Below are 115,343 nucleotides of genomic sequence, written 5' to 3'. Positions count from 1 at the left end.
CGCCAGCACCTCGTCGAGGGCGTTGGTGTGCAGCGAGTTGGTGCCGCCGAGCACTGCCGCCATCGCCTCGACCGCGGTGCGGACGATGTTGTTGTCCGGCTGCTGCGCGGTGAGCGAGACACCGGCGGTCTGCGTGTGGAAGCGCAGCTGCTGGGCCTTCTCGGTCTTCGCCCCGTAGGTGTCGCGCAGCCAGCGCGCCCAGATGCGGCGGGCGGCGCGGAACTTGGCGATCTCCTCGAAGAAGTCGACGTGCGCGTCGAAGAAGAACGACAGGCCCGGCGCGAACACGTCGACGTCGAGGCCGCGCGAGCGGCCGAGCTCGACGTAGGCGAAGCCGTCGGCGAGGGTGTACGCGAGCTCCTGTGCGGCGGTCGAGCCCGCCTCGCGGATGTGGTAGCCCGAGACCGACAGCGGCTTGTACGCCGGGATGTCCTTGGAGGTGTACTCCATGAGGTCGCCGATCAGGCGCAGGTGCGGCTCGGGGGCGAACAGCCACTCCTTCTGCGCGATGTACTCCTTGTAGATGTCGGTCTGCAACGTGCCGTTGAGCTTGTGGATGTCGGCGCCCTGGCGCTCGGCCGCCACGATGTACATGCAGAAGATCGGCACGGCCGGTCCGGAGATCGTCATGGACGTCGTGACGTCCTGCAGCGCGATGCCGTCGAACAGGATGTCCATGTCGGCCGCCGAGTCGATCGCGACGCCACAGTGCCCCACCTCGCCGAGGGCGAGCGGGTCGTCGGAGTCGCGGCCCATCAGCGTCGGCATGTCGAAGGCCACCGACAGGCCGCCGCCACCCGCGCCGAGGATCATCTTGTAGCGCTCGTTGGTCTGCTGGGCGTTGCCGAACCCGGCGAACTGGCGGATCGTCCACGGGCGTCCGCGGTAGCCGGTGGCGTGCAGCCCGCGGGTGTACGGGAACTGCCCCGGGTACCCGATGTTCTCGAAGGCGGGCACGCTCGACTCGTCCGCGGGGCCGTACGCCGGTTCCACCTCGACGCCGGAGAGCGTGGTGTAGTCGCGGTCCACGACGCGGCCCTTCGCCACGGCGTCGTCGTACGCGGCCTGCCAGCGGGCGCGGGCGGAAGTCTTCTCATCGGCCATGGTGCACTCCGTTCGCGGCATACGCCGCCATGTCGGGTGGTGGGGTACCTACATAGTAGGACTTCCTACTATTTTTCGGAACGCCTGCTTCTCCCCATCATTCTGCGACGCCGGTCACTCGAAGTCACCGGCCGCCTTGCGTAGCCGCGACAGCGACGCCGCCACGGCGTCCACCTCGTCGTCGGGCAGCGCGGAGAGCGCGAAGTCCAGCCGCATGAGGTCCGACGCGGCCTCCTCGACCACGGCGCGGCCCTCGTCGGTGAGCTCGGCGAGGACGCCGCGGCCGTCCCGCGGGTTCTTGCGCCGCTCGACCAGGCCCGCCGCGGCCAGCCGCTCGACGGTGTTGGTGACGGACGTCGGGTGCACCTGCAGCCGGTCTCCGATCACCTTCATCGGCAGCGCCCCGCTGCGCGAGAAACGCAGCAGCACCAGCGCCTCGAAGCGCGCGAAGGTCAGCCCGTGCGGGCGCAACGCCTCGTCGTACGCGTTGATGAGCAGCTGCTGGACGCGCATGATCGAGGTGGCCAGCCGCATCCGGCGAGCGTCGCCCCACGCGTCCTGCCAGTTCTCGGCCGCGCGCTCGATGGGGTCGAAGGGCAACGAGGTCACCCCGCAACCCTAGCGACCGTCGATCAGCGCTGTTTGTGTCAACCAGTTGACACAAAGAGTCGATGCCCGGACACTTTGTACCAGATGCTCGATACATCGACCGGAAGGGTCTGCGATGCAGGTCATGCTGCTCCCCCTAGGGCTGGTGCTCGCGGTCCTGGCCGGCGTCGTCACCGGGATTCGCGCCCGGCCGGCCCAGCGCGTCGCTCTCGGCACCGAGCTGGCCGCCTACGAGGCCCGCGCGCAACGGTTCCGGGTCGCCGCGCTGGCGGTCGCGATCGTCACGTCGCTGCTCGCGGCGTCCACCGGGGCGTTGGGCCGGGGCCTGCTGCTGGCGCCGGCCGTCTTCGCGGTCACCGTCATGGCCGTCGTCGCCGTCGGCGAGCTGATTCCGCCGCCCCCGGGCCGGGCGGGCCGCCGCCGGGCCGGTCTCGACGTGCGGTCGCCGCGCCGGTACCGGCCGCGGGCCCTCGGGACCGCGCTCGCCGCCGTCTCGAGCGGCCTCGTGCTGGTGCTGGGCGTGACCGCCGCGACCGCCTCCCCCGACGACGTCGGCCGCCGCGGCCGCGCCCTCGCCTGGATCTGCCGCGCGGACGCCGACGGCATCACCGGTCGCGGCAGCACCGGGCCCTACCCCGGGTCGTACTACGCGATCCCGGTGGCGGTCGCGATCGGTGCCGTGCTGCTCCTGTGGGCGGTGTCCGCGCGCGTGGTGGCCGCTCGCGGGAGCCTGGCCGCCGACGTCGGGGAGGCAGCGCAGGAGGACCTGCTTCGCGCCCGGTCGATGTGCGCCATCACCGCCGCGGCCACGGCAGGCGTGAGCGCCAGCCTGGCTGCGGTGGCGGCCGGGGGCGCCGGCGCGATGTACCGCGCGTCCGGGGCGGGCGGCGCTACCTGCCACGGGTCCGCGGGGTACGCCGTCGGGGGCTGGCTGTTGATCGTCATCGCCCTCGCGGCGAGTGTGGTGACCGGGTGGGCGCTCGCCCGGCTGCTCGTGCAGCGCGGCGAGCCGTCCATTCCGCAGGAGCCGCGAACGGGCGCGCTGGCGGGATGAGCACCGCGTCGCTGCACGTCGAGGCCGGTGACCCCACGCCCCCCTTCGAGCAGCTGCGCCGCCAGCTGAGCTCGCTCATCGTGACCGGCGCCCTGGAGGCCGGGCGGCGGCTGCCGCCGGTCCGGCAGCTCGCGGCCGACCTGCGGCTGTCCCCCGGCACGGTGGCCCGGACGTATCGAGAGCTGGAGCAGGCGGGGCTCGTGCAGACCCGGCGCGGCGCCGGGACGCGGGTGCGGCCGGGTCTGGTCCTCGGGGTGAGCGACCGACGCCGGGCCGAGCTCGACCGAATCATCGCGGCGGTCGTCGCCCAGGCGCGCGCACTCGGTGCCACGGATGCCGAGATCGGCGCCGCCGTCACCGCCCGGCTGGGCTCCCGGAGCCGGTAGCGAGCCAGGCGTCGATCTCTTCCGTCCCCGGCGCGGTCGCGGGCCCCATCCGCGTCACCTTGATCGCGGCCGCGGCGTTCGCCCGGCGCGCGGCGTCGCCCCAGCCCGCGCCCGCGAGGCGGGCCGCGACGAGCACGCCGGTGTGCGCATCTCCCGCGCCGTTCGTGTCCACCGGTCGCTGCGGGAAGCCGGCCACGGCAGTGGTGACACCGTCGACGCGCACCGCGCAGCCGTTGGGCCCGTCGCGCACGATGCTCACCGCGCCCGGCGCCAGGAGGCCGGCCACGAGGCCGGCGGCGGCCGCCATGTCGAGGGACGCCGGGACCGCCACCCCGGCCGCGGCGCAGATGTCGGCCGCCTCGTCGAGGTTCGAGGTCCAGACAGTGGTCACGGCCACCGCGCGCCGGCGGACCTCCTCCGGCTGGTTGGCGAAGTCGGCCGCCGGGTCGAGCACCACCTCCACGCCGTCGGGAAGGCCCTCCAACCAGGCCAGCATCGGCTCGACGGTCGCTCCGGCGACGAGCGTGTAGCCGTCGACGCAGACCACGTCCCCGGCGACCGGCTCCGCGCGCTGCAGGCTGCACTCGCTGATGCGCCGCTCGGCGCCGCGGGTCGTGACGAAGGTGCGCTCATCGTGCTCGAGCAGGCAGATGCAGATGCCCGAGTCGACGTTCGGCACCGGCGGGCTGCACAGCTCGACGCCGTCCCGCGCGAGCGTCGCGCGGATCAGGTCGCCGTTCTCCCCCGTGCCGTGCGCGCCGGCATGGACGGCGTGCGCGCCGTTGCGGGCGGCAGCGACCAGGATGTTCACCGCTCCCCCGGCCGAGCGACGCCCGGCGGAGGCGTACACGTTGCCGCCGCGGACCGGGAGCTCGGGCACGTCCAGGACGTAGTCGACGAGCGCCTGCCCGGTGTGGATGACGCGCGGCATGGCCGGCAGTCAGGAGCCGAGGTCGGCGCCCAGCTCGGCGACGAGCGCGTCCGCGGCGAGGTAGGGGTCGGTCGTCCCGGCGACGACCTTCTCCGACAGCGCGCGCACCGAGGCGTGGCCCTCGACGTCGCCCATGCGCTCGCGCAGCGTCGCGATCGACAGCGCGACGATCTCGGCGGACGCCCGGGCCAGCCGGCGCTCGTGCAGGACGCCCTTGGCGCCCATCCACTCGCGGTGCGCGTCGATCGCGGCGATCACGTCCTCGACGCCCTGCTCCTTCTCGGCCACCGTCTTGACGATGGCCGGGCGCCACGCGCCCGCGTCGGAGTGCCGTCCGCCCAGCCCGAGCATGTTCCGCAGGTCGCGCACCACGTTGTCGGCGCCGTCCCGGTCGGCCTTGTTGACGACGAAGACGTCGGCGATCTCCAGGATGCCGGCCTTGGCGGCCTGGATCCCGTCACCCATCCCGGGAGCCAGCAGCACCAGGGTGGTGTCGGCGGTGGAGGCGATCTCGACCTCGGCCTGCCCGACCCCGACGGTCTCGATCAGGATGACGTCGAACCCGGTGCCGTCCAGCACGCGCAGCGCCTGCGGCGTCGCCCACGAAAGGCCGCCGAGGTGGCCGCGGGTCGACATCGACCGGATGAACACGCCTGGATCGGTGGCGTGGTCCTGCATCCGGATCCGGTCGCCGAGCAGCGCGCCGCCGGAGAACGGCGAGCTCGGGTCGACCGCCAGGACGCCGACCCGCTTGCCCTGCGCGCGGTAGGCGCGCACGAGGGCGGACGTCGAGGTGGACTTCCCCACGCCCGGCGAGCCGGTGAGACCGATGATCGTGGCGTGGCCGGTGTGCGGGGCGAGCGCCGCGGCCACCTCGCGCAGCCGCGGCGAGGCGTCCTCGACCAGCGAGATCAGCCGGGCCACCGCCCGCGCCTGTCCGTCGCGGGCTCGTTCGACGAGCTCCGCCACACCGGCGTCGCGGCGCAGGCCGCCCGACGTCATCAGGCGGGTGCGGGGACGTCGATGATCAGGGCGTCGCCCTGGCCACCGCCGCCGCAGAGGGCGGCCACGCCGGTGCCGCCACCGCGTCCACGCAGGGCGTAGATCAGGTGCAGCACCAGGCGAGCGCCCGACATGCCGATCGGGTGGCCGAGGGCGATGGCGCCGCCGTCGACGTTGACCTTGTCGGCGTCGATGCCCAGGTCGCGCATCGACTGGATCCCGACCGCGGCGAAGGCCTCGTTGATCTCCACCAGGTCGACCTCGTCGAGCGAGCGACCCGCCTTCTGCAGCGCGTGGTTGATCGCGTTCGAGGGCTGCGACTGCAGCGAGTTGTCCGGCCCGGCGACGTTGCCGTGGGCGCCGATCTCCGCGAGGATCTCCAGCCCGAGCTCGGTGGCCTTCTCCTTGCTCATCACGACGACCGCGCAGGCCCCGTCGGAGATCTGCGAGGCGGTGCCCGCGGTGATGGTGCCGTCCTTGGCGAACGCCGGCTTCAGCTTGCCCAGCGACTCGACGGTGGTCTCCGCGCGGACGCCCTCGTCGGTCTCGAACACGACCGGGTCGCCCTTGCGCTGCGGGATCTCGACCGGCGCGATCTCCTCCTTGAACCGCCCCTCGGCGGCGGCAGCCGCGGCCCGCTGGTGCGAGCGGGCGGCGAACTCGTCCTGCTCCTGGCGCGAGATGCCCAGCTTGCCGTTGTGGTGCTCGGTCGACTCGCCCATCGACACCTTGTCGAAGGCGTCGGTCAGCCCGTCGTAGGCCATCGCGTCGAGTACCTCGAACGCGCCGTACTTCGTGCCGGTGCGACCGTTCGGGATCAGGTGCGGGGCGTTGGTCATCGACTCCATCCCGCCGGCGACGACGATGTCGAACTCGCCGGCCCGGATGAGCTGGTCGGCCAACGCGATCGCGTCGAGGCCGGACAGGCACACCTTGTTGATGGTCAGCGACGGCACGCTCATCGGGATGCCGGCCGCGACCGACGCCTGCCGCGACGGGATCTGTCCCGCGCCGGCCTGCAGCACCTGGCCCATGATGACGTATTCGACCTGGTCACCGGCGATGCCGCCGCGCTCGAGGGCGGCCTTGATGGCCAGGCCGCCGAGCTGGGCGCCGGAGAAGTCCTTGAGCGAACCGAGCAACCGGCCCATCGGCGTGCGCGCGCCCGAGACGATGACAGAGGTTCGGCCAGCGGATGCAGTCATGATGACTCCTTGAAGCGATGGGTTATGGGCACCTTACTTCTTCACCGGGGACCCTGCAGCGGCGGCGTCCGGGTGAAAGGCGTCACTGTCGACCACCGGTTAGAATCCGGTTCGGTCTTGCTAGTTTCATCCGAGGTCATTCCCCCTGCGAAGGAGCACGCGTGTTCACCGAGATCAACCATGTCGGAATCGCTGTCACCGATCTCGACCAGGCCATCGAGTTCTACCGGAGCGTGTACGGGATGGCCCTGGTGCACGAGGAGACCAACGAGGAGCAGGGCGTCCGCGAGGCCATGATGGCCGTCGGTGACTCCGGCTCGTGCATCCAGCTCCTCGCCCCGCTCGACGAGTCGAGCACGATCGCCAAGTTCCTGGACAAGAACGGGCCTGGCATGCAGCAGATGGCTTACACGGTCGAAGACATCGACCAGGTCAGCGCGACCCTCCGCGAGCGCGGCGTACGGCTTCTCTACCCCGAGGCCAAGCGCGGCACCGCGAACTCTCGCATCAACTTCATCCACCCGAAGGACGCCGGCGGCGTGCTGGTCGAGCTGGTCGAGCCGGCCGCCGACGCGGCGCACTAGTCGCCCGCATCGTCCACCGCACCGCACTGCCGTGCCGGTTGGTTACCCGCCGGTAGCCTACTCTTGACGGCAATCACGACACCGGATGCCGCCTGCGCGGCGCCAGAGCCAGGAGCAGAACCATGTCCATGAACCAGATCCTCGACGCGATCATGAGCGGGCAGAACGAGGACATCGCCAAGATCGACGTGCCGAAGAAGTACGAGGCGATCGTGGTCCGCGAGGAGGACCAGAACATGTTCCAGGGCCTGGCCTCCTGGGACAAGGACCCGCGCAAGAGCCTGCACCTGCAGGAGGTCGACACCCCCGAGCTCGGCCCCGGCGAGGCGCAGATCGCCGTCATGGCCTCCTCGGTCAACTACAACACGGTGTGGACGTCGATCTTCGAGCCGGTGTCGACGTTCGGCTTCCTGAAGCGCTACGGCCGCACGAGCGAGCTGGCCAAGCGCCACGACCTGCCCTACCACATCGTCGGCTCGGACGTCTCCGGCGTCGTGCTGCGGGTGGGTCCCGGCGTCACGAAGTGGAAGGCCGGCGACGAGGTGGTGGCGCACTGCCTGTCGGTCGAGCTCGAGGACCCACAGGGCCACGACGACACGATGATGGATCCGCAGCAGCGCATCTGGGGCTTCGAGACCAACTTCGGCGGCCTGGCCCAGATCGCGCTGGTCAAGAGCAACCAGCTGATGCCCAAGCCCAAGCACCTGACCTGGGAGGAGGCGGCGTGCCCCGGCCTGGTGAACTCCACCGCGTACCGCCAGCTGGTCTCCAAGAACGGTGCCGGCATGAAGCAGGGTGACACCGTCCTCATCTGGGGCGCCTCCGGCGGCCTCGGCTCGTACGCGACGCAGATGGTGCTCAACGGCGGCGGGATCCCGGTCTGCGTCGTGTCCTCCCCCGACAAGGCCGACATCTGCCGCTCGATGGGCGCCGAGCTGGTCATCGACCGCAAGGCCGAGGGCTACAAGTTCTGGAAGGACGAGCACACCCAGGATCCCGCCGAGTGGAAGCGGTTCGGATCGAAGATCCGCGAGCTCACCGGCGGCGAGGACATCGACATCGTCTTCGAGCACCCCGGACGCGAGACGTTCGGCGCCTCGGTCTACGTGACCAAGCGCGGCGGCACGATCACCACCTGCGCCTCGACGTCGGGGTACATGCACGAGTACGACAACCGGTACCTGTGGATGAACCTCAAGCGCATCGTCTCCTCGCACTTCGCCAACTACCGCGAGGCGTGGGAGGCCAACCGGCTCATCGAGAAGGGTCTGATCCACCCGACGCTGTCCAAGGTCTACCCGCTGGCGCAGACCGGTGACGCGGCGCTGGACGTGCACAAGAACACCCACCAGGGCAAGGTCGGCGTCCTGTGCCTGGCGCCCGAGGAGGGCCTCGGCGTGCGGGACCAGGAGATGCGCGGTCGGCTCGAGGACAAGATCAACCGGTTCCGCAACCTCTGAGCGGGCGGGCGAGGCCGGGCGCGCCCGGCCTCGCCTCATCGGAGGTTGACGTTCGCGGGCATAGAGTTGTGCCTGCTGATCTGACACATCCAGCTTGCGATAGAGGGTTCATGAACGCTGACAACGACGACCTCATCCCCCTGGGCGCGCCCGCCATGGACATCCCGATCGTGATGCGTGGATATGAGCGCAACCACGTCAACGAGATGATCCGCAGCCTGCAGGACGACCTGCGCACCCTCGTCGCCGAACGTGACCAGGCGGTGGCCACGGCGCGCGAGGAACGCCAGAAGGCCGAAAAGCGGGCCGCCGACCTAGCCGAGCTGAAGGACCAGCTGCGCGACAACCAGGCACCCACCTTCGAGACGATGGGCGGCCGCATCGCGTCCATGCTGCGGCTCGCCGAGGAGGAGGCCGCCGAGATCCGTCGGGCGGCCGAGGCCGAGGCCGAGCAGCTGCGCGCCACGGCCGCGGAGGACAAGGCGACGTCCGACCAGGAGATCGCCGGTGCCCGCGCCGAGGCGGACCAGTACGTCGCCGACCGGCACGCCGAGGCCGACGACCACCTCGCGCGCGCCCGGGCCGACGCGGCCGCGCACCTGGCCGAGCACCGCAAGCAGGCAGAGGAGCACCTCAGCAGCGCCCAGTCCCAGGCGGCCGCGCTGCTGGCGGAGTCCGAGGCGCGCCGCCTGGAGGCCGAGGAGGACTTCAAGCTCACCCTCGAGGCCCGCCGGCGCGCCGCGCAGCAGGAGGAGGCAGAGCGCGACCGTGCCTCCCGCGCCGAGGCGGACGGCCGCATCAAGGCCTCGCACGAGGAGGCCGCGACGCGGCTGCAGGCCTCGCGCGACGAGGCCGACACGATGCTCAAGGCGGCCTACGCCGACGCCTCCGCGACCATCGCGGAGGCCAACGAGCGTGCCCGCACGATGGTCGAGCGCGCCGAGGACGAGGTCAACCGTCTCAAGCACGTCCGCTCGGCGCTGGCCCAGCAGATCACCCAGGTGGGCCAGATCGTCGCCAAGGTGCCCGCCTACCTCGCGAAGGCGCCCGAGCAGCTCGCGGCCGATCGCGACGTCGACGCGCCGCGCGCCGCCGAGCCCCGGCACCCCGATCTGTTCGCCGACGGGCGCGAGGACGTCGCCCCCGGCACCGATGGGACCTCGCACGGCAGCGCGCCCGAGCAGGAGGCTCCCGCTGCGGACGCGGTGACGACGGCGGACGCGCCGGACGTCGACGAGGCGGACGACGTCACGGTCGACGCTGCGCGCGACGAGGATGCGGACGACGCCGCGACCTCGCAGCCCGCGGAGCAGCCCGCCGGCGGTTCCTCCGCCGAGGACCCGGCCGAGGAGGATGCCCCCTCCGCCGCGCCGGCACCGGACGAGGACGGCGCCGGCGAGGAGAAGCCCGGCGCGGGGCACCCGCGGATCCTGCTGGCGCGCCGCCGCGGCAGCTCGCCGGCGGCCACCGACCGCGAGCGCACGATCGAGGTCAGCGCGATCCGTCAGCGTCGCGGTCGCTAGCCGGCGCGACCTCCGGCCGGGCCACGACCGCACCTCCCAGAAGCCGAGGACGTCGCCACGCGCCGCGTCCGACGCCACTCGTGCGTCATCGCCGCGGCGCGCGCCCGGAGCGCTGGATGCCGGGCCCGCGTCGGTCCCGCGCTGCCCAGCAACCGGTGTGCCAGTGCCGCCGGTCCTCCCCCGTCCGGTCGTACTCCGACCAGACGACGACGTGCCCCTGACGGACGCGGACGACCTGGTCGCAGCCGGGGCACCGGTACTCCTTCGCGGCCGCTGCGCCGGTGATCGGCATGACCCGCCACGGCTCCCCGCGCCACTCGACCACTACGGCTCCGCCGAACACGCCGCCGAACGACGACGTGCGCTCGGGCTCGCTGCTCCTGCGGTTATGCCGGGGCATCGCCGCGACCCATCGCCTGCTGCACGTACGAGCGCACCCGCACCCGCTGGATCTTGCCGGACGGCGTCTTCGGCATGCCACCGGGCGCGATCAGGATCACCCGCGCGGGGCGGACGTCGAGGTCGGCGTGCACCGCGAGGCGGACCTCCTGCTCGATGCGACGCGCCTCCGGGCCGTCGTCGAAGTACGTCGACTCGGCGACGATCGCGAACGACTCGCGGGTGCCGGCCTGCACCGGGACGGCGGCGGCGTTCCCGCGCCGGATGCCCTCGACGCGCTCGGCGGCGCGTTCGACGTCGACCGGGTAGATGTTGCGGCCGGCGAGGATGATGAGGTCCTTCACCCGGCCGCACACGACGATCTCGCCGTCCACGAGGTAGCCCTCGTCGCCGGTGTCCAGCCAGCCGCCGGCGTCCCGCGCCGAGCGGAAGCCGTCGACGGTCCGGTAGCCGGGCGTCACCGCGTCGCCGCGGATGAAGATGGTGCCGACGTGCCGCTCCGGGAGGCGCTCGCCGCCGGGGCCGCGCACCTCGACCTGCACCCCCGACAGCGGCGGCCCGAGCCGCGCGAACGTCGATCCACCGGCGTCGACCGGCTCCGCAACCTTGCGCACACCGAGCGCCTCGGGATCGACCGTGTCGGTCACGAGGCCGCGCCCGACCGGCGCGAACGACACGGCCAGCGCGGCCTCGGCCATGCCGTACGCACAGAGCACCGCCTCGGGCCGCAACCCGTGCCGGGCACCCGCCCTGCAGAACAGCTCGACCGTGCGGGGGTCGATGGGTTCGGCGCCGTTGAGCGCGATGCGCAGCGTCGACAGGTCCAGGTCGGCGGCCTTCTGCAGGGCGCGCGCGGCGACGCCGTACGCGAAGTTGGGGGCCGCCGTGATGCTGGCCCGGTGCTCGCTGATCAGCCGCATCCAGGACGTCGGGCTGGCGACGAAGTCGCTGGGGGTCACCTTGACGAGGCGGTAGCCGAAGACCATCGGCACGCAGAGAAATCCCACCATGCCCATGTCGTGGAACACCGGGAGCCAGGAGACCATCACGTCGGCGTCGGTGATCCGGCTGGCCTCGACCATCGCGCGCATGTTGCTGATCAGGTTGCCATGGGTGATGGTGACCGCCTTCGGCTCGGCGGTGGAGCCGGAGGTGAGCTGCAGCAGCGCCACCGCCTCCTCGTCGGCGACCGTGGGGTCCGGCTCGATCGACGCCTCGCCCGCGGCCAGCTCGTCGGTGGTGACGATCGCCGCGGCGCCGTCGTCCGCCAGGTGGACGAAGTGCTCTCCCAGGGCCAGGTAAGGCGGCCCGATGACCAGCGCGACCGCCCCGATCATGGCGATGATCCGGGCCGTGTCGGCGGCATAGGTCGCCAGGTTGGTGCGCGCCGTGGGCTGGTGCAGCATCGTCGCGCTCGCACCCAGCAGCCAGCAGGCCTGCACGGTCACCGCGACGTGCCGCGGGTCGCCGATGAAGACCGCGACGGCGTCCCCCGGTCCGACGCCGCGCGAGCGCAGCACCGCGGCGGCGCGCGTCGCGTCGGCGTGCACGGCGGCCCAGCTCGAGCGGCCGAAGGCGCCGTCCGCGCGCTTGGTCTCCAGCCACCCGCGGGCGGGCTGCGCGCGGGCGGTACGGACCATCTGCTCCAGCAGGGCGCTCATGCGTTACCGGCGGTGGTCCCGAAAGCCCTTGCCGGTCTTGCGACCGAGGAACCCGGCGGTGACGAGGTGCTCGAGGAGCGGTGCGGGCGCCATGCCCTGCTCGCGGAACTCGCGGAACAGCGTCTGCTCGATGGCCAGCGAGACGTCCAGCCCGACGGTGTCGAGCAGCTCGAACGGCCCCATCGGGTAGCCGCAGCCCACCTTCATCGCGGCGTCGATGTCGTCGGCCGTGGCGTAGTTGTTCTCGTACATCTTGATCGCGTCGTTGAGGTACGGGAACAGCAGCGCGTTCACGATGAAGCCGGCGCGGTCGCCGCACAGCACGGGGTGCTTGCCGATGGCCTTGCTCAGCGCGACGGCGGTCTCGACGGTCTCCTCGTCGGTGGCGACCGTGTGCACCACCTCGACCAGCTTCATGATCGGGGCGGGGTTGAAGAAGTGGATCCCGACGACCTTCTCCGGGCGCGCCGTCTGGGTGGCCAGCTCGATGACCGGCAGGGACGACGTGGTGGTCGCCAGGATCGCGCCGTCCTTGACGATCTCGTCGAGGTTGGAGAACAGCACCTGCTTGATGTGCAGGTCCTCGGCGATGGCCTCGATGACGATGTCGCAGTCGGCCAGGTCGTCGAGCCGGGTCGTTCCGGTGACCAGCGCGAGCGCCTGGTCGGCGGCCTCCTGCTGCATCTTGCCGCGGCCCACGGCCTTGTCCATGGACTTGGTGATGGCGGACCGGACACCGTCCACCTTGGCCTCGCTCCGCGCGACGTACGTCGTGGCGAACCCGGCCTTCACGAGCACCTCGACGATGCCGGTCGCCATCGTCCCCGAGCCGATGACGCCGATCTTCCGGCCCGCGAGCGCGACGCCGCTCGCCGCGTCGTCCTCCGCCTTCGGGGTGAGCCGGTCGGCGACGACCTTCGGCGAGCCGGGCTGCTCGTACGTGTAGAAGCCGCGGCCGGACTTGCGGCCCAGCAGACCCGCGGACATCATCTGCTTGATGATCGGCCGCGGGGCGTGCATCCGGTTGCGGCCCTGGCGGTACATCGTGTCGAGGATCTCGTACGCCGTGTCGATGCCGATCAGGTCCATCAGCGCGAGCGGTCCCATCGGCAGCCCGCAGCCGAACCGCATCGCCGCGTCGATGTCCTCGCGGGTGGCGTACCGGTCCTCGTACATCCCGACCGCGTGGTTGAGGTAGCCGAACAGCAGCGCGTTGGCGATGAAGCCGGCCTTGTCGGCCACCGATACGCCGGTCTTGCCGATCTGGGTGCACAGCGCCCGGATGTCGTCGACGACGTGGTCGTCGGTCACCACGGTGTGGATGATCTCGACCAGCCTCATGATCGGCGCCGGGTTGAAGAAGTGCATGCCGACGACCATGTGCGGGCGCTTGGTCGACACGCTGATCTCGGTGACCGACAGCGACGAGGTGTTGGTGGCCAGGATCGTCTCCGGCGGGCACACCTCGTCGAGCTTGTTGAACACCTCGAGCTTGATGTCCAGCTGCTCGGGCACCGCCTCGATGACCAGCTCGCAGCGCTCGAAGTCCTGCCAGTCGGTCGTGAACTGGATGCGCTCGAGCTGGGTACGGGCGGTCGCCTCGTCGACCTTCCCCCGCGCGACGGCGCGGTCGATCGACCGGCTGATGAACCCCTTGCCGCGCTCGAGGCCCTCGTCCTCGCGCTCGAAGGCGACCACCTCGATGCCGGACCGGGCGAACACCTCGGCGATCCCGGCACCCATCGTGCCGAGACCGACCACGCCGACGACGGAAAAATCGCGTGCCACAAGTAACTCCAGTTTGATGCGGTGGGACAGGTTGTTGACGTCAGTGCCGAGCCGCTCAGCCGCGGAACCGGCGGCGCAGCATGTCAGCGACGAGGCGGACGGCGTACGGTTTGCGCGCGAAGCTCGTGACGACGAGGGGAATCGGTACACGCAACTTAGCAACTGCCTGGGGCCGGGCAAACTCACGGAGACCATCCTCACCGTGAATGCGTCCGAAGCCGGAGTCACCGACGCCCCCGAACGGCAGCGAGGGGATCCCGGCGAACGACAGCACCCCGTTGATCGAGACCATGCCGGTGCGCAGCGACTCGGCGATCCGCTCGCCGCGGGACCGCGAGAACACCGAGGCCGCCAGCCCGTAGGGCGTGGCGTTCGCCTTCTCCGCGGCCTCCGCCATGCTCGCCACCTTGTTGACCACGACGACCGGACCGAACGTCTCCTCCTGCACCGCCGCGCTCGACTCCGGCACCTCCGCGAGCACCACCGGCCCGATGTACGGGGGACGGATCGACTCCGGTCCGCCGAGCACGGCCGTGCCGCCGTCCGCGAGCGCGGCGTCGATGTGCCGGCGTACGACGGCGATCTGGCTCGGCATGGTCATCGGGCCGTACGATGCGCCCTCCCCCGCCCCGGGCTCCAGCTCGCGCATGATCTCCACCATGCGGTGCAGCACCCGGTCGTAGACCTTCTCGTGCACGTAGACCCGCTCGGTGCCGACGCAGGTCTGCCCCGCATTCGAGCACGCGCCCCACGCCGCCGACTGCGCCGCGAGCTCGAGGTCGGCGTCCTCGTCGACGATCGCGACGTCCTTGCCGCCGCACTCGATCAGCACCGGCGTGAGCGTCTGCGCGCACGCCGCCATCACCTTGCGGCCGGTGGCCGTCGAGCCGGTGAAGGCGATCTTGTCGACACCGGACGTGCACAGCGCGGCACCGGTCTCCCCGAGGCCGGTGACCAGCTGCAGCACCGGCTGCTCGGGGACCACGGCGGTGAACGACCGGACGAGCCACTCCCCGACCGACGGGGTGTGCTCGCTGGGCTTGAGGACGACGGCGTTGCCGGCCGCGAGGGCGTAGGCGATCGAGCCCATCGGGGTGAAGACCGGGTAGTTCCACGGCCCGATCACGCCGACCACGCCGTACGGCAGGTAACGCACGCTGGCCGCCTGGTTGGCGCTGAGCAGGCCCGGCGAGACCGACCGGCGGCCGAGCGTCTTCGCGGCGTGCTTGGCGGCCCAGTCGACGTGCTCCACGGCCAGCGCGATCTCCAGCACGGCGTCCTCGCGCGGCTTGCCGTTCTCGGCGTGCACCAGCTCGGCGAGCTCCTCGAGGCGTCCCGAGAGCAGGCTGCGCCACGCCAGCAGCCGCTTCCTGCGTTCGGCGAAGCCCACCTGCGCCCACCAGCGAGCCGCCTCCCGCGCGTCGTCGACCACGCTGCGCACGTCGTCGGCGCCGCACACCGGGAACGTGGCGAGCACGTCACCGGTGCCGGGGTCGAGACTGTCGAAGGTGTCGGCCATACCGGGCTCCAGTCCTGGGGCTACTCGCCGGTAGCGAGCGGGATCGTTCCATTATCGCGCACCGTGTACGCTCGGGCGCGCCCCGATCCGCCGTCCCGGAATGAGCCCATGCGCCTCGTCATCGCCACCTGTGAGGTCGACTACGCCGGACGGCTGTCCGCCCACCTGCCCAGGGCGAAGCGGCTGCTGCTGGTCAAGAACGACGGCTCGGTGCTGGTGCACTCCGACTCGGGCTCGTACAAGCCGCTGAACTGGATGTCGCCGCCGTGCCGGCTGGTCGAGTCCGAGGGCGAGTGGACCGTGAAGGCCAAGAGCGGCGACAGCCTGGTGATCACGATCCACGAGGTGCACGCGGACACCTCGCACGACCTCGGCGTCGACCCGGGGCTGACGAAGGACGGCGTGGAGGCGCACCTGCAAGAGCTGCTGGCGCTGCATCTGGACGCCCTCGGCAGCGGCCTGCGGCTCGTGCGCCGTGAGTACCCGACCCCGATCGGGCCGGTGGACATCATGTGCAAGGACGCGCGGGGCTCGGTCGCGATCGAGGTCAAGCGGGTCGTCGAGATCTCCGCGGTCGAGCAGCTCACCCGATACCTCGAGCTGCTCAACCGCGACACGAAGATCGCACCGGTGCGCGGCGTCCTGGCCGGGAACGTGATCAAGCCGCAGGCGCGCACGCTCGCCGAGGACCGCGGCATCGAGTGCGTCGTGACGGACTACGACGAGCTGCGCGGCCTCAGCGACCCGGCCGAGCGGCTGTTCTAGCGGGGCCAGACCGGCTTGCGCTTCTCCACGAACGCGCTCATGCCCTCGCGCGCGTGATCGGTCTGCGAGGCGCTCGCCATGACCTCCATGGCGTACAGGTACGCATCGCGCTCGGGCCGGTCGATCTGGTTGTACAACGCCTGCTTGCCCAGCGCCTTGGCGGTGAAGCTGCCCTGCGACATCTTCGCGATGAGCTCGTCCAGCTTGGCGTCGAGCTGGTCGTCGGGGACGGCGTAGTTGATCAGGCCCCACGCCTCGGCGGTCTTGGCGTCGATCGGCTCACCGGAGAGCGCCAGCTCCATCAGGTGCTTGCGGCCGATGTTGCGCGCGACGGCCACGTTGGGCGTGTGGCAGAACCAGCCGCCCTTGCCGCCGGGTACGGCGAACCCGGCCGACTCGGCGGCCACGGCGAGGTCGGCGCTGGCCACCAGCTGGCAGCCGGCGGCCGTCGCGAGCGCGTGCACCCGGGCGATCACGATCTGCGGGATGGTGTGCATGCGGGTCATCATGTCCGTGCACAGCTGCAGCAGCGCCCGCATCGAGTGCAGGTCACGACCGATCATGTCGGCGAAGTCGTGGCCGGAGGAGAACACCGGTCCCTCCCCGGCGAGCACGAGGATGCGGGCGTCCGTCGTGGCGACGTGGTCGAGGGCCGCGAGGATGTCGCGCATGGCATCCTCGGACAGCGAGTTGCGACGCTTCGCGCGGGTCATGGTCAGCGTGATGACCTGATCCGCGCGCTCGAGGCGCACGTTCTCGAAGGTCGGCATTGCGGTGTCGGTGCGCTCGGCTAGCTCAGTCATGACCCCAATGTAGACCGCCACCCGACACGGCTGTCAATTCGGTCCCAGTGCCGGCGTCCGGCTGGCCGTCAGTCGGCGGTGAGCTCCGCCGCGGCCATCCACTGCTCCTCGAGGTCGTCGCGCTCGGCCTCGATGCCCCGCAGCTGCTTGTTCAGCTCGCGGACCTTCTCGAAGTCGCTGGCGTGCGTCGCGAGATCGCCGTGCAGCTTCTTCTCCTGCACGGCGAGCGCCTCGAGCCGGCGCTCGATCCGGGCGAGGGTCTTGCGCGCCTCGCGCTGCTCCGCCGAGCCGGCCTTCGCCGTCCCGCCGGCGGCCGGCGCGGTCGTGGCGGAGGCCGTAGCCGAGCCGGCCGCCCCGGCACCCGCCGACGCGGCGAGCTGGTGCTTGCGCAGCTCGAGGTACTGCCCCACCCCGCCGGGCAGGTGCCGCAGCGTGCCGTCGCCGAGCACCGCGAGCTGGTCGTCGGTGACCCGCTCGAGCAGGTAGCGGTCGTGCGAGACCACCAGCAGCGTGCCCGGCCAGCCGTCGAGCAGGTCCTCGAGTGCGGTGAGGGTGTCGACGTCCAGGTCGTTGGTCGGCTCACCCAGCAATCAGGAACCCCGTACAGCACGGAGCACCTGATCGCCATGAAAACGCAAGCACTCACTCGACCGACCGATGATGAGGTCAATGCTCTCATCTACACCCGAGCCTCGATGGATCGCCAGTACCTCATGCGATCCACCGACGATCAAGAGACCGACTGCCGCTCCTGGTGCGACCAGCAGACGTGGCACGTCGGCAAGGTCATCACCGACGCCAACCGCTCCGCCTCGCAGTGGCGCACCCGCGAGCGCGAGGGTTTCGAGGAAGCCCTGCGCCTGATCGCGTCGAAGCAGTATGACGCCTTCGTGACTTGGGAGCCGTCGCGTGCGGGCCGCGAGCTGTTGGCCTACGTCCAGCTCCGCGCCGCCTGCCAGGAGGCCGGGGTGCTGTATCTGACGAAGGGACGGGTCTATGACTTCGCCCGGAGCGACGATGCGTTCATGATGGGTTTGGAGTTCCTGACCGCCGAGAAGGACGCCGCGGTGATCCGGGAGCGACAGCTCCGCACGGTGCGCCTGCACGCGCAGCAGGGCAGGCCACACGGTCGTCTTCCGTTCGGCTACCGCCGCGTTTATGACGAGCACACCGGGGTGCTTCTCCGTCAGGAAATCGACCCGGAGAAGGCCGCGATCATCGTCAACGCCGTGGACGAGATTCTGAGTGGTGTTCCGATGAACGCGATCGTGACCCGGCTGAACAAGGCCGGTATTCCGACTCCGATGAAGCCGACTTCTGACCACTCGCGCGGCTGGATGAACTCGACGCTGCGGCAGATGCTCAGGAGCCCGACGATCGCCGGCCTGCGGAAGTATCAGGGCAAGGTGATCGGTGAGGCGGACTGGCCGGCGATCATCCCTCGTGACCGTTGGGAGCAGGTCAACCGGGTGCTCGAAGATCGAGCACGCCGTACCCGGTACGTCGAAGAGGACAACCACAGCCATCCGAAGTGGCTGCTGTCGTTCATCGCGAAGTGCGGCTACTGCTCGGGGCCGCTGGTCCGTCTGCACGGGATGGTGCCGCGTAAGGACGGGACGCGACGCGACAACTACGCCTGCCCGACTGTCGGATGCCGAAGGATCAGTATCGACATCCCTCGCACTGATGCTTACGTGGTTGGCGCCCTGCTGGGCTGGCTCGCCAAGCCCGAGAGCTTGGCGGTGATCGCTGGGCCAAGCGAGAACTGGCACGAGCGCGTCCAGGAGGCCGAGGCACAAGTGGCGCGGCTTCGCCAGCGCCTCGATCAGGCCGCCGAGGAATACGCCGCAGGCAGGATCAGCCTCACGATGCTGTCGAGCATCGAGCGGCGTCTGAACCCGGAGATTGAGCAGGCGGCGAAGGCGACGGTGCCTCCGGTATCCGCCGACGACGTGCTTCGGCTCTTGCAGGCCGAGGACATTGAGAGCGCGTGGGAGCGGCTGGACCTGTTGGAGAAGCGACGGATCGTCAAGCTCTTGCTGGACATTCGCGTGGTCAAGGCACCGCAGTTGGGCGGCAAGTTCGACCCGAACCGCATCAAGATCGCTCCGCGTTTCGTTCCTCACGAGCAGTACCGATGGACTCGATCAGAGCAGCCCTGATCGAGTCGGCCTGATCGCTCGACAGCGGCAGAAAGGAAGCGCCGAGGTTCCTGCCTCTCTCACGGAGGTCGGCGACCTCGGCGCTTTCCTTCGTTTCGATGCAGGAACTCACGACACTTCTCCGGTGTCCGGGTCGAGGTCGCGGTAGAACGCTTCCTCGGCCTCGCGGCGGGCCTGGACGTCGGCCATGACGAACTCCACGAACTCGGCGTCGCGGTCGGTGATCGGGATGTCCTCGATCGGGTTGCCGGGTTCCTCGCCGGGCCAGACGGTCTGCCGGGTGGGGCGGTCGTGGTCGAGCCGGGTGCCGCAGGCGGCGACCCATTCGCGGAGCCGCTGGCGGGCGTCGGCGAAGTCGCGGTGCCAGCCGAGCGGTGCGCTGCCGTTCTGGTCGGGGTCGTAGGCGCAGAGCCAGTGCAGGTGCAGCGCGCTCAGCTCCCACAGCAGCTCGGGGTGCATATGCCAGGCGGGCGGGATCACGGAGGTGGGGAGCCCGTAGGTGTGGCGCAGCCAGTCCACCCAGCGGTTGAGCTCCAACCACTCGGCCTCGGCGTCGTCGGCGCTCAGCAGGTTCCAGTTGATCGGGTGCGGCGGCTCGGCGATCAGCGGCTCGTCGTAGCCGTCGTCGTCCATCTGGTCCACATCCGAGTCGGGAACGTCGTTCGTCGTGGCGTCGCCGTGGGGTTCGTCGGACATGCTGTGCTCCTGTCTGCTCTCCGGCGCCGGTTCGTGCCGGGCCGTTGTGGCGGGCAGGTGCTCCTTGTCGCGACCGGTGTTCAGGTGTCGGAGCGACGGAGCAGGGTTTCGATCTCGGCGCGGTCGGCGGTGAGTTGGCCGGCGTCGGGGCGCTTGGGCCAGGGGTGCAGGTCGGTGACGATCGGGGGTGCGGAGCGCAGTAGCACGATCCCGGTCCCGAACGGGAGCCGGCGGATGCGGTCGGGTGGGAAGATCGGCACCCGGCGCACGGAGCGCTGGTTGGAGCGGCTGCCGTGGTCGCCCAGCGTCACGGAGTCGGTGTATTCGTCGCGCTCGCCGACCAGGGCGCTGAGGTCTTGCAGGTCGCGGCTGTTGGAAGCCCCGCCGAGGATGACTTTGACGATCGAGGCGTCCCAGATCGCGTTCGCCTGGTGTTCGTTCCACTTGTCCCGCGCCTGCGCGAGCGATTGGAGCACCGGCATGGTCGTGATCCCCGATCCGCCGCCTTCGGCCATCAGTGTCGGCAGCGACGGCAATGGCGAGAGGTTGGCTATCTCGTCCAGCGCCAGCAGCATCGGCGGATCGAGCCGGGCGCCGGCCGATCGTGCGGCCAGGCGGCGGGCGGTCTCGATGAGGTCTTCCACGAGCGCGGCGACCAGCGCGGCGCTGGCTCCGGCACCGGACCCGGTTGCCAGCAGGAACAACGTGCCGCGGTCGCGGATGAACGCTTCGGGGTCGAAGCCCTCACCGGGGCCGGGTGATACGGCGTCGAGCACGCGCGGGTCGGCCAGCGATCCGAGAGCCAGGGAGACGCCCTGCCAGATGGAGTCGCGGGTGCGGGGGTCGGAGTCGATCATCGCTTCCAAGGACTCGGCCCACCCGGTCGCAGCCTGGGTGGAGCCGGTCAGGATCGCCACCGCGTCAGCGGCCGCGGTCGGATCGAGAGTCCATCGGAACAGCTCGGCGGGCGGGCGGTTGTCGATCGCTGCCGCGTGCAGCAGGGCTTGGAGCGCGGCCCGTGTCTTGCCTTCCCAGAAGCCTCCGCCGTCGACGCCGCCTGCGGACAGGCCGGTACCGGCGGCGAGCCCGGTGGCGCGGATCATCGCCGTTTGTGGTGACTCGCAGCCCCGGATCGGTGACCAGCGCAGACCGGCGGGCAGGCCCTCGGCCAAGTGTTGCGGGTCGAAGATCGCGACGGGGCCGATCCGGCGGCGGGAGCGCATGGTCGCGGTGAGGTTGTCCGGTCTGGTCGAGGTGACGACGACGGCGCCGGGCGCGTCGAGGATGGCCGGGATCACCAGATGCAGGCCCTTCCCGGAGCGGGGCGGGCCGATGACCATGATCGAGTCCTCGACCGAGGCCCACACGCCGGTGCCCTTGGAGGTGCCGAGCCGGTAGCCCACGTCCTGCGGCCGTGGGTCGCTCAGACCGGGGCGCAGGTTTCCCGCGCGGCGCAGCAGCGCCTTCTCGGACGCAGCGGCGGCGACTTCGTGCCGGGTGGCGATTCCGGCCATGCGGCGCGGGTCGGCTTCGATCCGGTGGGTGTGGCGGCGCAGCCGCAGCCACGCCCATAGCCCGCCGGTGACGAGGCCGGCGAGCAGCAGCCCGGCGACGATCCAGTAGACGACCGGGTTCAGGCCGTCCGCGTCGAGCGCCGCAGCGGGGTCGCCCGGTCGGAACAGCACTTCGACCCCGGAGGCGGGATCGCCGGCCGGCTGGGAGGTGCCGGTCAGGAATGCGGCCACCGATCCAGCGGCGCGAAGGATCAGCGCGACGCCGAACAGGACGACCAGCCCGATCATCGCGGCGTTGGTCAGTTCGTCCCCGAACGAGCCGGTCTGCCGGCCCTGCTCGTTCACGGCAGTCGCCGGATGATCGTGGTGCCGGAGACGCGGCCGAACAGGATGATCTCGATGACCCCGCCGGCGTGGTCAACACTGACTCCGGCCGGGTCGATGAGGGCGCGGGCGGTGCCGGTGTGGGCGGCGTCGGTGTGCCCGGTGACGACGGCGACCGCCACGTCCTCGCCGGGGACGAATCCCTCGCCCTCGACGGTGTGGAACACCGGCCCGGCCGGCGCCTCCGGTTCCGGTTCGGGCTCGGGGCGGGAACGCCGGCGGCGGGCGGCGATGATGTCGGTGAAGGTCGTGCCGTCCGCTTCGCGGACCTCGACCCTGGCCGGTGTCGTCCGGTCGTTCGTGGCGCGGTCGATGATCGGCCCGAACGAGGATCGTCGCCACGGCGGCGCGAAAGGGTCGGGGTCCAGCCGTTTCCCGTCGACGGTGACGGTCACGGTGCCGTCCTCGCGCACATCGAGCACGACCAGCGGGATGGAGACCGGGACAGGCTCAGGTTGCGGCTCGGGTTTCCTCATGCCGCCAGGTGCACGCGCACCCACCGGCAACAGTCGAGGGCCGCGGGGCGCGCGGGGTTCCCGGCCGGGCCGGTCACGACTCCGGGAGGAACTGTTCAGCGATCCCGAGGAACCGTCAGTCCGACCGATGAACCGTCAGGAATCCCGACGAACGTTCAGGAATCCGGGGAACTTCTAGCCTTTGCCGGTCATGCGGGCGGTGGTGTCGAACGCGGCGAGTTCTGCGGGGTGGAGTTGGTGTTGCACGACGAAGGCCCGGTCTTTGATCCGCCAGAGCCCTTGCCCCGTGCCGAGTCCGGGCAGCAGGCGGCGTTCGGTGCCGGTCAGCCCGAGCGCGATGGCGGTCGGGCCGAGCTGATCGGTCTCCTGCCGGTAGACGATCCTGGTCTCGGCGTTCGCCAGCAGGCTGTTCGCCAGCGCCCGGTTCGCCGATCCTGCGTCGCCGACGTTCTCCAAGTCGGTGAGCTTGTGGAACACGAGCAGATTCGCCAGCCCGTAGTGCCTCGCCAGCCGCCAGTGCGCGTCCATCCTCCGCAGCAGCGCCGGGTGGGACATGAGCCTCCATGCCTCGTCGTAGACGACCCATCTGCGGCCCCCGTTGGGGTCGAGCAGTGCGGCTTCCATCCATGCCGACGAGCAGGTCATCAGCACCGAAATCAGCGTGCTGTTCTCGGTGACGCGCGAGAGGTCGAGGCTGACCATCGGCAGCGACGGGTCGAACCTGACGGTGCTCGGACCGTCGAACAGGCCGGCCAGGTCCCCGGCGACGAGGCGGCGCAGCGCGTGGCCGACCTGGCGGCCGTCCTCGGTGAGCCGGCCGTCCGGGTCGTCGGCAGGGTCGGGGCGCAGTAGCCGGTCGACCACCATCGGCAGGATCGGCACGTCCGCGTCGCGGACCGCGCCGGCCAGGGCGGTGTCGATCGCGGTGTGCTCCAACGGCGCCAGTCGCCGATCCAGCACCGTCTCGGTCAAGGCTCCGAGCAGATCGCGGCGTCGCGCGGCGAGGGTGGTGGCCCACTCCTGGTCGGACAGGCCGCCGGGCCGGTAGCCCTCATCCAATGGGTTGAGCCTGTTGCCCATCCCGTGCCCGAGGATGATCGCTTTCCCGCCGACTGCTTCCGCGACGCCGGAGTGCTCGCCTTTGGGGTCGCCGGGAACGTAGACGCGGTACCCGAAGGGCAGACTGCGGGTGTAGAGGCTCTTGGCGAGCGACGATTTCCCGGAGCCGACGATCCCGGCCAAGATCAGGTTCGGCGCGGTGATGATGCCCCTGCGGTACAACTCCCACGGGTCGTACACGAACGACGAGCCGCTGTAGAGGTCTTGGCCGATGAAGATTCCCGCGGCTCCGAGCCCGGCTTCGGCCAGGAACGGGTACTGCCCGGCGAGCACGGCGCTGGTGTCCTGATGCCGGGGTACCCGGAAGCGGCCCGGTGTCCTCAGCGCCGCTGGACCGGGCTCGCCGGCGGCGGGCAGGTAGACCGTGGCGCGGCGTTCGGCCCGTTCGGCGGCGGCCTTGGCCTGGGCCGCTTCCTTCTCGACGTGACGCTGCTCGGCGACGAGGCGGGCGGCGGCTTGCCGCCGCTGCTTGCGCAGCCGGCGCCGCTCCGAGGCGGGAGCGACGAGGACAGCGGTATGCAGCTTCTCGCCCCGGCTCACAACGACCGCCCCCGCGTCCCGGAGACACAACCGCCGGCGGGGCGGTCGAACCATGACGAGTCCGGCGCCGGGCGAGGTTGCCGTGGCGTGTCCGGCTTGGGCTGCGGCGGGTCCTCGATGCCGAGCAGGGCCAGCGCGTCCGCGTTCTGGCGAGCGGCCTCAGCGACCCATCCGGGAAACAGGCCCTCGTGCTCGGGTCTGCTGCCGGGGTTGTCGATGGCGTACTGGCGGGCGTCGCCGGCCGCGGTCAGGTAGGCGGCGAGGTCGCGCATCGCGCGGGCGCCGGTGAACAGGTCCCGGCCGTCGATCGTCTGCCCGGTCGCGGTGTCCTCGATGAGGTAGGCGTGTCGCTGGTGCTCGCCCAGCGGCGAGTCCGGCCAGACGGTCAAGGTGAGCGTCCCGACTTGCCGGGACATCGGAGCGGCGGGGTCTGCGCTGTTCATGGCGGGCAGGTGCGCGCCGACGCGTCTCGGTGGTGGCTACGTCAGAGCGACAGCCCGCGGGCCTGCTTGACCGCGGCAACGCCGGGATACTCGAACCAGCCGCCGTCACGGACGGCGCTACGCCGCCCGGCCGTCTCTCGCTCACGGCCTGTCGTCGGGCGGCGGGCCGGGACGTGCGCCCCTGCTTCTTTGTCGATGGCGTCCTCGGCGCGGATCAGGTGCCGCCGGTACAGGGCGACGTGCCCGGCCATCGGGTTGTAGGTCATCGCGTAGTCGCCGGTCTCGGCCTGCCGGTCACCGGGATAGACCGGGGCGGTGTCGTGAACGTCGCCGTTCTCCAAGGCGGCGTTCGTGGTCTCCTCGCCGTAGTCCCACGCCGACAGATGCTCGATCCCCGCCTCGACCCCGTGGGCGTCGATGAGGTCGATCACCCGGTCGGCTTCCTCACCTTGGAGGAACACGACGCCGACCCACCGCTCCACCATCCGGTCCTGCGGGTTCCACACGATCCGGCCCGAGTGGGTCATGGCCGCGCTGAGGCGGTCGTCGGCCTGGTCGATGAGCGTGCCGGCCTGAAGCAGCTCATCCGCTGCGGCCAGCGCCTCGGCCGCACCGCCGCTGTACTCGCGGGACTCGTCGGTGACGTGATGCTGCCGGCTCAGATGGGCGGCGGCGAGCTGGTCGAGCACCTGCCGCAGCGATCGCAGCCCGCCCAACAGTTCACCGATCACGACGTAGGTCTCGGACGGGTCCTCGAAGCTACGGCTGGCGTGAGCCAGACCGCGCAACGCCTCGTAGGCATCGCTGGCATCGCTGGTCGGGTTCGTGTATGTCGGCATCACGGGCCTCCTTCAACGGGGTGGGATGCCTGCCAGGTGAGCGCGCCGGTCACACCGTGCGGCACAGCGGCAGCGCGGCCGCCGTGAACGCGACCGCTTGCTGGCCGACGAGCCTTCGGGTCTCGCAGGAGGCTTGGATCGAGGCTTGTTCGATCGCGGCGACCGCGGCTTCCAGCTCGTCGAGGCGGGGGGCGGAGACGGAGATGAGGCCGGAGACGCGCAGCACGCCGTGGCCGGCGGTCAGGTCGGCTTCCTGTTGCAGCACGTCCTGGTATTCCGCGGTCTGCGCGGCGTCCTCGATCTGCCCGATCCGGGCGCGCTGGGCCGCATCCGAGATGTGCTCGACCTTCTTCTTACGGATGTCACGGGCCGCCTGGTCCGAGCGCATAGGCGTGTAGATCAGCGACACCGACCGTTGGATGCCGGTCGACAGCAGCACCGGCGCGAGGAACCCCGGATAAACGAGGCTGCGAGGCCATTCGGAGACCCACAGCACGGTGTGCCACGCGGAATCGGTGCGCAGGTTGCCCCAGGTCTCGGTGACCGCGACCGGGCCGGCTGCGGCAAGCTCCTGCCCGAGCCGCCCGTGCCGCTCCAAGGTGGCGGCCACGGCCGGGTCATACGCCGAGCGCAAGATCACCGCGACCTGACCGGGACCGAGCCACCCCGAAGGGGTCAAGTCCGCAGACCGCAGCGCGGCGACCAGAGTCGCCATCTCCTGCCGGAGCACCGCGGCGGCACCGCGGATACCGCCGCCGGCGGTCCTGATCTGCCGACCCGCGACCTTCATGTCCAGCGAGAGGCTGACGGTCGTGGCGTGCCGTTCCCCGGCGGGGCCGGCCCGCTCGATCAGCTCACGGTAGGTGGTCGCGGCCCAGGAGCCGTCGTCGGTGCCGTGCTCGGCCCACCATTCGGCCAGCCCACTACCTGAGTCCGGCAGGGTCCGTTCGAGCACTTGCAGGGTCGCGATCCTCCCGGAGCGGCAGACCGTGGCGAGCACCCGTCCCCATGAGGTGACGCGGCGCTCCTGTTCTCCGGGGTCCAGCAAGATGAATGCCGGATGGGTCACTTCCGTCACGACCGTCAAGGTCGCCTGGCGGGGGTCGTGGATCATGCACGCCCCGGTCTCGCGGTCCAGGTGCTCCCGCAGCCGGGCCATGTCGCCTGGCAACGCGAGACTCCCGGCCGGTCGAGGCTTGACGATCCGACGCCGGTAGAGCAGTTGCCCGCCGGTCGAGCGCCACAGCCACCAGCAGGCGACCGGGAGCCACTCGACCATCGGCCGCCCGGCGATGGACACCCAGGTCAGCACCACGGCGAGCAGCCAGATCGGGGCGGTGTAGGCCAGCAGCATCCCGGCGCCGCCGTAGAACGCGGCTAGCAGCGCCAGTCCACCGATGCCGAGGGTGATGAGTTGAGAGACGGAGAGGCCGAGCAGTACCCCGCGGCGGGTGAGCCGGCTGAACTTCATCGGCGTCAGCTCGCTACCGGGCGTCTTTCGTTCCGTCGCCGTGGGCATGGCCGATCACTCCTTCCCGGTCCGCGGCGGCCCGGACTTGGGCGGCGCCGGAGTTCGCGGCTGCGGCGTCGAGGGCGGCGGCGTCTGGGGCGGCGGCGTGCCGCCACCGCGCTCGTCGGCCGCTCCCGCTGCGGTCTCGGCCTGACCCGCGACCGCCTTGCCCGCCTTCGGGCCGGCTTCGGCGGTGCCCTTGACGACCTGCGCTCCGACAACGACCGCCGCCGCCGGTCCCGCGGCCGCAGCACCGGCCCCCGCTCCCGCGCCAGCTTCTGCGCCTGCTCCCGCTCCACCCCCGGTCGCCGCTCCGGCTCCGGCCGTGCCCGCACCACCGCCACCCGCGGCAGGTGCGCGAGTCGTGGGCGGTGGCGTGCCGCCCGAGCCACCGCCAGACCCGCCGCCGTTGGGGTCTTCGAGAACCTTCTTGGGCTCGCCGCCGCCTTGGGTCTTGGACGGGATCGGGACGGGACGGTTGAGGGCGTTCTTGGCCTCCTGCTCGGTGCCCATCTGCTGGTACAGGTCGAAGCCGACGAAGGAGACGAAGCGGTAGACCATGTAGGGCGCGAAGGCCGCGATGCCCATGAGCACGATGCCGGTGATCGGTTCGGTGACAGCGGCGATGTCCAGCTCGATCGGGGTGGCGATCTGCGTGATCGCCAGCAAGAAGATGACGACGAGCACGAGCTTGCTGATGATGAGGGCGATCACGAACGCCGCCCATTTCCCGATCCACCCTTTGGTGGCGTCCCAGGACGCGCCGGCGAACGCGATCGGTGCCAGCACCACGCCGACCAGCAGCAGCGCCTTGCGGATAAGCAGGCTGAACCAGACGATTGCGACGGCGGCGATCATCAGCCCAGCCAGGAAAATCGTCACGATCGCACCGACGCCGGGCGCGGCGATATTGATGCCGCTCAGCCCGGCGGCGAGCAGGATGATCTTGTCGCCCATCGTCCCGGTGGTCTCCCCGGACGCCTGGATGATGCCGATGCAGAGCTGGTCCACGATTTCCAGCGCGAGCGCGGTCAGCGTGACGACCACGAACGCGCCCAGCACCGATTTCGCCGCGCCGAGCGCGGCGCGGGACAGCGCGGTCGGGTCGCGGTGGATCAGCCCGGTGATGAGTTGCAGGCAGAAGAAGATCAGGACGAGGAAGACCCCGATGCCGAAGATCAGGTTGTAGACGCTGGTGAACCCGTCCGTTTGGACATCGACCAGCGTGGTCGTGTCGAACACGGCCCACATCGCCTCGATCAGCCAGCCGGCCGCGCCGCCCATCGCCTGGGCGAGCCAGTCGAACGGGGCGGCCACGACCGTCGCGGCGGCCTCGCCGGCCACGTCGCAGACGGTCGAAATCACGGGAACGTCGCAGACACCCATCACGAATCTCCTGCTGTGACCGGCGGCCCTATACGGCCTGGCCGACGTTCCAGAAGAAGTTCACGAGCGTCACCGCGGCGCCGCAGATCACCGCGGCGCCGCAGGAGATGAGGACGCCCAGCTTGCCCCTGCCCGCCAGGTGCGGGTTCGAGCTGTTGGCGCCGTAGGCCCACACGATCGCGCTCACGATCAGCGCCAGGACGCTGAGGATCAGGCCGACCGTCATCACGGCGCCGACGATGGTGCGGAGCTGTTCGATGCCGGGCAGGCCGTTGCTGTTGGGGTCGATGTCGATCACGGCGGTTACTCCCTCGCGTGGGCGGATGGCTTGTGGCGGCGAGGTAGGCCGGAGAGCGACTGGACACCCAGCCAGCGCGTGAGAGCATGAGAAAGGCCCCGTCCACGTGCGGGCCTTGACTCGGTGCGGGTCAGAGCTGGTTGCCGAGGGCGATGAGCCAGTTCACCCACGCGACCCCGGCGCCGGCGAGCGCGGCGGCTCCGACGCCGACGAGCACCCCGACCCTGCCTTTGGAGGCGAGGGCGGGGTTGCCGTGCGAGGCGCCGAACGCCCAGCAGATCGCGGAGACGATCACCATGAGCACTGCGACGATCAGCACGATCATCAGCAGGGCGCCGATGACCTGTTTCAGATCACCGATGCCGCCCAGCCCGTCGAAGTCGGGGAACACGTCCATTACGCACCGCCGGCTTGGACGGTGATGTGCAGGTGGTCGAAGTGCCCGCCGGTCACGTTGCCGGGGTCGTGCATCCCGCCGCCGTTGTAGGGGCGCCAGCCTTCGGCGTCGCGTGCGAGGGACCATATCTGGCCTTGCCAGATCAGGTACTCCACGCCCAGGACCTCGGCGTGGTCTTTGATCCAGTTCGTGAGCGCCCACCCGGCTTCGAGTTGCGCGGGTGTCGGGTACTGGCCGATGGCGTTGCCGAATGTCACGTCACAGGCGCGGCCCAGCGGGTGTTCGGAGACGGTGCCGGGACGGGGCGAGTAGCACGCCCACGAGGTGTCGGGGAAGGCGGCGCGGGCCTGGGCCATGACGTGCGCCATGCGCGCGGTGATCTGCCCGCTGCTGGTGGGGTCATCGACCATCTGGTCGGGGTCGCCGTCCAATGGGGCCGGCGCGCCCGCGGTGCCGCCGCTGGTGTCGCAGTCGGCGGGGCTGCCGACCGTGGCTTCGGGCAGGTCGGCCGCGTTGTGATCGTTGAGCCACGCTGCGGCGTCGACGGCCTCGCCGGTCGTGCCGCCGGGCCGGACCTCGAAATGCAGATGCGGTCCCGTGCTGTTCCCGGAGCTGCCGACATCGCCGATGTGCTGACCCGCGGTCACCCGGTCACCGGCCGCGACGTGGATGCCGGACTGCCACATATGCGCGTACGCGGTCGCCACGGTCTGCCCGTCAATCTGGTGCTCGATGACGATCAGCCCGCCGTAGCCGCCGGAGAACTCGGCCACGGTCACGGTGCCGTCCGCGGCGGCGAGGATCGGCGTGCCGTCCGGGGCGGCGAAGTCGGTGCCGGTGTGGAACGACGGTTCCCCGGTAATCGGATGGATGCGCGGCCCGAACTCGCTGGTGAGCACCCAGGTTCCCTCGGGGAGCGGGAACACAACCCGCGAGGACTCCGCGACCGGACCCGCCGCCAACGGGGCGGCGGCCGGGCCAGCCGCACCCGCCGCGCCGGTGAGGGCGTCGAGGATGCGCTCGGCGACCGGCTCGTAGTTGCGATAGCGGTCAGGATAGGCACTGACCTCGACAGCCTGCGCGGCCTCGCCGGGGTCCATCTGCGCCCAGCCGGGAATGTCCAGCAGGCCCCGCGGCGAGGGATAGTTCGGGCCATCGGGTCCGCCGTAGAACGCGCGGGCCTGATAGTTCGTGTCCATCAGCTCCGCGACGGTTCCCCAACCCGATTGCGGGCGCATCTGAAACAAGCCGAGGGAGTCGTGGTCACCGCCGTTGCCATCGTTGGGGTAGTTCGCGGACTCGGGGTAGGCGCCCGTGTTGGCGAGCTGGCGCAGGGTGCTCTCGGTGAGCGCGGCCATCAGCGCGATCGTGATGCCGGGCCGCCCTACACCCTCGATGCTGTTGCCGATTGTGATGATCGTGGCCGCGTGCGTGAGCTGCTGCCGGTTCAGCGTGAATGTGGTGCCGTCCTGCGTGGTGACGGTCAGCGATTCGGGGATGTTGCCCACGGTGACGCTGCCGCCGGGGACGGCGCAGTTCGCGGCGGCGGGATTCATCAGCACGCCGATCGCCAGCAGGACACAGGCAGGGCCGAACAGGACGAAGGCGAGTCCGAGGATGAGGAGCTTCTTGACCACGACGCGCCCTCTGTCATCGCAGCGGGTTGTCGAGCTGCGACAGGCGCAGCACATGACACAGGCCGGTGCGGAACTCCGGCGCCGGAGGCGGGCAGGCCAGGAACACGGTGAACGAAACCGGATGCTCGCTCGTGACCGTCTCGCCGTTCCAGACGCCCTCACGGTGCCGGGTTCCCTCGATCGTGACCGCGGTCGCACCACGCGGGAGCTGGCCGGGCTGGGCCTGCTCGACCGCGGTGTCCCATGCCTCGGGCACGAACGAGGACTCGATGGTGAGGTGCTGAGTGGTGGCGTACCTGCGCAGCTCGATCCACGCCTCACGCGAGGGCAGATACGAGGCGATGTCGGCGGCGAGGCCGGCCTGCTCGGTGCCGGACGGGTCGCCCACCGCGAGGATCACGCTGGTGTAGTCCAAGGGCATCAGCCCCGAGCCAGTATCCCACGCGAACAGGGCCTCGGCGACGTTGCGGGCAAACTCGTCGGGATCGCTGGACGGCATGACCCGCGGCAGCCGCGACGTACTCGGCCCGGTCTCACCCGGCGCGGTGACCGTGGGGTCCTGTCCGGGATCAGGTGCGGCAGGTCGTTGCGGGCCGGCGATCAGCCCGTAGACGCCGATGCCGACCAGGATCAGCAGGACGAGGCCGACGGCAATCACGGCGATCAGGCGGCCACGGGACCAGGAGGCGGGATTCGTCTTCATACCGCCAGGTGCTCACCGCCCCGAACGACGAGAGCGACGACGGCGGCGCGGATCAGAGGGCGCGCAGCAGCGGCCGGCCCGCCGACTCAGAGGCGGCGGTGGTGCGGGCGGTACGGAGCTGGTCGGCGAACTCGGTGGTGCCCTCGACGGCGACGAAGAACGCCTCGGCCTGCTCATCGGTGAGCCCGACAGCCAGCTCGTCCACGTCGTAGTGGGTCCACCACCCTTCCAGGTCGGCCCAGGTCAGCACGAACGCCCGCACCGGGTACCGCGCCGGCCCCTCGTCCTCGGCGGCTGGTCGACGCTTCGGCGTGGCCGGCTTGCTGGCCTTGCGGGTCTTGGTGGCGTGGACGCGGGCCAGGGCTTCGTCGGCCAGCTCGTGCAACCGCCGGTCCCGCTCGCTGTCGGCCTCGGCTTGGGTGTCGTGAAGGCGTTGGAAGATCGGGTTGACCGGCGCGCCGGCCTCGATCTGCGTCACTCCGTCCCGTGCCTGGGCGCGCACCGTCTCGGAGGCAGTCGGGTCGTCAGCCAAGCGTCGCACGTACCCGATCTGTTCCAGCCGGGTGTAGGAGGACGAGCCGGTCACCATCCGTGCCGCATGCGCACGAGCATCTCCGAGCTGGTGCGAGTCCGATGGTCCCGCCGAATCGGCGGGACCATGCTTTCCTGGCTCGTGGCCCTCGTGGAACTGGGTCTTGGCCTTGCGGCGGGCGGCGTCCTCGGCCATGAGTTCCTTGATCTCCCGGTACAGCGCCTCGGCCTCGATCGGGGTGAGCGGCTTGTGGAGCTGGTTGTCGTCCTGCTCGGCCAACAGATGCCCCAGCCGGTCCGAGATACCGGAGCGCACCCACACGCTGACTCGACGCCAGCCGAGCTTCTTGATCGCCGCCAGCCGGCGCGCCCCGCACACCAGCACCCCGTCCGGGGTGATCGTCGGCGGCTGCAACAGCCCATCCCGGTCGATCGAGGCCGCTAGCGCGTCGAGGTCGCCCAGGTCCGTGCGATGCCGATGGCCGACCGTGATGGAGTCCACCGCCCGCTCCAGCTCGATGTGTCCGGCCGGCGCGCTCATCCCGCACCCCGCGCCTTCGTCGTACCCGGTGTAGCCAGGGAGAGGGTGAGCACGAGGTCGTCATCGCGCAGCAGCACCGGCAACGTCTCGCCGATCAGCAGCCGCAACAGCACGCCGCGTCCCGCGCCGGTCGCCGCGAGCGCCGGGTCCGGGCAGCCGAGCAGGGCGCGCAGCAGCACCGCCCAGGAGCGTCCCGGAAGGTCGATCAGGGCTCTGGCGTGCTTGTCGCGTCGCAGCGTCTCGTAGGCGGTGTGTCGGGTCCCGACGCGGGTCAGCGCCACGCAGACGTGCTCCACCGCCGAGCGTGCCGTGCCCTCCGGCCAGTCCAGCAGCATCAGCAGCGTGATCGCGTCCTCGACCGCCGACGCCGCCGTGGTCGCCGCCGGCTCGGCCGGTGCCTGCTCCGGGGCGTCGTCGTGGTCGTGGGCGTCCTTGATCTGGAACGCGGGATGGTAGTCGCTCAGGACGTTCTCGCGGTCGGAAAGCCGTTCGGGGTCGTGGAATATCGAGTAGCGGGGTCGGCGTGCCTGGTGGGTCGAGCACAGCAGCCCTTGGCCGCGTTCCTCGGCGATGCAGGTGATCCGCACCGCGTGCGTGATGACCGCCCACGGGTCATCGGCGGTGCGGGCGGCCTTGGTGCGCATCACGTCGAACGCCGCCGACGCGGCCTCCCACGGATCGAGCCGGTGCTTGTGCGCCAGCGCCGCGTACTTCTCAGCCGCGAACGCCATCAGCTCTGCCGCCACCGGGTCGTGCTCCCAGGCGCCGCGACCGGCGGCGTGGAGCCGTTTCAGCAGGGCACGCAAGCCCTCGCTGGTGCGGTAGTCCTCAGCCGGCCGGCCGCTACTCTCGCTCATGGTGCTGGTGTCGTTGGTCATGGTCTGGGCACCTCCCGGCGGCGAGGTGCACCCGCAGACGACTGCGGGTCTCGCCTTTGTGGAGTGGGCGCCCATGACTCATCACCACCCGGCTACCTCATCCCGACCCCGGAGCGGCGCGGTCCCTGCTCGGCGCCGCCGCGACGGCCGAACGCGCTCAGAGGCGGCAGCCGCTTGGCTCGCTCGGCGACCCAGCGCGCGCCCTTCTCAATCGGGGCGCGCACGAGCCGGTTCATATCGGCGGTCCGGTCGATGCCCCGGCGGGACAGCGCGCCGCCACCTTGGGCGAGCAGGTCGGTCGGGCGCACCCAATCCACGCCCCGGCCCCGTACCCGCGCCAGCCTCTCCTTCGCGGCCTTGCGTGACTCGGCGGCCTTGACCGCATCCGGCGTCCCCGCGGCTTCGGTCGCCTCGGCCGGGTTCGGGTCGTTCAGCTCACGGGGCGGCGGCTTGGGCTCGGAGTGAGGCCGCTCCCGCATCCGGTCCTCGTCATTCATGGCAGGGCTCCTTCCATCTCGGGCTGCGACCCGGAGGGGTCCGCCTCATCGGACTGGTGAGCACGAGGCAGCCAGCGACCCACCGTCGAGGGATGCACGCCCAGGTGCCGGGCGATGGCCTTGTTCGACCAGTCCTGCTCGCGCAGCTCTGCCGCGAGCACCCGACGATCCGGCCCGCCGTCCGCATCCGCAGCGGCGACGCGTGCCTCCGCAGGTGGCGGGTCGAGAGGTGCCGCCTCGCGCTGTGGCACGGGGGTGATCGGCTCGACAGCCGGTGGCACCTCGGGCGCAGTAGCGGGGCGTGCGGTGGCGCGGGTCAGCACGACGGTCAGATGCGTGATCGCCAGCAACACGACCGGCGGCACAGCAGCGACCGCGGCCGCGAGCGGGCCGGGCACGTCGGCGTCGGCCGCGACCACCGCGTGCAGCGAGTTCGCCGTCACCGACACTGCGGCGCCGCCGACCAGCAGCACCCACGGATACCACGCCGCCCGCTCACCGGCGAGGGCCACCACGGCGACCGTGGAGACCACGATCACGCCATCGACGATCAGCGGCCACGCCCACGCCTGCCCGGCCCCGATCCCGGAGCGGCGGGCAAGGTCGGCCAGGGACGTGAACGACAACCAGAACGCGCCGGCGGCGATGAACACCGTCCCGGCGACCGAGGTGATGACCGCCCACCGGCGGCCGCGCAGCTCCTTCATGGCAGCCCCCGCGTGGCGGGCGCCCGCTGCTGCACGTTCCCGCGAGCGAACTCGCCCGAAGACGATGCGGCGGGACGGTCCCGCCGGGCTCCGACGCCGACGCTGCGATAGGCGCTGTAGACGGTGCGAGTGATTTCCCGCTCCCCGAAATCCGACTGCGCGGCCGTCACCATCGCGTCCAGGGCATCCCCGAGCGGCACCCCGCCCTCAGCCAACCGGCAGGAGGCCCAGAAGAGTTTGAGATTGCGGTCGGTGGCCTGCCGGCCCAGCCACGTTGCCAGCCGCTCCGCGTCCTCCCGCCGCGCCGGCCCCGCGAGGCGCGGCCGGGGCGCGGGCCGAGGATCAAGGAAGTCCCGCAGCCGGCCCGCATCTATCGGCCGGGCAGCACCGGCCGCGGCCTGCTCGATCCGGTACGGGGTGCGCACGCCGTCCAGCCGCAGCAACGAGGGCGGCGCGATGATGTAGCCGCCGTCGCCGCGGCAGTCGATGCCGACCTTCCCGGCCTGCCAGGATCGTTGCGCCTGGTGCGAGTCGGCCGGGAAGTAGGCGTGCTGTCCGCCGGTGGGCGTGCGCACGACCGCCAACGGCTCCGGGACCAGCCCGGCCCGCGCCGCACGCGCATAGGCGGCATACCCGTTGACCCCGTGCACATCCACGTCGATCACGACCAGCCCCGAGGCGGCGCCGGTCGGGATGCCGATGTTCGCGGTCGGCCGCGACCGCCACCACCCCTCAACCCGGTCCAGGTCGATGCTGGCCTCGTGGAACCCGCGCTCCGGGATCGGGCGCTTCCCGCCCGGCGCGCAGGGGAACACCGGCACCCCGGCTCGCGCCAGCTCGCGCGCCGCGACCGGCAGCGGCGCCCCGTCGAGCTGACCGAACACGGCGGCAGCCGTCGCGGCGGCGACCATCACAGGCCCCGTCCCGAGCCGACCGGAGCCGCCGGTGTCTCCCGTTCCGGCAGCGGCTCGACCCGGCGCGGCGCCTGTTCTGGCGTCTCCTGAGCCTGCGGCGTGCGCTGTGGGCCGTCCACCCGCAGGGACAACGGGTTGCCGTTGCCGAGCTGCGGCGTGTCGAGCTTGTCGAGGATGTCGAATGCGGTGCTGCGCACCTGCTCGCCCGTAGCGCGCACGACCGCCACCGGGTCTTTCCCGTCCACCTTGGCCGCCCAGCCGGCGACATACGGGATCGTGTAGTCGCTGGTGTCCATGCCGTGCGCGGCGGCGATCATCAGCGCCACGGACTCGGCCCGTACCTCGCTGATCCCGCGATGCTCGCGGGCGTCGTCCTGCTGGTTCGGGCCATCCAGCCGGACATGCGCCAGCTCGTGCGCGATGGTCTTGACCTGCGCGGCCGGGTCCATGTCCGCACAGACCATCAACTGACGGGTCTCGAAGTCGGTGCAGCCGTTCGCGCCCCGCTCCATGCGGTCGCGCGGCATCCGCAGCACCTCGAACCCCAGCGACTCCGCCTGCCCGGCCAAGCCTTCCCAGAGGCCGGCGGGGGCTTCGCCTTCCAGCAGCCTCGGACGCGGCAGCTCAGGAAGCGATGCGCCGTGCGTCCTCGACACATCCCACACATAGGCCGGGACGACGTTGACGATCCGGCGACGCACGACCTCGCTGGGCCGCGGCTTCTCCCACTTGCCCAGCCGCCGCCACGACGCCGGGTCGCGCGGGGTCGCTGAGGCGAACCTCGCCTTGACCGGACCGCGAATCCGATAGCCGCCGTCCTTCTCCGGCCAGCGACCCATCTTCCGCCAGTCGTTGTACCCGGCAACCCACGTCGGCGTAGGCGTCGGCACCCGCCCCTGTTCGTAGGCTTCCAAATGCTGCACCCAGATCAGCAGCGTGTTGTTGAACGAGCGCGTGCGGAACCTCGCCGCGAACTCCATCGCCCGCCGCCAGTCATCGCCCGACACCAGCTCCTCGACCGAGCGCACGATGCGCTCTTCCAGCACGTCGAGCGTCGCCTGCTTGTCCTCGTTCGCAGCCACCGTCTGGCCTCCCTCCGCCTGGGTCACCCCAAGAGGGAGCGACCGTGCGACCGCAAGGTGCGCCAGGTAGATCAATGAGACGAGACGGACGAGGAAGATGACGACCGTCAGGCTCCGTGATGAAACCCGACGTATTGGTCCTCTCTAGCCCCTTGCGCCTCCTGCGCCTAGAGCCGCGCGATGAAGTCGAGTCTTGCGGCGCATGTTGCGCGACAAGTTACGCATCCGCCGCCTCGCGACCGTGCTTGCGTAGCCGACGGCTTGCCAGATCATCGGTATGGCTGGCGTGTGGGTGTGATCGAAAATGTGTAGGAGAAACACCGAATCGTCGTCGGAACCAGGACGCAGCCACACGAGGGTCCCCCCAGCCCACCTGACGAGCAGCAACGTAGATGGGAAGGTCGGTCTCCTCGACAAGGCGCGTAAACTCCGTAAGGCGACTCTCCGTTAGGAAGCGGAAAGGTGACAGCCCGACTTGCTGGCTGAACGTTCGGCTGAGCTGGCTTCGCGACATTGCCACTTCCTGCGCCAAGAGACTGATGGTCCAGGGGTCCGACATTCTCGTTCGCAGGAGGATCACGGCACGATCAACCGAGGGGTGACGGCTTCGCTGCGTCAGCCGACCCTTGATCGGCAGCGGCGACAGCGTTCCCAAAGGATGATCCGGTGTAAGGACCGTGGGCAGCGCGATTTCGATCAACTGCGCGAACAACGATATGAGACTCGTCACCGCGAACTCGGGGTCGTCATGAGAACTGACGAGGCTGATCTGTCGCCATAGTGGCTCCATCCGCTTCAAGGCATCTTGGCCCACGACGTGGACGAAAGCCGACCCATCCCAGTCGTCAACATGGGAAATCGACTCCCGAAGCCGAGTCGAATCCGTAAACACCCATCGAAGCTGGCTGCGAAGGAAGACCTCATCCATGTAGACAGTCCACGTCCGAACACGTGGCGTCGGCTGGATGGAGCACCACCTGCCTGCACCCAGAAACAGCACCGAGCCACTGCGGAGCTCGTGGATACCGGTCGCCGTGTGGATTCGCGCCGCGCCGGCCATGACATGCACCGCCTTTGCATGGCGAAAGGTCACCCGACGCATAGGGGCTGTGCGTACGCTCTCGACCGCCGTCATGGGAAGCCCGTTCGAGCGCACGGACCCCGCCGCGCTTGGATCAGCGCGGCTCAAACCCTGCCGACCCGTCGTCCCCTCATTGATGCAGTTAACGACCCCGCACAGGCGCCTGCGCCAGTCCTAACGAGATGCATACGGCGTAGGCGCCGATCCTAACGGTTTCGACACGTCCAGCGCTGAGAGAACGGCTCCCGGTTCGAGCCGCTGGGGCAGTGCAGGATCGTGCCTAGCTTGCCTCGGGGACGTGAAGACGGTAGCCCATTCCGGCCTCGGTGATGATGTACTTGGGTGCGGCGGGGTACGGCTCCAGCTTCTTGCGCAGTTGGGCGATGTACAGGCGCAGGTATCCGGTATCGGTTACGTGTTCGGAACCCCATATCTCCGTTAGCAGGGTCTGGCGTGTGACGAGCTTTCCTGGATTTCGGATGAGTTGTTCGAGCACCTGCCATTCGGTCGGCGTCAGTCTCACCGTTTGTGGTCCACTCTTGGTGCGTCGGGTCACCTGGTGTGCCGATAGGTCAACTGTGACGTTGCCGAAGGAGACGATCGGATCAGCGTCATCGCGCACAACCCTGCGAGTGAGCGCGCGGATTCGGGCGAGCAGTTCGTCGATGGAGAACGGCTTGGTGACGTAATCGTCGGCGCCAGCGTCAAGGGCTTCTACCTTGTCGGCAGCTCCGCTGCGACCGGAGATGACAAGGATGGGTGCCGCGGACCATCCTCGGATGCCGTTGATGACCTCGATGCCGTTGAGCTTGGGCATGCCCAGGTCGATCATGAAGATGTCCGGGTGGTGCTGGACAGCGCTGTTGATGGCCTCGGCACCATCGGCTGCGGTGATGATCTCATATCCTTCCGCTCCGAGCGTGATGCGAAGCGCGCGGAGTATCTGTGGGTCATCGTCAGCGATCAGGATTCTCATGACCTTCATCGCCTTTCTGATTCGTGCTGGGTGGTTCGGCACCGACAGCGGGAAGGGCCACAACCATCGTGACCCCGCCGCCTGGCGTGTCTTCGGGTGTGAGAGTTCCACCCATTCCCTCGATAAATCCGCGAGACAGCGCAAGGCCGAGGCCAAGGCCGGTGGTGTTGTCAGTGTCGCCCAGGCGCTGGAAAGGCACGAACACGTCGTCGCGTCGCTCAGGTGGGATGCCGGGTCCGTTGTCGATCACGCGGATCTCCACCGATCCGGCGAACGCGCTGGTAGTCACTCGGACTCGCGAGCCCGGTGGTGAGTATCGTGCAGCGTTTGACAACAGATTGACCACGACTCGTTGAAGAAGCACCGGATCGGCCAAGACTTGCGGCACGTCGGCGTCCAAGTCCAACCCGGCGGTGTCGGGTCCAAGATGGAGTTCGTCAACGGCGGCGAGGATCACGTCGGCGGGATCGACGGGAGTGCGGGCGATGCTCAGCACTCCGGCTTGGAGCTTGCTGACATCGAGGAGGTCGGTGACGAGGGTCGCCAGGGTCGCCAGACTCTCGTCGGCAGTCGCGAGCAGTTCTGATCTGTCGGCTTCACTGAGTGAGTGGCGCGTGGAACGTAGTCCGCTGACGGCCGCGATGGCCGCCGCGAGAGGACGGCGCAAGTCATGGCTGACAGCCGACAAGAGGGCGCTGCGTACTCGGTCGGAGGCTGCCAGCGGCCCGATCTCGCCCACTGTCTCGGTCAGATCGGAGTGCTCCAGCGCGGCGTCAAGTTGTGCGGCAACAACGTTGAGGAGGCGTTGTTCGGAGGCTTCTAGGTCATGTCCGTGTAGTTCGAGAGTCGCCCGATTGCCGATGGGAACTCGAACGCACTGATTGTCGGGAAGGGGTTCGCCGCTGGTCGCGAGCACAGTGTCTCCTTGGAGCAGGCGAACCCCAGCCATGCCAAATGCTTCCCTGGTGCGCTCGACGAGCGCTTGCACGGCGCCCTGCCCACGCAGCACGCTACCGGCGACGGTGGCCAGCAACTCCGACTCTGCCGCGGCGCGACGAGCGACCCGGGACTCTCGGGCGGCACGGTCAACCACGTAGCTGACGAGGACCGCGATGACGACATAGAGGCTCAGCACGAGCAGATGGAAGGGTTCGTTGACCGTCACGGTGTACAACGGCTCGACGAAGAAGAAGTCCAAGGTGAGCCCGGACATGACCGCGGCAAACAGTGCGGGCCAGATGCCGCCGGTGAGCGCCACGATCACGACGAGGAGTTGATAGCTCAGGACGTCGCTGGTGATCGAGTCCTCACTCCGAAGCGACGCGAGCAGCCACGTGAGCAAGGGGCCACCGACAAGCGCGACCGCGAAGCCAGCGACTCGGCGTTTCAGCGTCAACGCACCGCCGATGCGCGGAAGGGCGAACCGGTCGCCGGCTGCCGCATGGTTGACGATATGGACATCGATGTTGCCGGCCTCGCGGATGACCGTGGCGCCGATGCCTGGTCCTGTGAGTGCGGCGGCGATCCTGCCGCGCCGGCTCACTCCGATGACGAGCTGGGTGGCGTTCACGGACTTGGCGAACTCGACCAGGGCTTGGGGAATGTCGCTACCGACGACCTGGTGGTAGGTGCCGCCGAGCTTCTCGACCAACGCCCGCTGCTGGGCGAGAGCGGCCGGGTTGGCGGTGCGAAGCCCGTCTTGGCTGGATACATGGACCGCCAGCAACTCGCCACCACCGGAACGGGCGGCGATGCGCGCCCCACGGCGCAGCAGCGTCTCGCCCTCAGGCCCGCCGGTGAGGGTCACGACGACCCGCTCGCGTGCCTCCCAGGTGCTGTCGATGCCGTGCTCGGCCCGGTAGCTCTGCAAGGCTTGGTCGACCTCATCAGCCAGCCACAGCAGCGCGAGCTCGCGCAGGGCGGTGAGGTTACCGAGCCGGAAGTAGTTGGACAGGGCAGCGTCGACGCGCTCGGCAGGGTAGATGAGGCCGCCGGCGAGCCGATCGCGCAGTGCTTGCGGGTCGAGGTCGATGACTTCCATCGAGTCGGCGGCGCGCAGGATGTCATCGGGAATGGTCTCGCGCTGCGGGACGCCAGTGATCTGCTCGACGACATCATTCAGCGACTCGATGTGCTGGATATTGAGGGTAGAGATGACGTCGATGCCAGCGTCAAGAATCTGTTGCACATCTTCCCACCGCTTTTCATGCCGTGAACCGGGGGCGTTGGTGTGCGCAAGCTCGTCCACCAATGCGATGTCGGGCCTGGTGGCGATCACCGCATCGACGTCTAACTCGGTCAAGGTAACGTCGCGGTGACTAACCATGCGACGTGGGATGAGCGAAAGTCCTTCGGCCATACTGGCTGTGGCGGCGCGTCCGTGTGTCTCCACAATGGCGACCACGACGTTCTTGCCTTCATCGACCAGACGCCGACCCTCCTCCAGCATGGCGTAGGTCTTGCCCACGCCAGGTGCTGCTCCGAGCAGCACCCGAAGCCGCCCCCGCGCAGTCATGGCTCAGCCCTCCACTTCTTCTACAGCCAGATTAAGCTCTAGGACGTTGATGCGGGGCTGGCCGAGGTAACCCAGGTCGCGGTCTTGGGTGTGCGAGGCGACCAGGGCGCGAACAGTCTCCACGGGCAGGCCGCGTGCTTCCGCGACCCGCTGTACCTGGATCGCCGCGTAGGCGGGACTGATATGCGGGTCCAGCCCAGAGCCGGAGGCGGTCACCGCATCGGCGGGCACCTCTGAGGGCTGGACGCCGTTGAACGCGGCGATCTGGGCTCGCCGTTCGGCGATCGCTGCGATCAGGTCGGGGTTCTCCGGTCCGAGGTTTGACCCGGAGGAGGCGCCGGCGTCGTAACCGTCACCGGCGGCGGAGGGGCGGGGCTGGAAGTACTCGGGCAGCGGATTGCCGGTGGCGTCGGTGAAGGACTGACCGATCAGTGCCGAACCGACCGGTTCGCCATCGCTGGTGGTCACGATCGACCCGTTCGACTGCCACGGGAACACGAGCTGCCCTATCCCCGTGATCGCCAGCGGATAGACCACGCCCAGAACAACCGTCAACACCAGCATGATGCGCACCGCAGTCCACACCGTGCGGGCGGAACTGCGGGCAGAACCGTTCACGAGAAAGGCGTCCTTTCAATAACCGGGGAGGAGTCCGACGATCAGGTCGATTAGCTTGATCCCGATGACGGGTACCAGCAGGCCGCCTACCCCATAGAACAGCAGGTTGCGGTTCAACGCGCGTGCGAGATTTGCCATCCGGTACGGCACGCCGATGAGCGCCAGCGGGATCAAGATCGCGATCACCACGACCCCGAAGATGACCGTAGACAAGATGGCAGAGGCAGGTGAGTGCAGGCCCAGGATGTTCAACGTGGCAAGGCCGGGGAACACACCGACGAACAGAGCCGGGAAGAGCGCCACGTAGCGCACTAGATCGTTGGCGATGTTGAAGGTCGTCAGCGCGCCGCGCGTCGCCATCTGCCGTCTGCCGATGTCGATGATCTCCACCAGCTTGGTGGGGTCGTCGTCGAGGACGATCATGTTCGCCGCCTCTTTGGCAGCCGAAGTCGCGGTGTTCATCGCGACCCCGACATCCGCCTGGGCCAGCGCTGGGGCGTCATTGGTGCCATCGCCGCTCATCGCTACGAAGTGGCCTGCCGCCTGCTCCTGCTTGATGAGATTGAGCTTGTCCTCGGGCCTCGCGTCACCGAGATAATCATTGACGCCGGCCTCTTTCGCGATCGCCGCAGCGGTCAACGGATTATCGCCGGTGACCATCAGAGTTCTGATTCCCAAGGCACGCAGTTGGCTGAGCCGGGCGGGAACGCCTTCCTTGACAACATCCCTGAGCTCAATGACCCCGAGAACCTGCCCTGGTCCACCTGCCCGCTTGACCGCGACCACCAACGGTGTTCCCCCGGCATGCGCGATCGCAGCGGTCTGTGAACGCAGTTCGTCCACCACATGACGTGTCTGCTGTGTGCCAACGTGCTTGAGCCAGCCCAGGATCGCCGACTCGGCGCCCTTCCGAACGCTGCTCCCATCGGGCAGGTCACGACCGGACATCCGAGTCTGGGCGCTGAACGGCACTCCCCTTCCCGCGTCCGGCGGGTCGTTGGCTGCGGCGAACCCCTGTCGATGCGCCAACTCCACCGTGGAAGTTCCCTCCGGGGTGGGGTCATCCCGCGACGACAGCTCTGCAGCCCACATCAGCTCGTCCATCGTGGCACCGGCGACCGGGGTGAAACGAGTAGCGCGGCGATCGCCCTGCGTGATTGTGCCGGTCTTGTCGAGTAGGACTGTCGTGATGTCCCCGGCGGTCTCGAGTGCATGGCCGGAGTCCACGAGCACGTTGCGCTGCAGCAGCCGATACATACCGGCAATACCGGTGACCGACAGCAAGGCTGCGATTTCGGTCGGGATCAGACAGGTCACCAACGCGACCAAGACCGGGATGGACACGGGGCTCGCGACCGGTGAGGCGACCGCGTTGAGCGTCAGCGCGATCAGGACGAAGGATACCGAGAACGAGGCCAGCAGCGCACTCAACGCGAGTTCATTCGGTGCTTTCTGCCGGCGAGCACCCTCGGCGAGCACGATCATCCGGTCGACCTCGGTGTCCCCCAGGGGTGTCGTGACACGCACGATGACCCGATCCGACAGCACCCGGGTGCCGCCGGTGACGGCAGAGCGGTCGCCGCCGGACTCGCGGATGACCGGCGCAGACTCCCCGGTGATTGCCGACTCGTCCACGGACGCGATGCCCCAGATAACCTCACCGTCTGCGGGAATCACGTCCCCGGTGGTCAAGACCACGATGTCGCCGGGCTGTAGTTCCGCGGAGTTCACGTCGCGGATGCTCGATCTGTGACCGCCCGCGTCGTTCTCCGCATCATAATGATGCACACGATGTGCGGTGGTGCTCTCCCGGATGAGCCGGAGCGAACTCGTCCGCGCTCGCCCGCGCCCCTCGGCCAGCGACTCGGCGAGGTTCGCGGCAAGAAGGGTCAGCCACAGCCAGACGGCGATCGTCCAGGTGAAACCTGCGGGTAGCACGGTTCCGCCGGATGGTGCGGGCCCGCCGACGAACGGTTCGCCGATCGCGACGATGGTCGTCAGCGCAGCCCCGCACCACACGATGAACAGCACCGGGTTGCGTGCTTGTGACCTAGGGTTGAGTTTGCGAATCGTGCTCCCCAGCAAGGGGCGAATGGCCCGCCAGAGCATCCGGATTCGAGGCCAGACACGCCTGCCGGTGAAGCGTTGCACCGTTGATGCCATCGTCATCCCAGCCCCTCCGCCAGCGGACCCACCATCAGAACGGGGATGAACGTCGGGACCGCGACGAACACGATGACACCGACGAGCAGGGCCACGAACTGTGGTCGGTGCAGCGGCAGTTCGGTGGCGGTCGACGCGGCACGGTCTTGTGCCGCGAACGAGCCCGCCAACGCCAGCACCAAGGCGATCGGGACGAACCGGCCCAGCAGGATGATGACCCCCAGGGTGGTGTTGAGCCAGGGGGTGTCCGCACTGAACCCGGCGAACGCGGAGCCATTGTTGATGGCGGCGGAAACGAATGCGTACAGAACCTCGGACATGCCGTGCGCACCGGGATTGCCCATGCCCTCGGTCACTATCTCCTCGTGCACTGCTGGGATCGCCAGACTGATCGCCATCCCGGCCAGCGCGAGAGCCGGCATCACCAGGATGAACAGGCTTGCGAGCTTCACCTCGCGCACCCCGACGCGTTTGCCGAGGAACACCGGTGCCCGACCCAGCAGCAGCCCGGTCAGGAACACAGCGATCACGGCCATCACCAAGATCGTGTAGAGGCCGGCCCCGACGCCACCCGGCGAGACCTCACCGAGCATCATGTTGAGGATCGCGACCATCCCACCCAGCGCCGTGTAGGACCCGTGCATCGAGTTCGCCGCACCTCCGGAGGTTCCCGTGGTGGCAGTGGCGAACAGGGTTGATCCGATAATCCCGAACCGTTGCTCCTTGCCCTCCATCGCGCTGCCTGCCAACTCCGGAGCGGTACCCTTGCCGGCCAGCTCGAACGCGGTCACTAGCGTGAACACCACCACGAACAGCACGGCCATCGCCGCTGCGATCGCGTACCCCATGCGATGGTCGCCCACCATCCGCCCGAAGGTGCGCGGCAGGGAGAATGGGATGACTAGCAGCAGGAACACCTGGAACAGGTTCGCCCAGGGGGACGGGTTCTCGAACGGATGAGCCGAGTTCGCGTTGAAGAACCCACCACCGTTGGTGCCTAGCATCTTGATCGCCTCTTGCGAGGCGACCGGCCCGCCGGGGATCGTCTGGGGGCTGCCGGTCAGGGTGGTCACGTCGGTGAAACCGTTGAAGTTCTGGATCACCCCGCCTGCGAGTAGGACGAGCGCGGCCAGCACCGAGAACGGCAGCAGGATGCGCAGCGTCCCGCGCACCAGGTCCACCCAGAAGTTGCCGATGCTGCCGCCCCGGCGGTAAGCCAACCCGCGCACCAGCGCGACCGCGACCGCCATTCCCACGGCAGCCGACACGAAGTTCTGAACCGACAGGCCGGCCATCTGCACGAGGTAGCCGAGGGTCTGTTCGGGCGAGTAAGCCTGCCAGTTCGTGTTCCCCACGAACGACGCTGCGGTATTGAACGCGAGGTCTTCGCGGACCGGCGGCAGGCCAAGCGAGTACGGCAACAGATGCTGTGTGCGTTGCAGGAGATAGAGTCCGACCAGTCCCGCGCCGGAAAAGACCAGGACCGCACGCAGATACGCCTGCCAGGACTGTTCGCTGTCCGGATTCACACCTACCAGCCGGTACAGTCCCCGCTCGACCTTCCAGCTCTTAGGTGTCGTGAAGACCCACGCCATGTAGTCACCCAGAGGGCGGTACGCCACGACGAGGAGGACACCCAGCGTCAACAGGGCGCAGATGGCGATAAGCCACTCCATCAGAACCGCTCCGGCGAGACCAATGCGAACACCAGATACACGATCGCCGCGACGGCCAGCGCCGCAGCGATCACCTCCACGACGATCACAGCCTTGCTAGCGCCTTCCCGAGCATGCTGATCCCGACCAGCAGTGCCACGCTGCCAAGCAGGTAGGCCACATCCAGCACTGAAGACTCCGTTCCTCGACTGCATCCCTCACGGGAACTCTGAGTCCCGATACAACACCGAGACGCAGCTCGCGAGGAGCACTCCTAACGGAACGCATACGGGGATTGCGGCAACCCTCGCGCTATCCAAACGGTCTCGCTGTCGCGCGAGTCCGATTGGGAGTTCTTGTTGCCGTGCTGAATGAAAGGGCGAGGCCGACCCAGCGCTTCGGGTGTCGCTCGAACTACTCGCCTACCAGGCTCGGCGTTCGCGCAGCGATCCGCAGTCGACGCTGCATGGCCGTCGCGACGCGGGCGAGCACCAGCAGGTCGTTCGGCTGGGACACGGTCGCCGCCGCGATCACCGAGTCGTACGGACCGTCGACTACCCGCCGACCCTTCAAGGCGAAATGACGAAACAGCGTCATCGCTCCCCTCGGCTGCGCAGCGATCTGCGCGGTCTTCGTCTGGTCGTAGCCGCGCTCCTCGAACAGCCTCAGCGCCGCATCCAGCAGTCGCCGCCTCGTCTGCTCACGCCGACCCGACCGTTCAGCCATCACCCAACGTTAGCCACTAGCAAGAACGAAGGAAGGCAGCCCTTACTGCTCAGTCATTCCACCGATCTAAGGCCAGATTAAGCTCTAGGACGTTGATGCGGGGCTGGCCGAGGTAACCCAGGTCGCGGTCTTGGGTGTGCGAGGCGACCAGGGCGCGAACAGTCTCCACGGGCAGGCCGCGTGCTTCCGCGACCCGCTGTACCTGGATCGCCGCGTAGGCGGGACTGATATGCGGGTCCAGCCCAGAGCCGGAGGCGGTCACCGCATCGGCGGGCACCTCTGAGGGCTGGACGCCGTTGAACGCGGCGATCTGGGCTCGCCGTTCGGCGATCGCTGCGATCAGGTCGGGGTTCTCCGGTCCGAGGTTTGACCCGGAGGAGGCGCCGGCGTCGTAACCGTCACCGGCGGCGGAGGGGCGGGGCTGGAAGTACTCGGGCAGCGGATTGCCGGCGGCGTCGGTGAAGGACTGACCGATCAGTGCCGAACCGACCGGTTCGCCATCGCTGGTGGTCACGATCGACCCGTTCGACTGCCACGGGAACACGAGCTGCCCTATCCCCGTGATCGCCAGCGGATAGACCACGCCCAGAACAACCGTCAACACCAGCATGGCGCGTGCGGCGACGAGGATGACGCGCGTGTTCGCGCGAATGTGGGTATTCATGATGACCTTTCACTGGTGAATCAGAATCCGGGGATCAGGCTGACTACGAGGTCAATGAGTTTGATCCCAACGAATGGCGCGATGATTCCGCCGACGCCGTAGATGAGCAGGTTGCGGTTCAATGTCTTGGAAGCGCTCAGTGCGCGGTATTTCACACCGCGGAGCGCGAGCGGCACCAGCAGCACGATGATGATGGCGTTGAAGATGATCGCGGAGAGCACCGCCGATGCAGGTGAGTGCAGTCCCATGATGTTCAGCACCGCAAGACCGGGAAACACCCCCATGAACATTGCTGGGATGATTGCGAAGTATTTCGCGATGTCGTTCGCGATCGAGAACGTCGTGAGCGCCCCGCGAGTGATGAGCAACTGCTTTCCGATCCGTACGATGTCGATGAGCTTGGTCGGATCGGAGTCGAGATCGACCATGTTGCCTGCTTCTTTCGCTGCCGACGTGCCCGTGTTCATCGCGACCCCGACATCCGCCTGGGCCAGCGCGGGCGCGTCGTTGGTGCCGTCACCGGTCATCGCCACGAGATTGCCGCCGTCTTGCTCCTTACGGATGAGTACGAGCTTGTCCTCGGGGGTGGCCTCGGCGAGGTAGTCATCGACGCCGGCCTCTTTCGCGATCGCCGCAGCGGTCAGCGGGTTGTCGCCGGTGATCATGACGGTGCGGATGCCCATCGACCGCAGCTCGGCGAAGCGGTCCGCTAGTCCGTCCTTCACGATGTCTTTCAGGTGCACGATCCCGAGAATCTGCGGGGGGACGCCGGGGGCTTTGATAGCGACGACGAGCGGTGTTCCCCCGGAGCGGGAGATGTGCTCGGTGTGTTCCTCGACCTCGGCAATCACGCTGGACGGCAGGGGCCGGCCATCGGCCTCCAGCCATGACGTTATCGCCGAACCGGCCCCCTTGCGCAGTTGGGTCCCATCGGACAGGTCGAGGCCGGACATCCGGGTCTGCGCGGTGAACGGGACGACCTCACCCCCACTGGGTGTGACCTCAACGCCCTCGGCACCGGCGAGCTCCACGATGGATGCCCCTTCCGGTGTCGGGTCGGCGAGGGAGGCGAGCGCGGCAGCACGACTCAGCTCGCCCGGCTGGATGCCAGCAAGCGGGACGAACGCGCTGGCACGGCGGTTGCCATAGGTGATCGTGCCGGTCTTGTCCAGCAGCAGGGTGGTGACATCCCCGGCGGCCTCCACGGCACGACCGGACATGGCCAGCACGTTGCGCTGCACGAGCCGGTCCATGCCGGCGATCCCGATCGCCGACAGCAGTGCCCCGATGGTGGTGGGGATCAGGCACACCAGCAGCGCGATCAGCACGGTGATGCTCACCGGGCTGGCCGCGTAGGAGGCGATCGGGTTGAGCGTGAGGGCAACGGTCACGAAGATGATCGACAGCGCGGCCAGCAGTATGCTCAGCGCGATCTCGTTCGGGGTCTTCTGCCGCGCGGCCCCCTCGACCAGGGCAATCATCCGATCCACGAACGTCTCGCCGGGTCGCGAGGTGATGCGTACCACGATCCGGTCCGAGAGCACCCGGGTGCCGCCGGTGACGGCAGAGCGGTCGCCGCCGGACTCCCGGATCACCGGCGCAGACTCCCCGGTGATCGCCGACTCATCCACGGAGGCGATTCCCCACACGATGTCACCGTCGCCGGGGATCAGCTCACCCGCCGAGACAACCACGACATCTCCGAGCCGCAGTTCGGCCGAGGAGACAGCTTGCAGCAACGCTCGTTCCGCCCCTGCGTCGGTCACCGCGTCGTAGTGTCCGGTAACACGGCTAGCGGTGGTAGTGCTGCGGGTCTCGCGCAGCGACTCCGCCTGCGCCTTCCCACGGCCTTCGGCCACCGCCTCGGCGAGATTGGCGAACAGCACCGTGAGCCACAGCCAAACCGCGATCGCCCAGGTGAACGACCACGGCACTGCAGTCCCACCGGAGGAAGCAGGCCCGCCGAGGAACGGTTCCGCGATCGCCAGAGCAGTGGTCAGCACGGCCCCCACCCAAACGATGAACATCACCGGGTTGCGCCACTGCTGGCGCGGGTCGAGCTTGCGGAACGCACCCGGTGCCGCCGTGACGAGCTGCACCCAGGAGAAGGTGCCGCGAGGGGTGTCGCTACCGGCGGACGAGCTGCCGGCAGATGAGCTGTGGACGGATGAAGTTGTTGTGGACATGATTCAGAGCAGCCCTTCCGCCAGGGGACCCAGCGTGAGAACGGGGAAGAAGGTCAAAGCGGTAACCAGCACCGTGACGACGGTCAGCAGACCGATGAACTGAGGCCGATGCGTCGGCAGGGTCCCCGCGGTAGCAGGGACTTTGTCCTGCGCGGCAAGCGATCCGGCCAGGGCAAGCACCAGCACGATCGGGACGAATCGGCCCAGCAGGATCGCCAGCCCCAGGGTGACGTTCAGCCATGGCGTATTCGCAGTGAGCCCGGCGAACGCGGACCCATTGTTGTTGGCGGCCGAAGTGAAGGCGTACAACACCTCCGACATGCCGTGCACGCCGGGGTTCCAGATCGACACCGAGGTCACCTCGTCCCGGACGCCGGGTATCGCGAAGCTCAGCGCGGTACCGGCAAGCACGAGGATCGGCATGACGAGGATGTACAAGCTTGCCAGCTTGATCTCCCGTGGCCCGATCTTCTTGCCCAGGTACTCCGGGGTGCGTCCGATCAGCAGACCGGCGACAAACACCGCGATCACCGCCAGAACCAGCAGCCCGTACAGGCCGGAGCCGACCCCGCCGGGTGCGACCTCGCCGAGCATCATGTTGAGCATCGGTATCATGCCGCCCAGCGCGGTGTAGGAGTCGTGCATCGCGTTCACCGCGCCGGTGGAGGTGCCGGTGGAGGTGGTCGAGAACAGGGTCGAGCCGATGATCCCGAACCGTTGCTCCTTGCCCTCCATTGCACCGCCCGCGAGCTGCGGGGCGGTGCCCATCCCTCCGCTCTCGATCGCGGTGAGGATCGCGAAGGATGCCACGAACAGCACGCCCATGACGGCGAGGATCGCGTAGCCCTGCCGCTTGTCTCCGACGAGGCGGCCGAAGGTGCGCGGCAGTGAGAACGGGATGACCAGCATGAGCAGCACCTCGACGACGTTCGTCCAGGCGGTCGGGTTCTCGAAGGGGTGGGCGGAGTTGGTGTTGAAGAAGCCGCCGCCGTTGGTGCCGAGCAGCTTGATAACCTCCTGCGAGGCGACCGGCCCACCGGGGATCGACTGGGCGCCCCCGGTGAGCGTGCTCACCTCGGTGAAGCCGTTGAAGTTCTGGATCACCCCGCCGGCGAGCAGCACGATCGCACCGATCGCCGCGATCGGCAGCAGGATGCGGATGGTGCCGCGCACCAGATCGGTCCAGAAGTTGCCGATCGTGCCGCTGCGGCGGTACGCGAAGCCGCGCACGAGGGCGATCGCCACCGCCATCCCGACCGCCGCGGACACGAAGTTCTGCACGGCAAGGCCTGCGAACTGCACCGTGTAGCCGAGGGTCAGCTCACCCGAGTAGGACTGCCAGTTCGTGTTCCCCACGAACGAGGCGGCCGTGTTGAACGACAGGTGCTCCGACGGCGCAGGCAGGCCCAGCGAGTACGGCAGCCACCACTGCAGCCGCTGCAGCCCGTACACCAGCAGCAGACCCACCGCGGAGAACGCCAGCACCCCCCGCAGGTATGCCTGCCAGGTCTGCTCGCTCTTGGCGTCGACGCCGATCAGCCGGTAGATGCCCCGCTCGATCTTCCAGTGCTTGGGGGCGCTGTACACCCACGCCATGTAGTCCCCAAGCGGACGGTGCACCACCGCCAGGAACAAGGCGACCGTCGCCAGTGCGGCGATCGCAAACAGCCACCCCATCAGAACCGCTCCGGCTTGATGAGCGCGAAGACGAGATAGACGACGGCCGCGACACCGAGCACCGCAGCGGCCAGCTCGAAGATGATCACAGCTTCTCCAACGCCTTACCGAGCAGACCGATCAGCGCGAACAGACCAATCACACCGGCGATGAACACGATGTCTAGCACGAGCAAGCTCCGTTCCTCAGGTCGGTCACCAAGCGATGACCGCATGCGTATTTCGGGACGCGACTCCTGAGACAACACCCTCAAACGGCGAAGATCACGAGGACTAACAGAACGCATACGAGATTGGCCCGAACACTCGCGGCGTCCATACGGTCGGGGCCCGGCCGCACGCGGACGATCAAGATCAAGCGATGTCAAGGGCCTGTCGGCCGAGCGCGCATACGGCGGCCACGGTGGCTCCCGTCGTCGGTCGCGGTCGGAGTCCCCACAGGACACGCTTGACGTATGTGAAGGGGCTCTCCTTGGCATGCCGGCTCGTCGACGAGCGGAAAGAGATTCGGACAGCGGGCGGTTCCACGCGACCAACCACGAGATGGGGCGCCGAGACAGACGAAGATCATCTGGTCTAACGGAACGCATACAGGACTTGGGTGAATCCTCGCGCTGTCCATACGGCGCGGGTTTCCGATACCCGATCCAATGGGGAGATGAGCGTAAAGGCTGCGGCGCGGGGTGGCGCTTGCGCGACCTCACCCAGCGGACCGCGAGCCGCGGTCTAGGCGGCCGGACCGTGAACACCCACGACATGATCGACCGGCTCCAGGAAGTCAGGACCCTCACTAGGCGCTGGGGTACGGTCCGCACGCTCGGTCCCGCACACGGAACACAACTCTTCTTCCTGGAAGTGCATCCTCCTGGCACGACGAGCCGTGATCGGAGACTGATCGCCATCGACCGGATCGCACCCGCATACGGCTCCTCAGCCGGACTCTTGATTGCCGCTCTCATCGACGGGCTGCCAAGCTGGGCGCTCCTCACAAGCGTCCTTGCAACTGCCGCCGCATTCGGCCTCGTGACTCGACGCCTGACGCGCAGGCTTCGCGACCAGACGCGTTCACTTACGGTCGAGATCAACTTCCGCGCCGCCCCCAGCACGACCATTGATGGCAACCCTGATCTACTTGTTTCCTGCCACAGGGCCTTGATCGCACTCGACAACGCTCGCACAAGTGAGTTCCTGACGCCGGCCGAATACGAGCGACGTTGGGCCGAGGTCTACTTCCGTATTCCCGCCATCTCACTACGACGTTGACTGGCCATGACCATCATCGAACATGCCGCGCTTGGCCCTCATTCAAGGACAATGAAACAAGCTCGCATGAACCCGACCCCCGACCCTTCCTTGACGCCTACGCAGCATGTTCGCGCTGCACAGTCTTGACCAGAGCGGTCACCGCTTGCAGCGGGAGGACTCCGTTGCCGAGGGCAGTAATCTGCTGGTTCTGAGTGAGCCCGTATCCGGGGTCGGTAACCCAGCCGGGTTCGAGACCCATGAGCCATTCCACAAACGCGGGTGCCAGACGCGGACCTCTGCCGTCGTTTAGGAGGGCGGGAGCAGGTGCATCCTGTCCGGTGACGTGTTCCCATTGGGCGATGGCTCGGGCGTAGCGTCCCCAGCGTCGAACAGTCCGTCGATCAGGGTCCACAAGGTCTCCGACTCGTCGCATCTGCTCGGAGAGCCGCCCGGTCCGTTCAAGGCGAGGTCGATGATCTGGTGCGACAAGGCGATCGTCCCATGCCGCGCCCGTACCTGATCCAGGCTCTCTCCACCGCGAGAAGAGTCCGTTGCGAGCGGGGTCCGGAACATCACGTTGGGCGACGATGAAGATGCGGAAACGATGGTGAGGAGCGCCGACAAGGGACGCTGGTAGGCCGATCCATTCCGCGTCATACCGCAGGTCGGCCAGATCGCCGAGTACGGCGCCTGCCGCCCGGAGAGGTCGAGCTGCAATGTCTCCCAGACCCCACGGGTCGGGTTCCAGGTCGCGAAGGGTTGCATCGCCGGGGGTTGCGTGGTCGGGGTTGCTTTGTGCATCGTCGTCTCCTTCCAGGGGTTCGCGGACGGCGGGCGAGGACAGCAGGCCGCGCACGTTCTCGATGACGACGAGCTGGGGTTGCAGCGCGTCGATCGCGGCGGCCATGTACGACCAGAGCCCGGAGCGGGTGCCGGGTGCGAGGCCGGCGCGCTTGCCCACGGTCGACACGTCCTGGCAGGGGAAGCCTCCGCAGAGAACATCGACCGGCTCGACGGTGCGCCAGTCGATGGTGGTGATGTCGCCCAGGTTGGGGGCGTCGGGCCAGTGGTGGGCGAAGATGTGCGAGACGTGCCCGTTGTTCTCGGAGAACCAGATCGTCTCGGTATCCAAGGCGTGTTCGACGGCGAGGTCGAGCCCGCCGTAGCCGGAGAACAGCGATCCGACTCTGAGCGGGTGAGTCCGGTCGTGTGGATCGTGCATGAGGGCTCCGGCTGACGGGTGATCCCCGGTCGGACTTCACGCACGAGGTCACCGCCGGGCTGGTCAGCGACCAGGTGCACGACCTTCCGAACCGCGGCCGCCATGCCTCGTCGCCGGTGCCATGCCCGCACTCGGCGCACCACCCCGGCGCGCTTCGGAGTCCGTGGCTCAGGCGGCGTCGCTGGTCCTCAGCCGTCGGCTCCCCGAGCCATCACACGTCTTTCAGACGAGGCGCGAGCCGTCCTGAGTCGCATCTGATGCGACCGGGCTCGCGGGCTCACCTGCTTCCCGAGCGGGGCCGGAAGGAGCAGCCGAGGTGACGGTTTCGATGCGCGTGATGAGCGCGGGCGATGGGTACAAGTACCTGTTGAAGTCCATCGCTGCGGGCGACGGCGACCGGAGCCTGAGCACGCCGTTGACCCGCTACTACGCGGAGGCGGGGACGCCGCCGGGCTTCTGGATGGGCTCGGGGCTGGGTCGGCTCGGGCACGGCGAGCTGGTCGATGGAGGGCAGGTCTCGGAAGCTCAGCTCGCGCTGTTGGTTGGGATGGGCCATGACCCGATTACGGGCGATCCGCTGGGCCGCGCCTACCAGCAGTTCGCGTCAATCGGAGAGCGGATCAAGCAGCGCGTGGACGCCCTCGATCCCGAGTTGGGGCCGGCGACTCGGGCGCAGGAAGTGGCTGCGATCGAGGCGGAGGAAGCCGAGCGCGGCACCCGCCGCGCGGTAGCGGGCTATGACTTCACGTTCAGTGTGCCGAAGTCGGTCTCCACGATCTGGGCGGTTGCGGACGCCGGCACCCAAGCGTTGATCGCGGACGCCCATCATGCGGCGGTTGCAGAGCTGGTTGCGTTCCTCGAACGCGAGGTTGCCGCAACACGGGTCGGTGCAACCGGCCCGGACGGCGCGGTTGCGCACGTCGATGTCGCCGGAGTCGTGGCCGCGGCGTTCGATCACTACGACAGCCGCGCCGGCGACCCGCAGTTGCACACCCACGTCGTCATCAGCAACAAGGTCCTGACCGTGCAGGACGGGCGTTGGCGGACCCTCGCGGGCCGCCCGATGCACGCGGTGGTCGTCGCGGTCTCCGAGCTCTACAACGCCGCTCTGGCCGACCAGCTCACCCGCGTCCTCGGCGTCGAGTGGGAGGCCCGCGAACGTGGCAGGGATCGGAACCCGGCCTGGGAAATCGAGGGTGTGCCCGACGAGCTCGTGGCCGAGTTCTCCACCCGGTCCCGGCACATCGAGGCCGAGAAAGACCGCCTCATCGCGGAGTACGTCGCCAAGCACGGCAGGCAGCCGTCTGCGCGAACGGTGCTGAAACTGCGGGCGCAGGCGACGCTCGCCACGAGGCCGGAGAAGCAGGTCCGCTCGCTGGCCGACCTCACCGCCGAGTGGCGACAGCGCGCCAGCCGGGTGCTGCGCCGAGACGCGAACGGCTGGGCGCGCACCCTCGCCGCGACGAACGCACAGGCGCCACGGCGGGTCCTGCGCGCCGACGACGTGCCTTTGGATGTGGTGCACGAAGTCGGACAGACCGTGATGGAGACGGTCGGTGAGAAGCGTTCGACCTGGACCCGCTGGAACCTGCACGCCGAAGCATCCCGGCAGTTGATGGGGTTGCGGTTGGCCAGCATCCAGGACCGGGAGGCGATCACCGGGCTCGTGGTCGATGCCGCCGAGCACGCTTCGCTGCGGCTGACGCCGCCGGAGCTGGCGTCGAGCCCGTTGCAGTTCCGCCGCGTGGACGGCACCTCCCGGTTCCGGCCGCACGCCTCGACCCTGTTCTCATCCGAAGCCCTGCTGGCTGCCGAAGACCGACTCCTGACACGCGCCGCTGACACCTCCGGGCCGGTGGTGCCGTTGGAGACGGTCGAGAGGATCGCCCGCAGGCCCGACGCGCGCGGCCGGGTGCTCGGCGAGGATCAGGCCGCGGCCCTTGCCGCGATCGCGGTCTCCGGTCGTGTCGTGGACGTGCTGGTCGGTCCGGCTGGGGCCGGAAAGACGACAGCGATGAACGGGCTCCGGCGGGCGTGGGAGAAGGAGCACGGCGCCGGCTCGGTGATCGGGCTCGCCCCCTCGGCGGTCGCCGCGCAGGTCCTTGCCGATGACCTCGGCATCGCTACCGAGAACACGGCGAAGTGGTGGCAGAACCACATCATGTACGGGACTACGTTCACGGCCGGGCAGCTCGTCATCATCGACGAGGCAAGCCTGGCCGGAACGATGTCGCTGGATCGGCTCACCCGTGAAGCCGAGAAGGCCGGCGCGAAGGTCCTCCTGGTCGGCGACTGGGGCCAGCTCCAATCACCCGGCGCCGGCGGCAGCTTCGCGATGCTCGTGCACGATCGCGACGACGCCCCCGAGCTGACCGATCTGCACCGCTTCACCAACGAGTGGGAGAAGACCACCTCGCTCCAGCTCCGCCACGGACGCGCCGAGGCGATCGACACCCTGATCGAGCACGGCCGGGTCACCGGGGGCGATGAGGAAGCGATGATCGACGCCGCCTACACCGCATGGCGACGTGATCTTGCCGCCGGGCGCGCGTCGATCCTGGTCACCGAGACCCACGCGACCGTCACCGAGCTGAACGCCAGGGCGCGGGCGGATCGGATCATCGACGGCACCGTTAATCCCACCCGCGAACTGCCGCTGCGCGACGGCACCGCGGTCTCGGAGGGCGATCTGGTCATCACCCGCGAGAACGACCGGCGGCTCCGTAACGGCAAGACGTGGGTCCGCAACGGCTCCCGCTGGATCGTCACCGGGGTTCGGGAGGACGGGTCGGTCAGCGTCCGCCCGGCCGGACGCAGGTTCGGCGGCGGGATCGTCCTGCCGGCCGACTACGTGGCCGAGCACCTGGACCTCGGCTACGCGATCACCGCGCACCGCGCCCAGGGCGTGACCACCGACACCGCGCACGCGGTTGTCACCGCCACCACCACGCGGGAGAACTTCTACGTCTCCATGACCCGCGGCGCCCACAGCAACCACGCCTACGTCGCCGTCGACCGAGAAGACGTCGAACACGCGGTGCCACATCCCGGCGACAACCCGAACATCACCGCCCGCTCGATCCTCTACGGCGTTCTGCAGCACATCGGCGCCGAGCTGTCCGCGCACGAGACGATCGCCGCCGAGCAAGACCGCTGGGGCTCGATCGCCCAACTCGCGGCCGAGTACGACACCATCGCGCAAGCCGCCCAGCACGACCGCTGGGCGACCTTGCTCGCCGCGTCCGGGCTCACCGTCGAGCAGATCGAAGACGTGCTCGGCTCCGACGCCTACGGCGCGCTGTCGGCCGAGCTGCGTCACGCCGAGGCCAACCACCACGACCTCGATGCGCTGCTCCCGCGGCTGGTGGCGGCGCGGAGTCTGGACGATGCCGACGACATCGCCTCCGTCCTGCACGCCCGCGTCGCGCGCGCCACCGCTCGACCCGCTGGGTCAGGCCGCACCCGGAAGGCTCCGAGGCTGATCGTCGGACTGATCCCGCACGCCGGCGGGCAGATGGCCGAGGACATGCGGCAAGCCCTGGACGAGCGCCGCGAGCTGATCGAGGCTCGCGCCGACGCCATCCTCCGTGGCTCCCTCACCGATGAGGAATCGTGGACAGCCGACCTCGGCACGGCACCGAGGGGCGAGAAGCAGAAGGCGACATGGTGGCGCGCCGCCCGCAGCGTCGCCGCCTACCGCGACCGCTACGGCATCACCGACGACCGGACCCCGCTCGGCCCGACGCCGGAGAGCACCAGCCAGAAGATCGACGCCATCCGCGCCCGCGCCGCCCTCAACCGCGCCCAGGCGATCGCTCACGAAGGCGCGACGGCTGATGCGGTGCGGCCAGCGACCACATCACGCCCCGCACCGAGCTTGTGAGCCCGTCCAGCGAGGGCGGCCGTCAGAGAGAGCGCCCCGGCGTGCCCGGCGACGGGTGCCGGTGCCCGAACTCGCGTCCGACCTCGGGCCGCGTCACAGTCCGGTCCGGGGTCCTATCGGCGTCGAGTAGGTCGATCACGTCGCTTGGCTGAGTGACGAGTGAGGCGAAGCCTTGCTTGATGAGTTCGTTCGGCCCCGCGCTCGCCACGCTGGTCACCGGGCCGGGCACCGCGCCGACGCCCCGGCCGAGTTCGCGTGCGGCGAGCACGGTAGTCATCGACCCGGACCGGGGACCGGCCTCGGGGATCACGGTCGCACCGGAGAGCGCCGCCAGCAGGCGGTTGCGGGACAGGAACCTGTGCCTGGTCGGCGCGGCTCCGGGCGGCAGCTCACTGACCAGCAGCCCGACATCTCCGATCCGGTTCAGCAACTCGCTGTGCCCGGCCGGGTGGGGGCGATCCAACCCGTTCGCCAGGACCGCGATCGTCTGACCGCTCGCGGCGAGCACGCTCTTGTGCGCGGCACCCTCGATCCCGTAGGCGCCACCGGAGACGACGACCCGTTCCTCATCGGCCAGACCCGCCGCCAGCTCGCCCGCGACCTGCTCGCCATAGGAAGTCGCAGCTCGAGCGCCCGTGATCGTGGCCCGATCGCTCAGCGCCGTCGTCAAGAACGAAGCCGCGCCCCGCGTCCACAGCAGGTACGGCGCGCGCTCGCCCAGGTCGTTCAGACCGGCGGGCCATTCCTTGTCGGCCGGGATGAGCGTGCCGAACCCGTGCCGCTCCGCCTGCGCTAGCTGGTCCGGCAGGCCGGGCATGACCCGCGCCGCCAGCCGTTCGCGCCACATCAGCACGTCAGCCCGTGCCAGGCCGGGCACCTCGTCGTCGGACTCGATCAGCCGCAGCGTCTCGACCCCGCCGTGACGGGTGAGGACGTACCCGGTGGTCGAGTCGTTCGGTTCGGCGATCATCGACAACGCGATCCGCGCCATCCGCTCACCCTGCACCTGCTCCGCCAACGTCGCCATGATCGGTGTCCCTTCCGCTCCAAGGTCACCGACGAGGTACACGCCCGCCTGCCGCCGGGGTTCCCTCTGTCGCGAGTCAGTCGTAGACTCGGTAGCGAGGCAGGTTCAGCAAACTACGCGGGTCCTTCGGGACGGCCCATCGCGGGCACTCGGTTCATAGCCGCCTCCACGACGGATACCCGTCGCGCTATGACGACGAAAGAGGCCCGCAATGCTCCGCACATCCATGAACCTGAGCGCACGAGGCTACGGCTGGTTCCAGCACGCGCCCACGAATCTGCTGCTCGGCGCGATCCGCTACCGCCGCCGAGGCTTGAAGTGGGGCATCCCCGCCATGCTGACCCTGGGCGGCGGCTACTACTTCGCCACGGCGATCTGCTACACGATCATCGACCGTGGCGGCCCTGGCTGGCTCTACCTGCTAGTCCTGCTGTTCGCGTGGAACGCCCTCAAGTTCTTCTGGATCGGACCCGTCAGCCTCATCGTGCTTCTCACCGTCCGAGCACAGGAACGGCGTCAGCGACGCGAGTCCAGGCACGCCGCCGTGCTCCCCGAGGACTACGCCGAGAGACTGGCCTAATCAATCAGGTCAGAGAGTTCCAGCCAACGTTCTTCGAGTTCGGCCGTCTCGTCCTCGACGGCGCGCAGGTTGTCCGCGAGCCTCTGTAGACCCTCGTAGTCGTTCTGGTCATGGTCGGCCATGCGCTGGTGCAGGGTCTTCACCTCGGCGTGGAGCTTGTCGAGACGGCGTTCGATCGAGGCGACTTCCTTCTGCGCGGTGCGTCGTTCGGCACCGGAGAGTCCGGACACGCCCGCACCCTCGTCGCCGGCCGTCGGAGTGATCGGACTACTCGTGCGCGATGACGACTGCTCGCGCCGCAGCCGCAGGTACTCGTCCACCCCGCCGGGCAGGTGCCGCAAGCGTCCATCAAGAATGGCGTACTGCTGGTCGGTGACCCGTTCCAGCATGTAGCGATCGTGAGACACGACGATCAGAGTTCCCGGCCACGAGTCCAGCAGGTCCTCCATCGCGGCCAGCATGTCCGCGTCAACGTCGTTCGCAGGTTCATCGAGAGCGATGAGGTTAGGTTCGTTCAGCAGCAGGAGCAGGAGTTGTAGCCGCCGCTTCTGACCGCCCGACAGCTCGGCGACCCTCGTGGAGAGGTGCGGGCGGGCGAAGCCGAGGCGTTCCAGCAGTTGCGCCGGCGTGAGGTCTTTGCCGTCGATCGCGAACGTCGTCTGCGTGCGGGCCAGCACTTCGCGCACCCGGTCGCCGCCGATGTCCGCGAGCTGGGAGAAATGCTGGTCGAGCAGGCCGAGCCGCACCGTCTTGCCCGTCTTGATCCGGCCCGACGTGGGCTGCACGGTTCCGGCGATCAAACCGAGCAGCGTGGACTTGCCGCTCCCGTTCGCGCCGAGTATCCCGGTCCGCTCGCCGGGGGCGAGCCGCCAGGTCACCTCGCGTAGCACGTCGCGGTCGCCGTAGCGCACGCCCGCGCCTTCCAGATCGACCACCTGCTTGCCCAGGCGGGCGACGGCGAGGCGTTGCAGCTCGATCGGGTTACGAACCGGGGGCACGTCCTCGATCAGTTGGTTGGCGGCGTCGATGCGGAACTTCGGCTTGGACGTGCGAGCCGGGGCTCCCCGGCGTAGCCACGCCAGCTCCTTACGCATGAGGTTCTGTCGTTTGGCCTCGGTGGCGGCGTTGATCCGGTCCCGTTCGACCCGTTGCAGCACGTAGGCCGCGTAGCCGCCCTCGAACGGCTCCACGGTCCCGTCGTGCACCTCCCACGTCTCGGTGCAGACCTCATCGAGGAACCAGCGGTCGTGAGTGACGACCAGCAGGCCGCCCGAGTTCTTGGCCCAGCGGTTCCGCAGGTGTCCGGCCAGCCAGGCGATGCCCTCGACGTCGAGATGGTTCGTCGGCTCATCAAAAGCAATGACATCCCACTCGCCGATCAGCAGCGCGGCCAGCGCGACCCGGCGACGCTGCCCGCCGCTCAGCTCGCCGATCCTCGCCTCCCACGGCAGATCAGCGACCAGCCCGCCGATCACGTCGCGGACCTTGGCGTCGCCGGCCCACTCGTGCTCCGGCCGGTCACCGACGATCGACCCGGCGACCGTCGCAGCGGAGTCGAGGTCGTCAGACTGCGACAGCACCCCGAAGCGCACCCCGCCTCGCCGCGTCACTCGGCCCGCCTGCGGCTCGATCAAGCCGCTGAGCATCCCCAGCAGGCTCGACTTGCCGTCACCGTTGCGACCCACGATCCCGACGCGATCGCCTTCCTCGACGCCGACCGTCACCGAGTCGAACACCACTCGCGTCGGATACTCCAAGTGCAGGGCTTCCCCCACCACCAATGGCGCAGCCACTACCGCGCACCGGCCTTCCGCGAAGTCCGGCCAGGATGCCTCGGCCGCGCGACACGATGCGCGGCACGGGTGCGGCAAGCACCCCATGACCGCCCCTCGGAGCGGTAGAATGAAGGTGTCCGAACCACATACGGTTCCTGAGTGTTGGGCTCGTCGAGCACCAGCAGGTTGGGCTCGTGCATCAGGGTGCGCACCATCTGCAGGCGGCGCCGCTGGCCGCCGGAGAGATCCCGCACGAAGCGCTTGTGGGTGGCGGCGGGGAAGCCGAACCGCTCGAGCAGCTGGCCGCCGGTGAGGTCCTTGTCGCCGATGCGGATCAGGGATGCATGCTCGGAGACGGACTCGATCATCCGGTGCTCGGGGTTGAGCTCGGCGAGATTCTGCGACAGGTGCCCGACCCGCACCGTCGCGCCGATCTCCCGCGAGCCGCCGGTGAGCTCCTGCTCGCCGATCAGCGTACGCAGCAGCGTCGACTTCCCCGCGCCGTTCGGCCCGAGGATGCCGTAGCGGCCGCCGGGTGCGAGGCGCCAGGTCACCCGGTCGAGCACCCGACGGTCGCCGAACGCGACCGTCGCGTCGACGAGGTCGACGACCGTCTTGCCCATCCGCGAGGTGGCGGTCGCGACGAGCTGCACCTTGTCCCGCGGCGGCGGCACGTCGGCGATGACGGCGTTGGCCGCCTCGATGCGGAACCGCGGCTTGGAGGTCCGCGCCGGCGCTCCCCGACGCAGCCAGGCGAGCTCCTTCTTGGCGAGGTTGCGGCGCCGCTCCTCCACCACATCGGCGACCCGCTGCCGTTCGGCCCGGGCGAACACCCAGTCGGCGTAGCCACCCTCGTAGGTGTGGATCTGGCCGTTCACGACCTCCCAGGTGCGCGTGCACACGGTGTCCAGGAACCACCGGTCGTGGGTGACGACGAGGACGGCCCCGCTGAATCCGTCGAGGTACTGCGCCAGCCACTGCACGCCCTCGATGTCGAGGTGGTTGGTCGGCTCGTCGAGGATCAGCAGGTCGACGTCCGCGACCAGCGCCGCGGCCAGCCCGACCCGACGTCGCTCGCCGCCGGACAGCTCGCCGACCGCTCGGTCCAGGCCGAGCCGCAGCAGGCCCAGCCCCTCGACGACCCGCCGAGCCCGCGGGTCGGCGGCCCACTCGTGCTCGGCGCCCGCGCTGCCGGGCACCACGAGCTCGCGGATGGTCGTGCTGTCGGCGAAGTCGTCGCTCTGCCCGACCTCGGCGACGTGCAGGCCCGAGCGCCACGACACGCGACCGGAGTCCGGGGCGCGACGGCAACCGACGACCTCCAGCAGCGTCGACTTTCCGGCGCCGTTGAGCCCGACGACGCCGATCCGATCGCCGTCCTCGATCCCCGCCGAGACGCCCCGCAGCACGGGCGTGACGTCGAACTGGACGACGACCTGGTCGAGGTTGACCTGGCCGGCCACTACGAGGAGGCCGCGAGCTCGCCGGCGGACTGCTCGACGATGTCGACGATCGTGCTCATGATGTCGTTGAGCTCGTAGTCCTTGGGGGTGAAGACCTTCGCGACCCCGAGCTCGGTGAGAGCGCGCGCGTCGTCGTCGGGGATGATGCCGCCGACCACGACCGGGACGTCGTCCATGCCGTTCTCACGCAGCCCGGCGAGCACGGCGGGCACCACCTCGAGGTGCGAGCCGGAGAGCACCGACAGGCCGACGACGTGCACGTCCTCCTCCACGGCGGCCGCGACGATCTGCTCGGGGGTGAGCCGGATGCCCTGGTAGATCACCTCGAAGCCGGCGTCGCGCGCCCGGACCGCGATCTGCTCGGCGCCGTTGGAGTGCCCGTCCAGACCCGGCTTGCCGACCAGCATCTTCAGCCGGCGTCCCATCCGGTCACCGAGTCCGGCGACCCGCTGCCGGACCCGCTGCAGCGCCTCCCCCGCCTCGCCCGCGGCACTGGCCGCCGACACGCCGGTCGGGGCGCGGAACTCGCCGAACTCCTCGCGCAGCACCCGCGACCACTCGCCCGTCGTGACTCCGGCGCGCGCGCACTCCAGGGTCGCCGCCATCAGGTTGTCGCTGCCCTTGGCCGCCTCGTGCAGTGCCGCGAGGGCGGCGTCCACCCGCGCGTTGTCGCGCCCGGCACGCCAGGCGCGGACGGCGTCCGCCGCGGCCTTCTCCACGCCGGCGTCGACGGTCATGATCGCTTCCTGCGACTCGTCGGTCAGCGGGCTGGGCTCGGTGGAGTCGTACTTGTTGACGCCGACGATGATGTCCTCGCCGGACTCGATCCGGGCGCGGCGGGAGGCCAGCGAGTCGACCAGCGCGCCCTTCATGAACCCGGACTCGACCGCGGCGACCGCGCCGCCGGCGTCCTCGATCTGCGCCATGAGCTCCTTGGCGCCGTCGACGATCGACGCCACCTTGGCCTCGATCACCTTCGAGCCCTCGAAGATGTCCTCGTACTCCAGCAGGTCCGACTCGTAGGCCAGCACCTGCTGCATGCGCAGCGCCCACTGCTGGTCCCACGGCCGCGGCAGCCCGAGCGCCTCGTTCCAGGCCGGCAGCTGGATGGCTCGCGCGCGGGCGTCCTTGGACAGCGTCACGCCCAGCATCTCCAGCACGATCCGCTGCACGTTGTTCTCCGGCTGCGCCTCGGTGAGGCCGAGGGAGTTGACCTGGACGCCGTACCGGAAGCGGCGCATCTTGGGGTCCTCGACGCCGTACCGCTCGCGGGTGATCTCGTCCCAGAGCCGGTTGAAGGCGCGCATCTTGCTCATCTCCTCGACGAACCGGACGCCGGCGTTGACGAAGAACGAGATGCGCCCGACGACCTTGCCGAAGTCCTGCTCGGAGACCTGGCCGGAGTCGCGGACCGCGTCGAGGACGGCGATCGCGGTGCTCATCGCGAACGCGACCTCCTGCACCGGCGTCGCCCCGGCCTCCTGCAGGTGGTAGGAGCAGATGTTGATCGGGTTGAACTTCGGCATGGTGTGCACCGTGTAGGCGACCATGTCGGTGATCAGCCGCATCGACGGCGCCGGCGGGAACACGTAGGTGCCGCGGGAGAGGTATTCCTTGACGATGTCGTTCTGGGTCGTGCCGGCGAGCTTGCTGATGTCGGCGCCCTGCTCCTCGGCCACCACCTGGTACAGCGCGAGCAGCCACATCGCCGTGGCGTTGATCGTCATCGAGGTGTTCATCTGCTCGAGCGGGATCTGCTCGAACAGGGCGCGCATGTCACCGAGGTGGCTGACCGGGACGCCGACCCGCCCGACCTCGCCCCGGGCCAGCTGGTCGTCGGGGTCGTAGCCGGTCTGCGTCGGAAGGTCGAAGGCCACCGACAGCCCCGTCTGGCCCTTGGCCAGGTTGCGGCGGTACAGCTCGTTCGATGCGCTGGCCGACGAGTGCCCGGCGTAGGTGCGCATCACCCACGGGCGGTCACGGTCGTCGTTCGATGGGTACGGCATGGGGACCTCCAGAGACAGATTGCGCTAACTGTATTTCAGCCGTACCGCGGTGCCACATCTCAGACCGCCTTCCGAATCGGATTCGGCTATGGATAACCTCACAGCAAGCGCCCGACAAGCCCGGGCGACCCACCTGACGAGGAGTCACTCATGGCAGAGGTCAAGGTTTTCACCGGCATCGACGATCTGAAGGCGAACGTCGGCAACACGTTCGGCCCGACCGACTGGTTCCAGGTCACCCAGGAGGCGGTGAACCAGTTCGCTGACGCGACCGGCGACCACCAGTGGATCCACGTCGATGTCGAGAAGGCCAAGCAGGGTCCGTTCAAGACGACGATCGCGCACGGCTTCATGACGCTGTCGCTGATCCCGATGTTCGGCTCGCAGCTGACCCGCGTCGACGGCGTGAAGATGGGCGTGAACTACGGCTGCGACAAGGTCCGCTTCCCGCATCCGGTACCGGTCGGCTCGAAGCTGCGCGCCAGTGCGACGCTCGCCGAGGTCACCGACATCGCCATGGGCAGCCGCGCGTCCTGGGACTGGACCATCGAGGCCGAGGGCGTGGAGAAGCCCGTGTGCATCGCCCGCATGCTGTCAGTTGTAGTGCCGTAGCGACGAGCGCGAAGCGCGAGGAGCGCAGGCTCGTCAGCGGTCGTCGAGCAAGACGAGGCGAGCGAGGCACGAGCGAGGCCGAGCGCGCCGAGACGTCGCAGGCCGAAAATGCCGCCAACCAGCACGAAGAAGCGCCCCACCGGATCCCGGTGGGGCGCTTCTCGGTGCTGCAGGTTACTTGATGAGCCCGAGGCCGCGAACCGCCTCGCGCTCCTCCTCGAGCTCCTTGACGGACGCGTCGATCTTGCCGCGGGAGAACTCGTCGATGTCCAGGCCCTGGACGATCTGGTACTCGCCGTTCTTGCACACGACGGGGAACGAGGAGATCAGGCCCTCCGGGACGCCGTACGAGCCGTCGGAGGCGACCGCCATGGAGACCCAGTCGTCCTGGGCCGACCCGAGCGCCCAGTCGCGGGCGTGGTCGATGGTGGCGGACGCCGCGGAGGCGGCGGACGACGCGCCGCGCGCGTCGATGATCGCCGCGCCGTGCTTGGCGACGGTGGGGATGAACGTGCCGGCGAGCCAGTCCTGGTCACCGACCGTCTCGGCGGCGTTCTTGCCCGAGACCTCGGCGTGGAACAGGTCGGGGTACTGGGTGGCCGAGTGGTTGCCCCAGATCGTCATCTTCTTGATCTCGGTGACCGGGACGCCGAGCTTCGCGGCCAGCTGCGAGATCGCGCGGTTGTGATCGAGCCGGGTGAGCGCGGAGAACCGGGTGTCCGGGATGTCCGGCGCGTTGTTCATCGCGATCAGCGCGTTGGTGTTGGCCGGGTTGCCGGTGACGGTGATGTGCACGTCGTCCGCGGCGACCTCGTTCAGGGCCTTGCCCTGCGGGGCGAAGATGCCGCCGTTGGCCTCGAGGAGGTCACCGCGCTCCATGCCCGGTCCGCGCGGCCGCGCGCCGACCAGGAGCGCGTGGTTGACGCCGTCGAAGACCTTGTTCGGGTCGTCGCCGATCTCGACCTTGGCCAGCGTGGGGAAGGCGCAGTCGTCGAGCTCCATGACGACGCCCTCGAGAGCCTTCAGCGCCGGCGTGATCTCGAGCAGTCGCAGCTCCACCGGGGTGTCGGCACCGAACAGTGCGCCCGATGCGATGCGGAAGAGGAGGCTGTAGCCGATCTGACCGGCGGCGCCGGTGACGGCAACCTTGACGGGAGAGGTCGTCACGATCTGCCTTTCGAAGTGGGGGTCTGGATTCCCCCGAGACTACTCGGACAGGTACAGGTCGGGGACGCTGACCCGTTCGATGCTCGCCCCCAGCCCGCGCAGGCTGGCCTCGAACCCGGGGTAGCCCCGGTCGATGTGCGCGACGTGGCCGACCTCGGTCGTGCCGTCCGCCACGAGGCCGGCGAGCACCAGGCCGGCGCCCGCGCGGATGTCCGTCGCCTCCACAGGGGCGCTCGAGAGCCGCTCGATGCCGGCGATCGCGCAGTGGTGCCCGTCGACCTGGATGTTCGCGCCGAGCCGGATCAGCTCGTTGACGAACATGAAGCGCCCCTCGAAGACGTTCTCGGTGAGCGTCGACGCGCCGTCCGCGACCGCGCCGAGCGCGATGGCCATGGGCTGCAGATCGGTCGGGAACCCCGGGTACGGCAGGGTCACGATGTTGCGGGCCGTCGGACGCCGATCGATGGACACCGAGAACCCGTCGGACTCGTGCCGCACGCTCGCACCCATGTCGCCGAGCCGCTGCAGTACCCGCTCGAGGTGCTGCGGGCGGGCGCCGCGCACGCGGACGTCGCCGCGGGTCATCACCGCCGCGATCGCCCAGGTGCCGGCGACGATCCGGTCCGGGACGGTGTGGTGCGCCGTCGGCCGCAGGCCGCGGACGCCGGTGACGCGCAGGGTCGAGCCGCCCGCTCCGGAGATCTGCGCCCCCATCGACTGCAGCATCTCCACGAGGTCGACGATCTCCGGCTCCCGCGCGGCGTTGTCGATCACCGTGTCGCCGTCGGCGAGCACCGCCGCCATCAGCACGTTCTCGGTCGCCCCGACGCTGGGGAAGTCGAAGGTGACGTGCGCGCCGCGCAGCCGGCTCGCCGACGCGATGAGGTACCCGTGCTCGCTGCGCACCTCCGCGCCGAGCGCGACGAGGCCGTTGATGTGCATGTCCAGCCCGCGCATGCCGATCGCGTCACCGCCGGGCATCGCCACCTTGGCGTGCCCGTAGCGGGCCACCAGCGGACCGAGCACCGCCACCGACGCGCGCATCCGGCGCACCAGGCTGTAGTCGGTCTCGGTGGACGTCCGCCCGGGGACGTCGATGCGCATCGCGTCGCCGTCTCGGACGACGGTGCAGCCGAGCCGCCGGAGCACCTCGCTCATGATCGTCACGTCGAGGATGTCCGGCACGTTCGTCAGGCAGGTCTCCCCCTCGGCCAGCAGGGCCGCCGCCATCAGCTTCAGCACGCTGTTCTTGGCCCCACCCACGAAGACCTCGCCGGCGAGGCGGACGCCGCCGGTGACGCGAAAGATCTCCATCCGGCCATCCTAGTGAGCACCGGTAATCTCGACGGTATGGCCGTTCACCTGACGAAGATCTACACCCGCACCGGCGACGCCGGCACCACCGGACTCGGGGACTTCTCCCGGATCAGCAAGACCGACCCGCGCCTGGAGGCCTACGCCGACTGCGACGAGGCCAACAGCGTGATCGGCCTGGTGCTCGCGCCCATGTGCGCGCCCGACGTCTCCGATCGCCTTCGGGTGATCCTGCGGCACGTGCAGAACGACCTGTTCGACGTGGGTGCGGACCTGTGCACGCCGTACCAGGAGAACCCGAAGTACCCGCCGTTGCGCGTGGAGGCGGACTACGTCGATCGCCTCGAGGCATGGTGCGACGAGCTCCAGGAGGGCCTGTCCAAGCTCGACAGCTTCATCCTGCCCGGCGGCACCAACGCGGCCGCCTATCTGCACCTCGCGCGCACGGTGACCCGGCGGGCGGAGCGCGCGACGTGGGCGGCGATCGAGCGGTACGACGACATCAGCCCGTTGACCGCCAAGTACCTCAACCGGCTCTCGGACCTGCTGTTCATCGCCGGCCGCTACGCCAACCCGGACGGCGACGTGAAATGGGTGCCCGGCGGCGACCGCCAGGTCTGAGCACCGGACGGGACGCAGTCCGCGCTACCGCGTGCGCATCCAGCGCGGGGGCGCGGACTCCCACCACGACAGCAGGCCGGTCACGGCACTCTTGCGGACCGCGACGATCTGCTCCCCCGACGTCGTCTGCAGGTGCAGCACCACGGACTCCGGCGGCATCCACACGGCGTCCCGCTCGTCGGGCTCGTGCCGTGCGCTGATCTCCGTGTCGCGGCGGCTGATGCGCAGCGACGGCCCGGCGCGGAACGACGTGAGCCGGTACCACTCCAGGTGCTCGTCGGTGAACCGGGCCACCCCGAGCACCCAGCCGCCGCGCAGCCCGCGGCCGCGGTGCACCGACATCTCGATCGCGCCGCGCAGGATGAGGATCCGGCGACGCCGATAGAGGAACGTGCCCACCGCGATCACCACGAGGGCGACCAGCACGATCAGCCAGCCTGCGAGATGCACCAGGCCCACCCACTTTCGCCAGGTGATAGACGACGTCGCACCCAGATCCTGGGTGCGACGTCGTTGTTGTTCATGTTGCTCAGGCCCGCGCGTGCTCCGCGGCCATCAGCCGCGACTGGGCGCGCGCCTTCGCCGACGCGTCGTCGTCCTCGGCTCCGCCCTCGGCCCGCTCGAGCGCGGCGCGAGCGCGCTCGACATCGATCTCGTCCGAGAGCTCGGCGAACTCGGCCAGGATCGACACGCCCTTGTCGCTGACCGACAGGAACCCGCCGTGTACCGCGGCGATGAGCGTGCCCTCTCCCCCGGCCCGGTTGATCTTCACCAGGCCCGGCTCGGCGAGCTCGCCCAGCACCGGGGCGTGCCCGGGCAGAATACCCAGCTCGCCCTCGGTCGTCCGGGCGATGACCATGTCGGCCTCACCCGACCACAGCAGCCGCTCGACGGCAACCAGCTCCACGTGCAGTGACATGTGCCGGCCCTCCTTCCTGCGTGCGTGCGGTGGTTACTTGGCGAGCTTCTTGGCGTTGGCCTCGAGGTCATCGATGCCGCCGCACAGGAAGAACGCCTGCTCGGGCAGGTGGTCGAACTCGCCCTTGGCCAGCCGGCCGAACGCGTCGATCGTCTCCGCGAGCGGTACGACCGACCCCTGCTGACCGGTGAACTGCTCGGCGACCAGGAGGTTCTGCGAGAGGAAGCGCTCGATGCGGCGGGCGCGGCCCACGAGGACCTTGTCCTCCTCGCCGAGCTCGTCGATGCCGAGGATCGCGATGATGTCCTGCAGCTCCTGGTAGCGCTGCAGGATCCGCTTGATCTCCTGCGCCACGCGGTAGTGCTCGTCACCGACGATCGCCGGGTCGAGGATGCGCGAGGTCGAGGTGAGCGGGTCCACCGCGGGGTAGATGCCCTTCTGCGAGATCGGGCGGGAGAGCTCGGTCGTGGCATCCAGGTGCGCGAAGGTGGTCGCCGGCGCGGGATCGGTGTAGTCGTCCGCGGGGACGTAGATCGCCTGCATCGAGGTGATCGAACGGCCGCGGGTCGAGGTGATGCGCTCCTGCAGCTCGCCCATCTCGTCGGCCAGGGTCGGCTGGTAGCCCACCGCGGACGGCATGCGGCCGAGCAGCGTGGAGACCTCGGAGCCCGCCTGGGTGAAGCGGAAGATGTTGTCGATGAACAGCAGCACGTCCTGGTTCTGCTCATCGCGGAAGTACTCCGCCATGGTCAGTGCCGAGAGCGCGACGCGCATGCGGGTGCCCGGCGGCTCGTCCATCTGGCCGAACACGAGCGCGGTGTCGTTGAGGACGCCGGACTCCTCCATCTCGAGGAAGAGGTCGTTGCCCTCGCGGGTGCGCTCGCCGACGCCGGCGAACACCGACGTGCCACCGAAGTTCTTGGCGACGCGGGTGATCATCTCCTGGATGAGGACGGTCTTGCCGACACCGGCACCGCCGAACAGGCCGATCTTGCCACCCTGCACGTACGGGGTCAGCAGGTCGATGACCTTGATGCCGGTCTCCAGCATCTCGGTCTTGCCCTCGAGCTGGTCGAACGCCGGCGCCTTGCGGTGGATGCCCCAGCGGTCGCCGCTGAACTGCAGGTCCGGCGCGTCCAGGCACTGGCCGAGCGCGTTGAAGACGTGGCCCTTGACCTGGTCGCCGACCGGCACCGAGATGGCCGAACCGGTGTCCGAGACGATCGCGCCGCGCACCAGGCCGTCGGTGGGCTGCATGGAGATCGCGCGGATCATGTTGTCGCCGAGGTGCTGCGCGACCTCGAGGGTCAGCGTCTTCTTCATCGCAGCGAGCTCGATGCCGCAGTGCAGCGCGTTGAACAGCGGCGGGACGGAGCCGCGCGGGAACTCCACGTCGACGACCGGGCCGATGACCCGGACGACGCGACCGTCGGCTGCGCCGCCGGCCTTTTCGGCCGCGGGAGCTTCAGTTGTTGCGGTCATATCAATCATCACTTCCTGCGGAGGCGAGCGCGTCGGCGCCGCCGACGATCTCGCTGATTTCCTGGGTAATCTGAGCCTGACGGGCCTGGTTGGCCTCGCGGGTGAGGTTCTTGATGAGCTCGCTGGCGTTGTCGGTGGCCGACTTCATGGCGGCGCGCCGCGCCGCCGACTCCGACGCCGACGACTCGAGCATCGCCGAGAAGATCCGCGTGGTGATGTACTTCGGCAGCATCGCGTCCATCAGCGTGGTCGCGCTGGGCTCGAACTCGTACGCCGGCGGGATCTTGTCCTTGTTCTGCTCCCGCTGGTCCTCGTCGTACTCGGCGTACTCGACCTCGAGCGGCGCGATCCGGGTGGCCGTGGGCACCTGGGAGAGCATCGACTTGAACTGCGTGTAGACGAGGTGGATCTCGTCGTACCCGACGACGCCGTCGGCGCCGGGACCGTCACCGTCGTCGTCGGCACCCGCGAGGAAGCCCTCGATCAGCCGCTCGGCGACCGCCTTCGCGTCGTCGTACGACGGACGCTCGGAGAAGCCGGTCCACGAGTCGGCGATCTCCCGGTCACGGAAGCTGTAGTAGGTGACCCCGCGACGTCCGCTGACGAACAGCACAGGCTGCTTGCCCTGGTCGCGCAGCAGCGCCATGAGCTCTTCGGCGGTCTTGATTGCGTTGGAGTTGTAGCCACCGCACAGGCCACGATCGGCGGTCACGACGATGACCGCGGCACGCTTGGGATTCTCCCGCTCCTTCAGCAGCGGGTGATCCAGCGCGGCGGACCCGGCCAGCGCCGACATGACTCGCGTCATCTCGTTGCTGTACGGCTGGGCCGCCTGCGCCTTCGCCTGTGCCTTGCCGATGCGCGTGGTGGCGATCAGCTCCTGGGCGCGGGTGATCTTCTTCGTCGAGTTCACCGAGGAGATTCGACGCCGAAGATCGCGGATGGATGCTGGCATGTCCTAGGCCTACTTCTTTGCCTTGTAGACGGTGACCTTCTCCTGGCCGACCTGGTCGGCGTCCATCGAGTGCGCCGGAGCCTCGTTGATCAGCCGCTCACCGCTGGTGGTGGTGAAGCGCTGCTGGAACTCCTTGACCGCCGTCTCGATCTCGTTGGCGGCGTCGTCCGAGAGCTGCTTGGTCTCGGCGATCGAGCCCATGATCGCGGGGTGCTGGTGACGGACGAAGTCCAGGAACTCGGACTCGAAGCGGCGCACGTCCTCGATCGGGACGATGTCCAGGTGGCCCTTGGTGCCGAGGTAGATCGAGACGACCTGCTCCTCGACCGAGAACGGCGAGTACTGCGGCTGCTTGAGCAGCTCGACCAGGCGGGCACCGCGGTCCAGGGTCGCCTTGGAGGCGGCATCGAGGTCCGAGGCGAAGGCCGAGAAGGCCTCGAGCTCACGGAACTGCGACAGGTCCAGACGCAGCGAGCCGGAGACGGTGCGCATCGCCTTGACCTGCGCCGAGCCACCCACGCGGGAGACCGAGATACCGACGTTGATCGCCGGGCGGACGCCGTTGTTGAACAGGTCGGACTGCAGGAAGCACTGGCCGTCGGTGATCGAGATGACGTTGGTCGGGATGTACGCCGAGACGTCGTTGGCCTTGGTCTCGATGATCGGCAGGCCGGTCATCGAGCCGCCGCCGAGCTCGTCGGACAGCTTCGCGCAGCGCTCGAGCAGCCGCGAGTGCAAGTAGAAGACGTCTCCCGGGTACGCCTCGCGGCCCGGCGGGCGGCGCAGCAGCAGCGAGATGGCGCGGTACGCCTCGGCCTGCTTGGTCAGGTCGTCGAAGATGATCAGGACGTGCTTGCCCTGGTACATCCAGTGCTGGCCGAGGGTCGAGCCGGTGTACGGCGCGAGCCACTTGAAGCCGGCCGAGTCGGACGCGGGGGCCGCCACGATCGTGGTGTACTCCATCGCGCCGGCCTCCTCGAGGGCCGTGCGGACACCGGAGATGGTCGAGCCCTTCTGGCCGACCGCGACGTAGATGCAGCGCACCTGCTGCTTCGGGTCGCCGGTCTCCCAGGCGGACTTCTGGTTGATGATCGTGTCGACGCAGACCGCGGTCTTGCCGGTCTTGCGGTCGCCGATGATCAGCTGGCGCTGGCCGCGGCCGATCGGCGTCATGGCGTCGATCGCCTTGATGCCGGTCTGCAGCGGCTCCTTCACCGGCTGCCGCTGGACGACCGTGGCCGCCTGCAGCTCGAGGGCGCGCTCCTCGTCGGAGGCGATCTCGCCGAGGCCGTCGATCGGCTTGCCGAGGGGATCGATCACGCGGCCGAGGAAGTTGTCGCCGACCGGCACCGACAGGACGCGACCGGTGCGCTTGACCTGCTGGCCCTGCTCGATCTTGTCGGACTCACCGAGGATGACGGCACCGATGTGGCGGGCCTCGAGGTTCAGCGCGACACCCAGGATGCCGCCGGGGAACTCCAGCAGCTCGTTGGTCATCGCCGAGGGCAGACCCTCGACCTGGGCGATGCCGTCCATCGTCTGGACGACCGTGCCGACTTCTTCGCGTGAGACGTCGGTCGTGTACGACGAGACGTAGCTGTCTAGGGCGCTACGGATCTCGTCTGACGAGATCGTCAACTCCGCCATGGTTTCTTGTCCCTGCTCTCGTTGGTATTTCGAAGATTTCTAGCCAGCGAACCGGCGCTGGATGTCGTCGAGCCGTCCGGCGACCGACCCGTCGATCACGTCGTCGCCGACCTGCACCCGCAGGCCACCGAGAACGCTGCCGTCGACGTCGACCGACACGGAGATCTCGCGTCCGTAGATGCGCGACAGGCTCGCCACGAGCCGCCGCTCCTGATCATCGCTCAGCGCGATGGGCGAGGTGACGATCGCGACCGAGCGCCGGCGGCGAGCCGCCGCGTCCTCGACCAGCCCCTGTACCGAGTTGTACACCGAGCGGGCCCGCGGGTTGGCGAGCACGTCGTGCAGCAGCTGCGCGCTGATCGGGCCGGCCTTGCCGTCGATCAGCTCGCCGAGCAGCCGCTGGCGGTTCTCCAGCGGCGCCGACTGGTCCGACAGCGCCTGCTCGAGCGCACCGTTCGCATCCAGCGCGCGGCCGAAGCGGAAGACCTCCTCCTCGACCGAGCCGAACGAGCCGTCCTGCTCCGCACTGATGAAGGCCGCCTGGTGCGACAGGTCGGTCAACCCGTCGACCAGGTCACCGGCGTTCGACCACGCCGAGGTGGCCGCCGCGACGACCAGCCCGAGGGCGGTCTCACCGACCTGGTGGGCGAACAGCCGCCCGGCCAGCTCGGTGCGGCTGCTCTCGCTGGCCGACGGGTCGGACAGCGCGCGGCGCACCGCGGGCTCCTTGCCGAGCAGGGCGGCCACCGCGGCGAGCTCGCGGGACGTCGCGAGCGACGCCTGCGGATCGAGCCCCCCGGCGATCTGCTCCAGACGATCCCGGAGCCGCGCGAGCGACTCACGGCTCGTTGCCTGCATCAATGCCGGTACCACGGTGCCTACTCTCCCTGCTCGGTGCCGAACAGCGGCTGCTGGCCCGCAGCAGGCGCGCCCGAGCCCGCGGGCTGGGTGCGCGCGGCGCCGTCGGGCCCCGCGACCTTCTCCAGGTCGGCGAGGAAGCGCTCCACGGTCGCCGCCGTACGGGCGTCGTCCTGCAGCGACTCGCCGACGATGCGGCTGGCCAGGTTGACCGACAGCGCGCCGACCTGCTGGCGAAGCTCGCCGACGACCTGGCTGCGCTGCGCCTGCAGCTGCTCGTCGCCGCGCGCCACGATGCGCTCGGACTCGGTCTGCGCCTGGGCACGCATGTCGTCGAGGATCTTCTGTCCCTCGGCGCGCGCGTCCTCGCGGATCTGCGCCGCCTCCTGACGGGCCCCGGCGAGCTGCGCGTTGTACTTGTCCAGCGCGGCCTTGGCCTCGCGCTGCGCCGCCTCGGCACGCGCGATGCCGCCTTCGATCGCCTCGGCCCGCGCGGCGTACGACTTCTCGAAAGCCGGCCACACGAACTTGATCAGAATGAAGGCGAGGATCGCGAAGGCGATCAGCCCGATGATGATCTCACCGACTGGTGGAATCAGCGGGTTGGTCGACTCCGCAGCAATGAACGTCGTGTTCATGTCGTCCCATCTCCTGGCCCGCCGGCGAGTACCGACGGGGCATGTTGGTCAGTCGAAATCTTCTCGACCGACTAGCTGAAGATGAACGGAACGACGAAGCCGATCAGCGCGAGCGCCTCGGACAGCGCGAAGCCCATGAACAGGTAGGTGCGGGTCATGCTCGCCGACTCGGGCTGGCGGGCGGTCGCCTGGATGTACGCGGCGAACACGATACCTACGCCGATGCCCGGGCCGATCGCGGCCAGGCCATAGGCAACGGCGCCCAGGTTGCCAGAAACTGCGGCAAGGACGTCAACCATGTGGTGTCTCCTTCTAAGGTGCTCGAGTGCCTGTCACTCGAACGCGGTTGGTGGGTGAAGCGGGGTGTGCGGTCGCGTCAGGCTCAGTGCCCGCCGCTGGTCGACTCCTGCAGATACGTTGCGGTCAGCAGGGTGAAGACGTAGGCCTGTAGGAACTCGACGAGCAGCTCGAAGAACGTCATCGCGATCGCCAGGACGAACGAGAACGGCGAGAGCAGCTTCAGGGTGAGGTGCGGCTGCGAGGCCATGTAGATGCCGCCGAGGGCGAACACGACCAGCAGCAGGTGGCCGGCGAACATGTTCGCGAACAGACGGACGGCGAGCGTGAACGGGCGCGACAGCAGCTTGGAGAAGATCTCGATCGGGATCAGCAGGATGTGCAGCGGCCACGGGACGCCCGGGATGTACGCCAGGTTCTTGAAGTAGGTGACCAGGCCCTGGCGCTTGATGCCGACGCCGATGTACCAGACGTAGACGATCAACGCGAGGAAGAGCGGGAGGGCGAACTTCGCCGTCGGGGCGACCTGCGCGAACGGGATGATGCCCATCACGTTGTTGGCCAGGATGAAGACGAAGAAGGTCGCCAGGTACGGCGCGAACCGGATGCCCTCCGGACCGATCACGTCGCGGGCGATGCTGCCGCGCACGAAGCCGTACACCGACTCGCCGGCGAACTGCAGCCGCGAGGGCACCACCTTCGGCTTGCGCGAGGCGGCGATGAAGAACCCGAGCACCACCAGCACGGCGACCCAGTTGATCAAGGTGATGCGGGTGATCTCGAAATCGATGCCGAAGAGGTTCCACTGCGCCAGCGCCGGCGGGTTGAACTCGTGGCTCGGATTAGGAGCTTCAAACCCCGGGTATGGCTTCTCCGCCAGGACCGCGGCGATCAATCTGATCTCCTTTCACCGCCTGAAGCGTGTCGTAGTCACACTGACATCCGCCGTCATTTCCTGACGACGGGCAACTCTGTGAAGTGTAGATGAGCAAACGATCTGATTGGGGCTCGGGGCGCGGATTTCGGCGCTAACGGGTGTGACCTTCGTCCGGTCCCGCGGAGGGCTCCCCCGGCCCGTCGTCCGGCGGTGTGCGCCGCCCCAGGATTCCGCCGTCCTGCGCCTTCGAGATGTCCATCAGCGGCGGTGGATCGCCAGCCTGCTTGGTAACCAGGTACACGCCGAGGCCGGCGCCGAGCAGCACGCCGATCGCGAGGAACGGCCGCCAGCCGGTCCACGCCGCGAGCCCCCAGCCGATCAGTCCCCACACGATGATGCCGGACAGCAGGGTCCCGGTCGCCGTCCAGCCCTGCTCGTTGCCGTGCTGCGAGCGCTGCCGCTTCTCCGAGCGCAGGCGCTCCTTCTCGACCATCGCGTCGTACGCCGCGCCGGGGTCGGGGGTGGGGTCGTTCTGCGCTGCCGGGTCGCGCTGGTCGTCGGTCACTGGTCGTAGTCCTTCGGTGCGGGCGGGTGGTAGTCGACGTAGAACTGGCGCTTGCGCACGACGTAGAGGATCTGCATGGCCGACCACAGGATGACGCCGGCCACGACGCTCGCCGCGAGCGCGCGGACGTCGATCGGGCCGTCGAGGGGCAGGCTCACGAGCAGCACGCCGAGCAGGCCGATCTTGATCAGGTAGCTGCCGAGCGCGGCGGGCATGGTGAGCCGGTCGTCGTGCCGTCCGGCGAGGGCCACCGCCCAGGAGCTGATGGTGAAGAACACCGCGACGATGGCGAACCCGAGCAGCACGCCCCAGAGCGCGCGCAGGTCGGCGAAGAGCAGCGCGACGCCGGCCCCGATCACCGTCAGCACCGCCGTCGCCAGGAGCGCGGGACGCAGGTGGCCGAGGTCCCACGCGACGCCGGGGCGCACCGGCTCGTCGGGGAGGGTGAAATCGGGCAGCAGCTTCATCGCCGGCCTTCCTGGTAGTGCGCGCGGTGGACGTGCGGCGCTCCCCCGTCGATCCGGCGGCGGATGCGCGGGCTGAACATCAGCGCGACGGCGACGATCACCAGGACGACGGCGACCACGATCACCAGCGTGGGGTCGAGGATCGACATGCCGACGCCGATGAACGTCAGCACCGCCGTCCAGATGTACATGATGATGACCGCGCGGCGCTGCGTGTGGCCGATCTCCAGCAGCCGGTGGTGCAGGTGCATCTTGTCCGGCGTGGAGAACGGGTTCAGGCCCTTGCGGGTGCGCCGGACGACGGCGAGCACCATGTCGAGCAGCGGGATGGCGAGCACGGCGAGCGGCATCACCAGCGGCATGATCAGCGGGACGGCCGTGCCGAGGGTGGAGAAGGTCTGCGTGTCGGTGCGGGACGTCGTGGAGATGGCCGCGGCGACGAGCACCAGGCCGATCAGCATCGACCCGGAGTCGCCGAGGAAGATCCGCGCGGGGTTGAAGTTGTGCGGCAGGAAGCCGATGCAGGCGCCCGCGAGCACCACCGTGAGCAGCGCCGGCGAGCTGAAGACGTCACCGTAGCCCTGCCGGCCCAGCCAGTAGCTGTAGACGAAGAAGCCGAGGGCGGTGATGACCGCGACGCCGGTAAGCAGCCCGTCGAGGCCGTCGATGAAGTTCATCGCGTTGACGGCCGCGACGGTGACGACGGTGGTCAGCAGGAACGACGTGTTGGGGTCCAGCGAGATGGTGCCGAGGCTGGAGCCGGGGATGAAGATGAAGGCGAGCTGGACGCCGAGCAGCACCAGCGCGCCGGCGCAGGCGATCTGGCCGACCAGCTTGGTCAGCGGCTCGAGGTCGAACCGGTCGTCGAGGACGCCGAGCGCGCAGATCATGCCGCCGGCCAGCAGCACCGCCGTGGTCTCCGAGGAGTCGAGGAAGGTGCCTTGCAGCCGGGGCAGCGCGCGAGCGACGTAGACGCCGGCGCACATGCCGAGGTACACCCCCACCCCGCCCAGGCGGGGTATCGGGATGGTGTGCACGTCGCGGTCGCGCACCTCGGGCATCGCTCCCCATCGCACCGCCACCCACCGCACGATCGGGGTGGTGAGGAAGGTGACGATGGACGCCACGCTCAGGACGAGGAGGTACTCGCGCACGGTATGCCGCTGCCCTCTCTGCCTGACGGTGCCTGGGTGCCCAGTCTACGTGCCGCCGCGCGCCCGTCCCGCTCCCGTCGCGCGCGGTGGCTTCCACCCCGCTCCCACCGCTCGCGGTGGGTTCTGCCCCGCTATCGGTCGGATAGCGGGGTGCAACCCACCGCATCCGCAGGTCAGGTGGCCGGGATGCGCGGGCAGCTGAAGCACAGGCTCATCCCCTCGATCGTGTAGAGCAGGCAGCATCCGTGCCGGCGCCGGATCGGCCCCGCCGGGGACGGCACCAGCCGCTCCCCGTGCAGCAGCCGGTCTTCGCCGTCGCCGGTCGGTGCGTCGAACGCGGCGAGCTCCTCCTCGAGCCGGTCGGGACGACGGCTCGCCCCGGTGCAGATCGCGCCGGTGGCCATGTCGGTCACGCAGGCCCAGAACGCCCGGGCCCCGGCGCGCAGCTGGCCGCGGATCGGCTCGCGGAGGGGCTCGAGCAGGTCGCCGAGGTGGCGGCGTCCGGTGCGGTACAGCGCGGCCCGCTCGATCCGGCTGGTCGCCACCTCGGTGCGGATCGCGTCCGCGGCGACGGCGACGCCGAAGAACATGTCGCGCGGCAGCTCCATGCCCAGGCCGTCGGCCGGCACCCGCAGGCTGATGCCGTGCGTGCCGATCAGCCCGACCGCGAGGACGGCGTGGATCCAGGCGACGTCCTGCAGCAGCCACAACGCGGCGACGTGCCGCTCGGCGCTCGGCCCGAACTGCTGCTGCTGGAGCTCGGCGTACTCGTCGACGGCGTCCCGCAGCGCGGCCGCATCGTCGGCCAGATCGGCGAGCGTGGTGCCGGTGAGCGCGGTACGCCGGTCGACGATCCGCAGGTCGACCCCGTCGCCGGCGAAGCCGGCCGAACGGAGGAGGGCACTCACATCGGTCATTCGCCGATCATGGCACGATGGTCAGCCGTGACCGCCTACGAGATCGTCGATGTGAGCAGTGCCGCGGAACCGGCGTACGGCTTGGCCATAGAACGGGCCGCGAACACCCTCAAGGACGGCCGGCTCGTCGTGCTGCCGACCGACACGGTGTACGGGATCGCCGCCGACGCGTTCTCCTCCGCCGCCGTCGCCGCGCTGCTGGCCGCGAAGGGCCGCGGCCGTGACTACCCGGTGCCGGTCCTCGTCGCGAACCCCGGCGTGCTGCACGGCCTCGTGACCGTGGCCCCGCCGACCGCCGTCGCGCTGACCGAGCGGTTCTGGCCGGGCGCCCTCACCGTCATCGTCGACTACTCCCGCTCGCTCGCATGGGACCTGGGCGAGACCGGCGGCACCGTCGCGCTGCGGATGCCGAACTGCCGGGTGACCCTCGACGTCCTCGAACGCACCGGCCCGCTGGCCGTCTCCAGCGCCAACCGGCACGGTCAGGCCCCCGGCGCCACCGGTGCCGCCGCGGCCGAGCAGCTCGGGGACGGCGTCGACCTCTATCTGGAGGCCGGGGAGCTTCCCGGTGCGCTGCCCTCGACGATCGTCGACTGCACCGTCACTCCCCCGCAGGTGGTACGCGAGGGCGCCCTCACCATCGATCAGCTGCGCGAGGTCGTCCCCGACATCGCCTGAGGCGCCTACCGGTTATCGCCGGACCGCGCCGCTCTTCCCCGTTATCTTCCCGCGATGCAGCAGGAACGCTGCATCTCGGGCATCTGTGACGCGTGCTCGACCTGGGACCGGTTCGAGCGAGCGGAGGCCGCCTAGCTCGGAGTTATCGCCGAACCCTGGATCGACCGGACTCCGCCAGCCGAGGTTGACCGAGAGTGCGTAGCAGATCGTCGACCTTCTTCGCGCCGACCTCCCTCGGCAGCCGGGCCAGCGGCCCAGGCGTTGTGAGGGCAAGGTCTCTCTTGAGCAGGATGCCGCCGAAGATTGCCCAGGCTTCCAGAAGGTATTCCGTGTCGTCGCGGCGGGTTACCGAGATTACGACGGGCGCACTGAACAGAGGCCGGCTCAGGTGCACTGTAAGGGTGTCTAGCGACTCGGAGATGTCGTGATGACCACGCTGCTCGGCCCAACGGCGGATGACCTGAAATACGTCTCCCGTCGACATGAAGACGACACGATCTCGACTCGACCTCCCCAGAGCGATCGCGAAGATCACGAGCGACCCCACGCCGAGACCGACGAGCGTCCCCGTCAGCCAACTCTCCATGATTCCCCCGGTCGCTTCGCCCAAGCCCAGGCGCGCAGCACATCGGTACCGTACGCCTGAAGCGCCTACCGGTTATCGCCGGACCGCGCGGACGAAGCGGGGGCGGCCGGCGAGATCGGCGAGCGCGGTCACCGCGGCGTACTGCCCCGACTGCTCGTACAGCGCGACGACGGCGTCCTGGTGCGACTCGTCGTGCTCCATGAGAACGATCCCGCCCGGCCGCAGCAGCTCCGCGACGCGGCCGACGAGAGGCCGGATCAGGTCGAGCCCGTCGGCGCCGGCGAACACGGCGACGCGGGGGTCGTGCGCCTCCGTCTCGTGGTCCACCGAGGACGAGAGCGGCACGTACGGCGGGTTGCAGGTGACCAGGTCGGCGGGGCGCTCGCGGGGCGGGCGCGCCCGCTCGTCGTCGACCGGGAGAACCGGCAGCGAGCCGTCGAGGACGTCGCCGTGCACGATCCGCACCGTCGGCGCGAGCGCCTGCACGTTGCGGCGCAGCCACCCCACAGCCTCGGCGGACGCCTCGACCGCCGTGACGGACGCGGTCGGACGCCGCACCGCGAGCGCGATCGCGATGGCGCCACTGCCCGCGCAGAGGTCGACGACGACGGGGGCCGCGACCTGCGCGATGCCCTCGAGGGCCTGCGCGACGAGCAGCTCGGTCTCCGGGCGCGGGATGAACACCCCCGGCCCGACCGCGACGTCGAGCCCGTAGAACCCCGCGCTGCCCAGGATGTGCTGCAGCGGCTCGCGGCGCGCGCGTCGCGCGACGAGGGCGGCGTACGCCGCCGCCTGCCGGTCGTTGAGATCGTCGGCCGTCGGCAGCAGCCCGCGGGAGACGCCGAGCACGTCCGCCAGCAGCTCCGCGGCGTCGAACGCCGGAGAGCCGACCCCGGCGGCGGCGAGCTCAGCGGTCGCGGCGCGCCGCGCGGCAGATACCGGGCCCGGACCGATCAATCCCCCGAGTCGCCCTTCAGCAGCTCGGCGGTCTCCATCTCGATCAGGGAGTCCACCACCGGGTCGAGGTCGCCGTCGAGGACGACGTCCAGGTTGTAGGCCTTGAAGCCGCTGCGGTGGTCGGAGATGCGGTTCTCCGGGAAGTTGTACGTGCGGACCCGCTCGGAGCGGTCCACGGTGCGCACCTGCGTCTTGCGCATGTCGGAGGCCTCGGCGTTCGCCTTCTCCTGCGCGTCGGCGAGCAGCCGGGCGCGCAGGATGCGCATCGCCGACTCCTTGTTCTGCAGCTGGGACTTCTCGTTCTGGCAGGACACCACGATGCCGGTGGGCTCGTGGGTGATCCGCACGGCCGAGTCGGTCGTGTTGACCGACTGCCCGCCGGGACCGGACGAGCGGTACACGTCGATGCGCAGGTCGTTGGGGTTGATCTCGACGTCGACGTCCTCTGCCTCGGGATAGACCAGGACCCCGGCGGCCGAGGTGTGGATACGGCCCTGCGACTCGGTCACCGGGACACGCTGCACCCGGTGGACGCCGCCCTCGTGCTTCAGGCGCTGCCAGATGCCGCCGTTCTCGGCGCTGCCCTTGGTCTTGATCGCGATCGAGACGTCCTTGTAGCCGCCCAGGTCGGAGTGCGTGGCGTCGATGAGCTCGAACTTCCACTTGTTGCGCTCGGCGTACCGCTGGTACATCCGGAACAGGTCACCGGCGAACAGCGCCGACTCCTCCCCACCCTCGCCGGCCTTGATCTCCATGATGATGTCCTTGTCATCGTTGGGATCACGCGGCAGCAGCATGGTGCGCAGCCGCGACTCCTGCTCGGCGATGGAGGCCTCGAGCTCGGTCGCCTCGGCGGCGAAGGCGGCGTCCTCGGCGGCCAGCTCGCGCGCGGCCTCGAGGTCGTCGCGCGTCTGCTCCAGCTCGCGCGCGGCGGCGACGATCGGGCCGAGCTGGGAGAACCGCTTGCCCAGCTCGCGGGCCTTCGCCTGGTCGGCGTGCACCGAGGGGTCGGCGAGCTGTCGCTCGACGTCGGCGTACTCGGCGAGCATGCCGCCGAGGGTGTCGAGGCCTTCTCCGCTCATCGTGGGTTCCTTATCGGTCGTGCGGGGTGGCGAATGACAAACGACGCCCGCCGGGACATCGGGTGTCCCAGGGGCGTCGTCGTGGTGGAGCTAGGCGTCGGCCTTGGCCGCCGGCTTCTGACGCTTGCCGAAGCGCTTCTCGAAGCGGGCCACGCGGCCGCCGGAGTCGAGGATCTTCTGCTTGCCCGTGTAGAACGGGTGGCAGCTCGAGCACACCTCGGCGGTGATCGAACCGCTCGTGACGGTGCTGCGGGTGGTGAACGAGTTGCCGCAGGAGCAGGTGACCTGCGTCTCGACGTACTCCGGGTGGATGTCCTTGCGCACGATTTGCTTCTTTCGTCGTGGTCGCCGGGTCGCCGTGCCGGGGCAGGCGTGAACCGGAACCGAAATGTGAACTGATCCAGTCTGCCAGATCAGCGTGCTCGGTCAAACAGCGGGCGGCTATGATCTATTCCGAGGGAACGGGTCAGTCGTCGTCCTGGCCGGGCGTCGACTTGGCGATCTGCATCAGGAACTCCGCGTTGTTCGCGGTCTTCTTCATGCGGGAGATCAGCAGGTCGATCGCCTCGATCGGGTCGAGGGCGTGCAGCACGCGGCGCAGCTTGATGATGATCGCCAGCTCCTCGCGCGAGAGCAGGATCTCCTCCTTGCGCGTGCCCGAGGCGTCGACGTCGACGGCCGGGAAGACGCGCTTGTCGGCGATCCTGCGGTCGAGCTTGAGCTCGGCGTTGCCGGTGCCCTTGAACTCCTCGAAGATGACGGTGTCCATCATCGAGCCGGTCTCGACCAGCGCCGTGGCGATGATCGTCAGCGAACCGCCGTTCTCGATGTTGCGCGCCGCACCGAGGAACCGCTTGGGCGGGTAGAGCGCCGTCGAGTCGACACCGCCGGACAGGATGCGCCCGCTGGTCGGCGCCGCGAGGTTGTACGCGCGGCCGAGGCGGGTGATCGAGTCGAGCAGGACGACCACGTCGTGCCCCAGCTCGACGAGGCGCTTCGCGCGCTCGATCGACAGCTCGGCGACGGTGGTGTGGTCTGTCGGCGGCCGGTCGAAGGTCGAGGCGATGACCTCGCCCTTCACCGAGCGCTGCATGTCGGTGACCTCTTCGGGGCGCTCGTCCACGAGCACGACCATCAGGTGGCACTCGGGGTTGTTCGTGGTGATCGCGTTGGCGATCGCCTGCAGCACCGAGGTCTTTCCGGCCTTCGGCGGCGACACGACGAGCGCTCGCTGCCCCTTGCCGATCGGCATGACGAGATCGATGATCCGGGTGGTCAGGATGTTCGGCTCGGTCTCCAGTCGCAGCCGCTTCTGCGGGTACAGCGGGGTGAGCTTGGTGAACTCGGGCCGGTTCTTGGCCTGATCGGGGCTCAGCCCGTTCACCGAGTCGAGCCGGACGAGCGCGTTGAACTTCTCGCGGCGCTCTCCCTCGCGGGGCGCCTTGACCGCGCCGGTGATGGCGTCACCGCGGCGCAGCGAGTACTTGCGGACCTGCGACAGGGACACGTACACGTCGTTCGACCCGGTGAGGTAGCCCGAGGTCCGCACGAAGGCGTAGTTGTCGAGGATGTCCAGGATGCCCGCGATGGGGATGAGGACGTCGTCCTCGGAGACCTGCGGCTCGTCGTAGCGGTCGCTGCCGCGGTTGTTCCCGCGGTTGTTGTTGCCGCCGCGGTTGTCGTTGCGGTTGCGGTCGCGGCCCCGGCGACGGCGGCGGCCGCGGCCGCCCTGGTTGTCGTCGTCGTCGTCGTAGCGATCGTTGCGGCTGTTCTGCCGGTCGTTGTCGTTGTTGCGGTTGCCCTGGCGGTCGTTGTCGTTGTTGCGGTTGCCCTGGCGGTCGTTGTCGTTGTTGCGGTTGCCCTGGCGGTCGTTGTCGTTGTTGCGGTTGCCCTGGCGGTCGTTGTCGTTGTTGCGGTTGCCCTGGCGGTCGTTGTCGTTGTTGCGGTTGCCCTGGCGGTCGTTGTCGTTGTTGCGGTTGCCCTGGCGGTCGCCACCGCGGTTGTCGCGGTTGGACTGGCGCTCGTTGCCGCCCTGGCGGTCGTCGCGCTCGGAGTCGCTCTGGCGGTCGTTGCCGCCGCGGTTGTCGCCGCCGCGGTTGTCGCGGTTCGACTGGCGCTCGTCGCCGCCCTGGCGGTCGCCGCCCTGGCGGTCGTTGCCCTGGCGGTCGCCCTGCTCGGCGTCGCCGCGGCGGCCGGCGCGGCCGCCCTGCCGGTCGGTGCCGTTGTCGCGGTCGCCGCGCCCCCCCGCCTGGACCTCGTTCCCTGCGGCCTCGGACCGGCCGCCGTCACGGACGGGCTGCTGCTCGGTCGCGGCGGGAGCGGTCTGCCGGGCGGCGTCCGGACCGGTGCGCACCGGCTCATGCTGCGGCGCCGGAGCGGTGTCCGTCCTCGGGGCGCCGGCGTGCGGGGTCCCGTTGGCGGCGGGCGCGCCGCCCTGGCGCTCCTTGATGGCGGCGATCAGGTCGCCCTTGCGCATCTTGCTGATGCCGGAGATGCCCATGCCCGTAGCCATCTTCTGAAGCTCGGGCAGAACCATCCCCGATAGGCCCGTGCCCTTCCGGGCACGCGTGGCCGGTGCTGCCGTCTCAGATGCGGCAACGTCCACCGGATGAGTGGTGTCAGTCAATGGGGATCCTTCCCAGGGGGTGGTCGTCGGGCGATGCTGCCCGGAGTCGACCGAATTGGCATACGCGAGCACGGTGCTCACGCGCGCTGCTGCCAGACGTCGTGCGTTTAGAAGAGGGGGTATGCGACCCAAGGTCGTGATCCACAGTCTTGTGCGTGTGAACCGCACTGCACGCCGGACACAAGGTACCGAACGGCTGACAGGTATAGCGTAGACGCCGCTGCAGACCCAGGCAAGCAGGGGGTGCCGCAGCGTGTCCGCATCAGAGCAACACCGCTCCACCGAGATCTATTCCGACCGGCATGAGCTCGAACCCGCCGCGCGCCGCGGCCACCTCGGTGGCGACGACGGCATCGTGCTCCTCGCCGGTGACGAACATGATCACGGCCGGTCCGGCCCCCGATATCGCGGCGGCGATGCCCACCGCGCGCATGCGCTCGACGAGCGCGTAGCTGTCGGGGTACGCGCTCGCCCGGTAGCGCTGGTGCAGGTAGTCCTGCGTCGCGGGCAGCAGCAGTGCCGGGTCGGTCGTGAACGCGTGGATGCACAGCGCGGCCCGCGAGCTGTTACGCACCGCGTCGCGGTGCGACACCATCTCCGGGATCAGCCCGCGAGCCACCTTCGTCGACAGCACGGTGGTCGGGATCGCCAATATGGCTCGAATGTCGGGATGCGGGTCGAGGTGCGCCACTCCCCACCCGTCGGCGTCCTCCCATGACACGTTGAGCCCGCCGTTGAGGCACGGCGCCACGTTGTCCGGGTGGCCGTCGATGTCGCTGCCGATCTGCACGAGGTCCACGTCGTGCACGTCGTAGCCGAGCGTCTCGGCGTACGCCTTGCCGGTGAGCAGCCCCGCGACGATCGCGGACGCCGACGAGCCGAGCCCCTGCCCGTGCCGGATGCGGTTGTGGCAGCTCAGCCGCACCGGCGGCACCTGCCACCCCTCGAGCGCGAACAGCTCGCGCATGGTTGCGAGGACCATGTGGGTCCCGTCCCGCGGGAGCGTGTCGGCGCCGATTCCCTCGATGACCACCTCGTCGCGCTCCCCGGCGGCGGCCTCGACGCTGACCGTGTCGTAGATCGCCAGCGACAGCCCCATGCAGTCGAACCCCGGTCCGAGGTTCGCCGTCGTGGCTGGGATCCGCGCCGTGACCTTCGCCCCGGCGCGGGTCACGCGAGCCCGAGGTTGGCGGCCGCCATCGTCGCGTCGACCGCGATCCGGGTCGGGGTGGGCGCGCCGGCGAGAGCATTGTCGGGATCCTTCAGCCCGTTGCCGGTGACGGTGCAGACGATCCGCTGCCCGGGGTCGATCCGTCCCGCGGCGTGCGCCTTCAGCAGGCCGGCGACGCCGGCGGCCGAGGCCGGCTCGACGAAGACGCCGTCCGTGGCGGCGAGCAACCGGTAGGCGTCGAGGATCTCCTCGTCCGTCACCGCCTCGATGACGCCGCCGCTCTCGTCGCGGGCGTCGATGGCCTTGGTCCACGACGCCGGGTTGCCGATGCGGATCGCGGTGGCGATCGTGTCCGGGTTCTCGACGACCTTCCCGAGCACCAGGGGTGCGGCGCCGGCCGCCTGGAAGCCGAACATGCGGGGCTTGCGCGTCGAGCGGCCCGCGTCGGCGTACTCCCGGTAGCCCTTCCAGTACGCGGTGATGTTGCCGGCGTTGCCGACCGGGAGGCAGTGGATGTCGGGCGCGTCGCCGAGGTTGTCGACGATCTCGAACGACGCCGTCTTCTGCCCCTCGATGCGGTCGGGGTTGATGGAGTTCACCAGCGCGACCGGGTAGTCCTGGGTGAGCTTCTCGGCCAGCATCAGGCAGTCGTCGAAGTTGCCGTCGACCTCCAGCAGCTTCGCGCCGTGCATGATCGCCTGCGCCATCTTGCCCATCGCGATCTTGCCGTGCGGCACGAGCACCGCGCAGGTGAGGCCGCCGCGCGCGGCGTACGCCGCCGCGGAGGCGCTGGTGTTGCCGGTCGACGCGCAGATGACGGCCTCGGCTCCGGACTCCTTCGCCTTGCTCATCGCCATCGTCATGCCGCGGTCCTTGAACGACCCGGTGGGATTGGCGCCCTCGACCTTCAGGTACACGTCGCAGCCGGTGCGCGCCGACAGCTCGTTGGCGGGCACGAGGGGCGTCGCCCCCTCGAGCAGGGTGACGACCGGCGTCGCGCCGGTGACCGGCAGCCATTCGCGGTACTCCTCGATGAGACCGCGCCACGTCGGCGTTGCCATTTAGAGCTCCTTTCCTTCGACGCGCATCACGCTGACCACGTCACGAACCATGTCCGAGGCCCGCAGCTTCTCGACCGTCGCCGCGAGGGCCTCGTCGGGGGCCATGTGGGTGACGATGACCAGCTGCGCGTCCTCGCCGCGGCCTTCCTGGCGCACCGTCGAGATCGACACGTCGTTGGCGGCGAACTCGGTCGCGACCGCGGCGAGGACGCCGGCGCGGTCGGCGACGTCCAGGCTGACGTGGTACCGGGTCGGGGTGAGCCCCATCGGCCGGATCGGCAGCCCGGCGTACCGCTCCAGGACGGTGCCCGCCGCGTGCGCGACCCGGTTGCGCGCGACCGCCACCAGGTCACCGAGCACGGCGGACGCCGTCGGCGCGCCACCGGCGCCCTTGCCGTAGAACATCAGCGGTCCGGCGGCCTCCGCCTCGACGAACACCGCGTTGAACGCGTCGCCGACGCCGGCCAGCGGATGCGCGCGCGGCAGCATCACCGGGTGCACGCGCACCGCGATCGCCTCCGCACCGTCGTCGCTCACCCGCTCGCAGATGGCGAGCAGCTTGATCGTGCAGTTCATCTCGCGGGCGCTCGCGACGTCCCCGGCGGTGACCTGCGAGATGCCCTCCCGGTACACGTCGTCGGCGACGACCGGCGAGTGGAAGGCCAGGCCGGCGAGGATCGCGGCCTTGGACGCCGCGTCGAAGCCGTCGACGTCGGCCGTCGGGTCGGCCTCCGCGTAGCCGAGGTCGGTGGCCTCCGCGAGCGCCTCCGCGAAGCTCGATCCGGTCTCGTCCATGCGCGAGAGGATGAAGTTGGTGGTGCCGTTGACGATGCCCATGACCCGCTGGATGCGGTCGCCGGTGAGCGATTCGCTCAACGGCCGCAGGATCGGAATCGCGCCGGCCACGGCGGCCTCGTAGTACAGGTCGGCGCCGCCGGATGCGGCCGCCGCGTGCAGCTCGTCACCGGCCTCCGCCAGCAGCGCCTTGTTCGCGCTGACGACCGACTTGCCCGAGCGCAGGGCGCGCAGCAGCCAGCCCTTGACGGGCTCGATGCCGCCGATGACCTCGATGACCACGTCGACCGTCGGGTCGTCGATCAGCGCATCGACGTCGGTGGTCAGCAGCGCGGGGTCCACGTCCGGGTGCCGCTCCGGGCGCCGCACGGCGACGCCGGCGATCTCCAGGGGCGCGCCGACGCGGGCCGCGAGATCGGCGGACTGGTCCTGCACGAGCCGGACGACCTCGCTGCCCACGGTCCCACAGCCCAGCAGGGCGATCCTGATCGGCGTGCTCATCGGGCCTCCTCCTCGTTGGTGCCGGCCAGTCCGGTATCGAGCGCGAACATGTCGTCGAGGGTCTCACGTCGCAGCAGCACGCTTCCGACGCCGTCCTTCACGCCGACGACCGGCGGCTTGGGCAGCATGTTGTAGTTGCTGGCCATCGCCCGGCAGTAGGCGCCGGTCGCGGCGACGGCGAGCAGGTCGCCGGGGCGGACGTCGCCGGGCAGCCACAGGTCGCGGACGACGATGTCGCCGCTCTCGCAGTGCTTGCCGACGATCCGTGCGGCGACCGGCCGTGCGTCGGACTCGCGGTTGGCCAGCACGCAGGTGTACTCCGCGTCATAGAGGGCGGTCCGGATGTTGTCGCTCATGCCGCCGTCCACGCTGACGTAGAGCCGCGTGCCGTGATCCAGCACGACCGGCTTGACGGTGCCCACCTCGTAGACGGTGATCGTCGGGGGGCCGGAGATCGCCCGGCCCGGCTCCACGCTCACGCGCGGGACGGCCAGCCGCGCCGCGGCGCACTCGCGCTCCACGATCTCGCGGAGGGACGCGGCGACCTGCTTCGGCTCCAGCGGGTCGTCGTCCGAGGTGTACGCGATGCCCAGGCCGCCGCCGAGGTCGATCTCGGGCAGCTCGACGCCGTGCGCGTCCCGCAGGGTGGCGAGCAACGCCACCACCCGGCGCGCCGACACCTCGAATCCGGACAGGTCGAAGATCTGCGAGCCGATGTGGCTGTGCAGGCCGAGCAGCTCGAGCGAGTCGGTGGCGAGCACCCGCTCGGCCGCGGCCGCGGCGTCGCCCGACGACACCGAGAACCCGAACTTCTGGTCCTCGTGCGCGGTCGCGATGAACTCGTGGGTGTGCGCCTCGACGCCGACGGTGATGCGGATCTGCACCGGCTGCACGACCCCGCGCTCGGCGGCGATGCCCGCCAGCCGGTCGATCTCGTCGAAGGAGTCGACGATGATCCGGCCCACCCGGGCATCGACGGCCGCGGTCAGCTCGGCCGCCGACTTGTTGTTGCCGTGCAGCGCGAGCCGCTCGGCCGGGAACCCGCTGCGCAGCGCCAGCGCGAGCTCGCCGCCGGAGGCCACGTCGATGCCCAGGCCGTCCTCGTCGAGCCACCGGACGACGCTCGAGCACAGGAACGACTTGCCCGCGTAGAACACGTCCATGCCGTCGAACGACGCCTGGAAGTCGCGGCTGCGGGAGCGGAACGCGTCCTCGTCGAGGAAGAACGCCGGCGTGCCGTGGTCGGCCACGAGGTCGGTGACCTTCGCGCCGGCGATCGTGAGGACGCCGTCCGTGCGGCGGGCGCCGTGCGGCCAGACGTGCGGATCGACGGCGTTGACGTCGGCCGGCTGCGGGCCGATGCCGTCGGGGATCTGCAGACCGCCGTGCAGCGGCCCTGCGGGGTGTGCGCGCATCCCGCCCCCTACATCTGCGCCGGCGCCGAGACGCCGAGCAGCCCGAGCGCGTTGGCGAGCACGACCCGCGTCGCCTCGCACAGCCACAGCCGGGCGGTCGTCGTGTCGTCCGGCTGCTGCCCGCCCATCGGCAGCACTCGGCAGGAGTCGTAGAACTTGTGGTACGCCGCCGCCAGCGACTCGGCGTACCGCGCGATGCGGTGCACCTCCCGCAGCTCGCCGGCGCCGGCGACGACGCGCGGGTAGCCGGCGAGGGCGGTCAGCAGCGCGACCTCCTTCTCGTGCACGAGCAGGGAGGGGTCGTACCCGGCGCCGCGGTCGATGCCGAGCTCCAGGGCGTTGCGCTGCAGCGACGACAGCCGCGCATGCGCGTACTGGACGTAGAAGACGGGGTTGTCGGCGGTCTTGCGCTCCCACACCCCGAGGTCGATGTCCATCGTGGAGTCCATCGACGAGCGGGCCATGGCGTACCGGCCGGCGTCGTTGCCGACGGCGCCGACCAGGTCGTCGAGCGTGACCACGTTGCCGGCCCGCTTGCTCATCTTGACCGTCTCGCCGCCGCGGCTGAGCGTGACCATCTGGCCGATCAGGATCTCCAGCGTCTGGTCCGGGTCGTCGCCGGTCGCGGCCGCCATCGCCCGCATGCGGCCGATGTAGCCGTGGTGGTCGGCGCCGAGGATCAGGATGGCGCGGTCGAACCCGCGGGCTCGCTTGTTCGCGTAGTAGGCGACGTCCGCCGCGAAGTAGGTCGGCGCTCCCCCGCCGCGGATCAGCACGCGGTCCTTGTCGTCACCGAACGTCGTGGTGCGCAGCCACAGCGCGTCGTCCTTCTCATAGAGCTGCCCGTTGTCGCGCAGTGCGGCGATCGAGCGCTCGATGTCGCCGCCGTCGTGCAGCTCGCGCTCGTTGAAGAACCTGTCGAAGTGCACCCCGAACGCCTCGAGGGTCTGCTTGATGTCGGCGAACATCTTCTCGATGCCGACCTTGCGGAAGGTCTCCAGTGCCTCCTCGCGCGGTTGCTGCAGGACGCCGGGCACCTCCTCGATGACGTGCCGCGCGACGTCCGCGACGTACCCGCCGTGATAGCCGTCCGCGGGCACCGGCTCGTCGTGCGCGGTCGCGTAGAGGGACGCGGCGAAGCGGTCGATCTGCGAGCCCGCGTCGTTGAAGTAGTACTCCGAGGCCACCTCGGCGCCGCAGGCGCGCATGATCCGCACGAGCGCGTCGCCGACCGCTGCCCAGCGAGCCGACGCGAGAGTGACCGGGCCGGTCGGGTTGGCCGAGACGAACTCGAGGTTGATGCGCTGCCCGGCCATCGCCGTGCCCTCGCCGTACGCCGGGCCGGCCGCGACGATCGCGCCCGCCAGCGCGCCCAGGCTCGCGGCCTCGAGCGTGATGTTGAGGAATCCCGGCCCCGCGACCTCGACGGCGGCGATCGCGTCGCTGCGGGTCAGCTCGGCCGCGATCAGCTCGGCGAGCCGGCGCGGCGGCATGCCCGCCTGCTTGGCCAGCCGCATCGCCGTGTTGGTGGCGAAGTCGCCGTGCCCGGCCTGTCGGGGGCGCTCGACGACGATCGTCTCCGGGACGTCCAGCGTCAGCTCGCCGCGCTCGACCAGCGAGGTCAGCGCAGCACGGATCAGGTGAGACAGGTCTTCGGGAGTCACCGGTCAAGTCTAGGAGAGCCCGCCAGCCGGTTTCGGGGCCCATCGACTATCCGGCACCGCCGCCCGCGCCGACGCGTCGTCGGGGCCGCCCCGTGCCGGCTACGCAGGCTCCTGCGAGTCGCGCGCCGCACCGTGGCGACCGGTTCGGATCGCGGCCGCCCGCACCTGGTCCTGATCCTTGCTGATGACGTGCGCGGGGGCGTCCTCGACGCCGACGAGCATGGTGAGCAGGTCCTCGTCGTCGGCGATGTCCAGCCGTTCCGCGATCCGCCGGAGCACCTCGCTCTGCGCGTCCAGCTTGGCTTGCACGGCCGCCCCGTCACGGTTCTGCGTGTTCTGGATGATGAACACCATGAGGAACGTGACGATCGTCGTGCCGGTGTTGATGATGAGCTGGTAGGTGTTGTTGCCGAGTCCCACGAAGGCTCCTCCGACGAACCACACCGCGACGACGAGGCACGACGCGAGGATCGCGGGAAACGATCCCAGCCAGCCGGTGAGGTCGCTGATCGCCCGGGTCAGCCGGGTGCTCTGGTCGGCGGGCTGGGTGCTCAGCTCGGGCGAATGCATGGCTATCTCCGTCCTGGGGTCGTGACGAGCTGCACGCCCCATTCGCTGGTCGCCGACCGGCCCGGCTCGAGGCGGACCACCCGCTCGCCGCTCCGGAACGCGTCCGGTGGGCAGGTCATCGGCTCGACGCCGAGACCACGGCGTCGCCGTGCGCTGCTCAGCGTGTCGGCCGTGAAGATCTCGACGATCGGGTAGTCCGGCCCCACCCACAGCTGGGCGGTCTTGCCGTCGGGCGCGTGCAGCCGCACCCAGCTGCGACCGTCCGCGTCGCGGTCGAGGTCGGTGAACGCGTAGTCGATGCGCAGGTCGCCGATCCGGCGCGGCCGGCGGAAGTCGAACAGCGTCCCGTCGACCGGCTCGGTGCCCGTGGGCAGCTGACGCTGCGCGTCGGTCACGATGCGGGTGGCCGCCGGGATCTCCAGGACGCACGCGTCGATCTCCCCGTCCCCCGGCGACAGGTACGGGTGCTGCCCGCAGCCGTAGGGGCACGCGCGGGAGCCGACGTTCGTCGCCGTCGTCCGCACGTGCAGACCGTCGCTGCCGAGCCGGTAGTCCACCCGGACGTCGAGGGTGAACGGGTAGCCCTGCATCGCGTACAGCCGGGTGCCCAGCGACACCCGCTCGGCCGCCCGCTCGAGCAGCTTCCATGGGCGCCAGCGCACCAGGCCGTGGATGGCGTTGCGCTTCTCCGGCTCGGTCAGCGCGAGCTGGTGCTCCACGCCGTCGAAGGCGTAGTGGCCGTCGCCGAGCCGGTTCGGCCAGGGCACCAGCACCGCACCGTGCGCGGCGTCGCACATCGCGTCCTCGGGGTAGGGCTGCAGCACCTCACGCCCGTCGTGGCTCAGCTCGCGGAGGCCCGCCCCCACCTCGACGACGACGGCGCGGTAGCCGCCGGCCACCAGCTCGTACTGCTCCCCTGACGGTGCTGTCGTCACGTCGCCGCCTTTCCTCCCGCGCGGCCGGAACCGCGTCGCTCACCCGCCGGCTCGGGCCGCTGCACCGCGTCCCGTCCGTCGTCCACCTACAAGTCTGCCCGCAAGTCTTGCGTCAGCGCAAGTATTGCGAGTACACAGGGAAGAGTGCTAGCGGCACCCGCTCACGGACCCGACAGGGAGAGGCGAGATGGCTGACACAGTTGCCGACGTACTGCTCGACCGGCTACGCGCATGGGACATCCGGCAGGTGTTCGGGTTCCCCGGGGACGGCATCAACGGACTGCTGGCGGCGTGGGGTCGCGCGAACAACGATCCCCAGTTCGTCCAGGCCCGGCACGAGGAGATGGCCGCCTTCGAGGCCGTGGGATTCGCCAAGTTCTCCGGGCGGGTGGGGGCGTGCGTGGCCACCAGCGGCCCGGGTGCGGTGCACCTGCTCAACGGGCTGTACGACGCCAAGCTGGACCACGTCCCGGTGGTGGCGATCGTCGGCCAGGCGGCCCGCTCGTCGATGGGCGGCTCGTACCAGCAGGAGATCGATCTGCTGAGCCTGTTCAAGGACGTCTGCGGCGACTACGTGCAGATGTGCACCGTGCCGCAGCAGCTGCCCAACCTCATCGACCGCGCGATCCGCGTCGCGCAGGCGGAGCAGGCGCCGACCTGCCTGATCATCCCGTCGGACGTGTTCGAGCTCGAGTACGTCGCGCCGGGGCACGAGTTCAAGCAGGTTCCGTCGAGCCTGGGCGTGGCCCCGGCGACAGCCGCTCCCGAGCCGGAGGCGGTGCGGCGCGCGGCTGAGATCCTCAATGCGGGGCAGAAGGTCGCGATGCTGGTCGGGCAGGGTGCCCGAGGCTGCGCCGCGGAGCTGACCGAGGTCGCCGACCTGCTCGGGGCCGGTGCCGCGAAGGCGCTGCTCGGCAAGGACGTCCTGCCGGACGACCTGCCGTGGGTCACGGGCTCCATCGGGCTGCTGGGCACCATCCCGTCCTACAAGATGATGATGGGCTGCGACACGCTGCTGACCGTCGGCTCGAACTTCCCGTACACCCAGTTCATGCCGCCGCTCGATGCGGCGCGCGGGATCCAGATCGACCGGTCGGCGAAGTGGATCGGCATGCGCTATCCCTACGAGCTGAACCTCGTCGGGGACGCGCGGACCACCCTGCGCGAGCTGATCCCGCTGCTGGAGCGCACGAGCGACCGGTCCTGGCGAGAGGAGATCGAGAGCGACGTCGCCGACTGGTGGGACACGGTGGAGCGCCGAGCGATGACCGACGCCGACCCGGTGAACCCGATGCGGGTCTTCCACGAGCTGTCCAAGCGGCTCCCGGCGAACGCGATGGTCGCCTCCGACTCCGGCAGCTCGGCCAACTGGTACGCCCGCCACCTCCGCTTCCACGGCGACGTCCGCGGCTCGCTGTCGGGCACGCTCGCCACCATGGGCCCCGGCGTCCCGTACGTCATCGGGGCCAAGTGGGCGCACCCCGACCGCCCGGCGATCGCTATGGTCGGCGACGGCGCCATGCAGATGAACGGGCTGGCCGAGCTGATCACCGTCGGGCACTACTGGTCGCAGTGGGCCGACCCCCGGCTGATCGTCGCGATCCTGCACAACAACGACCTCAACCAGGTCACCTGGGAGATGCGGGCGATGGCCGGCGCGCCGAAGTTCACCGAGTCGCAGACGCTCCCCGACGTCGACTACGCGGCGTTCGCCCGCAGCCTCGGGCTCGGCGGCATCAACATCGACGCGCCCGACGCGCTGGGCCCCGCGTGGGACCAGGCGCTCGCCGCGGACCGGCCGACGGTGCTGGACGTCCGGTGCGATCCCGACGTGCCACCGATTCCGCCGCACGCCACGTTCGAGCAGGTCAAGTCCGTCGCGGCGGCCGTCCTGCACGGCGACGAGGACCGCTGGGGGCTCGTCAGGCAAGGCCTCAAGCAGAAGGCGCAGCAGTACCTTCCCGGCACCAAGGAGGAGGACTGACATGCGCCGGCCCGGCAGAGCCCCGGCGGGGCTCGTCGAGTCCGCGGTGCGCGACGTGCGCACCGGCCGGTTCGAACGCACCCTGTCCGCGCTCACCGCGGCGGGCGCGGCGGTGACCGCCGCGGAGATCTACCTCTCGCACGACGCCGCCAGCTTCGGGAACAAGGTGATGTGGTGGCCGGTCGTGGTCGTGCCGACCGCCATCCCCGCCGGCATCGCCGCGGTGTTCTCCCGGCGCGCCGCGCACACCGTCCTGCCGGCGGCCTCCGCGGCCATCGTCGTGAACGGCCTGCAAGGCACCTACCTGCACTGGCGCGGCATCGCGCAACGGCCCGGCGGGCTGACCGCGTACAACCTCGAATCCGGTCCGCCGCCGTTCGCGCCGCTGCTGGCCTCGCTGGTCGGCGGCATGGGGCTGCTCGCGGCCGTGCTGCGCCGGGAGGGTGACACCGGCCGCGCGGGCCGGCCGGACGGGGGCCGCTGATGCCGTACCGGTCCGGGCGGGAGCACGCCGTCACGCCGCAGCACCGCGGCCGGTTCCCCGGCTTCGACGTCCTCGACAGCGTCGACGTGTGGGACGACGTCACCGCAGGAGTCGTCCTCGCACGGCTGTCCCGGCCGGGGGCCCTGTCCTTCTTCACCCCCACCGAGGTCGCCGTCGCCGCCCCGCTGCTCGACCTGCTGCTGGCGCAGGACGGCGAACCGCGCGTGCCGGTGCTGCCCCTCATCGACAACCGGCTGGCCGTGGGCGAGACCGACGGGTGGCACTACGACGACCTGCCCGAGGACGGCCAGGCATGGCGCGAGACGCTCGCCGCGCTCGACGCCGACGCCCACGCGCGCGGCGGCCGGCGCTTCGCCGAGCTGGCCCGGCCGGCGCAAGCCGGCCTGGTGCAATCGGTCCAGGACCACGCGCAGGCCGGCCGGTCGTGGCACGGCTTCGACGCCTCGCACGTGTGGAGCCTGTGGACCCGGTACGCCTGCACCGCCTTCTACTCCCACCCGTGGGCATGGAACGAGATCGGCTTCCCCGGGCCGGCGTACCCCCGCGGATACCTGAACCCGGGCGTCGACGCGCGAGAGCGGTGGGAACAGCGCGACCGGCACGACGTCGACCCCGCGGCGTTCGCCGCTCGCGTCGAGCGGGCCCGCGCCGAGCACGCCGGCCTGCTGCGCGAGGACGGCGACCGATGAGGAGCGACTACCGGGACATCCGGGCCCGCAACGAGTCCGCGTGGCTGATCCCGAACGACGGGACCCGCACCAACCACCGGCTGCGCGCCGACATGCGCCGCTACGACGACCACGACGAGGTGGACCTCGTGGTGGTGGGCGCCGGGGCCGGCGGCGGTGTGCTCACGCAGCGGCTGGCTCGGGCCGGGTGGCGGGTGGTCTGCCTGGACGCCGGTCCGTTCTGGGACCCGGACACCGACTGGGTCTCCGACGAGCGCGGCTCGCACACGCTCTACTGGACCGATCCCCGGCAGATCGGCGGCAGCCACCCCGTCCCGCTCGGCTCCAACAACTCCGGGCGCGGCGTCGGCGGGTCGATGGTGCACTACGCCGGGTACACCCCGCGCTTCCACCCCTCCGACTTCACCACCCGAACGGCCGACGGGGTCGGCGCGGACTGGCCGATCGGCTATCACGACCTGAAGCCGTTCTACGAGGCGATCGAGCAGGAGCTCCCCGTGGCCGGCCAGGACTGGCCCTGGGGCGACCCGCACTCCTACCCGCACCACCCGCACCCCGTATCCGGCAACGGCGAGATCTTCCTGCGCGGCGCCGCGGCCGCCGGCGTCGAGGCCCGGGTCGGGCCCGTCGCGATCCCGAACGGCCGGTTCGGCAACCGCCCGCACTGCATCTACCGCGGCTTCTGCCTGCAAGGCTGCAAGGTCAACGCCAAGGCCAGCCCGCTGATCACCCACATCCCCGACGCGCTCGCGCACGGCGCGGAGATCCGGCCCGACAGCATGGTCACCCGGGTGGTCGTCGACGACCGCACCGGCACGGTCACCGGCGTGACCTACCTGCGCGCCGGCCGCGAGCACTTCCAGCGCGCCCGCGCGGTCGCGGTGGCCGGCTACTCCATCGAGACGCCGCGGCTGCTGCTGCTGTCGGCCACCGACCGCTATCCCGACGGCCTCGGCAACGACCACGACCAGGTCGGGCGCTACCTGATGGTGCAGGGCGCGCCGCAGACCGCCGGTCGGTTCGACGCCGAGATCCGGATGTACAAGGCCCCGCCGCCCGAGGTCAGCACCGAGCAGTTCTACGAGACCGACCCCACGCAGCCGTACAAGCGGGGCTGGTCCATCCAGACCGTGAGCCCGCTGCCGATCACCTGGGCCGAGCACGTCACCGCGCAGGGCCACTGGGGCGCGCCGCTGCGCGAGTACCTTCGCGACTACGTGCACTGGGCGACGCTGGGCGCGTTGTGCGAGTACCTCCCCCAGCCGGACAACCGCGTGACGCTCGCGGACGAGAAGGACCGGCACGGCCTGCCGGTCGCGCACTTCTCCTACAGCCAGTGCGAGAACGACCGGCAGCTGACGGCCGCCGCGACCCGGTCGATGGAGCGCATCCTGAAGGCCGCGGGCGCGAGCGACATCATCACCATCGATCGCTACGCGCACCTCGTCGGGGGAGCCCGGATGGCGACCGGCCCGGAGGACGGCGTCGTCGACCGCCACCACCGCGTGTTCGGCGTGCCCAACCTCTACGTCGTCGACGGCAGCGTGCTGCCGACGCAGGGCGCGGCCAACCCGGCACTGACCATCATGGCGCTGGCCGCGCGCGCCGCCGACCGGCTCATCCGGCTCGGGCGCCGCGGGCTCACGGAGGCGCAGGTGAGCCCGTCATGAGCGGCGCCCCCGGCACCGTCGATCCGCGGATCGACGAGCTCGCCACCGCCGTGTACACCTTCCCGACGCCGGAGCCGGAGGCCGACGGGACCGCCCGATGGGACGCCACCACGGCGGTCGCCGTCACCCTCGGCGCCGGTGGTCGCACCGGCCTGGGCTGGACCTACAGCAGCCCGGCCGCCGCCGCCGTCGTGCAGCAGACGCTGCGCGACGTCGTCCTCGGGCACGGTGCCCACGACGTCGCGGGCGGCTGGTCGGACATGCACCGGGCATGCCGCAACCTCGGGACCCGCGGCCTGGTGATGCAGGCCATCAGCGCGGTCGACATGGCGTGGTGGGATCTGAAGGCCCGGGTGATGGGTGCGCCGCTCGGCGCGCTGCTGGGCAGCTGCCGCAGCGAGGTGCCGATCTACGGATCCGGCGGTTTCACCACCCTCTCCGACACCCAGCTCGCCGAGCAGGTCGACGGCTGGCTGGCCGCGGGCTGCCGGGCGATGAAGATCAAGATCGCGCAGGACTGGGGCACGCACTGCGCCCGCGACCTCGCCCGCACCGAACGGCTGCGTGCGCTGGCGGGAGATCAGGTCGAGCTCATGGTCGACGCCAACGGCGGGTACACCATCGGCCAGGCGCGCCGCATGGGCGCTCGCCTGGACGACCTCGGGGTGCGGTGGTTCGAGGAGCCGGTGAGCAGCCAGGACACCGGCGGCCTCGCGGAGCTGAAGGCCGCCTTGCGGTGCGACGTCGCCGCCGGCGAGTACGTCTCCGACGTCTACGAGGCGCGTGCGCTGCTGCCCGTCGTCGACTGCCTGCAGCTGGACGCCACCCGCTGCGGCGGCTACACCGGGTGGCTGCGCGGTGCGGCGCTCGCGCAGTCGGTGAACCTCCAGGTGTCGGCGCACTGCGCGCCGTCGCTGCACGCGTTCGTCGCCGCCGCGGTGCCCAACCTGCGGCACGTCGAGTGGTTCGCCGACCACGCCCGGCTGGAGCCGTTGCTCGTCGACGGGCTCCCGGCGGTCGCCGCCGGCGCGCTGCATCCGGACGCCGGGTCGCCCGGGCACGGCATGCGGATCCGTCCGGACGCCGAGCGGTGGCGAACCGGCTGAGCGGTCAGCTCGTCCAGCGCATGTCGCCGAAGTGGTCCTCGGCCGGCTCTCCCGCCGCCTCGGCGAAGGACTCCAGGGCAGCCGGCAGCGCGCGACGCTTGTCCTGCGGCATGCGCCCGACGACCTCCTCGATGGCCGCACGGCGGTGCTCGAAGACCGACGCCACCAGCCGGCTGCCCTTCTTCGTCAGCGTCAGCCGCACGTTGCGCCGGTCGTCCGGCGCGTCGCGCCGGTCGACGAACCCGGCCGACACCAGCCGCTCCACCGTGCGCGTCGCGTTGGACGGGTGCACGCCAATCGCCTCGGCCAACGACGAGAGGTTCAGCGCGCCGCGCGTCGCGATGAGCACCAGCACCCGCAGCTGCGGCACCGACACCTGGCTCTCCACCTCGGCCACAGAACGGGCGACCACGCCGACCAGCACCCGCGCGGCGGCCATGACCGCGTCGACCTCACGCTGCTCGTGCGTCCGCGGGGACTGCGGGTCGGTGGCTGAGGCTCCGGTGGGCACGCTCACAGTCTAGCCAACACTTCTGAGAACGCAATCATTGCGCGAGAGCGAGGACCGCGCCGACGGCGCTCCCGGGGGCCGACAGCACGAAGCCGGACCTACCTCGTGGTAGGTCCGGCTGTCGACGTCGTGCTGGTGCCCCCGGCAGGATTCGAACCTGCGCTCCCGCCTCCGGAGGGCGGTGCTCTATCCCCTGAGCTACGGGGGCGGATCAAGCCGGTCAAGCCTAGCAGTGCCCTCGCGCGGGCCGGCAGCGCGGTCGGTGCACGGCGCCGGGCCCCCGAGCGGCGCCGGGATCGTGACCGTACGGTGTCTGCCGGAGTCCTGCGTGTCGACAGGGCACCGGTGGGCCCGGGTGTGAGACTTTGCGGGTGCCGAACCGACGCCTCGCTCCCCTGATCATCACGCTGGCCACCTCCGTGGTCGCCGTCCTGATGCCCGTCGCGGCGCACGCCGCGCCGCCGGCGAGCCCGCCGGCGAAGGCGAACGCGGTGAAGGGCGCGAAGCTCAGCCCGCGCCTGCAGGAGGTGGCTGCGCCCGGCTTCGCCGCGCTGCCCACCGAGGCACAGGCGGACGCCACCAACGCCCAACCCACCGGACCCGGCTCGTTGATCTGGGACGGCGAGCGGGTCGCGGTGCAGATCCGCCTCGCGCCCGGCCGCGACCCCCAGACGATCGCGTCGGTCGCCGCTCTGGAGCACATCGCCGCCGACGGGACGCAGGCGACCGCGCTGGTGCTCCCGGGGGCGCTGAACACGCTCGCCGCGCTGCCGGCCGTCGCCTACGTGACCGAGGCGATCGAGCCGGTCACCCACGCGGCCTGCCCGACCGGGACCTCGGTCTCCGAAGGCGTCCAGCAGCTGAAGGTCGACCTCGCGCGCGCGGCGTCCGGCGCGGACGGCTCCGGGGTCACCGTCGGCATCATCTCCGACTCGTACGACGCCGCGCGCGCCGCCGCCGGCGACGTCGCGGCCGGCGAGCTGCCCGGTAGCGGCAACCCCTGCGGCTACGGCACGCCGGTCGGCGCGACCGGCGGGGCCGCGGGCGGCACGGACGAGGGCCGCGCGATGGCGCAGATCGTGCACGACCTCGCCCCGGGCGCCAAGATCCTGTTCGCCGACTACGGCAGCACCCAGGCCGACCTCGCCGACCACATCCGAGCGCTGGCCAACCAGGGCGCAACGGTCATCGTCGACGACGTCACCTACTTCGCCGAGCCGATGTACCAGGACGGCGTGGTCGCGAAGGCGATCAGCGACGTCACCGCGGCGGGGGTGAGCTACTTCAGCAGCGCCGGCAACACCAACCAGGTCGTCGCGGGCAAGGACGTCGGCAGCTACCGCACCGACGCGTTCCGCCCGGCAGCCTGTCCGTCGGCGATCGTCCAGGCGTACGGGGTGCCGGGCCTGACCTGCCACGACTTCGATCCGGGCTCCGCGGTCGACACGTCCTGGACGCTCGGCGTCGGCCAGCCCATCTCGCTGGCGCTCGGCTGGAACGAGCCACAGTACGGCGTGGCCACCGACCTCGACCTGTGCGCGATCGACACCACCTCGAACACGCTGATCGGCTGTGGCTGGGACGACAACGCCCTGTCGCAGCAGGCGTTCGAGTGGCTGAGCCTCGCGCAGTCCGGGACCGTCGCGATCGTCGTCGTACGGTACGCCGGCACCGCCGCGCCGGCGTTCCGCATCGTCACGGTCGACGGCACGATCACCTCCACCGACCTGCCGGCCGGCAAGGGCACCGACGTCGTCGGCCCCAGCGCCTACGGGCACAACGTCTCCGCGGCCACCATCTCCGTCGCGGCCCATCCGTACTCCTCGAAGTCGGTGCTCGAGGGCTACTCGGCGGCCGGTCCGTCGCTGACCTGCTGGGGTCCCGTGGTCGGCAGCACACCCGCGGCCCGGCTCGCCTCGTGCCAGAGCACGACGGTCGACCTGACCGCCACCGACGGCGTCCGCAACTCCTTCTTCGGCAGCAACGTGGGCGGCGTCTGGCGGTTCTACGGCACGTCCGCGGCCGCACCGCACGCCGCCGCCGTCGCGGCGCTCGTCCGGCAGGTGGCCCCCTGCGCCACTGCCGACGCCGTACAGAGCGCGCTCACCGGCACGGCGTCCCCGGTCAGCGGGGTGAGCACCGACCATCAGGGCAGCGGCATCGTCGATGCGCAGGCCGCCGTGCAGTCGGTGCAGGCCGCCTGCGGGCCGCCGGGTGCGCACGATCCCCAGGGCGACCTCGCCGCGTCCATCGACCCGACGGGCATCATCAGCTTCGACGGATGGGCTTTCGACCCGGACGCGCTGTCCAAGCCGACGACCGTGATGATCACCGTGGGCGGCGCGGTGGCGGCGTACTCCTACGCCGACCGGCCCAGCCCGCAGCTCTACCCGTACGGCGTACCGGGAGCGCACGGCGTGTCCGGCCAGGTGGCCGGCCCGAAGTCGGGCTCCACCCAGGTGTGCCTGTTCGTGCTCAACATCGGCCTGGGCGCGAACAAGACGGTCGCCTGCAAGCAGGTCACCGTGCCGGCGCTGAACCCGGTCGGTGCGCTGGCGGCCTCGAGCAACGGCGAGCAGCTCTCGATCAACGGGTGGGCCTTCGACCCGAACGACCCCGCGGGCACCGTGACCGTGATGCTCACGGTCAACGGCGAGATCAAGCAGTACCTCTACGCCAACGCGCCGCGCCCGGAGCTGGCGACCTACGGCGTCCCCGGCAACCACGGCTTCGTGAGCACCCTGCCGGCGCCGGGGACGGCCAGCACCGAGGTGTGCCTCTGGGCGTTCAACCTCGGCCCCGGCGCCAGCGGGCTGGTCGAGTGCAAGACGCTCAGCACGCCGGCGTACGACCCGCAGGCCGATCTCTACCTCAGCGCGAGCGGCGGCACGATCACCGCCAGCGGCTACGCGTTCGACCTGAACGCGCCGCTGAGCCCGGTGACCGTGATGCTCACCCTCAACGGGTCGGTGGTCGCCTACAGCACCGCCAACCAGCCCAGCCCGCAGCTCTATCCGTACGGCGTCTTCGGGGCGCACGGCTATCGCACGTCGTTCGGCACCGCCGTCAAGGGCCGCAACGACGTGTGCGTGTTCGCGATCAACATCGGGCCCGGCAAGAACGTCCTGGCGTCCTGCAAGTCCGTCACCGTCTAGCCCTCAGAGCCCGCGCGCCCCGTGCCGCGGCCCGTCTCAGAGCTCCTCGACGACGATGTCGCCGACCGCGTCGGCGAGCCACTCGTTGTACGTCGCGACGACCACGGTGCGTCCGGCGTCCACCACGGCGCGGACGCGCGCGGCGAGCCAGCGCAGCGACTGCTTGTCCAGCCCCCGCTCGGGCTCGTCCAGGACGACGAGCGCAGCCGGACCGGACAGCGCGACCTCGACCGCGATGCGGCGGCGTTCACCCGCCGACATCGCCCACGGCTCGTGCGTGGCGCGGTGGGCCAGCCCGAGGCCGGCGAGCAGCGCGCGGGCCTGCTCGGGGGCGCACCCGAGCAGGTCGCGCACAGACTGCTCGACGGGCGCCTGCTCGGGCAGCCCGTCGGCGTGCCAGACCGCCGCGGCGGGAGGTGCGTGCACGGTGCCCGCGTCCGGGCGCCGGGCCCCCGCGAGCACCTGCAGCAGCGCGGTACGCCGCGCGTCGTGCTCGTCGAGGATGACCAGGCACTCGCCTGCACCGAGGTCGAAGCCGACGCCGTCGAGCAGCCCGCCGATCACCAGGTCACGTACCGCCACCGCCGGACGCGACCGGTCGCTCACTTCTGCTCGACGTCGGCCGGCCGCTCCGGCCAGCGCGGCCACTCGAACTCGTAGTCGTCGGAGATCGTCGAGGCGAACACCGCCTCGCGCTTCTCCTGGAACGCCTTCGCGCCCTCCGTGCCGTCGGGGCCGCCGACCAGCCGGATGATCGCCTCGGACTCCTGGCGGTGGCCGTCCCACGGCGAGTCGAAGCCGAGGCCGCGCCACAGCATCTGACGGGACGCCGCCACGGAGATCGGCGACGTGTTCTCGACGATGTCGGCGGCGAGCTCGCGGGCCTTCGCGAGCACCTGGTCGGCGGGGACGACGTACGAGAAGAGCCGGCCGTCCTTGCCCTCCTGGGCGCTGAAGGTCCGCCCGGTCATCACCCATTCGAGGGCCTGGGTGATCCCGACGATGCGCGGCAGGATCCAGGTCGAGCAGGCCTCCGGGGCGATCGCGCGCCGCGTGAACGGCATCGCGTACTTGCCGCCCTCGGCCGCGATCCGGATGTCGGCGCCGAGCGTCATGGTCATCCCGATGCCGGCCGCGGAGCCGTTCATCGCCATGATCACCGGCTTGACCATGCGCAGGATCTGCAGCGCCGTCGTGCCGCCGCCGTCCCGGGTCCAGCCGCCGATCGTCTCGGCCGTCTCGTTGCCGAGGTCGCCGAAGGCGTTGATGTCCATGCCGACGCAGAAGTACTTCCCGGCACCGGTCACGATGACGACGCGCACCTCGTCGTCGGCGTCAGCCTTCTCCAGCGCCTTGTTGAGCGCGTCGGCGAGGTCCCAGTTGTACACGTTTCCGCGGTCCGGGCGGTTCATGGTGAGCGTCGCGACGCGATCGGTCACCTCGTAGAGGACGAGATCGTTCTGTTCGGTCATGCACAAGGTCTACCACCCGCGGCGCGCGGCGCAGTCAGCCGCGGTCGGGCCGGGTGCGGCCCAGCCACGCCAGGCCGAGGATCGGCAGCACCAGCGGCACGAACCCGTAGCCGATGCCGAACCGCGACCACACCGTGGCGTCCGGGAACTCCTGCGGCACGACGAGGCTGGCGGTCCCGACGGCGAGCACACCGACCAGCTCCACCAGGCACAGGGCGCGGGCCACCCGCCACGACGACGCCGACGCGCGGCCGAGGAAGATCGCGTTGAGCAGATAGATCAGCGCCGCCACGGCGGACAGCACGTACGCCACCGGCGCGTGCTGGAGCTTCGTCGCGATCTGCACACCGGCGCGGGCGCCGGCCGCGAGCGCGAAGATCGCGTAGACCATGACCAGGATCCGGCCAGGTCCGGTCCCCCGCGCGCTCATCGTGTCCATATCTGCTGCAACCTCACCTCGAGCACCGCCACCACCAGGGCCGCCACGACGATCGCCAGCGAGCTCCACCGCGAGCGCTCGAGCCGGGCGACGTATCCCGCGGCCGGCAGCATGATCACCGTCGTACCCAGGTAGCCGATGAACGTCGCCGGCTCGGAGAGGTGGTGGCCGCCGGCCAGCTGCACGCTCGCGACCACCGTCTGCCCGACGACCAGCACCAGCCCGGCGACGAGCAGGCCGAGGGCGAGCCGGCCGGGAGGGCGCCCCCGGCGGAACTCGACGTACGCCGCGAGCGCGAGCGCGAGCGCGAGGCCGATGGCCACATATCGAAGCCAGTCGATCACCGGCAACCTCCCTGGCTGCAGGACGGGACGACGGCTGCAGACGCGTCCGTCCACGGTACCGGGCCACAGGTAGGGTGCTGGGCGTGACCACCGCATCGAGCGCCGCCGTCGAAGGCCGCATCGTGGCCTCGCACCTCACCAAGAAGTACGGCGACGCCACGGCCGTCGACGACCTCAGCTTCACCGTCGAGCCCGGGTCGATCACCGGCTTCCTCGGACCGAACGGCGCGGGCAAGTCGACCACCCTGCGGATGCTGCTCGGCCTGGGCAGCCCCACCTCCGGCAGCTCGTCGATCAACGGCCGGCCGTACGCCGAGCTGACCGACCCGCTGCGGGTCGTGGGATCGGTGCTCGACCCCTCGTTCCACCCCGGCCGCAGCGGCCGCGACCACCTGCGCGTGTACTGCGCCGCCGCGGGCCTGCCGGACGCGCGCGCCGACGAGGTGCTCTCGCTGGTCGGGCTGGACAAGGCCGCCCGCCGGAAGGCCGGCGGCTACTCGCTCGGCATGCGCCAGCGCCTCGGGCTCGCGACCGCGCTGCTCGGCGACCCGCAGATCCTGATCCTGGACGAGCCGGCCAACGGGCTGGACCCGGAGGGCATCGCGTGGCTGCGGCGCTTCCTCCGCCACCTGGCCGGGCAGGGCCGCACCATCCTGGTCTCCAGCCACCTGCTGCAGGAGGTCGAGCAGACCGTCGACCGCGTCGTCATCATCGCCAAGGGGCGCCTGGTGCGCGAGGGCACGGTCGCCGAGCTCTCCGGCTCCCTCGAACGCGTCACCCTCGTGCGCGGGCCGGACCTGAGCCGCCTCGAGGCCGAGCTGCGCCGCGCCCACCCGCGGTCCGTCGAGCGCGACGCGCAGGGGCTGCGGGTCACCGGTCTGCCCACCAGCGAGGTCGGCGAGGTCGCGTTCGCGACGCAGACCGTGCTGCACGAGCTGGTCGACGACAAGAAGGACCTCGAGTACCTGTACTTCCAGCTGACCGCCGGGCAGGGCGAGTACGAGACCGCTCCCGACGGCCACGAAGGGCACCGATCGTGAAGCTGATCAAGTCCGAGCTGCGCAAGTTCTTCACCACCAAGACGTGGATCTGGCTGCTGATCGGCTGCGTCGTCCTCGCGCTGGTGCAGGCCTCGCTGATGCTGTCGTTCGCCGGCACCGTCGACGACCGCACCGGCCGGCCGGTGTTCCCGCCCGTGGACTCGCCCGAGCTGCAGAAGCTGGTGCTCGCCGCGCCCGCGTCCGCCACGATCTTCATCGCGATCCTCGGCGTTATCGGGATGACGGCGGAGTACCGCCACAAGACGATGGCCCCCACGTTCCTGGTCTCGCCGCACCGGTGGCAGGTGGTTCTGGCGAAGCTCGTGACCTACCTGCTGCTGGGCGTGGCGTACGCCGTCGTCGCGGCGGTCTTCGTCGTCGGCCTGGCCTGGATCTGGATCGCGGCCGCCGGCGGCGACTTCACCCTCGCCGGCGACAACGGCAAGGTCCTCGCCGGCGCCGCGATCGCGGCGGCGCTGTACGGCATCATCGGCGTGTCGGTCGGCGCGCTGGCGCGCAACCAGATCGGCGCCGTCAGCGGTCTGCTGGCGTACATGTTCGTGATCGAACCGATCCTGCGCGCGATCCCCGCGACCGGCGACGTGTACCGGATGCTGCCCGGTGGCGCTGCCTCCGCGCTGTACACGTACGCCCAGGTGGGCGACCGCAACACCGACCTGCTGAGCCCGGTCGGCGGAGGGCTGCTGCTCGCGGCGTACGCCGCCGTCCTGGCCCTCGTCGGGTACCTCGTCTCGACCCGTCGCGAGGTCTCCTGAGCCGGGTTCCCCCACGGGCGGCCGAAAGATCGGGTGTGCCGTGCATCACCTCGCGCCGAGGGCGTAACCTCGGGCGTATCTATTGCGCTCGCGCGCGCGAGAACACTCCATCGAGATAAGAAAAGGCGACCGCGCATCGTGTCGACACAGCAGGAATCTGCCACTCCCCACGCCTCGTCGAAGTCCGACTTCGGCACCAACGACTGGGTCATCGAGGACATGTACCAGCGTTATCTCGAGTCGCCCGACCAGGTCGACCCTGCGTGGCACGAGTTCTTCGCCGACTACAAGCCCTCGGCGTCGGGCTCGGACGGCCCCGCGGTGAAGCCGGCGGCGAACGGAGGCGCGCCTGCCGCCCCGTCGAGCGCGAGCGCCCCGAGCGCCCCGGCCAAGGCGGCCCCGGTGGACGTCCCCGCCCCCACGCCACAGGAGAAGCCGGCCGAGGTCGACGAGCCCAAGCCGGCCGACAACACCGCCCAGGACGGCAAGGTGGACTCGCTCACCAACGCCGCCACGGCCCGCAAGATCGCCGAGACCGCGAAGGCCGAGGCGAAGGCGCCGGAGAAGAAGGCGGAGAAGAAGGCGGCGGCCGCCCCCGCGTCGTCCGACAGCGAGTACCAGCAGCTGCGCGGCGCCGCCGGCGCGATCGTGAAGAACATGGAGAAGTCGCTGGAGATCCCGTCCGCGACGTCCGTCCGCGCCGTCCCGGCGAAGCTGCTCGCCGACAACCGAATCGTCATCAACAACCACCTCGGGCGCTCCCGCGGCGGCAAGGTGTCCTTCACCCACCTCATCGGGTACGCGCTGGTGAAGGCGCTGGCCGACTTCCCGGAGATGAACCACTCGTTCGCCGAGGTCGACGGCAAGCCGACGCTGGTGAAGCCGGCGCACGTGAACCTCGGCCTCGCCATCGACCTGCAGAAGCCCGACGGCACCCGCACCCTGGTCGTCGCGAGCATCAAGAACTGCGAGCAGATGGACTTCGCGCAGTTCCTCGCCGCGTACGAGGACATCGTGCGGCGCGCGCGCAACAACAAGCTCACGATGGACGACTACGCCGGCACCACCATCTCGCTGACCAACCCCGGCACGGTCGGCACGAACCACTCGATGGCCCGCCTCATGAGCGGCCAGGGCGCCATCATCGGCGTCGGCGCGATGGACTACCCCGCCGAGTTCCAGGGCATGAGCGAGTCCACCCTGACCGATCTCGCGGTCAGCAAGATCATGACGCTCACCTCGACGTACGACCACCGCATCATCCAGGGCGCGTACTCCGGCGACTTCCTGCGCCGGCTGCACGCGCTGCTGCTGGGCGAGGACGGCTTCTACGACCAGATCTTCCACGCGCTGAAGATCCCTTACGAGCCGGTCCGCTGGATGCCCGACATCACCCGCAACCAGGAAGGCCAGATCAGCAAGGGCGCGCGGATCATCGAGCTGATCGACGCCTACCGCACCAAGGGCCACCTGCTGGCCGACACCGACCCGCTGAACTACCAGCAGCGCACCCACCCCGATCTCGACATCCGCAGCCACGGCCTGACCCTGTGGGACCTCGACCGCGAGTTCCCCGTCGGCGGCTTCGCCGGCCAGGAGGTCATGAAGCTGCGCGACATCCTCGGCGTGCTGCGTGACGCCTACTGCCGCACCGTCGGCGTCGAGTACATGCACATCACCGACCCGGAGGAGCGGGCCTGGATCCAGCAGCGGATCGAGGGCGTCTCGGAGCGGATGCCGGTCGAGTGGCAGAAGCACATCCTCGGGCGGCTGAACGCCGCGGAGGCGTTCGAGACGTTCCTGCACACCAAGTTCGTCGGCCAGAAGCGGTTCTCGCTCGAAGGCGGCGAGACGGTCATCGCGCTGCTGGACGCCGTCCTGCAGCGGGCCGCCGAGCACGAGCTCGACGAGGTCGCGATCGGCATGCCGCACCGCGGCCGGCTCAACGTGCTGGCCAACACGGTCGGCAAGTCCTACGGGCAGATCTTCCGCGAGTTCGAGGGCAACATCGATCCGTCCACCGCGCACGGCTCCGGCGACGTGAAGTACCACCTGGGCGCCGAGGGCGAGTTCACCCACCCGGTCACCGGGCACTCCACCACCGTGTCGCTGACCTCCAACCCCTCGCACCTGGAGACCGTCGACCCGGTCCTCGAGGGCATCGTGCGCGCGAAGCAGGACAAGATCAACAAGGGCGAGCAGGGCTTCACCGTGCTGCCGGTGCTGCTGCACGGCGACTCCGCGTTCGCCGGGCAGGGCGTCGTCGCCGAGACGCTCAACCTGTCGCAGCTGCGCGGCTACCGCACCGGCGGCACCGTGCACATCATCGTGAACAACCAGGTCGGCTTCACCACCTCGCCCGCGGCCGCCCGCTCCTCGCTGTACTGCACCGACGTCGCGCGGATGGTGTCCGCGCCGATCTTCCACGTCAACGGCGACGACCCGGAGGCGTGCGTGCGCGTCGCCCGGCTGGCCGTGGAGTACCGCCAGGCGTTCAAGAAGGACGTCGTCATCGACATGGTGTGCTACCGCCGCCGCGGGCACAACGAGGGCGACGACCCGTCGATGACCCAGCCGCTGATGTACGACGTCATCGACGCCAAGCGCTCGGTGCGCAAGCTCTACACCGAGGCGCTCGTCGGCCGCGGCGACATCACGATGGACGAGGCGACCGAGGCCCTGCAGGACTACCAGAAGCGCCTCGAGCAGGTGTTCGTCGAGACCCGCGAGTCCGACCCGCCGACCGGCCAGAAGCCGGAGATGGAGCAGCGCGACGACTCCGAGGTGGAGACCGGCGTCTCGCCGGAGATCCTCAAGCGGATCGGCGACGTCCACGTCTCCTACCCCGAGGGCTTCTCGGTGCACCCGAAGCTGCAGAAGCTCGTCGAGCGGCGCGCCAACATGGTGACCCAGGGCGGCATCGACTGGGGCATGGGCGAGATCCTCGCCTTCGGCTCGCTGCTCGCGCAGGGCGTCCCGGTCCGGCTCGCCGGACAGGACTCGCGCCGCGGCACCTTCGTGCAGCGGCACGCCGTGCTCATCGACCGCAACGACGGCGAGGAGTACACCCCGCTGCTGTACCTCGGCAAGGGCCAGGCCCGGTTCTGGGTCTTCGACTCGCTGCTGTCGGAGTACGCCGCGATGGGCTTCGAGTACGGCTACTCGGTCGAGAACACCGAGGCGCTCGTGGTGTGGGAGGCGCAGTTCGGCGACTTCGCCAACGGCGCCCAGTCGATCATCGACGAGTACATCACCTCGGGCGAGGCGAAGTGGGGCCAGCGCTCCGGCGTCGTGCTCATGCTGCCGCACGGCCACGAGGGCCAGGGTCCCGACCACTCGTCGGCGCGCATCGAGCGCTACCTGGCGATGTGTGCCGAAGACAACATGACGGTCGCGAACTGCTCGACCCCGGCCAACCACTTCCACATCCTGCGCCGGCACGCGCTGGACAACATCCACCGCCCGATGGTGCTGTTCACGCCCAAGTCGCTGCTGCGCGCGAAGGCCGCCACGTCCGAGGTCTCCGACTTCACCGAGGGGCACTTCCAGCACGTCATCGGCGACCCGGGCGCGGATCCGCAGAAGGTGACCCGCGTGCTGCTGGCCTCCGGCAAGATCAACTACGAGCTCCTCGCCGCCCGCGACAAGGCCGGCAAGGACAACGTGGCGATCCTGCGGGTGGAGCAGCTGTACCCGGTGCCCGGGTCCTACATCGCCGAGGAGCTGGCGAAGTACCCCAACCTGCAGGAGCTGGTGTGGGTGCAGGAGGAGCCGGCCAACATGGGCGCGTGGTCGTTCATGGCGATGAACCTGCCGGCCGAGCTGCCCGCCGGAACCCCTGCACTGCAGGGCGTCTCGCGGCCGGCGTCCGCCTCGCCGGCGGTCGGGTTCAAGAAGGTGCACGACCGCACCCAGACCGAGCTCATCGAGCGCGCGCTGGGCTAGCCGGGCATGTACTTCACCGACCGCGGCATCGAGGAGCTCGAGCAGCGCCGCGAGGACGAGGAGCTCAGCGTCGACTGGCTGTGCGACCGGATGCGCACCTTCATCGACCTGCATCCGCAGTTCGAGAACGCCGTCGACCAGCTGGCGGTGTTCCTCGCCCGCGATGACGAGGACGACGACGGCTAGCCTCGCTCGCAGACGAAAGCGGGCTTCGTAGGTCGAAGCGGGGAAACTTCCCCGCTTCTGCCCACGAAGCCCGCTTCTGCGTTGGGTGCTGTCGCGTCCGGTCCGGCGGCGCCCTCTGCCGGGCGGCGCCGGACCGGCCGCGCTAGCGGATGACCCAGTCGCCCTTGCCGGTGAGCCACGCCTTCTTGACGGCGGCGGTCACCGCCGGAACCACCCGCGGATCGAAGGGGTCCGGGATGATCTTCTCGGTGCTCATCTCGTCGAGGACGACGTCCGCGATGGCGACCGACGCGGCGATCTTCATCTCGTCGGTGATCGCGGTCGCGCCCGCCTCGAAGGCACCCTTGAAGATGCCCGGGAAGGCCAGCACGTTGTTGATCTGGTTCGGGAAGTCCGAGCGACCGGTGGCCACCACGGTGGCGTACTTGCGCGCGATGTCCGGGTGGATCTCCGGCGTCGGGTTCGACAGCGCGAAGATGATCGGGTCGTGGTTCATCGACGCGATCGCCTCCTCGCTGATCGTCGAGCCCGACAGGCCGATGAAGCAGTCCTTGCCGGCCAGGATCTCCTCGGTGGTGCCGCGGATGCCCTCGTGGTTGGTCCACGACAGCAGCTGCTGCTTGACCGGGGTCAGGTCGTGCCGCCACGGGTGGATGGCGCCCTTGGAGTCCGTCAGGATGATGTCGCGTACGCCGGTCGAGTAGAGCATCTTCGCGCAGGCGATGCCGGACGCTCCGGCGCCGGCGATCACGATCCGCATCTCGCCGTCCTTGCGGCCGGACAGCATCCGCGCGTTGCGCAGCGCCGCCGTCACGACGATCGCGGTGCCGTGCTGGTCGTCGTGCATGACCGGCATGTCGAGCTCGGCCTTGAGCCGGTCCTCGACCTCGAAGCAGCGGGGCGCCGAGATGTCCTCGAGGTTGATACCGCCGAAGGACGGCGCGATCGCCTTGACGGTCGCGACGATCTCGTCCACGTCGGTGGTGTCGAGCACGATCGGGAACGAGTCGATACCGGCGAACTGCTTGAACAGGCCCGCCTTGCCCTCCATGACCGGCAGGGAGGCGTCCGCGCCGATGTTCCCGAGGCCGAGGACGGCGGTGCCGTCGGACACCACGGCGACGATTCCGGGAGCCGCGGTGTACTTCTTCTTCTCCGGCGGGTAGTCGGCGATGCGGGTGCATACCTCGGCTACGCCCGGCGAGTACACCTTCGAGAGCACCTCGGTGCTGTCGATGGGGTTCTTGAGCTCTACGGAGATCTTCCCGTGGTCGTGCGCGTCGAAGATCGACTGCATGGCGGGGTCGATGGGCGGCGGTTCGGGGTACTTCACTTCTCTCCTCTGAAGGCAGGGCAAAACTGGCTGGGGTGGGGTTGCGCCGCGGCATGGGTGAGCCGCGCTGAGCGCTCCCGGATGGTGTCCGAGCCGATTGCGCTACGTGCCATCGTCCCACAGGGTGAGCACCCGGTAGTTTGTGGGCATGGACGTACGCGATCTGAAATTCCCCGGCATCCTCGAGTTCACCCCCAAGGTCTTCCCGGACGACCGCGGCATCTTCCTCGAGTGCTTCCGCGCCGAGCCCCTCGAGGAGAAGCTGGGCCACCGCCTCGACCTGGTGCAGGCCAACCACTCGGTCTCCAAGAAGGGCACCGTGCGCGGCGTCCACTACGCGCTCGTCCCTCCGGGCCAGGCGAAGTACGTCTACTGCCCCGCCGGCTCCTTCCTCGACATCGTCGTCGACATCCGCGACGGATCGCCGACCTTCGGCGAGGTCGACGTCGTCAAGCTCGATGCGAAGGACCACCGCGCGATCTACGTCTCCGAAGGCATCGGCCACACCGTCGTGGCTCTCGAGGACAACTCGTCGCTGATCTACCTTTGCTCCGCCGGGTACAACCCGACGCTGGAGAAGGGCCTCAACCCGCTGGACCCCGAGCTCGGATTGCCGATCCCGAACGACATCGAGCTGCTGCTGTCGCCGAAGGACACCGCCGCGCCGACGCTGACCGAGGCCAAGGAGCAAGGGCTGCTGCCGTCGTACGACGACTGCGAGAAGTGGTACGCCGCGCTGCGCGACGGCTCCGCGACGAAGTAGCCCGACGCCGGGAGCGACCGTGAAGCTGATCACCTTCGAAGCGGCGGACGGCGCCGCGGCGGGCGTGCTGTCCGGGGACGCCATCTACCCCTTCCCGAACGCGGCCCGCCTGATCGACGTGATCGGTCGCGGCAACGACGCCGTGCTGGCGCTCGGGCAGGATGCTCTCGCGACCTCCGAGCCGATCGCCGCCGAGACGGTACGGGTGCTCGCACCGGTCGATCCCCCGCAGGTGCGCGACTCGATGTGCTTCCACGAGCACATCCGCAACGCGGGCGGGGATCTGCACGAGAGCCACTCGCTGTTCCCGACGTTCTACTTCTCGAACGCGGCCGGCGTGATCGGCCCGCAGGATGACGTGCGCATCACGCCCGGCTGCGAGCGGTTCGACTACGAGCTGGAGGTCGCGGCCGTCATCGGGGTGCCGGCGTCCAATGTCTCCCCGCAGGACGCCGCGGCGCACATCGCCGGCTACACGATCTACATCGACTGGAGCGCGCGCGACCTGCAGCAGAACGAGATGGCTCTGCGGCTGGGTCCGGCCAAGGGCAAGGACGGCGCGACCACCCTCGGGCCGGTGCTGGTCACTCCCGACGAGTTCGCGCCGTACGCCGCCGGCAAGGGGTTCGATGCGGCGATGACCGTGGAGATCAACGGCGAGCCGTTCAGCACCGGGAACTGGTCGAGCATCGACTGGTCGTTCGACGACGTCGTCGCCTACACCTCACGCGGGACGACGCTGCGCACCGGTGACGTGCTCGGCAGCGGGACGGTCGGGCGCGGCTGCCTGCTCGAGCACTCCCGTACCGACCCGGACGGCTTTCGCGGCTGGTTGCGGCCCGGCGACGTGGTCACGTTCGAGGTCGAGCACATCGGCCGGTTCGCGCAGCGCGTCGTCGAGCCGCTTGAGCGCTTTCCGCTCAGTTCGGGCTACTGACCGACCGGTCGGGGGCGGTCGCCTACGGCCTCCTCTAGAGCTTCGGTTCCTGTTCGCGGCGTGCTTCGGTACCGGATCTGGGTGGTTTCGGTACCGAAGTGCGCCGCGAATGGGCTTAGCCGGCCCGGGGTCCGAGGTGCTCGGCGAGTCGTCTCCGTAGGTGCTGCTCGAGGCTGGTGACCTGTCGCGGTGGCGGTTCGGTGACCGGGGGTGGCGGGGTGCTGACGTAGGCGTGGCCGGTGGGGGTGGTGGTGACGGTGACGTGCCGGCCTTCGATGATCCGGGGCTGGGTGCGCCAGCCGGGTTGTTCCTTGACCTGGTTGCACCGCTGGCACAGGCCTTGCCCGTTCGCGATCGTGGTGGGCCCACCGGCGGCGTGGGGCCGGATGTGGTCGAGGTGGCGGATGGGTGCGCCGCAGCCGCGGCAGTCCCGGTCGCGCGCCATGATGGCGCGTCGGGTGGCGCCGGTGAACCGCCGCCGCGTCGCGTCGGCTGCGGTGATCTCCCCGCTGATCGGGTCGGCGAACAGCCGGCGGATCCACCGCGCCGCCTCCTCGACCCCGGCGGCGAGGGCGATGTCGCGGGCGATCACCGCCGGGATGGGATGCTCCCCGATCCAGCCACACTCCCCACCCGCCGGGGGTGCCTCGGCATCACCGGGCTCCGCGGACTGCGAGGGCAGGAGGGTGGTGGCGGGCATGACGAGCTGGACCTCGACCGGGATCAGCTCGGATGAGGCGTACCCGGTCAATCGGTGCAGGAGCGCGTCGGCCATGATCGCGCCGCGGGACCGCTCATCACCGCTCGCCTTGAGAGTGTCGGCCTGCTGGGATAGGGCGGCGTAGGCGGCGACGCCGTCCTTGACCGGCAGCAACGCGCTGAGATACACCATCGCATCCGGCGCCGGCCGGAGCGTGACGCAGCGATCCGCTTCGGCCATCCGGATACGCCGCACCACCGACTCGGCGTCCACTTTCGCGGCCTCCGCGCGGGCGGTCGCCGCCGCCCGTTTCGGGCTCATCCCACCGAGCCGCTCGCTCAGCTTCTCATCCACCACCGCGCGGTCCTCGGGCATCAGGCACACGGTCTCGCGGGCCACGTTCTGCGCGGCCTGCTCGCCGATCGCCGCGCCGGTCAGCAGCGCGAGGGTCCGCGGCAATTCGCGCACGAGGCCCTTGGCGAGGGGGAGGTCGTTCGCGGCCCGCCACGGCGACACGCCACGCGCGAGGGCGACCTGCTCGGCGATGCCCTTACCGGCATCCTGACGGGTCGCCCCCGCCGCCAGAGCGGCGCCGCGGAGTGAGGCATCGAAGGCGACCTGCACGTGCGCCTCCACCGCGGCCACCGCCGCCCGCAGCCGCCGCAGATCACCGAGCATGTCGATCAGACCCGCATCACTCACACCGCCCAGACCCTGCTCGGCCGTGTCCGCAGCCGCATCCGCCGTGCCGGCTGGCGCTGCCGCGGCATCGAGGGCGAGCTGCTGCACCGCCAGCCACGCGCCGCGCACTACCGCCACCGGCGAGGCCACGTCGGCTCCCGGGTCCGTCACGGGCGGGCTGCTGATCATGCCCCTGAATCTACGGACCGGCACCGACAAGATTTCCGCACCAGAACCCCGCTACAGCAGGGACCTGTGCACAACCGGCCACCTGTGAACGGCCACCGCGCGCACCGGCGACATTGTCGGCTCCCGGCGTCTCGACATCGCTCGCCCCAAGGGGGCTCGCTCGCTCGACGACCAGGGAAGGGGCCCGCTCAAGGTGCCGACCTGTGCAGCGTCTGGCGTGCGTAACCAGGCACCTAGGCCGCCGCGGTGCTCGCTCAGGACCGTGAAGAGGGCTCGCTCGACGGTCCGCGGGTGAGCGCAGCGCGCCACTGCGCGGAGGTGAGCGGGTACGGGTCGCCGCCCGCCACCTCGACGCCGCTGCCCGCGGCCGCGATCACCTGCTCGAACGGCGCGGGCGTGATCGTGCAGTCGTCGATGTCCTCGGCGTCCTGCGACCACAGCGGCGGGTCGACGAGCACGCCGTCCGCCGGCCCGAAGCGGTCGGTGTGCGGCGTCCAGCCCGACCACCGGGAAGCCGCGTAGAACTCGTCGACGGCGTCACCGAGCAGCCACGTCAAGAACCCGTCGTGGTCCAGCCCCAGCGGCTCCCAGCCCAGCGCGTCCGGCGCCCAGTACTGGATGTGCGCGCCGGCGCCGCGGTCCTCGGCGGCGGGGGCGCCTGAGCCGCCGTCCTGCCCGCCGGTGCCGCGGTCCTGCCCGCTGGTGTCGCGGTCCTGCCCGCTGGTGCCGCGGCCCTGCCCGCTGGTGTCGCGGTCCTGGGCGTCGGCGCCGTTCTGGGCATCGGGGGACGCGCGCTGCGCGATGGAGCGGATCCTCCAGAGGATCACGTCTACCTCCGCCCAGGCTGACTTTCTTGATCGGGTACAGCAGTACGGAGGC

The 115,343-nt window shown here is 69.9% G+C and carries 106 protein-coding genes and 1 tRNA gene (1 of these 107 running past the window's edge); 25 read left to right on the top strand and 82 right to left on the bottom strand.

Annotation, left to right across the window (positions count from 1 at the left end; all coding sequences use genetic code 11):
- Both F8A92_RS02025 and F8A92_RS02020 read right to left on the bottom strand, forming a co-directional pair.
- Nucleotides 1-1,104, bottom strand: partial view of an acyl-CoA mutase large subunit family protein gene (locus F8A92_RS02025; RefSeq protein ID WP_153502874.1) — the 5' portion only. 600 nt of this gene lie to the left of the window's left edge; 1,104 of the gene's 1,704 nt are visible here — the first part of the coding sequence; the start codon lies at nt 1,102-1,104; its stop codon lies off the left edge, out of view.
- A gap of 114 nt (nt 1,105-1,218) precedes the next feature.
- A complete protein-coding gene (locus tag F8A92_RS02020; RefSeq protein WP_228389120.1) occupies nt 1,219-1,713 on the bottom strand; it encodes a MarR family winged helix-turn-helix transcriptional regulator in 495 nt (164 codons plus the stop codon).
- 124 nt (nt 1,714-1,837) lie between these two features.
- Between F8A92_RS02020 and F8A92_RS02015 the strand changes: the two genes are divergently transcribed.
- Nucleotides 1,838-2,767 (top strand): hypothetical protein, encoded by a 930-nt coding sequence (locus F8A92_RS02015; protein ID WP_153502873.1) that lies wholly within the window; start codon nt 1,838-1,840, stop codon nt 2,765-2,767.
- Nucleotides 2,764-3,153, top strand: coding sequence for a GntR family transcriptional regulator (locus F8A92_RS02010; RefSeq protein WP_153502872.1), 390 nt, complete (start codon nt 2,764-2,766; stop codon nt 3,151-3,153). The genes F8A92_RS02015 and F8A92_RS02010 overlap by 4 nt, the downstream gene beginning before the upstream one ends.
- On the opposite strand, the gene F8A92_RS02005 is transcribed toward F8A92_RS02010, so the two are convergent.
- From F8A92_RS02005 to F8A92_RS01995, 3 genes are read right to left on the bottom strand one after another with little or no spacing between them, the layout of a single operon-like run.
- Nucleotides 3,122-4,084: a PfkB family carbohydrate kinase gene (locus tag F8A92_RS02005; RefSeq protein ID WP_153502871.1), complete on the bottom strand. Its 963-nt coding sequence runs from the start codon at nt 4,082-4,084 to the stop codon at nt 3,122-3,124. The two genes, F8A92_RS02010 and F8A92_RS02005, sit on opposite strands and share 32 nt — an antisense overlap.
- 9 nt (nt 4,085-4,093) lie before the next feature.
- Nucleotides 4,094-5,086, bottom strand: a complete 993-nt coding sequence (meaB, locus tag F8A92_RS02000; RefSeq protein ID WP_153502870.1) for a methylmalonyl Co-A mutase-associated GTPase MeaB — start codon at nt 5,084-5,086, stop codon at nt 4,094-4,096.
- The gene (locus tag F8A92_RS01995) at nt 5,086-6,291 is read right to left on the bottom strand and encodes an acetyl-CoA C-acetyltransferase (RefSeq protein ID WP_153502869.1); all 1,206 of its coding nucleotides are present in this window, start codon (nt 6,289-6,291) and stop codon (nt 5,086-5,088) included. Before F8A92_RS01995 ends, meaB begins: the two co-directional genes overlap by 1 nt.
- Nucleotides 6,292-6,452: 161 nt before the next feature.
- Between F8A92_RS01995 and mce the strand changes: the two genes are divergently transcribed.
- From mce to F8A92_RS01980, 3 genes are all read left to right on the top strand, one after another.
- Nucleotides 6,453-6,875 carry a methylmalonyl-CoA epimerase gene (gene mce / locus F8A92_RS01990; protein ID WP_228389119.1) on the top strand — a complete coding sequence of 141 codons (423 nt, stop codon included), beginning with the start codon at nt 6,453-6,455 and terminating at the stop codon, nt 6,873-6,875.
- Nucleotides 6,876-6,997: 122 nt separating this feature from the next.
- The gene (gene ccrA, locus F8A92_RS01985) at nt 6,998-8,335 is read left to right on the top strand and encodes a crotonyl-CoA carboxylase/reductase (protein ID WP_153502867.1); all 1,338 of its coding nucleotides are present in this window, start codon (nt 6,998-7,000) and stop codon (nt 8,333-8,335) included.
- A 110-nt stretch (nt 8,336-8,445) separates the two neighbouring features.
- On the top strand, nt 8,446-9,858 hold the full coding sequence (locus F8A92_RS01980; RefSeq protein WP_153502866.1) for a coiled-coil domain-containing protein: 1,413 nt from the start codon (nt 8,446-8,448) through the stop codon (nt 9,856-9,858).
- Nucleotides 9,859-9,943: 85 nt separating this feature from the next.
- Here F8A92_RS01980 and F8A92_RS01975 read toward each other — a convergent pair whose 3' ends face one another.
- Genes F8A92_RS01975 through F8A92_RS01960 form a run of 4 tightly spaced genes read right to left on the bottom strand, consistent with a single transcriptional unit; the run spans nt 9,944 to nt 15,225 of the window.
- Entirely contained in the window at nt 9,944-10,258 is a 315-nt protein-coding gene (locus tag F8A92_RS01975; protein WP_153502865.1) for a hypothetical protein, read from the bottom strand.
- Nucleotides 10,245-11,918 carry a fatty acyl-AMP ligase gene (locus tag F8A92_RS01970; RefSeq protein ID WP_153502864.1) on the bottom strand — a complete coding sequence of 558 codons (1,674 nt, stop codon included), beginning with the start codon at nt 11,916-11,918 and terminating at the stop codon, nt 10,245-10,247. The genes F8A92_RS01975 and F8A92_RS01970 overlap by 14 nt, the downstream gene beginning before the upstream one ends.
- A 3-nt stretch (nt 11,919-11,921) precedes the next feature.
- Nucleotides 11,922-13,706, bottom strand: a complete 1,785-nt coding sequence (locus F8A92_RS01965) for a 3-hydroxyacyl-CoA dehydrogenase family protein (RefSeq protein WP_153502863.1) — start codon at nt 13,704-13,706, stop codon at nt 11,922-11,924.
- 55 nt (nt 13,707-13,761) lie between these two features.
- Nucleotides 13,762-15,225, bottom strand: a complete 1,464-nt coding sequence (locus F8A92_RS01960; protein WP_153502862.1) for an aldehyde dehydrogenase family protein — start codon at nt 15,223-15,225, stop codon at nt 13,762-13,764.
- Between the two features lie 108 nt (nt 15,226-15,333).
- Here F8A92_RS01960 and nucS point away from each other — a divergent pair, with 108 nt between their 5' ends.
- Nucleotides 15,334-15,990 (top strand): endonuclease NucS, encoded by a 657-nt coding sequence (gene nucS, locus F8A92_RS01955; RefSeq protein WP_153502861.1) that lies wholly within the window; start codon nt 15,334-15,336, stop codon nt 15,988-15,990.
- Here the strand turns inward: nucS and F8A92_RS01950 are convergent.
- Both F8A92_RS01950 and F8A92_RS01945 read right to left on the bottom strand, forming a co-directional pair.
- Nucleotides 15,987-16,793, bottom strand: a complete 807-nt coding sequence (locus tag F8A92_RS01950) for an enoyl-CoA hydratase-related protein (protein WP_228389118.1) — start codon at nt 16,791-16,793, stop codon at nt 15,987-15,989. The two genes, nucS and F8A92_RS01950, sit on opposite strands and share 4 nt — an antisense overlap.
- A 68-nt stretch (nt 16,794-16,861) precedes the next feature.
- Nucleotides 16,862-17,383: an ATP-binding cassette domain-containing protein gene (locus F8A92_RS01945; RefSeq protein WP_153502860.1), complete on the bottom strand. Its 522-nt coding sequence runs from the start codon at nt 17,381-17,383 to the stop codon at nt 16,862-16,864.
- Nucleotides 17,384-17,419: 36 nt separating this feature from the next.
- Between F8A92_RS01945 and F8A92_RS01940 the strand changes: the two genes are divergently transcribed.
- Nucleotides 17,420-18,955, top strand: coding sequence for a recombinase family protein (locus F8A92_RS01940; protein WP_153502859.1), 1,536 nt, complete (start codon nt 17,420-17,422; stop codon nt 18,953-18,955).
- A gap of 108 nt (nt 18,956-19,063) precedes the next feature.
- Here the strand turns inward: F8A92_RS01940 and F8A92_RS01935 are convergent, their stop codons facing one another.
- The 30 genes from F8A92_RS01935 to kdpF form a co-directional block, all read right to left on the bottom strand.
- A complete protein-coding gene (locus tag F8A92_RS01935) occupies nt 19,064-19,651 on the bottom strand; it encodes a hypothetical protein (protein ID WP_153502858.1) in 588 nt (195 codons plus the stop codon).
- A gap of 80 nt (nt 19,652-19,731) precedes the next feature.
- Nucleotides 19,732-21,510, bottom strand: coding sequence for a type IV secretory system conjugative DNA transfer family protein (locus tag F8A92_RS01930; RefSeq protein WP_228389117.1), 1,779 nt, complete (start codon nt 21,508-21,510; stop codon nt 19,732-19,734).
- Entirely contained in the window at nt 21,507-22,025 is a 519-nt protein-coding gene (locus tag F8A92_RS01925; RefSeq protein ID WP_153502857.1) for a hypothetical protein, read from the bottom strand. The genes F8A92_RS01930 and F8A92_RS01925 overlap by 4 nt, the downstream gene beginning before the upstream one ends.
- 174 nt (nt 22,026-22,199) lie before the next feature.
- Complete coding sequence (locus F8A92_RS01920) at nt 22,200-23,684, bottom strand: ATP-binding protein (RefSeq protein WP_153502856.1); 1,485 nt, start codon at nt 23,682-23,684, stop codon at nt 22,200-22,202.
- Nucleotides 23,681-24,127 (bottom strand): hypothetical protein, encoded by a 447-nt coding sequence (locus tag F8A92_RS01915; RefSeq protein WP_153502855.1) that lies wholly within the window; start codon nt 24,125-24,127, stop codon nt 23,681-23,683. Before F8A92_RS01915 ends, F8A92_RS01920 begins: the two co-directional genes overlap by 4 nt.
- A gap of 41 nt (nt 24,128-24,168) precedes the next feature.
- Complete coding sequence (locus F8A92_RS01910; protein WP_153502854.1) at nt 24,169-24,966, bottom strand: hypothetical protein; 798 nt, start codon at nt 24,964-24,966, stop codon at nt 24,169-24,171.
- Nucleotides 24,967-25,015: 49 nt separating this feature from the next.
- Nucleotides 25,016-26,485, bottom strand: a complete 1,470-nt coding sequence (locus tag F8A92_RS01905; RefSeq protein ID WP_153502853.1) for an SCO6880 family protein — start codon at nt 26,483-26,485, stop codon at nt 25,016-25,018.
- A gap of 6 nt (nt 26,486-26,491) precedes the next feature.
- A complete protein-coding gene (locus F8A92_RS01900) occupies nt 26,492-27,820 on the bottom strand; it encodes a type IV secretion system protein (RefSeq protein ID WP_228389116.1) in 1,329 nt (442 codons plus the stop codon).
- Between the two features lie 70 nt (nt 27,821-27,890).
- Nucleotides 27,891-28,160 carry a DUF6112 family protein gene (locus F8A92_RS01895; RefSeq protein ID WP_051723506.1) on the bottom strand — a complete coding sequence of 90 codons (270 nt, stop codon included), beginning with the start codon at nt 28,158-28,160 and terminating at the stop codon, nt 27,891-27,893.
- 130 nt (nt 28,161-28,290) lie between these two features.
- Nucleotides 28,291-28,557, bottom strand: a complete 267-nt coding sequence (locus F8A92_RS01890) for a DUF6112 family protein (RefSeq protein ID WP_153502851.1) — start codon at nt 28,555-28,557, stop codon at nt 28,291-28,293.
- Nucleotides 28,557-30,194 carry a M23 family metallopeptidase gene (locus F8A92_RS01885; protein ID WP_153502850.1) on the bottom strand — a complete coding sequence of 546 codons (1,638 nt, stop codon included), beginning with the start codon at nt 30,192-30,194 and terminating at the stop codon, nt 28,557-28,559. The genes F8A92_RS01890 and F8A92_RS01885 overlap by 1 nt, the downstream gene beginning before the upstream one ends.
- Nucleotides 30,195-30,207: 13 nt before the next feature.
- The gene (locus F8A92_RS01880) at nt 30,208-30,897 is read right to left on the bottom strand and encodes a flagellar basal body-associated FliL family protein (protein WP_153502849.1); all 690 of its coding nucleotides are present in this window, start codon (nt 30,895-30,897) and stop codon (nt 30,208-30,210) included.
- A gap of 52 nt (nt 30,898-30,949) precedes the next feature.
- Entirely contained in the window at nt 30,950-31,969 is a 1,020-nt protein-coding gene (locus F8A92_RS01875) for a ParB N-terminal domain-containing protein (RefSeq protein ID WP_153502848.1), read from the bottom strand.
- A complete protein-coding gene (locus F8A92_RS01870) occupies nt 31,966-32,847 on the bottom strand; it encodes a hypothetical protein (RefSeq protein ID WP_153502847.1) in 882 nt (293 codons plus the stop codon). The genes F8A92_RS01875 and F8A92_RS01870 overlap by 4 nt, the downstream gene beginning before the upstream one ends.
- A 92-nt stretch (nt 32,848-32,939) precedes the next feature.
- Nucleotides 32,940-33,344, bottom strand: coding sequence for a hypothetical protein (locus tag F8A92_RS01865; RefSeq protein ID WP_153502846.1), 405 nt, complete (start codon nt 33,342-33,344; stop codon nt 32,940-32,942).
- Nucleotides 33,341-34,051: a DUF2637 domain-containing protein gene (locus F8A92_RS01860; protein ID WP_153502845.1), complete on the bottom strand. Its 711-nt coding sequence runs from the start codon at nt 34,049-34,051 to the stop codon at nt 33,341-33,343. The genes F8A92_RS01865 and F8A92_RS01860 overlap by 4 nt, the downstream gene beginning before the upstream one ends.
- Complete coding sequence (locus F8A92_RS01855) at nt 34,048-34,962, bottom strand: bifunctional DNA primase/polymerase (protein ID WP_153502844.1); 915 nt, start codon at nt 34,960-34,962, stop codon at nt 34,048-34,050. Before F8A92_RS01855 ends, F8A92_RS01860 begins: the two co-directional genes overlap by 4 nt.
- On the bottom strand, nt 34,962-36,047 hold the full coding sequence (locus F8A92_RS01850) for an ImmA/IrrE family metallo-endopeptidase (protein WP_153502843.1): 1,086 nt from the start codon (nt 36,045-36,047) through the stop codon (nt 34,962-34,964). The genes F8A92_RS01855 and F8A92_RS01850 overlap by 1 nt, the downstream gene beginning before the upstream one ends.
- A gap of 217 nt (nt 36,048-36,264) precedes the next feature.
- Nucleotides 36,265-37,140 (bottom strand): AraC family transcriptional regulator, encoded by an 876-nt coding sequence (locus F8A92_RS01845; RefSeq protein ID WP_194291322.1) that lies wholly within the window; start codon nt 37,138-37,140, stop codon nt 36,265-36,267.
- Between the two features lie 268 nt (nt 37,141-37,408).
- Entirely contained in the window at nt 37,409-38,104 is a 696-nt protein-coding gene (locus F8A92_RS01840; protein WP_034717961.1) for a response regulator, read from the bottom strand.
- Nucleotides 38,085-40,619, bottom strand: coding sequence for an ATP-binding protein (locus tag F8A92_RS01835; RefSeq protein ID WP_153502841.1), 2,535 nt, complete (start codon nt 40,617-40,619; stop codon nt 38,085-38,087). Before F8A92_RS01835 ends, F8A92_RS01840 begins: the two co-directional genes overlap by 20 nt.
- A 3-nt stretch (nt 40,620-40,622) precedes the next feature.
- Entirely contained in the window at nt 40,623-41,237 is a 615-nt protein-coding gene (gene kdpC / locus F8A92_RS01830; RefSeq protein WP_153502840.1) for a potassium-transporting ATPase subunit KdpC, read from the bottom strand.
- 15 nt (nt 41,238-41,252) lie between these two features.
- Entirely contained in the window at nt 41,253-43,406 is a 2,154-nt protein-coding gene (gene kdpB / locus F8A92_RS01825) for a potassium-transporting ATPase subunit KdpB (RefSeq protein ID WP_153502839.1), read from the bottom strand.
- Nucleotides 43,403-45,076 (bottom strand): potassium-transporting ATPase subunit KdpA, encoded by a 1,674-nt coding sequence (gene kdpA / locus F8A92_RS01820; protein ID WP_034721426.1) that lies wholly within the window; start codon nt 45,074-45,076, stop codon nt 43,403-43,405. The genes kdpB (F8A92_RS01825) and kdpA (F8A92_RS01820) overlap by 4 nt, the downstream gene beginning before the upstream one ends.
- The gene (locus F8A92_RS18840) at nt 45,076-45,165 is read right to left on the bottom strand and encodes a potassium-transporting ATPase subunit F (protein WP_153502838.1); all 90 of its coding nucleotides are present in this window, start codon (nt 45,163-45,165) and stop codon (nt 45,076-45,078) included. The genes kdpA (F8A92_RS01820) and F8A92_RS18840 overlap by 1 nt, the downstream gene beginning before the upstream one ends.
- A 304-nt stretch (nt 45,166-45,469) precedes the next feature.
- The gene (locus F8A92_RS01810) at nt 45,470-45,781 is read right to left on the bottom strand and encodes a helix-turn-helix domain-containing protein (protein WP_153502837.1); all 312 of its coding nucleotides are present in this window, start codon (nt 45,779-45,781) and stop codon (nt 45,470-45,472) included.
- A 49-nt stretch (nt 45,782-45,830) separates the two neighbouring features.
- A complete protein-coding gene (gene kdpC, locus F8A92_RS01805; RefSeq protein ID WP_153502836.1) occupies nt 45,831-46,445 on the bottom strand; it encodes a K(+)-transporting ATPase subunit C in 615 nt (204 codons plus the stop codon).
- Between the two features lie 20 nt (nt 46,446-46,465).
- The gene (kdpB, locus tag F8A92_RS01800) at nt 46,466-48,544 is read right to left on the bottom strand and encodes a potassium-transporting ATPase subunit KdpB (protein WP_228389115.1); all 2,079 of its coding nucleotides are present in this window, start codon (nt 48,542-48,544) and stop codon (nt 46,466-46,468) included.
- Between the two features lie 90 nt (nt 48,545-48,634).
- Entirely contained in the window at nt 48,635-50,308 is a 1,674-nt protein-coding gene (gene kdpA / locus F8A92_RS01795) for a potassium-transporting ATPase subunit KdpA (protein WP_153502834.1), read from the bottom strand.
- Nucleotides 50,308-50,397, bottom strand: a complete 90-nt coding sequence (kdpF, locus tag F8A92_RS01790; RefSeq protein WP_081793236.1) for a K(+)-transporting ATPase subunit F — start codon at nt 50,395-50,397, stop codon at nt 50,308-50,310. The genes kdpA (F8A92_RS01795) and kdpF overlap by 1 nt, the downstream gene beginning before the upstream one ends.
- 651 nt (nt 50,398-51,048) lie before the next feature.
- Here kdpF and F8A92_RS01785 point away from each other — a divergent pair.
- Nucleotides 51,049-51,570 (top strand): DUF6611 family protein, encoded by a 522-nt coding sequence (locus F8A92_RS01785; protein ID WP_153502833.1) that lies wholly within the window; start codon nt 51,049-51,051, stop codon nt 51,568-51,570.
- A 97-nt stretch (nt 51,571-51,667) separates the two neighbouring features.
- Here F8A92_RS01785 and F8A92_RS01780 read toward each other — a convergent pair whose 3' ends face one another.
- Nucleotides 51,668-52,774: a DNA cytosine methyltransferase gene (locus tag F8A92_RS01780; RefSeq protein ID WP_153502832.1), complete on the bottom strand. Its 1,107-nt coding sequence runs from the start codon at nt 52,772-52,774 to the stop codon at nt 51,668-51,670.
- A 337-nt stretch (nt 52,775-53,111) separates the two neighbouring features.
- Here F8A92_RS01780 and mobF point away from each other — a divergent pair, with 337 nt between their 5' ends.
- Nucleotides 53,112-56,657, top strand: coding sequence for a MobF family relaxase (gene mobF, locus F8A92_RS01775; RefSeq protein WP_153502831.1), 3,546 nt, complete (start codon nt 53,112-53,114; stop codon nt 56,655-56,657).
- Nucleotides 56,658-56,679: 22 nt separating this feature from the next.
- Here mobF and dprA read toward each other — a convergent pair whose 3' ends face one another.
- Nucleotides 56,680-57,675 carry a DNA-processing protein DprA gene (dprA, locus tag F8A92_RS01770; RefSeq protein ID WP_228389114.1) on the bottom strand — a complete coding sequence of 332 codons (996 nt, stop codon included), beginning with the start codon at nt 57,673-57,675 and terminating at the stop codon, nt 56,680-56,682.
- Nucleotides 57,676-57,895: 220 nt separating this feature from the next.
- Here dprA and F8A92_RS01765 point away from each other — a divergent pair, with 220 nt between their 5' ends.
- Nucleotides 57,896-58,264: a sulfate permease gene (locus F8A92_RS01765; protein WP_153502830.1), complete on the top strand. Its 369-nt coding sequence runs from the start codon at nt 57,896-57,898 to the stop codon at nt 58,262-58,264.
- Here the strand turns inward: F8A92_RS01765 and F8A92_RS01760 are convergent.
- From F8A92_RS01760 to F8A92_RS01750, 3 genes are read right to left on the bottom strand one after another with little or no spacing between them, the layout of a single operon-like run.
- The gene (locus tag F8A92_RS01760) at nt 58,261-60,003 is read right to left on the bottom strand and encodes an ABC-F family ATP-binding cassette domain-containing protein (RefSeq protein ID WP_228389113.1); all 1,743 of its coding nucleotides are present in this window, start codon (nt 60,001-60,003) and stop codon (nt 58,261-58,263) included. The genes F8A92_RS01765 and F8A92_RS01760 overlap by 4 nt on opposite strands.
- 53 nt (nt 60,004-60,056) lie before the next feature.
- A complete protein-coding gene (locus tag F8A92_RS01755) occupies nt 60,057-61,502 on the bottom strand; it encodes an ABC-F family ATP-binding cassette domain-containing protein (protein WP_153502828.1) in 1,446 nt (481 codons plus the stop codon).
- Nucleotides 61,502-63,508 carry a protein meaA gene (locus F8A92_RS01750; protein WP_153502827.1) on the bottom strand — a complete coding sequence of 669 codons (2,007 nt, stop codon included), beginning with the start codon at nt 63,506-63,508 and terminating at the stop codon, nt 61,502-61,504. Before F8A92_RS01750 ends, F8A92_RS01755 begins: the two co-directional genes overlap by 1 nt.
- A 150-nt stretch (nt 63,509-63,658) precedes the next feature.
- Here F8A92_RS01750 and F8A92_RS01745 point away from each other — a divergent pair, with 150 nt between their 5' ends.
- Nucleotides 63,659-64,120: a MaoC family dehydratase gene (locus tag F8A92_RS01745; RefSeq protein ID WP_153502826.1), complete on the top strand. Its 462-nt coding sequence runs from the start codon at nt 63,659-63,661 to the stop codon at nt 64,118-64,120.
- A gap of 174 nt (nt 64,121-64,294) precedes the next feature.
- Here the strand turns inward: F8A92_RS01745 and F8A92_RS01740 are convergent, their stop codons facing one another.
- Nucleotides 64,295-65,287: a malate dehydrogenase gene (locus F8A92_RS01740; protein ID WP_153502825.1), complete on the bottom strand. Its 993-nt coding sequence runs from the start codon at nt 65,285-65,287 to the stop codon at nt 64,295-64,297.
- A 39-nt stretch (nt 65,288-65,326) separates the two neighbouring features.
- Complete coding sequence (gene murA, locus F8A92_RS01735) at nt 65,327-66,601, bottom strand: UDP-N-acetylglucosamine 1-carboxyvinyltransferase (protein WP_153502824.1); 1,275 nt, start codon at nt 66,599-66,601, stop codon at nt 65,327-65,329.
- A gap of 36 nt (nt 66,602-66,637) precedes the next feature.
- On the opposite strand from murA, the gene F8A92_RS01730 reads away from it, so the two are divergent.
- Entirely contained in the window at nt 66,638-67,222 is a 585-nt protein-coding gene (locus F8A92_RS01730; protein ID WP_153502823.1) for a cob(I)yrinic acid a,c-diamide adenosyltransferase, read from the top strand.
- A gap of 24 nt (nt 67,223-67,246) precedes the next feature.
- Here the strand turns inward: F8A92_RS01730 and F8A92_RS01725 are convergent, their stop codons facing one another.
- The 13 genes from F8A92_RS01725 to F8A92_RS01665 form a co-directional block, all read right to left on the bottom strand.
- On the bottom strand, nt 67,247-67,672 hold the full coding sequence (locus tag F8A92_RS01725; RefSeq protein WP_194291320.1) for a DUF2550 domain-containing protein: 426 nt from the start codon (nt 67,670-67,672) through the stop codon (nt 67,247-67,249).
- Between the two features lie 79 nt (nt 67,673-67,751).
- Nucleotides 67,752-68,141 (bottom strand): F0F1 ATP synthase subunit epsilon, encoded by a 390-nt coding sequence (locus F8A92_RS01720; RefSeq protein WP_153502821.1) that lies wholly within the window; start codon nt 68,139-68,141, stop codon nt 67,752-67,754.
- A 33-nt stretch (nt 68,142-68,174) separates the two neighbouring features.
- Complete coding sequence (gene atpD / locus F8A92_RS01715; RefSeq protein WP_153502820.1) at nt 68,175-69,623, bottom strand: F0F1 ATP synthase subunit beta; 1,449 nt, start codon at nt 69,621-69,623, stop codon at nt 68,175-68,177.
- A 1-nt stretch (nt 69,624) separates the two neighbouring features.
- Nucleotides 69,625-70,578, bottom strand: a complete 954-nt coding sequence (locus F8A92_RS01710) for a F0F1 ATP synthase subunit gamma (RefSeq protein WP_153502819.1) — start codon at nt 70,576-70,578, stop codon at nt 69,625-69,627.
- A gap of 9 nt (nt 70,579-70,587) precedes the next feature.
- The gene (gene atpA / locus F8A92_RS01705) at nt 70,588-72,225 is read right to left on the bottom strand and encodes a F0F1 ATP synthase subunit alpha (protein ID WP_153502818.1); all 1,638 of its coding nucleotides are present in this window, start codon (nt 72,223-72,225) and stop codon (nt 70,588-70,590) included.
- A 39-nt stretch (nt 72,226-72,264) separates the two neighbouring features.
- Nucleotides 72,265-73,083, bottom strand: a complete 819-nt coding sequence (locus F8A92_RS01700) for a F0F1 ATP synthase subunit delta (protein WP_153502817.1) — start codon at nt 73,081-73,083, stop codon at nt 72,265-72,267.
- Between the two features lie 20 nt (nt 73,084-73,103).
- Entirely contained in the window at nt 73,104-73,721 is a 618-nt protein-coding gene (locus tag F8A92_RS01695) for a F0F1 ATP synthase subunit B (protein ID WP_153502816.1), read from the bottom strand.
- A 71-nt stretch (nt 73,722-73,792) separates the two neighbouring features.
- Nucleotides 73,793-74,020, bottom strand: coding sequence for an ATP synthase F0 subunit C (gene atpE / locus F8A92_RS01690; protein WP_153502815.1), 228 nt, complete (start codon nt 74,018-74,020; stop codon nt 73,793-73,795).
- An 83-nt stretch (nt 74,021-74,103) separates the two neighbouring features.
- Nucleotides 74,104-74,913, bottom strand: coding sequence for a F0F1 ATP synthase subunit A (atpB, locus tag F8A92_RS01685; protein ID WP_153502814.1), 810 nt, complete (start codon nt 74,911-74,913; stop codon nt 74,104-74,106).
- Nucleotides 74,914-75,046: 133 nt separating this feature from the next.
- Nucleotides 75,047-75,460: an AtpZ/AtpI family protein gene (locus F8A92_RS18525; RefSeq protein ID WP_194291319.1), complete on the bottom strand. Its 414-nt coding sequence runs from the start codon at nt 75,458-75,460 to the stop codon at nt 75,047-75,049.
- The gene (locus tag F8A92_RS01675) at nt 75,457-75,927 is read right to left on the bottom strand and encodes a hypothetical protein (RefSeq protein ID WP_153502813.1); all 471 of its coding nucleotides are present in this window, start codon (nt 75,925-75,927) and stop codon (nt 75,457-75,459) included. Before F8A92_RS01675 ends, F8A92_RS18525 begins: the two co-directional genes overlap by 4 nt.
- Entirely contained in the window at nt 75,924-77,081 is a 1,158-nt protein-coding gene (locus tag F8A92_RS01670; RefSeq protein ID WP_153502812.1) for a glycosyltransferase family 4 protein, read from the bottom strand. Before F8A92_RS01670 ends, F8A92_RS01675 begins: the two co-directional genes overlap by 4 nt.
- A 173-nt stretch (nt 77,082-77,254) precedes the next feature.
- Complete coding sequence (locus F8A92_RS01665; protein WP_153502811.1) at nt 77,255-77,998, bottom strand: (2Fe-2S)-binding protein; 744 nt, start codon at nt 77,996-77,998, stop codon at nt 77,255-77,257.
- Between the two features lie 27 nt (nt 77,999-78,025).
- Here F8A92_RS01665 and F8A92_RS01660 point away from each other — a divergent pair, with 27 nt between their 5' ends.
- Nucleotides 78,026-78,676, top strand: coding sequence for an L-threonylcarbamoyladenylate synthase (locus F8A92_RS01660; RefSeq protein ID WP_228389112.1), 651 nt, complete (start codon nt 78,026-78,028; stop codon nt 78,674-78,676).
- Nucleotides 78,677-78,818: 142 nt separating this feature from the next.
- Here F8A92_RS01660 and F8A92_RS01655 read toward each other — a convergent pair whose 3' ends face one another.
- The 12 genes from F8A92_RS01655 to F8A92_RS01600 form a co-directional block, all read right to left on the bottom strand.
- Entirely contained in the window at nt 78,819-79,262 is a 444-nt protein-coding gene (locus F8A92_RS01655; protein ID WP_153502809.1) for a hypothetical protein, read from the bottom strand.
- 72 nt (nt 79,263-79,334) lie between these two features.
- Nucleotides 79,335-80,219 carry a peptide chain release factor N(5)-glutamine methyltransferase gene (gene prmC, locus F8A92_RS01650; protein WP_194291318.1) on the bottom strand — a complete coding sequence of 295 codons (885 nt, stop codon included), beginning with the start codon at nt 80,217-80,219 and terminating at the stop codon, nt 79,335-79,337.
- Entirely contained in the window at nt 80,216-81,301 is a 1,086-nt protein-coding gene (gene prfA, locus F8A92_RS01645; protein WP_228389111.1) for a peptide chain release factor 1, read from the bottom strand. Before prfA ends, prmC begins: the two co-directional genes overlap by 4 nt.
- A gap of 90 nt (nt 81,302-81,391) precedes the next feature.
- The gene (gene rpmE / locus F8A92_RS01640) at nt 81,392-81,625 is read right to left on the bottom strand and encodes a 50S ribosomal protein L31 (protein ID WP_153502808.1); all 234 of its coding nucleotides are present in this window, start codon (nt 81,623-81,625) and stop codon (nt 81,392-81,394) included.
- A 142-nt stretch (nt 81,626-81,767) separates the two neighbouring features.
- The gene (gene rho / locus F8A92_RS01635) at nt 81,768-83,837 is read right to left on the bottom strand and encodes a transcription termination factor Rho (RefSeq protein WP_228389110.1); all 2,070 of its coding nucleotides are present in this window, start codon (nt 83,835-83,837) and stop codon (nt 81,768-81,770) included.
- Between the two features lie 352 nt (nt 83,838-84,189).
- Entirely contained in the window at nt 84,190-85,101 is a 912-nt protein-coding gene (gene thrB / locus F8A92_RS01630; protein WP_153502806.1) for a homoserine kinase, read from the bottom strand.
- A complete protein-coding gene (gene thrC / locus F8A92_RS01625) occupies nt 85,098-86,159 on the bottom strand; it encodes a threonine synthase (RefSeq protein WP_153502805.1) in 1,062 nt (353 codons plus the stop codon). The genes thrB and thrC overlap by 4 nt, the downstream gene beginning before the upstream one ends.
- The gene (locus tag F8A92_RS01620) at nt 86,160-87,455 is read right to left on the bottom strand and encodes a homoserine dehydrogenase (protein WP_153502804.1); all 1,296 of its coding nucleotides are present in this window, start codon (nt 87,453-87,455) and stop codon (nt 86,160-86,162) included. It lies immediately after the preceding gene.
- On the bottom strand, nt 87,452-88,870 hold the full coding sequence (gene lysA, locus F8A92_RS01615; RefSeq protein WP_153502803.1) for a diaminopimelate decarboxylase: 1,419 nt from the start codon (nt 88,868-88,870) through the stop codon (nt 87,452-87,454). Before lysA ends, F8A92_RS01620 begins: the two co-directional genes overlap by 4 nt.
- Nucleotides 88,871-88,878: 8 nt before the next feature.
- Nucleotides 88,879-90,534 carry an arginine--tRNA ligase gene (argS, locus tag F8A92_RS01610; RefSeq protein ID WP_153502802.1) on the bottom strand — a complete coding sequence of 552 codons (1,656 nt, stop codon included), beginning with the start codon at nt 90,532-90,534 and terminating at the stop codon, nt 88,879-88,881.
- Between the two features lie 99 nt (nt 90,535-90,633).
- Nucleotides 90,634-91,104, bottom strand: a complete 471-nt coding sequence (locus F8A92_RS01605) for a low affinity iron permease family protein (protein ID WP_153502801.1) — start codon at nt 91,102-91,104, stop codon at nt 90,634-90,636.
- A 2-nt stretch (nt 91,105-91,106) separates the two neighbouring features.
- Entirely contained in the window at nt 91,107-92,039 is a 933-nt protein-coding gene (locus F8A92_RS01600; protein WP_153502800.1) for an aldose 1-epimerase family protein, read from the bottom strand.
- A gap of 187 nt (nt 92,040-92,226) precedes the next feature.
- On the opposite strand from F8A92_RS01600, the gene F8A92_RS01595 reads away from it, so the two are divergent.
- Genes F8A92_RS01595 through F8A92_RS01575 form a run of 5 tightly spaced genes read left to right on the top strand, consistent with a single transcriptional unit; the run spans nt 92,227 to nt 97,993 of the window.
- Nucleotides 92,227-94,023 (top strand): thiamine pyrophosphate-requiring protein, encoded by a 1,797-nt coding sequence (locus F8A92_RS01595; protein ID WP_153502799.1) that lies wholly within the window; start codon nt 92,227-92,229, stop codon nt 94,021-94,023.
- A 1-nt stretch (nt 94,024) separates the two neighbouring features.
- The gene (locus F8A92_RS01590; protein WP_153502798.1) at nt 94,025-94,507 is read left to right on the top strand and encodes a hypothetical protein; all 483 of its coding nucleotides are present in this window, start codon (nt 94,025-94,027) and stop codon (nt 94,505-94,507) included.
- Nucleotides 94,507-95,217, top strand: coding sequence for a gluconate 2-dehydrogenase subunit 3 family protein (locus F8A92_RS01585; RefSeq protein WP_153502797.1), 711 nt, complete (start codon nt 94,507-94,509; stop codon nt 95,215-95,217). Before F8A92_RS01590 ends, F8A92_RS01585 begins: the two co-directional genes overlap by 1 nt.
- A complete protein-coding gene (locus F8A92_RS01580; RefSeq protein ID WP_153502796.1) occupies nt 95,214-96,887 on the top strand; it encodes a GMC family oxidoreductase in 1,674 nt (557 codons plus the stop codon). The genes F8A92_RS01585 and F8A92_RS01580 overlap by 4 nt, the downstream gene beginning before the upstream one ends.
- Nucleotides 96,884-97,993, top strand: coding sequence for an enolase C-terminal domain-like protein (locus tag F8A92_RS01575; RefSeq protein ID WP_153502795.1), 1,110 nt, complete (start codon nt 96,884-96,886; stop codon nt 97,991-97,993). Before F8A92_RS01580 ends, F8A92_RS01575 begins: the two co-directional genes overlap by 4 nt.
- A 4-nt stretch (nt 97,994-97,997) precedes the next feature.
- On the opposite strand, the gene F8A92_RS01570 is transcribed toward F8A92_RS01575, so the two are convergent.
- Both F8A92_RS01570 and F8A92_RS01565 read right to left on the bottom strand, forming a co-directional pair.
- Complete coding sequence (locus tag F8A92_RS01570; RefSeq protein ID WP_228389109.1) at nt 97,998-98,504, bottom strand: MarR family winged helix-turn-helix transcriptional regulator; 507 nt, start codon at nt 98,502-98,504, stop codon at nt 97,998-98,000.
- 133 nt (nt 98,505-98,637) lie between these two features.
- Nucleotides 98,638-98,712: transfer RNA gene (locus F8A92_RS01565), tRNA-Arg, on the bottom strand.
- A 163-nt stretch (nt 98,713-98,875) separates the two neighbouring features.
- On the opposite strand from F8A92_RS01565, the gene F8A92_RS01560 reads away from it, so the two are divergent.
- Nucleotides 98,876-101,659 (top strand): S8 family serine peptidase, encoded by a 2,784-nt coding sequence (locus F8A92_RS01560; RefSeq protein WP_153502794.1) that lies wholly within the window; start codon nt 98,876-98,878, stop codon nt 101,657-101,659.
- Nucleotides 101,660-101,695: 36 nt separating this feature from the next.
- On the opposite strand, the gene F8A92_RS01555 is transcribed toward F8A92_RS01560, so the two are convergent.
- The 4 genes from F8A92_RS01555 to F8A92_RS01540 are packed head-to-tail and all read right to left on the bottom strand — an operon-like array spanning nt 101,696 to nt 103,914.
- A complete protein-coding gene (locus tag F8A92_RS01555) occupies nt 101,696-102,241 on the bottom strand; it encodes an ABC transporter ATP-binding protein (protein WP_194291317.1) in 546 nt (181 codons plus the stop codon).
- 20 nt (nt 102,242-102,261) lie between these two features.
- Nucleotides 102,262-103,131 (bottom strand): enoyl-CoA hydratase-related protein, encoded by an 870-nt coding sequence (locus F8A92_RS01550; protein WP_153502792.1) that lies wholly within the window; start codon nt 103,129-103,131, stop codon nt 102,262-102,264.
- A gap of 34 nt (nt 103,132-103,165) precedes the next feature.
- Nucleotides 103,166-103,570: a hypothetical protein gene (locus F8A92_RS01545; RefSeq protein ID WP_153502791.1), complete on the bottom strand. Its 405-nt coding sequence runs from the start codon at nt 103,568-103,570 to the stop codon at nt 103,166-103,168.
- Nucleotides 103,558-103,914: a hypothetical protein gene (locus tag F8A92_RS01540; protein WP_153502790.1), complete on the bottom strand. Its 357-nt coding sequence runs from the start codon at nt 103,912-103,914 to the stop codon at nt 103,558-103,560. The genes F8A92_RS01545 and F8A92_RS01540 overlap by 13 nt, the downstream gene beginning before the upstream one ends.
- Nucleotides 103,915-103,997: 83 nt before the next feature.
- Here F8A92_RS01540 and F8A92_RS01535 point away from each other — a divergent pair, with 83 nt between their 5' ends.
- The 4 genes from F8A92_RS01535 (at nt 103,998) to F8A92_RS01520 (ending at nt 109,861) form a co-directional block, all read left to right on the top strand.
- On the top strand, nt 103,998-104,954 hold the full coding sequence (locus F8A92_RS01535; protein ID WP_153502789.1) for an ABC transporter ATP-binding protein: 957 nt from the start codon (nt 103,998-104,000) through the stop codon (nt 104,952-104,954).
- Nucleotides 104,951-105,730: an ABC transporter permease gene (locus F8A92_RS01530; RefSeq protein WP_153502788.1), complete on the top strand. Its 780-nt coding sequence runs from the start codon at nt 104,951-104,953 to the stop codon at nt 105,728-105,730. Before F8A92_RS01535 ends, F8A92_RS01530 begins: the two co-directional genes overlap by 4 nt.
- Before the next feature lie 138 nt (nt 105,731-105,868).
- Nucleotides 105,869-109,675 carry a multifunctional oxoglutarate decarboxylase/oxoglutarate dehydrogenase thiamine pyrophosphate-binding subunit/dihydrolipoyllysine-residue succinyltransferase subunit gene (locus F8A92_RS01525; protein WP_228389108.1) on the top strand — a complete coding sequence of 1,269 codons (3,807 nt, stop codon included), beginning with the start codon at nt 105,869-105,871 and terminating at the stop codon, nt 109,673-109,675.
- Between the two features lie 6 nt (nt 109,676-109,681).
- Nucleotides 109,682-109,861 carry a DUF6104 family protein gene (locus F8A92_RS01520; protein ID WP_153502787.1) on the top strand — a complete coding sequence of 60 codons (180 nt, stop codon included), beginning with the start codon at nt 109,682-109,684 and terminating at the stop codon, nt 109,859-109,861.
- Nucleotides 109,862-110,003: 142 nt separating this feature from the next.
- On the opposite strand, the gene F8A92_RS01515 is transcribed toward F8A92_RS01520, so the two are convergent.
- Nucleotides 110,004-111,194 carry an NAD(P)-dependent malic enzyme gene (locus F8A92_RS01515; RefSeq protein WP_228389107.1) on the bottom strand — a complete coding sequence of 397 codons (1,191 nt, stop codon included), beginning with the start codon at nt 111,192-111,194 and terminating at the stop codon, nt 110,004-110,006.
- 148 nt (nt 111,195-111,342) lie between these two features.
- Between F8A92_RS01515 and F8A92_RS01510 the strand changes: the two genes are divergently transcribed.
- Both F8A92_RS01510 and F8A92_RS01505 read left to right on the top strand, forming a co-directional pair.
- Nucleotides 111,343-111,957, top strand: coding sequence for a dTDP-4-dehydrorhamnose 3,5-epimerase family protein (locus tag F8A92_RS01510; RefSeq protein WP_153502786.1), 615 nt, complete (start codon nt 111,343-111,345; stop codon nt 111,955-111,957).
- 19 nt (nt 111,958-111,976) lie between these two features.
- A complete protein-coding gene (locus F8A92_RS01505; protein ID WP_153502785.1) occupies nt 111,977-112,894 on the top strand; it encodes a fumarylacetoacetate hydrolase family protein in 918 nt (305 codons plus the stop codon).
- 115 nt (nt 112,895-113,009) lie between these two features.
- Here F8A92_RS01505 and F8A92_RS01500 read toward each other — a convergent pair whose 3' ends face one another.
- Complete coding sequence (locus F8A92_RS01500) at nt 113,010-114,464, bottom strand: HNH endonuclease (RefSeq protein WP_153502784.1); 1,455 nt, start codon at nt 114,462-114,464, stop codon at nt 113,010-113,012.
- A gap of 254 nt (nt 114,465-114,718) precedes the next feature.
- On the bottom strand, nt 114,719-115,291 hold the full coding sequence (locus F8A92_RS01495) for a DUF2625 family protein (protein ID WP_153502783.1): 573 nt from the start codon (nt 115,289-115,291) through the stop codon (nt 114,719-114,721).
- Nucleotides 115,292-115,343: the final 52 nt, after the last annotated feature.

Origin of the sequence: Cumulibacter manganitolerans (assembly GCF_009602465.1) — a bacterium.
GTDB classification, from domain to species: Bacteria; Actinomycetota; Actinomycetes; order Mycobacteriales; family Antricoccaceae; genus Cumulibacter; species Cumulibacter manganitolerans.
The sequence above is the reverse complement of the archived record's forward strand: the minus strand, read 5'-3'. Positions and strand labels throughout refer to the sequence as shown.

Coding starts and splice junctions, on each gene's coding strand:
- F8A92_RS02015 (WP_153502873.1), top strand. CDS start 1,838: ATGCTGCTCCCCCTAGGGCTGGTGCTCGCGGTCCTGGCCGGCGTCGTC.
- F8A92_RS02010 (WP_153502872.1), top strand. CDS start 2,764: ATGAGCACCGCGTCGCTGCACGTCGAGGCCGGTGACCCCACGCCCCCC.
- F8A92_RS02005 (WP_153502871.1), bottom strand. CDS start 4,084: ATGCCGCGCGTCATCCACACCGGGCAGGCGCTCGTCGACTACGTCCTG.
- meaB (WP_153502870.1), bottom strand. CDS start 5,086: ATGACGTCGGGCGGCCTGCGCCGCGACGCCGGTGTGGCGGAGCTCGTC.
- F8A92_RS01995 (WP_153502869.1), bottom strand. CDS start 6,291: ATGACTGCATCCGCTGGCCGAACCTCTGTCATCGTCTCGGGCGCGCGC.
- ccrA (WP_153502867.1), top strand. CDS start 6,998: ATGTCCATGAACCAGATCCTCGACGCGATCATGAGCGGGCAGAACGAG.
- F8A92_RS01980 (WP_153502866.1), top strand. CDS start 8,446: ATGAACGCTGACAACGACGACCTCATCCCCCTGGGCGCGCCCGCCATG.
- F8A92_RS01975 (WP_153502865.1), bottom strand. CDS start 10,258: ATGCCCCGGCATAACCGCAGGAGCAGCGAGCCCGAGCGCACGTCGTCG.
- F8A92_RS01970 (WP_153502864.1), bottom strand. CDS start 11,918: ATGAGCGCCCTGCTGGAGCAGATGGTCCGTACCGCCCGCGCGCAGCCC.
- F8A92_RS01960 (WP_153502862.1), bottom strand. CDS start 15,225: ATGGCCGACACCTTCGACAGTCTCGACCCCGGCACCGGTGACGTGCTC.
- nucS (WP_153502861.1), top strand. CDS start 15,334: ATGCGCCTCGTCATCGCCACCTGTGAGGTCGACTACGCCGGACGGCTG.
- F8A92_RS01950 (WP_228389118.1), bottom strand. CDS start 16,793: ATGACTGAGCTAGCCGAGCGCACCGACACCGCAATGCCGACCTTCGAG.
- F8A92_RS01940 (WP_153502859.1), top strand. CDS start 17,420: ATGAAAACGCAAGCACTCACTCGACCGACCGATGATGAGGTCAATGCT.
- F8A92_RS01935 (WP_153502858.1), bottom strand. CDS start 19,651: ATGTCCGACGAACCCCACGGCGACGCCACGACGAACGACGTTCCCGAC.
- F8A92_RS01925 (WP_153502857.1), bottom strand. CDS start 22,025: ATGAGGAAACCCGAGCCGCAACCTGAGCCTGTCCCGGTCTCCATCCCG.
- F8A92_RS01915 (WP_153502855.1), bottom strand. CDS start 24,127: ATGAACAGCGCAGACCCCGCCGCTCCGATGTCCCGGCAAGTCGGGACG.
- F8A92_RS01910 (WP_153502854.1), bottom strand. CDS start 24,966: ATGCCGACATACACGAACCCGACCAGCGATGCCAGCGATGCCTACGAG.
- F8A92_RS01905 (WP_153502853.1), bottom strand. CDS start 26,485: ATGCCCACGGCGACGGAACGAAAGACGCCCGGTAGCGAGCTGACGCCG.
- F8A92_RS01890 (WP_153502851.1), bottom strand. CDS start 28,557: ATGGACGTGTTCCCCGACTTCGACGGGCTGGGCGGCATCGGTGATCTG.
- F8A92_RS01880 (WP_153502849.1), bottom strand. CDS start 30,897: ATGAAGACGAATCCCGCCTCCTGGTCCCGTGGCCGCCTGATCGCCGTG.
- F8A92_RS01875 (WP_153502848.1), bottom strand. CDS start 31,969: ATGAGCGCGCCGGCCGGACACATCGAGCTGGAGCGGGCGGTGGACTCC.
- F8A92_RS01870 (WP_153502847.1), bottom strand. CDS start 32,847: ATGACCAACGACACCAGCACCATGAGCGAGAGTAGCGGCCGGCCGGCT.
- F8A92_RS01865 (WP_153502846.1), bottom strand. CDS start 33,344: ATGAATGACGAGGACCGGATGCGGGAGCGGCCTCACTCCGAGCCCAAG.
- F8A92_RS01860 (WP_153502845.1), bottom strand. CDS start 34,051: ATGAAGGAGCTGCGCGGCCGCCGGTGGGCGGTCATCACCTCGGTCGCC.
- F8A92_RS01855 (WP_153502844.1), bottom strand. CDS start 34,962: ATGGTCGCCGCCGCGACGGCTGCCGCCGTGTTCGGTCAGCTCGACGGG.
- F8A92_RS01840 (WP_034717961.1), bottom strand. CDS start 38,104: ATGAGAATCCTGATCGCTGACGATGACCCACAGATACTCCGCGCGCTT.
- F8A92_RS01835 (WP_153502841.1), bottom strand. CDS start 40,619: ATGACTGCGCGGGGGCGGCTTCGGGTGCTGCTCGGAGCAGCACCTGGC.
- kdpB (WP_153502839.1), bottom strand. CDS start 43,406: ATGACGATGGCATCAACGGTGCAACGCTTCACCGGCAGGCGTGTCTGG.
- kdpA (WP_034721426.1), bottom strand. CDS start 45,076: ATGGAGTGGCTTATCGCCATCTGCGCCCTGTTGACGCTGGGTGTCCTC.
- F8A92_RS01810 (WP_153502837.1), bottom strand. CDS start 45,781: ATGGCTGAACGGTCGGGTCGGCGTGAGCAGACGAGGCGGCGACTGCTG.
- kdpC (WP_153502836.1), bottom strand. CDS start 46,445: ATGAATACCCACATTCGCGCGAACACGCGCGTCATCCTCGTCGCCGCA.
- kdpA (WP_153502834.1), bottom strand. CDS start 50,308: ATGGGGTGGCTGTTTGCGATCGCCGCACTGGCGACGGTCGCCTTGTTC.
- F8A92_RS01780 (WP_153502832.1), bottom strand. CDS start 52,774: ATGCACGATCCACACGACCGGACTCACCCGCTCAGAGTCGGATCGCTG.
- mobF (WP_153502831.1), top strand. CDS start 53,112: ATGAGCGCGGGCGATGGGTACAAGTACCTGTTGAAGTCCATCGCTGCG.
- F8A92_RS01765 (WP_153502830.1), top strand. CDS start 57,896: ATGCTCCGCACATCCATGAACCTGAGCGCACGAGGCTACGGCTGGTTC.
- F8A92_RS01750 (WP_153502827.1), bottom strand. CDS start 63,508: ATGCCGTACCCATCGAACGACGACCGTGACCGCCCGTGGGTGATGCGC.
- F8A92_RS01745 (WP_153502826.1), top strand. CDS start 63,659: ATGGCAGAGGTCAAGGTTTTCACCGGCATCGACGATCTGAAGGCGAAC.
- murA (WP_153502824.1), bottom strand. CDS start 66,601: ATGGAGATCTTTCGCGTCACCGGCGGCGTCCGCCTCGCCGGCGAGGTC.
- F8A92_RS01730 (WP_153502823.1), top strand. CDS start 66,638: ATGGCCGTTCACCTGACGAAGATCTACACCCGCACCGGCGACGCCGGC.
- F8A92_RS01720 (WP_153502821.1), bottom strand. CDS start 68,141: ATGTCACTGCACGTGGAGCTGGTTGCCGTCGAGCGGCTGCTGTGGTCG.
- atpD (WP_153502820.1), bottom strand. CDS start 69,623: ATGACCGCAACAACTGAAGCTCCCGCGGCCGAAAAGGCCGGCGGCGCA.
- F8A92_RS01710 (WP_153502819.1), bottom strand. CDS start 70,578: ATGCCAGCATCCATCCGCGATCTTCGGCGTCGAATCTCCTCGGTGAAC.
- atpA (WP_153502818.1), bottom strand. CDS start 72,225: ATGGCGGAGTTGACGATCTCGTCAGACGAGATCCGTAGCGCCCTAGAC.
- F8A92_RS01700 (WP_153502817.1), bottom strand. CDS start 73,083: ATGCAGGCAACGAGCCGTGAGTCGCTCGCGCGGCTCCGGGATCGTCTG.
- F8A92_RS01695 (WP_153502816.1), bottom strand. CDS start 73,721: ATGAACACGACGTTCATTGCTGCGGAGTCGACCAACCCGCTGATTCCA.
- atpE (WP_153502815.1), bottom strand. CDS start 74,020: ATGGTTGACGTCCTTGCCGCAGTTTCTGGCAACCTGGGCGCCGTTGCC.
- F8A92_RS01675 (WP_153502813.1), bottom strand. CDS start 75,927: ATGAAGCTGCTGCCCGATTTCACCCTCCCCGACGAGCCGGTGCGCCCC.
- F8A92_RS01665 (WP_153502811.1), bottom strand. CDS start 77,998: ATGACCGATGTGAGTGCCCTCCTCCGTTCGGCCGGCTTCGCCGGCGAC.
- F8A92_RS01655 (WP_153502809.1), bottom strand. CDS start 79,262: ATGGAGAGTTGGCTGACGGGGACGCTCGTCGGTCTCGGCGTGGGGTCG.
- prfA (WP_228389111.1), bottom strand. CDS start 81,301: ATGAGCGGAGAAGGCCTCGACACCCTCGGCGGCATGCTCGCCGAGTAC.
- rho (WP_228389110.1), bottom strand. CDS start 83,837: ATGGTTCTGCCCGAGCTTCAGAAGATGGCTACGGGCATGGGCATCTCC.
- thrC (WP_153502805.1), bottom strand. CDS start 86,159: ATGGCAACGCCGACGTGGCGCGGTCTCATCGAGGAGTACCGCGAATGG.
- F8A92_RS01620 (WP_153502804.1), bottom strand. CDS start 87,455: ATGAGCACGCCGATCAGGATCGCCCTGCTGGGCTGTGGGACCGTGGGC.
- lysA (WP_153502803.1), bottom strand. CDS start 88,870: ATGCGCGCACACCCCGCAGGGCCGCTGCACGGCGGTCTGCAGATCCCC.
- F8A92_RS01605 (WP_153502801.1), bottom strand. CDS start 91,104: ATGCATTCGCCCGAGCTGAGCACCCAGCCCGCCGACCAGAGCACCCGG.
- F8A92_RS01595 (WP_153502799.1), top strand. CDS start 92,227: ATGGCTGACACAGTTGCCGACGTACTGCTCGACCGGCTACGCGCATGG.
- F8A92_RS01590 (WP_153502798.1), top strand. CDS start 94,025: ATGCGCCGGCCCGGCAGAGCCCCGGCGGGGCTCGTCGAGTCCGCGGTG.
- F8A92_RS01585 (WP_153502797.1), top strand. CDS start 94,507: ATGCCGTACCGGTCCGGGCGGGAGCACGCCGTCACGCCGCAGCACCGC.
- F8A92_RS01580 (WP_153502796.1), top strand. CDS start 95,214: ATGAGGAGCGACTACCGGGACATCCGGGCCCGCAACGAGTCCGCGTGG.
- F8A92_RS01575 (WP_153502795.1), top strand. CDS start 96,884: ATGAGCGGCGCCCCCGGCACCGTCGATCCGCGGATCGACGAGCTCGCC.
- F8A92_RS01550 (WP_153502792.1), bottom strand. CDS start 103,131: ATGACCGAACAGAACGATCTCGTCCTCTACGAGGTGACCGATCGCGTC.
- F8A92_RS01545 (WP_153502791.1), bottom strand. CDS start 103,570: ATGGACACGATGAGCGCGCGGGGGACCGGACCTGGCCGGATCCTGGTC.
- F8A92_RS01520 (WP_153502787.1), top strand. CDS start 109,682: ATGTACTTCACCGACCGCGGCATCGAGGAGCTCGAGCAGCGCCGCGAG.
- F8A92_RS01510 (WP_153502786.1), top strand. CDS start 111,343: ATGGACGTACGCGATCTGAAATTCCCCGGCATCCTCGAGTTCACCCCC.
- F8A92_RS01500 (WP_153502784.1), bottom strand. CDS start 114,464: ATGATCAGCAGCCCGCCCGTGACGGACCCGGGAGCCGACGTGGCCTCG.